Origin of the sequence: Ensifer sp. 2TAB8, assembly GCF_052115125.1 — a bacterium.
GTDB lineage: Bacteria > Pseudomonadota > Alphaproteobacteria > Rhizobiales > Rhizobiaceae > Ensifer.
The window spans coordinates 111,458-220,875 of the sequence record NZ_JBFRGB010000002.1 but is presented as its reverse complement, the minus strand read 5'-3'; the positions used below and the strand labels follow the sequence as shown (position 1 = coordinate 220,875).

The following is a 109,418-nucleotide window of genomic DNA, read 5'->3' as shown; positions in this document are numbered from 1 at the left end:
GCACGCCAATTCGGCGAAATCGCCTCGGAGTTCGGTGCCAGCGATTTCCTCTGGACGACCAATCCGGAGGAACGGGCGCGGCTCTGGAAGGCGCGGCACAATGCCTATTGGGCGCAGAAAAGCCTGATCCCGGGTGCGGCGATCCTGTCGACGGACGTCTGCGTGCCGATCTCGCGGCTGGCGGAATGCGTGGTGGCGACCCAGGAGGACAGCGCCGCCCATGGGCTGACCGCGCCGATCGTCGGCCATGCGGGCGACGGGAACTTCCATGTCGGCCTGCTGTTCGATGACAAGGACGCGGCCGACGTGGCGCGGGCAGAGGCCTTCGTCGAGCGGCTGAACGCCCGGGCGCTTGAAATGGACGGAACCTGCACGGGCGAACATGGCATCGGCCAGGGAAAGATGCCGTTCCTCGAGGCAGAGCTTGGCGACGCGCTGGACCTGATGCGGCAGGTCAAACGCTCGCTCGATCCGGACAATATCTTCAACCCGGGCAAGATCTTCGCCTGAGGCGGAACCCCGTACGGCGGCGTCAGCATTTGGCCCAATTTTTCGGGCAATGCGCCGGCGCCAAAGTGTGGTAGTGCATAGTTCCGAAGTCGGAATCGACCCCGAACGAATTATGCGGCAATGAGAGCGCTACGGCATGTCTCCTTGGATCGTTTCCGATTTGAGGACGAAACATGCGGGACTGCAAAATGCTGCAGCGACCTTTGCGCGCCTGATGAGGCGCGACGTTGCAGGCGCCAAACTCTGGCGCGCAAACTGACATGCGGCGCACATTTGCGCCGATGAACTGGATGGAATGTAGGCACGGTGCTTTCGCGAATTTTGCTTGCTGTCGGTGGACTTGTGGTCGTTGCGCTTTTTGCGGCGCTGATCGCCCCGTGGTTCATTGACTGGACCGACTTTCGCAAGGAATTCGAACGCGAAGCCAGCCGCATCATGGGCAAGCCGGTCGTCGTTCATGGCAGCGTCGATGCGCGGCTGATCCCGTTCCCGACCGTGACGCTCAACGACGTGCGCGTCGGCAGCGAAGACGGCGAGCCGCTGATCCAGGTGGCGCAGTTTTCGATGAGCGCGGAACTGGCGCCGTTCCTCAGTGGCGAAGCGCTGATCTTCGACATGCGGCTCGACCGGCCCAAGGCCAAGGTACGGCTGTTGCCGGACGGGACGCTCGACTGGGCGCGCGGTCGCCGCACCTCGATCCCGGCCAAGACCGTCGTGCTTGAAAACGTCGAGATCACCAATGGCCAGATCGAATTCATCGACGAGCAGACCGGCCGCACCCGCCGCGTAAGCGGGCTTGCTGCCGACGTATCGGCCCGTACACTTGCCGGCCCTTGGAAAGTGGAGGGGCGCGCGGCGCTCGACGGCGAAGCCGGCAGCTTCTCCTTTACCAGCAACGAGGTGGACGCAGCCGGTGCGTTGAGCCTCAAGGCACGGGTAACGCCCGACAAGCGCCCCTTCGGCGTCGAAACCGATGGTGCGTTGAAGATCGTCGACTTCAAGCCGGTCTATAGCGGCCGCTTCACCCTGACCGAAAACCGGCAGGGCGAGGAGAAGGATGACGCGCGGGCGCCGTTGCGCATCAATGGTGATTTCCAGCTTACCAACGAAAGCATCCGCGTTCCGGACTATCGTTTCGAGGTAGGCTCGTCGGAAGACCCCTATGTGGTGACCGGCGAGGCGACGCTCGATACCGGCAAGGACCAGAAATTCCTGCTGATCGCCGACGGCCAGCAGATCGACGTCAGCCGCATCGGCCCCAACCGCAATACCAAGACCGGCCGCGACCCGGCGATTTCCATGCGCCAGCGGCTGGAGGCGATGCTCGCCATTGCCGCCGACATTCCCATTCCGCAGGTGCCGGGCCGCGCGAGCCTGAAGCTGCCGGCGATCGTCGTCGGCGACACGACGGTGCGTGACGTGCGCATCGACGTGCAACCCGACGGCGCCGGCTGGGTGATCGACAATGTCGTGGCGCTGCTGCCGGGGCGCACCCAGCTCGAAGCCAAGGGGCGGCTGAACCTCAAGGGGCAGCGAAGTTTCCGCGGCGACCTGCTGCTCGCCTCCAACCAGCCGTCAGGTCTGGCGAACTGGCTGGCGGGCTCGGTCGACCCGGCGATCCGCAAACTGAAGACTGCCGGATTTTCTGCCACGGTGAACCTGACCGATACGCTGCAACAGTTCGAGAACCTCGAATTGGCTGCGGGCGAGGCGAGCCTCAAGGGCCGGCTGGAGCGGCAGTCCTTTGCCGAGCAGCAACCGAACCTCTCGCTGCAGCTCAAGGGCAACCGCATCGATTTCGAGGCGCTTCAGGCGCTGACCGGACTGGTGGCGGGCGACGCTTCCACCGACACGCTGCTGCAGCACGCCATCGCCGCCGACCTTTCGGCTGACGAGTTCTCCGCCTTCGGTGAAGAGGCGCAGGACGTACAGGCGGTGCTGACGCTGAAGAATGGCCAGCTCCAGGCCGAGCGTGTGGCGATCGGCTCGCTTGCCGGCGCCCAGCTCGCCTTTTCCGGCCGTGCAAGCGGCGATCTGGAAAAACCCGTCGTCTCGGCCAAGATGAAACTTGCCGCCAAGAACCTGACGCCGTTCCTGGAAATGATCGGACGGCACGCGGTCAACCATCCGGCCCTTCGGCAGCTGATCAAGGCTGGCCCCTATTACAGCGACACGGCTTTCGACGTGACGCTGACGGCCGGCAACAAGGAAGGCAATGCGCCGGCGACTTTCGGGATTTTCGGCACGGCGAACGGTACCAAGATCGCCGCCAGCTATCAGGCGCCGGACATGGTGCAGGCGATGACCGGCAAGGCCATACTGCTCGAAGCGACGCTCGAAAACCCCGAAACCCGCCTGCTTCTCGGGCAGACCGGTTTCGATCCCTTGCCCTTCGATGCTGATGCCAACGGCATTCTCTCGGTCAAGCTGCAGAGCACTGAGGGCTCGAAGGCGAACGGTACGGTGACGTTCACGACCGAGAAGTCGTCGCTCGCCGCCAAGGGCAATGTCGATCTTTCGCGCGATCACTTCCTCGAAGGGCAGGCAAAGGTCACGCTCCAGACCCAGGATTTGGAACCCTATCTGCTCCTGCAGGGGGTGGCACTGCCGCAGATGGGGAGCGGCCTGCCGCTGACGATTTCGGCCGATGTTGCCGCAAGCCCGGAGGCGATCGCCCTGACAACGGTCGAGGGCAAGGCGGACAACAACAGCTTTACCGGCACGCTGACGGTCGACCGCAAGGCGCCCGGTGCCGCCAGCGGTCAGCTCACCGTCGATACGCTCGATCTTGCCTGGCTGGGCGAGGCGATCTTGGGTCCGGTCGAGGATGCGAACGGCGCGTTTTCGAAGAGCGCTCTGGCGCAGCCGGCCTGGACGGGCCTCAACGTCGCGCTCGACGTGCAGGCCGGAAAGTTCTGGCCGGGCGTCTATGGCGCGGTTACGAGCTTTGCCGGCAAGATGGAATGGAAGGGTGACGAGCTTTCCCTGACGGACGCCACCGGCGATTGGCTGGGCGGCAAGCTTGCGGGCCGAGTGCAGGTCGGGAACGCCAACGGCTCCGGCTTCCTGCGCTCACGCCTGGACGTGAAGGGTGGCGATCTGACCCAGGCGGGGTGGACCCATGCCGGCGCACCGGTGGCGACCGGAACTTTCGATCTCTCCGTCGCGCTCGAAGCATCCGGCGCGACACCGGAGGCGATGGCTCATTCGGCAAGCGGTTCCGGCACCGCGACCTTCAACGGCATGACCCTGAACGGCATCAACAGTGCGGCTCTGCCCCAACTGATTGCTGCGGCCGATGGCCAGAAGACGCAGATCTCGGCCGATAGCATCCGCGGCGTGGCGGAGGCGGCGGTTTTCTCGGGTCAATCGGTTGTCGGCGTCGTCAAGGCTCCGTTCAGCGTTGCCGGCGGCGTGCTGCGGGCGCAGAACGTGACTGCTGGCGACGGCAATGCCGCCTTGATGGGCGCTGCCGCCCTCGATCTTGCGGCCGGCCGGATCGATGGCGGCATCGACCTCACCTTCCGCCCCGGAGAGGAAGCGCTTTCCGGTACCGAACCGCGTGTGCGGATTGGCTATGCCGGCTTGCTGGAGGCGCCGGGCGTCAGCCTCGACGTTGCTGATCTCGCCAATTTCCTGTCGCTGCGCGCTTTTGAGCGCGAGCGTCGGCGGGTCGAGATCCTGCAGGCAAACGTATTGGAGAAGCAGCGGCTGCGCCGCGAAGTGGCGCTTTACAAGGCGAAGGCAGAAGCGCGGGAAATCGAACGGCGGCGTGCCGTTGCCGAAGAACGCCGGCGCGTCGCGGGGGCTGCGGAAGCGGCTCGGGTCAAGGCCGAATTGGAAGCGCGCGCCGAGGCCGAGCGCAAGGCCGAAGCCGAACGGCAGGCCGAGGCTGCGCGCCGGGCACAACAGGGGCCGGCAAGCGTGCGTGGTGCCGGTCAGGAACAGCAGCCGGTCCTGCCGCCGAGCGGGGCGGACGACGCCCAGGGTGGCAGCACCGGGCGTGCCCCCAGCCAGAAGCTCGATTTCGATGTGTTGCCGGACGTCCGGGTGCAATAACCGACGCTCGGATCGTAACAGATCGGCGCGCCCCGCAACCGCCTTCCGCGCGTTGAGTCCGTACAACAGCCGCGCCTGCACAATCCGCGTAAGTGGCGGGCCCCCACATGACTGGAAGTGCGCCAATTTTGGGGTATCGGCAATAGTGCCGGATTTCGCTGGGGATTAACGCTCTCGCAGCGCGGGTTCAGAAAAAGTTTAGCAATTTCTGAAGTCATTTCTCCACGATTGATCACTAAATTAGCAATCTGTTTTGGAGCGCAGGGAGGGACGCGGCCAGCTGGTCGCATTTCGCTCCAACTCATTGGAATCGATGACGCCTTTTGCTTTGGAGCCGTGTGGCTCCGAAGTCGTCGTGATCTGTTGAGGGGCAACGAAGCAAGATGCGCAGCAATCTGAAGAACAATCTCATCCGCATCCTTAAGGATGAAACCGGCAATTTTGCCGTCCTGACAGCTCTGGTGATGGTGCCGTTGCTTACGGGAGCCTCCATCGCCATCAATCTCGCCCGGATCAATCTCGAGTCCGCCAAGATGCAGGATGCACTCGATGCTGCTGCATTTTCCGCGGTCAAGTCCTATGGCGAAGGCGGGGATGCGGCCGCGGCGAAGGACCTCGCGAACAACACTTTCTTCGCCAATTTCGGGGTGCCGGACACCGTCGAAGAGCTCGGGTCGGGGAGCTCGGCGCCGGTGGCGACCCAGGCAATCAAGGTCGCTTTCGGCGCACTCGGCATGGAGAGCACCGCAACGGCGACCTATCAGCTCAAATACGCGCCGCTCTTCTTCGGTCTTCAGCCCTATACGATCGATCGCGTCAGCGTCGCTGCGCGCATGCCGGGGCGGGAAGCGTGCATTCTCACGCTTCATCCGACCGCAAGCCGGGCGTTCGAAGTGAGCGGCAGCGCCACCGTCGATACGTCCGGCTGTACGATCACGTCGGACTCGAACGATGCACAGTCGATCTATCTCAGCGGATCTGCGACCTTGAAGGCCGAGTGTCTGTATGCGACCGGCAAGGTGTCGGCGACGCTTGCCCATCTCCAGCTCGCCTGCGACAAGGCGGTGGAAGACGTTCCGCCGATCCCGGACCCGTTCTCGTCCAAGAAAATGCCGACGACGGGCAGCTGGGTGAACCTTGCGGGGTGCGGGCAGAATTTCGTCGCCGGCGGTGGCGGCAACGGCAATTGCAACGGCACGAGCAAGACGCCGAACAACGCACCCGCCAATTACACTGTCGAGCTGAAGCCCGGCACCTACGGCGGCTTGGAGATCAAGGGCAAGGTGCTGCTGCGGCCGGGTTCCTACATCATCGATGGCGGTACCCTGAAACTCGCCAGTCAGTCGGTGCTGACGGGTGAGGGCGTTACATTCTTCCTGATGAACGGTGCCCAGCTCGACATTCACGGCGGCTCGACCTTCAAGATCACGCCATCCCAGACTGGGGACTGGGCAGGCTTCTCGATCGTTGCCGCCAGGAACAATACGGCGACGGCGACGATCAACGGCAACAGCGCCTCGTCGCTTGCGGGCATCATCTACATGCCGGCATCGCGTGAGATCCAGTATGCCGGCAGTGGTACCACCGGCGGCGAATGCGTGCGCATCGTCGCGCAGGAGATCACCATGATCGGCAACAGCAGCTTCAAGCTGGATTGCAAGGCAGCGCTTGCGAACAACACCATCAACAATCCGGGTGCAATCCGTCTGGTCAGATAACAAAAAACAATCAGGCGGCTGGGGGCAGCGCGGGGCGACGCTCTGAGGGTGTTGTGTCGCCAGGCATCAACGAATGCTTTGCGTTGCGCGTGAAAGCCCGGCTGCCCTGCGGCCGGGCTTTCCTTATGTCGGGACCTGTTGCCGTACGGCGGCGGCGTCACGCCTCGCCGGGAGACGCCCGGGGCGATTTCAGCCACTCGAGCACGTAGACACGCAGCGCCGAGGAGAGATTGCTGTCGGGTGTGCGTTGGTCGTCGATCTCGGCGATAAGCTGCGCAAGCGGCATCGCCCTCATCTCGGCGATTGCCTTCAGTTCCTGCCAGAATGCGTCCTCGAGCGAGAAGCTGGTGCGGTGGCCGTGGAGCGTTGCGGAATGCTTACGGATCATTGTCCGGTCTCTGGATCAAAATGACTTTGGGACGGGGCGCCCATAAAGTGCGATCGATTGTAATAATCTGGAGCGGGATGCCGACAGAAAATCGCGCGCAGCGGCGCTGCGAGATCGATTCAACTTCCTGGCAATTCGATTCGGAAAGCGGTCGCAAGTCTTTGCTCCGGAATCGATTTTGTACGGGGAGGGCGGCTCAGTCCTTGCTGTCGCCGCCTTCGTCCTTGGCGGGCCGTTCGAGGCGGCCCTGGTCGAGGCGGTCCTCCGCCTTGTCGTTCAGCGCCTTCGTCAGGGATTTTTCAGCCTTGGTGCGGCCGAAGGAGATGCGGTTCTGTTCGGCCTGCTTTTCCTTGTCCGTGCGCTCGCGGCGCTTGCGGAACTGGCGCAGATTGACGACGTCGCCGGTCATGATCCGATGCTCCTTCAGCGCTTACGCGTCTTCAACGCACTCGGTCGCTGTAGCACTGCGCGTGGCCGCATGATCCCGCTCCCCCGTCGGCTGCGACGAGAGGAGGCATGCAGCCGGTTGTGATCAGTTCTTCTTGCGGAAGGAATCGAGCGAAACGACGGAGCCGCCACCGTTCTTCGGTTCGGTCGGCTTGTCGTCCTTGGCCGAGGCTTCGCCGTTTTCTTCCGGAACCGGATAAGCGGTGATTTCGGCCGATTCCACTTCCTCTTCCTCGCCGGCGGCGACATCGAATTCCAGCTCGAAATTCACCGAGGGATCGTAGAAACCGCGGATGGCGTTGAATGGGATAACCAGGCGTTCCGGCGTGTCGGAGAAGGACAGGCCGATCTCGAAGCCGACGTCAGTCACCTTCAGTTCCCAGAACTGGTGCTGGACGACGATGGTCATCTGCTCGGGATATTTGGCTTTCAGGTGCTGCGAGATACGCACGCCCGGCGCGCCGGTCAGGAAGGTGATGAAGAAGTGGTGCTCGCCGGGCAGGTGGCCGGTCGTCGCGACCTCGGTCAGGACCTTCCGGATGACGCTGCGGAGCGCGTCCTGTGCCAGAATGTCGTAGCGGATGTGGTCCTGGCCCATGAGTGTCCCGTCTTTCCTCGAACTCAATCTTACTGCTTTGCTGCCGGCTACCCTGCCGTCGACTTTTCATTGCCCGTCCACAGGGGACGAGTCAATTATTTGAGCATCTATAGACCATTTCGAGGCGGGGGAGAAGGTGAAGGCTTCTGTTGCCAGGTGCCTTCGGACCCCGCCTTACGGTGCTACCCGGAAGGACTTGATTTGAAGTGTCGCACCGCCGTTAGGCAGCGAGACGTGCTTCAGCATAGTTGTCGTTTGCAACTATAAGTTTAGCCCGATGACGGTGGTACAATGCCGAGCAAAAAGTCGATCTTTACGCCCTTGTCGATCCTATTTCGCCCCCATCAAAAGCCGATCGGCGAATGATCGGTTTTTGGTGGAGGCGCCGGGTACCGCCCCCGGGTCCAATGGGTTTATTTCATCGCCCGTTTATTGCCATAGCCGCCCGAAGACGGCACGGTTCATATAGGTCTTTCCGGGGCCCAAGAAAAGGGGGATGTGGCGGATATATGACTTTGTCCCGCACCGTGCGGGTGTCGAACTGCCTTGACTTGCCCGACATCCATGAAAAACTCCCGCTGCTGCCACGCGGCCGCTACCTGCGGCCCGCAATTTCGAAAAGCAAAGCAAGCTGGAGGCCTCATGACGGACTACCTCGCAGATGTGCAGAAATACGACAGCGGCGCCGACGAAGCGATCGTGAACAAGATCGTGCGTCACCTTGGCATTGCCCTTCGCAACCGCGACTCCTCGCTCGTTTCGGCGACGGATCCGACGGAGCTCGACCGGGTCAAGGAGAAATGGTGCGAAAAGAAGCTCGGCATCAGTGGCGCCGATGCCGATACGGCAATCGCAGCGACCGTCAAGGCGATGTCGGCCGATCGCTCCAAGTCGCGCGTCACCTTCTACTACTTGGTGGCCAAGAACCTCGGGAAGCTGCAGGCGCTGTAGTTGCACCGAATTATCCGGGATAATCACCCGGAGGTCATTGGTTCGCCGCCGGCTTCGTCCTAAATTTGGGGCATTACGAATCGGCGGCGCCAGACCATGCAGCAATATCTCGACCTTCTCGACCATGTGATGACCAACGGAACCGACCGGGGCGACCGGACGGGAACGGGCACGCGCTCGGTCTTCGGCCACCAGATGCGCTTCGATCTCTCCGAGGGCTTCCCGGTGCTGACGACGAAGAAGCTGCACCTGCGCTCGATCATCCATGAGCTGCTGTGGTTCCTGAAGGGCGATACCAATATCCGCTACCTCAAGGAAAACGGCGTCACCATCTGGGACGAGTGGGCCGACGAGAATGGTGACCTCGGCCCGGTCTACGGCTACCAGTGGCGCTCCTGGCCGGCGCCGGACGGACGCCATATCGACCAGATCGCCGGGCTCGTCGAAAGCCTCAAGACCAACCCGAATTCGCGCCGTCACATCGTTTCGGCCTGGAACCCGGCGCTGGTCGACGAGATGGCCCTGCCGCCGTGCCACTGCCTGTTTCAGTTCTACGTGGCGGACGGCAAGCTCTCCTGCCAGCTTTACCAGCGCTCCGCCGATATCTTTCTCGGCGTGCCCTTCAACATCGCCTCCTACGCGCTTTTGACGATGATGGTGGCGCAGGTGGCCGGCCTCAAGCTCGGTGATTTCGTCCACACGCTCGGCGACGCGCATATCTATCACAATCATTTCGACCAGGCTCGGCTGCAGCTGACCCGCACGCCGAAGGCGCTACCGCGGATGGAAATCAATCCTGACGTGAAGGACCTGTTTTCTTTCCGCTTCGAAGACTTTACGCTCGTTGGCTACGAAGCTGATTCAACGATCAAGGCGCCGATCGCCGTCTAGGGACGCGGGCGCGGCGGGTATCGCCTGCCGAAAGATGCCGTCGCCGGGGTTTTGCTGGCGCGGCCGCAAGGCTGCCGGCCAGGGTTGCAACGGGCAGGGACCGGGGAGGGCTGGTCCACTAGGGAGGTATGATGCTCACATTGATCCATGCGCCCCTGTCGCGGTCGTCTCGCATCGTCTGGCTGCTTGAGGAGTTGGGCGCCGAATACGAGATCCGTTATGTCTCGATCCGCCGCCGGGACGGCTCAGGCGCCCCCGACGACGACAACCCGCATCCGCACAAGCAGGTGCCGGCGCTGCTGCACAATGGCGCGGTGATCTGGGAAACGGTGGCGGTCGTGCAGTATCTCACCGATCTCCATCCCGATTGCAGCCTCGGTCGCCCTCCAGGCCATAAGGAGCGCGGCGCCTATCTCTCCTGGCTTGCCTATTATGCTGGGGTGATCGAGCCGACGGCGTTCGCCCATATCTCCGGCGCCACTATCAACAATCCGGCGCAGGCGCAGCTTTATAGCGAAATGTGCGAGCATGTGATCCGCGTGCTCACCCGCCAGACCTATCTGCTCGGCGAGACGATCTGCGCGGCTGACCTGCTGCTTGCCAGCGCGCTGCAATGGATGCGCAAGATCCTGCCGGAGAGCTCGGTGGTCGATCGCTACATCCGCGTGGTGACGGACCGGCCGGCCCATGACCGGGCAAGGGAAATCGACAGCAAACCGCAAGGTTTCCACGACTGAAAAGGCTTCCATGACCGAGACGAAGAGTACCCATCCGAAGATGTCGATTGTCGTCGCAGTCGCGGCCAACGGCGTCATCGGCCGTGACGGCGATCTGCCGTGGCGGCTATCGACCGATCTCAAGCGTTTCAAGGCGCTGACGATCGGCAAGCCGGTGATCATGGGGCGCAAGACCTGGGCTTCGCTCGGCCGTCCGCTGCCCGGGCGCGCCAATATCGTCATCACCCGCAATGCGGAATTTGCCGCTGAGGGCGCGGAGGTCGTGCCGTCGCTCGATGCGGCGATCGCGCTGGCGAACCGCGAGGCGGCGGCAGCGGGCGCCGACGAGATCTGCGTCATCGGCGGCGGCGAGATCTACCGCCAGTCGATCGCGCTGGCCGACATTCTGCACGTGACCGAGGTCCAGGCTGAGGTCGATGGTGACACGCGCTTCCCCGATATCGACCCGCAAGTCTTCGAGAAGGTGTTCGAAGAGGATCTGCCGCAGGGCGAAAAGGACAGCCACGCCATGCATTTCGTCACCTGGCGGCGGCGTGCGACAGCCTGACGCGGCGGATCGTCAACTATTTTGAACCATTTACGGTGAACTCGGGCCTACCGCGTTGAAAGCGGTGCAGGTGATACCTATAACGGTTTCACATCATAAACGACCGTGCGGTGGCGCGGCTGTTTGGCGTGGGAAGTTTCAATAGAGAGGTTTTGATGCCCTGGAGCAATCAGAATGGCGGCGGCGGCCCATGGGGCGGCGGTGGCGGCGGCAATCAGGGGGGGCCCTGGGGCCAGGGGCCAAACCGGCCGCGTGGCGGCAAGGGCGGCCCGCCGGATCTGGAAGAGATCATTCGCCGTGGGCAGGACCAGCTTAAGAACGTCGTTCCCGGCGGTTTCAACGGCGGCGTCTTCGCCATTGTCGGTCTGCTGATCGTCGGCTTCATCCTGATCAACTCGATCTACACCGTCCAGCCGGACGAGCGTGGCGTCGAAATGCGCTTCGGCAAGCCGAAGGACGAGATCTCGATGCCCGGCCTGCATTATCATTTCTGGCCGTTCGAGACCGTCGAATTCGTCAAGATCACGGAGCAGCAGCAGAATATCGGTGGGCGCGCCAGCGGCCAGGCGAATTCCGGCCTGATGCTGACCGGCGACCAGAACATCGTCAACGTGCAGTTTTCGGTGCTCTACTCGGTCACCGATCCCAAGGCCTATCTGTTCAACGTCGAGAATCCGTCCGACACGCTGCAGCAGGTTTCGGAAAGCGCCATGCGCGAAGTGGTCGGCCGCCGTCCGGCACAGGACATCTTCCGTGACAATCGTCAGGCGATCGCTGCCGACGTGAAGAGCACGATCCAGGCGACGATGGACACCTACGGTGCCGGCGTTTCCGTCAACACGGTCGCGATCGAAGACGCAGCACCGCCGCGCGAAGTGGCCGATGCGTTCGACGAAGTGCAGCGTGCCGAACAGGACGAAGACCGCTTCGTCGAAGAAGCCAACCAGTATGCCAACCAGGTGCTCGGTAAGGCCCGCGGTCAGGGTGCGCAGATCCGCGAAGAAGCGGCTGCCTACAAGGACCGCGTCGTCAAGGAAGCACAGGGTGAAGCGCAGCGCTTCATCTCGGTTTACGACGAATATTCCAAGGCGCCGGAAGTGACCCGCAAGCGCCTCTATCTCGAAACGATGCAGGGCGTTCTCGGCAAGTCGAAGAAGGTGATCCTCGACGAGAAGAACGGGCAGGGCGTTCTGCCCTATCTGCCGCTGAATGAAATCGGCAGGCCTCTCCAGTCGGGAGCAGCAGCAGCATCGGGAGCAGGCCAGTGATCAACAATCGTACCTCCGTCATCCTGATCCTGCTCGCCGTCGTCTTCGTCGGCATCTATTCCTCGGTCTTCGTCGTCAACGAACGCCAGCAGGCGATCGTCGTGCGCTTCGGTCAGATCAAGGACGTCAAGAGCCAGCCGGGTCTCTACTTCAAGCTGCCCTTCGCCTTCATGGACGCCGACCGTGTCCAGTATGTCGAAGACCAGGCGCTGCGCTTCGACCTCGACAACATCCGCGTCCAGGTTTCGGGCGGCAAGTTCTATGAAGTCGATGCCTTCGTCGTCTACAAGATCGCCGATCCCCGCCGCTTCCGTGAAACCGTATCGGGCGATCGCGATGCTGCGGAGTCGCGGCTGAGGACCCGTCTCGACGCTTCGCTGCGTCGCGTCTACGGTCTGCGTGGTTTCGAGGCAGCGCTTTCGGACGAGCGCGCATCGATGATGCGTGAAGTTCGCGCCGACCTCAAAGGCGATGCCGAGTCGCTCGGCCTCAACATCGAGGATGTCCGCATCCGCCGCACCGACCTGACGCAGGAAGTCTCGCAGCAGACCTACGACCGCATGAAGGCCGAGCGTCTGGCAGAAGCCGAACTGATCCGCGCTCGCGGTAACGAAGAGGGCCAGCGCCGTCGCGCCATCGCCGACCGTCAGGTCGTCGAGATCGTCGCCGACGCCCAGCGCGATTCGGAAATCCTGCGCGGTGAGGGCGAAGCCGAACGGACGAAGACCTTTGCCGACGCCTTTGCGCGCGATCCGAAGTTCTTCGAATTCTACCGCTCGATGACGGCCTATACTCAGTCGATCGCGAGCCCGGATACGACGCTGGTGCTTTCGCCCCATTCGGAATTCTTCCGTTACTTCAACGATTCCGAAGGTACTGCACCGGCTGGTCCGGCGCCGCAGCCAACCACCGGGAACTAGGCGAGCGATGTCGGATTTCCTGACGGGAATCGCTTTCTTCCTGATCATCGAGGGGCTGGTGTACGCACTGGCCCCTTTGGTTTTGGTGGAAATGGCGAAGCGTTTGCCGTATGTCCCCGAACATCAGCTTCGACTGGCGGGGCTCGTTTCCGTGGCTGCCGGGGTCGGACTTGTATGGTTGCTTCGAGGATAATGCGAAATGCCACATAAACTGCTGATCCGGCTGGTCGATGCCGAATACGCCATCACCCGCCTCAATATCGGTTCCAGCATACCGGAATGGTTGCCAGGGCCAGGCTTCTGGACCGTGTCGAGCTCCCGCGAGGAGATGACGCTGGTCTGCCGGGCTGCCCGCGTGCCTTCCAGCGTCCAGAGCTCGCTCGGCTGGCGCTGCTTCCGCGTCGAGCAGCACTTTGCCTTTGACGTGCCGGGCGTGCTCTCGTCCGTGCTCCGGCCGCTTTCGGCCGCCGGCGTGGGCGTCTTCGCCAATTCGACCTTCAGCACCGACTATATCTTCGTCGCCGGTTCCGATCTCGACAAGGCGGTGCAGGCTCTGAAAGACCACGGGCACGACCTGACGACCTGACACGTCGCGCCTCCTTCCAAGAACGCGCAGCCGGGACCTCTTGACCTCCAGCAGTCATCTGCGCGGGGATCAGGAAATCGTGTGTGGACGCTTCCGAATTCCGCCTTATCTTCAGGTGAAAATCGCAAGCCACGCGGTTTGCGGATTGCGGTGACGGTTCTGACTGCATAAGCGCTGTTGCCGGTTCCGGTCGACGCGAAATTATGCGAAGAATCAAAGTACTATGACGCCTCGGCGCATAGGCAGGAGAGGTGGGAGGCCTAAGGAAGTGGCCGACCATCGAAAAGCCAGAGGAGCTTAAGCGACTTGTCCACGCGAACGAAATCCCGAGCGCACTCGCTTGGCACCGCCTTGGGCGTTCTGGCGCTCGCAAGCGCGCTGGCCTTTAGCTCCACGGCGCTCGCCCAGAACACGGCCATCCGCCCGCCGACCAACGGCCCTGCTTCCGTTGCCGATCTCGCGGCCGGACTGTTGGACGCCGTTGTCAACATCGCGACCTCGCAGAAGGTCAAGAACGACGACAATGCGCCGGCGCCGCAGGTGCCGGAGGGCTCGCCCTACCAGCCCTATTTCGACGAATTCTTCAAAGGGCAGGGTGGCCAGGGCGGCAGCCGCCAACGCACGGTCGATTCGCTCGGCTCCGGCTTCGTCATCGACCCCTCAGGCTTCATCGTCACCAACAACCACGTGATCGAAGGCGCCGACGACATCGAGATCAACTTCGCCAATGGCAGCAAGCTGAAGGCCAAGCTGGTCGGCAAGGACACCAAGACCGATCTCGCGGTCCTGAAGGTGGAGCCGAAGGCGCCGCTGAAAGCCGTGCCTTTCGGCGATTCCCGCAAGATGCGCATCGGCGACTGGGTGATGGCGATCGGCAATCCCTTCGGCCTCGGCGGCTCGGTTTCCGTCGGCATCATTTCGGCACGTGGCCGCAACATCAATGCCGGCCCCTATGACAATTTCATCCAGACCGACGCGGCGATCAACCGCGGCAATTCCGGCGGACCGCTCTTCAACATGGCCGGTGAAGTGATCGGCATCAATACGGCGATCATCTCGCCCTCCGGCGGCTCGATCGGCATCGGCTTCTCGGTTCCGACGGAGCTTGCCGCCAATGTCGTGCTGCAGCTCAAGGATTTCGGCGAGACCCGGCGCGGCTGGCTTGGCGTGCGTATCCAGCCGGTGACCGACGATATCGCCGAAAGCCTGAAGATGGCGACGCCGCACGGTGCGCTCGTCTCCGGCATCATCGAGGGCGGACCGATCGCGAACGGCGAGATCAAGGCGGGTGACGTCATCGTCAAGTTCGACGGCCGCGACGTCACCGAGATGCGTGACCTGCCGCGCGCCGTTGCCGAAAGCCCCGTCGGCAAGGCGGTCGACGTGGTGGTGGTCCGCGATGGCAAGGAGCAGACGGTCAAGGTGACGCTCGGCCGCCTCGAAGATGGCGCCGATGTCGCCAGCGCACCGGCGGCGACATCCAATGACGAGACGCAGAAGCCGGACAAGCCCGAAGCCGCGCCGCTGCCCGCGACCGATGTCGTGCTCGGCATGAAGCTTGCGACGCTCAACGAAGAGACGCGCAAGAAGTACGGCATTGCCGACGACGTGGACGGCGTTGTGATCACCGAGGTCTCGCCGAATTCTGCCGCTGCGGAACGCCGTGTCGAGCCGGGTGACGTGATCGTCGAAGTCGGCCAGGAGGCGATGGACACGCCCGGTGACGTTGCCGATCGTGTCGAGGAGCTGAAGTCGGACGGTCGGCACAACGCGCTCCTGATGCTCTCCAACAAGACCGGCGAACTGCGCTTCGTCACGGTGCGGGTAGAGTAGGGCGCGTTGCGCCTTTGCGGGTTTTGCGGTCGCGGCATCGGATCGATGCCGCGACGTTGTTTCAGCCGAAGGCAATTGAGCGAGTCTTTTCAAGGGTGTCGGGCAGTGGGCTGGCAGGCAGAATCCGCTTCTTGAGGTTTTGATTCAAGCGTGCGCTCGGCTGATAGTCTGTTGCCAACGTGAGCAGGCAAGCGCCTGCCCCTCATCCCGCTGCCGCGACCTTCTGCCCGCAGGCGGGGAGAAGGGGCATGCCGCGTCCGCTCGCAACATTGCGGCGATCCCATCCCGGCGCCTCCATATGCCCCTCTGTGACTTCTCGGGCTGTGCCGCCAGCCGAGCGCCTGCGGCGGAGCGCGTTTCCTCTCCCCACTTGCGGGGTGAGGGCGAGGGCGAGGGGCGGCTACGGGCACCGCGTGGCGAGCAAAGCGTGGTAGTTCTCAGCGGTCGTCGCCGACTGCTGTGGGGGCGGATGAACGGGACTTTCGTGCCGGCTGGAAGGTCATCAGCCGCAGGGCTTCGAGCAGGATCTCGATGATAGCAAGCATGGCCAGACCTCCGTTCGTGGGGCGAGCGTCATGCGCTCGGACGAACGCACGCGGGACGCTCTGGCGGTGTGATTTTAAAGCACCTTCTCCGCCACCGTTGGGTTCATGCGAGGGCGGAATGCCTCAGTATTTCACCGCACTTGCCCGCGGCCCTCAAACGAGTTTACTGTCGCCTTCGGATAACTTGAGGTTATGCATGAAGCGCGGACGGTTGCCTCTGACGGCGTTGCGGAGTTTCGAGGCGGCCGGGCGGCTGGAGAGCTTCACGCTGGCTGCTGCCGAGCTTTTCGTCTCGCAGGCCGCGATCAGCCGGCAGGTGCGCGAACTCGAGGAGCTGATCGGCCGGCCGCTGTTCGAGCGGCGCCACCGCAGCGTTCGGCTGACGACGGACGGCCGTGCGCTGCTCGGCACGTTGACGGCGGCCTTCGATATGGTGGGCGAGAGCCTCGACGCGCTCTCCGGGCGGCGGCTGTCGCAGACGCTGAAGGTCAGCGCCGAACCGTCCCTTGCCGGGTGTTGGCTGGTGCCGCATCTGCAGGACTTTCAGGAGCAGCATCCGGATATCGATCTGGTGATCGACGCGGACCCTCGGCTGGCCGAGTTTCGCAGCGGTGACGCCGATATCGCCATCCGCCACAGCCTGGCCGCCCGCTCATGGCCGCGGGTGGAGACGCGCCTGCTCGCCAAGGTCGAGATGGTGCCGGTGATGGCGCCGGCGCTCGCCAGTGCCGGGCGGACGCTCGATCGACCCGAGGACCTGCTGCAGCACGCGCTCTTGCATGAGGATAACCGACAGCTCTGGGCGCAGTGGTTTGCGGCCGCCGGTACCGCGCCTGTGCAGCTGGATCGTGGTGCCATCTTCGCCGATGGCTCGATGGTGCTGCAGGCGACGCTCAGGGGCAGCGGCATTGGCCTGATCGACCGCGACCATGCACGCGATGACATCGATGCCGGGCGGCTGATCCAGCCCTTCGAAATTTCCGTGCCCTATGGCGCGTTCTTCATCGTGGCGCGGCGCTTCGATGCGCTTTCGGATGCGGCGAAGGCTTTTGTTGACTGGCTCGAGCGGAGCTACCCGGGGGCGGGGCAGGAAAGGTGAGGTGCGGTGGAGGCGTTGTGATTTTCCCTTCGCTGTCCTGCCGCACGTCTCTCCCCTCGGGCGGGGAGAGTGCGCCTAGGGGCCAGCACGCCACCACGTGCCGAGGGCGCGGAGCCTGCCGGATCGTTGCATGACAACTGGAGGCGCCTTCTGACGTGGCGATGCCCGGCCACGGAGTTGTCCCTCATCCCGTGGCGAGGGTTTGCCCCTCATCCGCCTGCCGGAACCTTCTCCCCGCAGGAGGGGAGAAGGACCCATGGCGTGAGTGCACGGCGCTTATCAACGTTGAATAGGGCACCACGTTGCGACTGGCGTCTCTCGTCCCGCTTGTGGGGAGAGATGTCCGGCAGGACGGTGAGGGGCTATGGCCGACTATTTCTCGGCCTTCGCCCGCCAATCGGCGGCGCTGATCGCGTAGAGCACATGCCGCACCAGCGTCGGGTAGTCGGCCGAGACGCGGGGGTGGTCGAAATCACGGCTGGCGTCGCGGTGCATGCCGATCCGTTGCATCACCGCCGTCGAGCGGGTGTTGGCGGCGACGGCGAAGGAGACAACTTCGTCGAGCCCTTTTTCCTCGAAGCCGTAGCGCAGCAGGGCGGATGCCGCTTCCGTGACATAGCCCTTGCCCCAATAGGGCGGCGCCAGTCGCCAGCCGATCTCGACCGTTCCGTTGGGCAGGTGCGGTTCCAGGTCCGTCAGCGCCAGACCGCAGAAGCCGATCGGCCGGTCGTCGGCCTCCAAGGCCACGGCGAAGAAGCCGAAGCCGGTCTCGACGATGCCGCGGCCGACGCGGTCGAACAATGCGTCGGCTTCCGCACGGCTGCGGCGGAAGGGAAAGAACTCCATGACCCTGGGGTCGCTGTTGATCGCGAAGAAGAGATCGCGATCGCTTTCCTTCCAGGTCCGGATTCGCAGCCGCTCGGTCTCGGAGATGATCATCCGACGAAGTCCGTCTTGCGATAGCCCTGCAGATAGAGAAGAGCGGTCAAGTCGCCGTGGTCGATGCGCACCTTCGCCTGCTCGGCGACCACGGGCTTGGCGTGCAGCGCAACGCCCGTGCCGGCAAGCTGGATCATGCCGAGATCGTTGGCGCCGTCGCCGACGGCAAGGGCATCGTCTGTCGAGATGCGGAGGCGGTCGGCAATATCGATGAGAGCATCGACCTTGGCCTGCTTGCCGAGGATCGGATTGGCGACCTCGCCGGTGAGCACGCCCGCTTCGGCGATCAGCGTGTTGGCGCGGTTCTCATCGAAGCCGAGCATTTCGGCGATCGGTCCGGTAAAGACGGTGAAGCCGCCGGAGACGAGCGCGGTATAGTGGCCCTTGCTCTTCATCGTCGCGATCAGTTGTTTTCCACCCGGCGTCAGCGTGATGCGCCTGGCAATCACCTCGTCGACGACGCTGAGCGGCAGGCCCTTCAAGAGCGAGACGCGCTCGATCAGCGCCGGCTCGAAGGCGATCTCGCCGTTCATGGCGCGGGCGGTGATCGCAGCCACCTTGTCCTTGAGGCCGACTTCGGCGGCGAGTTCGTCGATGCATTCCTGGCCGATCATGGTCGAATCCATGTCGGCGATCAAAAGCTTCTTGCGACGGCTCTCGGCGTCCTGCACGGCGACATCGACCGGGGCGCTGCCGATCACACCGCGCAGCAGGGCTTCCGCGGCGCCCGTGTCGGTGCCATCGGTGAGCGCGATATCGCAGGCGACGCCATCGGCCAGCCAGTAGAGGCCGGATGCCTTGACGGCATCGGCGGCGGCTTCCGCCAGTGCTGGCGTCAGAACAGGATTTGACGGATTGGCGATAAGCGTGGCAACGAGAGCCATGGACAATAACCTTGAAACCGAGAGCGACGCGATCCTGATAACCGGGCCGACCGCCAGCGGCAAGTCTGCGCTTGCTGTCGAACTGGCGCGCCGGCATGGCGGCGTGGTCGTCAATGCCGACAGCATGCAGGTCTATGATACGCTGCGGCTGCTGACGGCGCGGCCGGACGAGGCCGACATGGGCGGCACAGAGCACTGTCTCTACGGCCATGTGCCGGCGGCATCAGCCTATTCCACCGGCGCTTGGGCACGCGAGGCGCAGGCGCTGGTCGAAAGGCTCCGCCAGGAAGGCCGGCTGCCGGTCTTCGTCGGCGGGACCGGGCTCTATTTCAAGGCGCTGACCGGCGGCCTCTCCGACATGCCCGAAATCCCGGACGCGATCCGCGAGCGGCTGCGCGAACGGCTGAAGGCGGAAGGGCCGGAGGCACTTCACCGCGACCTGGAGGCAAGGGATCCGGAAACGGCGGCGACGCTGAACGTCGGTGACGGCCAGCGGATCGTCCGGGCGCTCGAAGTGGTGGAAGCGACCGGCAAGCCGATCCGGTTCTTCCAGAAGCAGAACGGCCCCGTCATCGTCGATCCGGACCGGGCGGCAAAATACGTGGTGCTGCCGGAACGCAAGCTTCTGCACGACCGCATCAATCGCCGCTTCGCATTGATGCTGGCCGGCGGCGCGATCGAAGAGGTGCGGGCACTGCTTGCGCTCGACCTGCCGCCGGAAATGCCCGTGATGAAGGCGATCGGCGTCAGCCAGATCGCGGCACTTCTGAAGGGCGAGCTCGACGAGGCCGATGTGATCGAGATGGGTGCCGCGGCCACGCGGCAATATGCCAAGCGCCAGATGACCTGGTTCCGCAACCAGCTCGACGAGAGCTGGCGGCGCATCGAGAGCGCCGACGAAGTGCTCTGAGCGGGACGAGGAAAACTGTGCGCGGCTTTCCGCCCGCATCCCGCTCCGGTCGATCAGTCGGCGAGGTTCAGTTGCCAGGACACGCCGAAACGATCGTTGATCCAGGTGAAGCGCTGGCTGAAGCCGTAATTGTCGAGCGGCATCAGTATGGCGCCGCCCTCGGCCAGCATGGTCGCGAGCGTGATGATCTCGTCCTCGCTCTGGCATTCGACGAAGAATGAGAAGGACGGGGTGAATTCGAAGGCGTGCTTGACCGGGCTGTCGATGCACTTGACCCGTTGCGCGCCGAGCCGGAAGAGCGCCACCTTGATGCTGCCTTCAGCTCCCTGCTCGCCCGGGCCATAGTGCTCGATCTCCAGCACCTCGGCGTTCGGGAACAGCGAGACGTAGAAGGCCATGGCGGCTTCGGCCATGCCATCCTGAAACATCAAGAAAGGGGTTATGCTTGTGACCATGCCAGCCTCCGATCGATGCGTGCGCTATTCAAACAAAACAAGGGATGCCCGTAGAGCCATCCTCAGCAACGATGCGTCCAGCGCAAAAGTTCCCCAGGGATCGGTCCTGAGGACCGACGGCTGTTGTCGGGACGCGCCGAGGACAGTCTTCCCGCCATTCCTGTCAAGCCGCAATCCAGGAGCTGGGCTCAAGCCTTCGCCGCCGAAAAGAAGAGGAAGCGCGGCCTGGTCGTCAGGCTCTCATACGCCTCGGGGAAGAGGGTGCGGGCGCGCGGGTCGGGCTGGGGTTCGCTTATCGTCTCGATGCGAAACCCTGCGGAGGTGAGCGCCTCGACCATGGCGTGGAGCGGCCGGTGCCAGAAGCGCATCTCGATCGTCCGGCCACCGCGTTCCCATGTGTCGTCGAAACTGTAGGTCTCGAAATAGTTGTCGTGGCCGGAGAGCTGGTGATCCATGAACGGGTGATGCGTCGAAAGCACCAGGCGCCCGCCCGGCGACAGCACCCGCCTGAACTCGAGGAGAGCGGGCGACCAGTCGTGCAGATAGTGCATGACGAGGGACGCAAGCACGACGTCGAAGGCGCCGTCTTCGAAGGGCAGAGGGTCGTTCAGGTCAGCGACCAGCAGGCGTGCGCGTCCTTCGAGGCGGCGGCTGGCGATCTCCAGGAGGCCGGCGCTTCTGTCGATGCCCGTCAGCGTCGCGCCGCGCGCGAGCAGTGCTGCAGCATGGGCGCCGCCACCACAGCCGGCGTCCAGCACCCGAAGCCCGGCGACATCGCCGACGAGGGCAAGGGCCGCCGGCCGCTCGTAATAGGCGTTCCAGGCGTTGTTCTCGTTGTCGGCATCATAGGCGGCGGCAAACGCATCATAGTCATTTTCAGGCAAGATCTTCCTCCGCGCGGGCCCCCCTTTGGGCGAGCACTCGGATCACGAGTCAATCGAAACCTGAATTCTACTGCATGTTGCCTTCAATCGTAGCCGGTCGAAGGACAAAACTTGCGGGCTTTCAAAGTACCACAACGACGCTTGCGCGTCCGACCGGACGCGCGTCGTTGAATGGCGGCTCAATTGCCAGGTATCGCGCCAGAACGGCCAGGCGTTCGCGCTAGGTCTTGCGGATGATGCTGCCGAGCGGACGCTTCAGCAGGCTTTCGCGAAGCGAACCTTCGCGTGGCCGATCGCTGCCGGTGGCCGACGAACCGTGTCCGGTTGGCGACGCTCCGAAGCGGGGCGCCGGCTGCTCGGCGGCGGGCTTCTCGTTCAGAAGCTGCTGGCGGATCAGGTTGAAGCGCTCCAGTTCCGGATTAACGGCTGGAGCCGCACGCGGCAGCATGTCCGGGCGATAGGGTTCGATCTCGGGCGGCGCGTCGTGGGGGGCCGGATCGGGCGCGGCGTCTTCCGCAGAAGCGCCGAGTTCGGCGTCCCAGAGGCGCTCCTCGCTGCCGGATTGCGCCGCCATGTAGCTTTGCTGGAAACCGGAAATGTCGGGGCCGCTGATCGAGCGCATGCGGCTGACGATCGAGCGCAGGTCGACGATCGGTGGCGCGTCCTCGTCGACGCGATCGATGATGCCGTGGGCGCGCGGAAGGCGCTCTTCGGAGATGCGGGAAAAGCGCATGCGCATCGGCACGGCGACGGCTTCACCGAAGGCGATCGCTTCGCCGTTGCCGATCGAGGAGATGAAGCTGGTGGTGGAGGTCGACGAGTTCGGAATGGCCGAACGGATGATCTCCTGGTCGCGGTCGTTGGCAAGGCGCATGGCAAAGACCGTCGAGCACTGCGACAGGATCGTCGGGTCGAGTTCGCCGGGGCGCTGGGTGATGACGCCGAGCGACACGCCGTATTTGCGGCCTTCCTTGGCGATACGGGCGATAGCCTGGCGGGTCGGCAGGAAGCCGAGCGAGGTATCGGCCGGCACATAGCGGTGCGCTTCTTCGCAAACGACCAGCATATGGATGCCGCCATTGCTCCACAGGCCAATTTCGAAGGCCATGCGGCAGAGCACCGAGGCAACGGAATTGACGACTTCCGAAGGGATGCCGGCAAGCTCGAAGGTGGCGATGGGCTTGCCGTCGCCGGGAATGCGGAAGATCTTGGCGATCGTATCCTGGATCGTGTCGGTGATCGTGTTCGAGGAGAACATGAAATGGTAGCGCGGGTCGTTGATCGCCGAGACGATCTTGACCTTCAGTGAGCGCAAATGCGGCTTGTCGTTGCGTCCCTCCAGCCGGCCGATGCGTTCGTCGATCAGCGCCAGCAGGTCGGCGATGCGATAGGGCACCGGCGTATCCGCGGTGATCGAGCTCTTCTCGGTCTGGCGCCGCATGAGCCCCGATTCCCCACCCCGGAAGGCCTTCTTCGCTTCTGGGATGATGTCGCGCAGCATGTCGAGTTCGTCCGGCGGCGCGGGGCGGCCGCGGAAGATCACCTCGGCGAATTCCTCGAGGCGGAAGAACCAGAAGGGCAGGTCGAGCGTATCGGTATCGATGACGACCGCGAGTTCCGGGAAGGCGGCGGCGAATTCGTTGTGCGGATCGAGGATCAGCACCCGCAGCTTCGGATCGGAAGCGATCGCCTTGTTGAGCAAGAGCGTGACCGCGGTCGACTTGCCGACGCCGGTCGTGCCGACAATGGCGAAGTGCTTGGCTAGCATCGAGGGCACGTGGATCGTCGCGTCGAGGCTCTCGTCCTGGGTGAGCTTGCCGATGATGCAGCTATCGTTGCGACCGTTATCGTAGATCCGCGCCAGGTCGGACGCGCGAATGCGGTGCGCGATGGCGCCAAGATAGGGATATTGGCTGATGCCGGCGGAAAACTCTTCGCGGCCGTCCGGACCGATGTGGACCTCACCCATCAGCTCGACTTCGATGCGGAAGGTGTTGTTGCTGTCTTCGCCCCATTCGGCCGAGGCGGTCTGCATGGAATAGACCAGCGCCACGACGCGGTTTCTGCCGACGGAGATGGAGATGAGCCTGCCGACGGACCAGAGTTCGGCCAGCGACGTCTCGCCGCCTTCGGAGACGGCGGCGATCGTGGCACGGGCGCCGTTGCAGGCGACGACGCGCCCCAGAAAGCGGTTGCCAGGTTTCAGCCCGTCACGGCGATCCTGCTCTCCTGCGCGGATGGAAGAATGGAGATCATTGTTCAGCAACGCAAAAAACCCCGGCTTCACGGCCCGCTCATGTTAGCCGGGGGGATTTAACAAGTGGTTTCACGGATTTGCCTGTCGCTCAGCCGAGAAAATGGCGGAGGAAGCCGGCCGAAGCGATGCCGATCAGCACGGTTGGGAGCAGCGAGAACCGGGTGGCGGCGACATGTGTGATGACCAGCGCGATCAGGCTGGCGGGCTTGTCGGAGACGAAGTCCGGGGCGATGACGGAAATCAGCACGCAGCCCGGGGCCGCCTCCATCACGGCGGTTGCCCGATAGCCGAGCGTGCGGCCGCGGAGCGCCAGATAGCCGAGCGCGCGGGTCGTGTAGGTGACGGATGCCATCAGTAGGATGGTGAGGAGGGTGACTGTGTCGATCATGGCTGCTTCGCAAGGAGATAGCTGGACACGAGGCCGGAGAGCGCACCGGCGGCCACATACCAGGCGCCGGGGACAAGCAGGTAGACGAGGGCCGCGGTCACGAGACTGACGAGCCAGGGGCGGGCGGCGCGAAGCCCGGTCCACATGCCCTTCAGCAGCACGAGGAATACGGCAGGGAAGGCCATGTCGAAGCCATAGGCCTCGACATCGCCGATCATCGGGCCGATCGCTGCTCCGACGGCGGTGAAGGTCATCCAGCAGGCCCAGAGCGCAATACCCGCGCCGAGGAAATAGGGCATGCTGAAGGAGGACCGGGCGCGGGCGTCGGCAAGGGCCATCGCCCAGCTTTCATCGCACATGAAGAACAGCGCCGGCAGAACCTTCCGCTTCGGCAAGGCACCGAGAAAGGGCGCGAGCGCCGCGCCCATCAGCAGGTGCCGGCTGTTGATCAGAAAGGTGATGGCGACAATCAGCGCGATATGCGGCGGCGAGGTCCAGAGATCGATGGCCGCGAATTCCGAGCCGCCGCCGAAATTGAGGCCGGTCATCAGCGGAACCTCCGCGTGGCTCAGGCCCTTCTGTTGAGCCTGCGCCCCGAGCACCAGCGCGAAGGGAACAAACCCGATCTGGACCGGTACGGCTGCGGTCAGCCCCCGGAGAAACTCGCTGACCCCGACCGGCTTTGCGACCTCGCCGAGGCTATCCAATTCTATGCTGCTCATGGTGTCTCCTTATGCGGGCGGAGACTAGCCAAGCGGTCGCGCAATTGGGTTGCTTTTATGCTTCCCAATTGCGAAAATTGGGCATCCGAATATCAAAGAAGAAAGATGAGTGGCACGCGATGCCAATCGAGTTGGATGCAATCGATCGGCGCATTCTTGCCGCCCTGCAACGAAACGGCCGCCTGCAGAACGTGGAGCTTGCCAAGGAAGTGGGGCTTTCGCCTTCGCCCTGCCTCAGGCGCGTCAAGCTCCTGGAAGACGCCGGGGTGATCAGCCGTTACGTCGCGCTGCTCGACGCTTCCAAGGTGGGCATGGGCCTCACGGTCTTTGCCCGGGTATGGCTGAAGGGGCAGGACGCCAAGTCGGTCGACGATTTCAACGAGGCGGTGAAGCGGCTGCCGGAGATCGTCGAATGTCACCTGATGGCCGGGGAGTGCGACTTCCTGCTGCGCATCGTCGCCCGCGATCTCGATGATTACCGGCGCTTTCAGATCGAGCACCTGACCCGGATCAAGGGGGTACAGAGCGTCAAGACGGATGTGCCGATGCAGAAGGTGAAGCTTTCGACGGAGTTGCCGCTTTAGTTACGCGCCATTGCTGTTGCTGCCGGCCCGGATCAGGCTTGCCGCGCAGTCGACGATCGTGGCGCTGGCCGTGCGCGGCGAGAAACCCAGGACGTTTCGGGCCTTTTCCGCGCCAGGTGGTCGGGCTCGAGGCGCTGGGCCGGGACAAGGACGAGGACCTCGAGCGTCTGCTCGGCGATCTCGTGGCACGGCTGGTGGACGAATAGGCGAGGGGTGGGACACGCGGTCCGTGCCTTGCGCCAGATTTGCACGCCGGCTGCGTTGACTTGACAAAAGTCAATGCGCCTTTGCCCGAAGCGGCATAATCATGGGGTATAGCCAATCGAATCCGGCCGGATGTGGCATCCGGCGGCCGCAGGGCGCGGATGCTTGTCGGTTGGCGCTGGGGAGGCAGCCTTGGGCAGTGCATTTGATTATGTTCGCCGGACACCCATTCTGTGGCTGCTCGTCTTCGTACCCGTCGTCATCGCCGGCGAGCATATCTGGCCGGGGGCACACACTTTGCTCTTCCTGCTCTCGGTCGCCGCCATCGTGCCGCTCGCAGCCCTGCTCAGCCAGGCGACGGAGGCGGTTGCGGCGCGGACCGGCGATACGATCGGCGCACTGCTTAACGCCACTCTCGGCAACTTGACGGAGCTCGTGATCGCGCTGATGGCGCTCCAGGCCGGCCAGTATCTGCTGGTCAAGGCATCGATTGCCGGCGCGATCGTCACCAACACGCTGTTCATGCTCGGCGGCTCATTCCTCTTCGGCGGCCTGCGCCATCACCTGCAGGAATTCAACCGGGTGAATGCACGCTTCCAGGCGAGCCTCCTGTTTCTGGCGACGGTCGCCGTGCTGGTGCCATCGCTGATCGGCAGCGCCGACCATCAGCCGCAGACGGCCTTCACCCAACAGCTCAGCGCCGGCCTCTCCGTCGTGCTGATCGTCGTTTACGCGCTCTGGATGCTGTTTTCGCTGAAGACCCACCGCGAGCTCTTCGCCTCCGCCGGTGGCGGGCATGGCGAGGAAGAGGTGCATTGGCCGCTGGCGACGGGCATCGTCGTGCTTTTGGCGGTCACGGTGCTGGTGGCGCTGGTCAGCGAGGTCTTCGTCGGATCGGTGCAGGTGGCCGCCCAGGAACTGGGCATGACGCCGGCCTTCGTCGGCTTCATCGTGGTGGCTCTGGTCGGTGCCGCGGCCGAGATGGCGACGGCCTTTTCGGCCGCGCGCAAGGATCGCTTGGATCTCAGCGTTGGCGTTGCGCTCGGCAGTGCCGCCCAGATCGCCCTGTTCGTGGCGCCGCTGCTGGTTCTGCTGAGCTATGTCATCGGGCCGCAGCCTATGGACCTGCAATTCTGGCCGGGTGCTGTGGTGATGATGCTGATCGCTACCATGGCCGCTACTCTGCTCTCCAACGGTGGGCGTTCGGCCTGGTACATGGGCGTGCTCGCGCTCACGGTCTATGTGATCTTCGGCATGACCCTGTTCCTGCTGCCGCCGGTACAGCCGTGAGGCATGCCGCCCGGCTGCTTGGCGATATCCAGGGAACTTTGGGTGGGATGGCCGGATCTACACTGTAAGCGAGGGGCGATGCTGTGAGCGCGCCGCGCGACCGTTATTTGGGGGAGTTCATGTCGAACACGACCCAGCGAAAGAACAGATAGATCGCGGCAAAGCTGATCACGAGCGGCATCAGCACGGGAAGGTCAAGCATATCATTGCCCTTGGTTTGAAGCTGCTTCATGCAGCAAAGCTAATTTGCCTGTGAGTTGTTAATGCAAGGTGCACAGGACGGTGCTCGGCCTCTAAAATCTTTGTGGTCCCTCGAGTGATGATCTCAACTGTAGTTGGGCTCTTCCAGGCCGCTCCGGACTTGGGCGTCCCCAGGGGATGACGGCGTGAACCGGGCCGAGCGCCCGCTTCATTTCGGCAGACCCGCCTTCAACAGGCCCTGGCGGAACAGGTCGCGGTGTTCGTCCTGTTGGAGCAACAGGCCCTGCCGGATGAAATCTTCCGTCGAGAAGTCCGGCCGCGCTTGCAGAAGTCGAGCCTTCGTCTCCTCGGCGGCGAGGCCGTTGCCGGCCTGCGCATGGCAGGCGACGAGACGGGCTAGCGTGAACGGGCCGGGATTGGGCAGTTCCTTGAGTGCTGCCGCGGCCTCATCGTAATGGCCGAGAATATAGAGGGCGTTGCCGAGGGCGGCGCTGTACCAGGGCGGCGGAAACGGGTTCAGCCGGAAGCCCTCTTCGATCCACTCCATCGCCTCGTCGAGCTTGCCGCGCCGGGCAAAGAGGCCACCCATCTGCACCAGCGTATTGGCGTCGTTGGGGTTCAGCAGATAGGCGCGGCGATAGTGCCGCTCCGCCAACTCGAATTCGCGGCGATTGACGTGAATGAGTGCCAGCAGCCGCTGGCAGCCGCGCCCTCGGTTTCATCGAGCGATACGGCCTTGCGGGCCATCGCCAGCGCCGCGTCGAGAACATCCGCCGGCGCGTTGCCGTAGCCCTGCTCGGCGATGGTGGCGAGCGCCAGATAGGCGTGGGCCAGGGCAAAATGCGGGTCGCGTCCGACCGCCGCCTGAAACATGGCGCGGGCCTGCCGGTTGTCGTCCGGCTCGTAGCCGCGAATATGGGCAAGCCCGCGCAGGTAGAATTCATAGGCCGCAAGGCTCGTCGGCGGTTTGCGCAGCACCTGGCGCAGGTCGGCGCTTTCGATCTGGCCGACGAGGGTCGACACGATCGTCCGTGTCACCTCATCCTGGACTGCGAAAATATCCGTGAGGCTCCGGTCGTAATGGTCCGACCAGAGGTGCGCGCCGGTTGCGGCTTCCACCAGTTGCGCGGTGATGCGGATCCGCTCGCCGACGCGCCGCACGCTGCCCTCGACCAGGTAGGTGGCGCCGAGCCTGCGGCCGATTTCTCTCCTGTCCGTATTCTTGTCGCGGAAGCTGAAGGACGAACTGGCTGATGTGACGGAAAGCGAGCGGAAGCGGGCAAGGCCGCCGATGATATCCTCGCTGATCCCGTCGCCGAAAAAGGTCTGATCCGGCGCGCCGCCGAGGTTTTCGAACGGCAGCACCGCGATCGAGGTGCGCGCGCAGGCTTGCGAGGCTGCCGGCCCCATCGTCGGTGCGTCCGTCCAGTGCCAGACGTGGGCCGGGCGCGAGATGTTCTTCAGCGCGATCTCGCCGCCGTCGAGGAAGGCTGACCGGCTCTTGGCGCTCAGTTGCCGGTGGACGACATCGGCGATGCAGATGCCGCCGGGCGATGCCGACGCCTGAAGACGGGCGGCGACATTGACGCCATCGCCGAGCAGATCGTCCCCCTCGATGACGACGTCGGCAAGGTTGATGCCTATCCTGACGAGGATGCGGTCATCGGCCGCTTGCTCCTTCTGGTCGCAGGCGAGCGCCCCCTGAAGCGAGATGGCGCAGTCCACCGCATCGACGGCGGAGTTGAAGACAACCAGAGAACCGTCGCCCATGAGCTTGACGATCCGGCCGCCGCGGGCGGCAATTTCCGGGGCGAGGATCGCGTTCTGCAGCCGCTTCATCGTGCCGATCGTGCGCAGTTCGTCGGCCTCGGCCATGCGGGAATAGCCGACGATGTCGGTGGCCATGATGACCGCAAGTCGCCGCTCGACGTGCTCGTTCGCCATCCCGTTCTCCCCAATCGCTTATATTTTAGCGTGTTCTCATAGGGGCAGGAAGACGGACGCCATTGCGGCTAGGCGCGGGCCATCTCCTGCTGCAGAAACTCGATGAAGCGTTGGGTCTTGGCCGGCAACAGACGCGTCTCGGTGATGGCGTGAATGGCGATGGAGGTGCCCTCCCAGCCGGGCAGCACGCGTTTCAGCCGACCTTCAGTAAAGTCGTCGCCGGCGATGCGTTCGGCCAGGAGCGCGATGCCCTGGCCGTTGACGGCGAGCGCGCGCATCATGCCGACATTGTTGACCGTGAAGCGGCCGGTGACCGAAACGTCGATCCTGTTGTTGTGGCCATCATGGAGCGTCCAGTCGGTTGCCCTCGGCATGGAGATGCAGTCGTGACGGGCGAGGTCCGCCGGCTCCTGCGGCTCGCCGTGGGCTGCCAGATAGACAGGGGAGGCGTAGAGATAGCGTGCGTGACGGCCGACAAGCCGCGCGATCAGGCGTGAATCCTGCAGCTCTCCCGCGCGGATCACCACGTCAAAGGGCTCCGTCACCAGATCGACGCGCCGCGGCGTCAGGTCGAAATCGAAGGTGATGCCGGGATAGCGCCGAGCGAATTCGGCGATCAGCGGTGTCATGTAGATGGTGGCGAAATCGACCGGCATCGACACGCGCAGCAGGCCGCTCGGTTGCTCCAGCATGGCGCCCAGCTGCTCGTGCGCCAGGCGCGCTTCATCGACGATGCGCTTGCTGCGCTCGAAGTAGAGCTGGCCCGCTTCGGTCAGCTCGATCTTTCGCGTCGTGCGGTGAAGCAGCCTCAGCCCGATCGCTTTCTCCAATTCGCTGATTCGTCGCGACAGGGTAGAGTTGGGCATGCCGACGATGTCGGCGGCTTTGCGAAAGCTTCTGGCTTTCGCCACTTCGACGAACAGCGCCATGTCGTTCAGATGGCTCATCCGATTGCTCCATTAATGGAACTGTAATTCCAAATTGCCCGTATTTATCCCGAATGCGGAATAGTGGACAAGGGTATCAACACTTGGAACTCTCGAAGGAGACCCCGATGAGCCTGCTGTTCACCTCCGTTCGTATCGGCCGCCACACGCTTGCCAACCGGCTGGCCATGGCGCCCATGACCCGCAGCCGCGCCGACTACGATGGTACGCCCGGCGCGCTCGCCGCCGAATACTATGCCCAGCGCGCCAGCGTCGGCCTGATCGTGACCGAAGGCACGCAGCCTTCGGATGACGGGCAGGGCTATCTCACCACGCCCGGCATCTACACCGATGCGCATGTCGCCGGCTGGAAGACGATCACCTCCGCCGTACACGCGCGGGGCGGTCGTATCTTCATCCAGCTCATGCATGCAGGACGCATGTCGCACCCCGACAACACGCTGCACCATCGCCAGGGCGTTGCGCCGTCGGCGATCGCGCCCGGCAGCACGATGTTCACCGCGACGGGCATGCAGGACATTCCGACGCCGCGGGCGCTGACCTCTGAAGAGGTGCGCCAGACCATCGCCGACTTCCGCCATGCGGCCCGCCGCGCGATCGAGGCCGGCGCCGACGGCGTCGAGATCCATGGCGCCAACGCCTATCTGGTCCACCAGTTCCTGGCGCCGAGCGCCAACACCCGGACCGACGAGTATGGGGGCTCGATCGAGAACCGCGCGCGCTTTGCCATTGAGGTCGCCACGGCCATCGCCGAGGAGATCGGCGCGGACCGCACGGCCATCCGCCTCTCTCCGGGCCTCAAGATGTGGGGCATCGACGAAGGTGCGGACGGCCCCGATCTCTACCGCTATCTGGTTGCCGAACTCGACAAGCTCGGCCTTGCCTATCTGCACATCATGCACGCGGGCGACGAACCGCTGCTCGCTTCGATCCGCAAGCTCTGGTCGCGGCCCTTGATCCTGAACCGCCCCGGGCGCGTGCGCGACGAGATCGGTTCCGATCTCCCTTCGGGGCTCGCCGATCTGGAAGCCTACGGTCAGATGGTGCTGGCCAATCCGGATTTCGTTCACCGACTGAAGGCCGACGCGCCGATGAACGAGGCCGATCGCATGACCTATTTCGGCGGCACGGCGAAAGGCTACGTCGACTACCCGGCGCTCGCCGCTTCGGCCTAGAGCGCTCCGCTTCGGAGCATGAAGCGTCCGGTTGCGGAGCCGATCGACCCCATCCGGGGTCGATCGTATTTTCGTCAGGACAGCCGGCCCGCAGCGCCGCGCCGCCGCGCCGCCTGCCACAACACCAGCATCGCGACCGCGAGCAGCAGCGCTTCCGCTGTCGGCGTGGCAAACCAGATGCCGGGTTCGCCGAAAGTCGACGCATAGAAGGCGACCAGTGGCATGGTGAAGAGATAGGGCTTGGCAAGCCCCAGGACCGCCGCCCGGCCGGCATCACCGATCGCCTGGAAGTAGCTGCCGAGCATGATCAGCGGTCCGGACAAGACATACATCGCGACCATCACGGGCATGATGCGCGCGACGTCTGCGATGACCGCATCACTGTCGACGAAGGCCGCGCCGATCGGCCGGGCAAAGCCGACGAGCAGCACTTCGACGGTGAGGCAGTAGGCCAACGCCACAAGTAGCCCGAGCCGCAGCATCCTTTCTGCCCGATCCGCAAGGCCGGCGCCGACATTGTTGCCGACGATCGCCTGCATCGCCTGGCTCAAGCCCAAGAGCGGCAAAAGGGCGAAGGTCATGATGCGGGTGACGATGCCGTAGGCGGCGACCGTGGTATCGTAGTTTTCGGCCGCCGTCTTCTGCAGCGCCGCCATGATCGTCACCGAAACCAGGGCCATGCCGATGAAACCGAGGCTTTGCGGGCTGCCCAGCGCAATAATGCGGCTCCATCCCGTCAGTGGACTGTACCGGAGTAGGGCGGAGAGCCGCAGTTCCGTGCGTCCGAACAGGCGGAAGAGGGCGATGAGGCCAAGGGCCAGGACCTGCGCCAGCACGGTGGCGGTGGCGGACCCCGCAACACCCAGGTCCAGCAGCGCGATCAGCACATAGTTGAGGACGAGGTTCGCGACCGAAACCAGCACACTGAGGCCGGCCATCAGCCCGGCGCGCCCCTCGCACCGAAGCGCATCCGATTGCACCGCCAGAAGGAACTGGACGGGCGCGCAGAAGATGATGATCGCGATATAGCGCTCGGCCATGCCGGCGAGCGGACCCGGACCATTGGTGAGCGTCAGCACCAGTCGTTCGCCGAAGACCACGAACAGCACGATCAGCGCTGTGGCGATCGTCAGCGCCAGCATATGGGCGCCGGCAAAGACGCTGCGGGCCTCGGCAATGCGGCCGGCGCCAAGATGACGGGCAAGCAGGCTCGCCATGCCGCTGACGACGAGGGTCGCCAGCGCCACCGTGAGAATGAAGATCGGAAACACCGCGGTCACGGCGCCGACGGCTTCGCTGCCGACATAGATCCCGAGCATGATGGCGTCGACGACCGTCAACAGCCCGTTCATGCTCATCACGAAGATGATCGGCAGTGCCGTTTTCAAGAAGATCGCGCCGAGCGGTGCTGTCAAAAAGAGATTCTGGCTGGAGGTGTCCCTGGACATCCCGCACTCCTGTTCTTCGCATTTCAAGAAGGAGGAGGGGCTCGCATTGCCTGCCACACGAAATGCGATCGGGGCGAGAGGATATCGTCAGAAGTCAGATTTCACCGAGACTGAAAGCCTGCGAGCGGCGGGGATCTGAAGCCCGGAAAGGGAGGTAGCGCCAAGCCGCATCGCCGTCAAGCCGGCGCTTCGATGGTCTTCGCCCGACCGCAGCCGCGCGGCTTTCTCGGGCCGGCCACGGGGAGGCGAACGCTTCGGCGGCGCAACAATGTTCCGCGGCGAAGCCCGGTCGTGTAACTAAAAGCCGTTGACGCCTTCCGCATTTGTGGTTATCAACTCGCCCCATGAAAAATTTTGCGGTTATTCTTGTGGTGGGACGGCGCATGGGCAGGATGGTGTAACCATCCGGCGGTAGCCACCCATGCGCTGAACGAGGCTCCTGACGGGGCCTTTTTTTATGCCTCCAAACAAGCTAAGCACCCAACTGGGAAAAGGGACGGAAGCAAGTCAATGAGCGGTACAGAAAACCAGATGACAGGCGCGGAGATCGTTCTCCAGGCTCTGAGAGACAACGGCGTCGAGCATATCTTCGGCTATCCCGGCGGCGCCGTGCTTCCGATCTATGACGAAATCCACCAGCAGGACGATATCCAGCACATCCTCGTTCGCCACGAGCAGGGCGCCGGCCACATGGCCGAAGGCTATGCCCGCTCCACCGGCAAGGTCGGCGTCATGCTGGTTACCTCCGGTCCCGGCGCCACCAATGCGGTGACCCCGCTGCAGGACGCGTTGATGGATTCCATCCCGCTCGTCTGCATCTCCGGCCAGGTTCCGACCTCGCTGATCGGCTCCGACGCCTTCCAGGAATGCGACACCGTCGGCATCACCCGGCCGTGCACCAAGCACAATTGGCTGGTCAAGGACGTCAACGATCTCGCCCGCATCATCCATGAGGCCTTCCGCGTTGCCCAGTCCGGCCGCCCAGGCCCGGTTGTCGTCGATATCCCGAAGGACGTGCAGTTTGCGACCGGCACCTACACGCCGCCATCGGCCGTCCCGACCCAGAAGAGCTACCAGCCGAAGAAGCAAGGTGATCTGAAGAAGATCGAAGAAGCGGTCGAGTTGATGCGCACCGCGCGCCAGCCGATCATCTATTCCGGCGGCGGCGTCATCAATTCCGGACCGGAAGCCTCGCATCTGCTGCGCGAACTGGTCGAACTGACCGGCTTCCCGATCACCTCGACGCTGATGGGCCTCGGCGCCTATCCGGCTTCCGGCAAGGCCTGGCTCGGCATGCTCGGCATGCACGGCACCTACGAGGCCAACATGGCGATGCATGACTGCGACGTCATGATCTGCATCGGCGCCCGCTTCGACGACCGCATCACCGGTCGCCTCAACGCGTTCTCGCCGAACTCCAAGAAGATCCACATCGACATCGATCCGTCGTCGATCAACAAGAACGTCCGCGTCGACGTGCCGATCCTCGGCGATGTCGGCACCGTTCTCGAGGACATGGTTCGTTTGTGGCGCGCGGCCTCCAAGTCGGCCGACAAGGCGCGGCTTTCGGACTGGTGGGAGATGATCACCAAGTGGCGCGCCCGCAATTCGCTCGCCTATGCGCCGAACGACGACGTCATCATGCCGCAATACGCGATCCAGCGTCTCTACGAGCTGAGCAAGGACCGCGACACCTACATCACGACGGAAGTCGGCCAGCACCAGATGTGGGCAGCCCAGTTCTTCGGCTTCGAGCAGCCGAACCGCTGGATGACCTCGGGTGGCCTCGGCACCATGGGCTACGGCTTCCCGGCGGCCATCGGCGTCCAGGTCGCGCATCCCAACAGCCTCGTCGTCGACATCGCCGGCGACGCCTCGATCCAGATGTGCATCCAGGAAATGTCCTGCGCCGTTCAGTACGGCCTGCCGGTCAAGATCTTCATCCTCAACAACCAGTACATGGGCATGGTGCGGCAATGGCAGCAGCTCCTGCACGGCAACCGCCTGTCGCATTCCTATACGGAAGCCATGCCTGACTTCGTCAAGCTGGCGGAAGCCTATGGCGGTGTCGGCATTCGTTGCGACAAGCCGAGCGAACTCGACGCTGCGATCCGCAAGATGATCGACACGCCAGCACCGGTCATCTTCGATTGCCGCGTTGCCAACCTCGCCAACTGCTTCCCGATGATCCCCTCGGGCAAGGCCCACAACGAGATGCTGTTGCCCGACGAAGCCACGGACGAAGCGGTCGCCAACGCGATCGACGCCAAGGGCCGTCAGCTGGTCTGAGATAGGTAGAGGAACCAACCGAAATGAACGCACACCTTCAACCGACCGGCTCCGCCTACTTCATCGCCAAGGAGACCGAGGTCGCCGAAACCCACACGCTTTCGGTTCTCGTCGATAACGAGCCAGGCGTCCTTGCCCGCGTCATCGGCCTGTTCTCGGGCCGGGGCTACAACATCGAGAGCCTCACGGTTTCGGAAACGGAACACGAGGCGCACCTTTCGCGCATCACCATCGTCACGCGCGGCACGCCGCACGTGCTGGACCAGATCAAGAACCAGCTGGAACGGCTGGTTCCGGTCCACCGCGTCGTCGACCTGACCGTGCGCGCAGCCGGCCTTGGCCACGACCGGCCGATCGAGCGCGAACTGGCGCTCGTCAAGGTACACGGCTCGGGCGACCACCGCGTCGAGGCTCTGCGTCTTGCCGACGCCTTCCGCGCCTCGGTCATCGACGCCAACATCGATCACTTCGTCTTCGAGATCACCGGCAAGCCGTCGAAGATCGAGCAGTTCATCGCCATCATGAAGCCGCTCGGCCTCATCGAAGTCTGCCGTACCGGCATCGCAGCGATGAACCGCGGCCCGCAGGGCATGTGATCTCGGGCAGGCGAGGGGCCGACAACGCCGCACCTTGCTTCAAACTGGGCAGCCCACGCTTCACGCTGGGGCTGCCCTTGTCGTTTAAGGGCTTCAGGTTGGGTTTGCCTCTCTCCTCGGGTCCGAGCCGAGGACTAGTTCTCTCCCCGCATACCGGGAGAGGTCACTGGCACCGAGCGCACCCGGCCGGATGAGGGCAGACGACACGGCCCCCTGAAATTGCCCGACGTCATGCGCGCGGTTGACTTCGCAGGCATTTCCCGCCGACAAATTTCACACAGTATTTCCGAAGCTATCAGGTGCCGGATGAGCGCGACGACGATGCAGGCATTCGTTCTGACCCGATACGGCGGTCCCGACGCTGGGCAGTTGCGCGAGGTGCCACGTCCGCGACCGGCGCGCGGCGAGGTGCTGGTTCGGGTGCAGGCCGCCGGTCTCAATCCCGTCGACTACAAGACGCGGGAAGGGATGCTCAAGGTCGTCCAGCGCTATCCATTGCCTGTTGTCATGGGCAATGAACTCTCGGGCGTCGTCGAGGCGCTGGGAGAGGGCGTCACGTCGTTTGCCCCGGGAGACCGGGTGTTTGCGCGCATGCCAAAGGGGGCCATGGGCGCTCTCGCCGAATATGCGGTCGTGCCCGAAAAATTCCTGGCAAAGATGCCCGCGTCCATCGACTTCAACACCGCAGCCGGCGTGCCCCTTGCGGGCCTCACCGCATTGCAGGCGCTGCGCGACGAGCTCCGCGTTCGCCCGGGGAGCCGGATCTTCATTCCCGGCGGCGCCGGCGGTGTCGGCACCTTCGCCGTCCAGCTGGCCAAATGGCTAGGTGCGGAGGTGACGACGACGGCATCGCCCCGCGGCCGAGCGCTTGTCGAGGAACTCGGCGCAGACGTGGTGATCGACTACACCAAGGAGCGGTTCGAGGAGCAACTGCGCGACATGGACGGCGCTTTCGACCTGCTGGGCGGCGAAACACTTCTAAAATCCTTCGGCGTCGTCAAACGCGGCGGCAAGGTGGTTTCGATCGCCGGCATGCCCGAGCCGGAAACAGCGCGAAAGGATCTGGATCGGGGCATGCTTCTAAGGACGCTTTTCTGGCTTGCGTCCTACAGGACACGCGCAGTCGCGCGAAAACATGGCGTCTCCTACCGCTACCTCTTCATGCATCCTGATGGTGTCGAGCTTGCCGAGCTCGGCGATTTGATCGATGCCGGGACGATCCGGCCCGTCATCGACAGGGTGTTTCCGCTCAGGGATGTGGCGCAAGCCTTTGCCTACCTGGAAGCCGGCCACGCCAAGGGCAAGGTGGTCGTGGAGATTGCGAGCCGGCAGGCGTGATCGAAATCTGCCGTCCCGGGAACGCCGAAATATGGGCCTCGCAGGGCCAGGCGCGTCGTGCGGGCTTTGCGGCCATCACCTGTTTCAGCCTAATCCGGTAGCTGCTGAACAACCTCGACGATGTCGCGCGTGCGTGTTGCCCGCCCGCCCCATTTGGCATCAAATTCGTTGCCCGGCGATTGAATGGCAGCGTTCGCCGACTCCATGTTCGAGAACTCATAGAAGGCAGTGTGCTTCGAGGGATCGGTCCGGCTCCAGGTGCGCCACGCCCGACGTGCACCAAATGCGCGCAATGCCTCTGGCATATGGCGATCATACCACTCGTCGAAGGGCGCTCGGTCCACCTCATTCGGAACATCCGCATGCACTATTAGCAGCACGTGAGTGGACATTTCGGCCCCATTTCCCGGATCGCATACGACGTGACGCGCTGCGAAAAGCATACAGGAATTCGGCGCGGTTCACGACAACGCAGCGCAAATCGTCCGCCGGTTTGCGGGGCGCAGCTGGTGGCATCTGTTACACGGATTTCCTGCTCCCCGGAGGCAGGGCCGGATGATGGGGCAGTTTGGCGCGAAGCGAGTGCCCTCAGATCATCTCCAACGATCGCTTGCGCTTCGGCGGCGGGAAGGCGTGGTCTAGGGCGGTGAGGTCTTGCGCCGTCAATTGGATGTCCATCGCGTCGCGGTTTTCGCGGGTGCGGTCGGCCGAGCCGGTCTTGGGGATCGAGATCACGCCGGGGCGGGTCTTGAGGAAGGCGAGGGCGATCTGGGATGGCGTCGCCTGGTGCGCCTTGGCGATGTGGATGAGATCCGGGTTGCGCAGCAACCGGCCCTCGTCGAGCGGCGAATAGGCCATGATGGCGATGCCTTGGCTCTGGCACCAGGGCAGCAGATCGAACTCGATGCCGCGGCGCGAAAGGTTGTAGAGCAACTGGTTGACGGCGACGTTCCTTCCGTCCGGCACGTCCAGTAGCTCTTCCATATCGTCGAAATCGAAATTCGAGACGCCCCAGGCGCCGATCTTGCCTGATTTCTTCAGCGCCTCGAAGGCGGCGACGGTTTCTGAAAGCGGATAGCCGCCACGCCAGTGCAGCAGGTAGAGGTCGATGTGGTCGATGCCGAGATGCTTCAGGCTGCGCTCGCAGGCAGCCTCGGTGCCGATGCGACTGGCATTGGAGGGCAGCACCTTGCTGACGATGAAAGCTTCGTCGCGGCGCCCGCGCACCGCTTCGCCGACCACACGTTCGGAGGCGCCGTTGCCGTACATTTCGGCGGTGTCGATCAGCGTCATGCCGAGATCGAGGCCGAGCTGCAGGCTTTTCACCTCATCGGCCTTGCGCGCTGCGCTGTCGCCCATGCGCCAGGTGCCCTGGCCGAGGACCGGGATCGCGCGGCCGCCGGGAAGTGTCGTCGTCGGGATTGGGTCGTGCATGCTGTTCTCCTCGCGGCCGAAAATGCCCACAGCGGGCGCGCCTTTCAAGATACGTCTCAGACGCTGTAGCACTTTGACGTGTGTCCTGTTGCTATCCGTAAAAGCGGAAACGCTTTCAGGAAATAGGCGGGTAGCGGTCAATCTAGCGCATCCCGCCGGTCTTTCGAGCCATGGCCCGTCATCCGGCAAGCCTCCCGCGCTCCTTCTCCATGCGTTGCAGGATCTCGACGAAGGCGCGCACGCGCGCCGGACGGAAATGGGAGGGCGGATAGACGACATGGATGCCGCCCGAGGGCAGCGACCAGTCGGAAAGCAAGCGCACCAGGCGGCCTTCGGCGATGTCGGTTCGCACCTGATAGTCCGGCAGCACGGCAAGGCCGATGCCGGCCACAGTGCAGCAATGGGCGGAATCGGTGCTGTCGGCGGTCACCAGCGCTCGGCCGACGACCATCGCCGCTTCGCCGGCAGTGTCGGTGAAGGTCCAGTCGAGCGGCGCTTTCAGCGCGCCGTTGGCGATCCAGTCTGCGTCGGTGAGTTGCTCAGGGCAGGTTATGACACCAAGCCTTGCTACGTAGGCGGGCGAGGCGACGAGGTGCTGCTGAAATGTGCCTATGCGCCTTGCCCGCTCGCTGGAGTCGGTGAGCCAGCCGGCGCGGATGGCGAGATCGAGGCGCTTCTCGATCATATCGAGCACCGTGTCGTTGAAGCTCAGCTCTACCCGCATGGCGGGATAGGCCGCGAGATAGGCGGCGACGGCGTTGGTCACGACCTTGGCGCCATAGTCGAGCGGCGCCGTCAGTGTCAGCGTGCCGCTCGGGATCTCGGTTTCGGCGGAGACCGCACCGACGGCTTCGTCGGCGTCGCGCAGGATCAGTGCGCAGCGCTCGTAGAAGCGTTGGCCGGTGGCCGTCGGGCTCAGCCGCCGGGTGGTGCGCACGAGCAGGGTCGTGCCGAGCTCCTTTTCGAGCTGGGCGACCTGATGGCTAACGGCGGCCTTGGCAAGGCCCAGTCGTTCGGCTGCGGCCGTAAACGAACCGCTTTCGACCACGGCAACGAAATGCGAAAGTCGATTTAGATTTACAGTCATCCGAAGTTCTTCACGATTGTCTGAAAATTTCGGACAGTCTGTTCGGATTGCCCGGCTTTTTCAAGAGCGCGCATGTCGTCATCCTGCCGGGCAAGATTAAAGCCCAAGGAGATCCCATGCAGATCCAGTTGACCCGGCGGACCGCGCTCAAGACAGTGGCGGCGGCCGGCGCCGCCATCCTCATTCAGCCGATCGGCAGCAGCCTTGCCAGGGCTGCCTCGAAGCTCGAATGGCGCTATTTCCAGGCGGATGATGCCGGCTTCAACCGCACGCCGGTGCTCCTGACCGGCCACAGCGAAGCGATCCTGATCGATGGTGGCTTCACGCTCTCCGATGGCCGTGCCGTCGCCGAGGCGATCAAGGCAACCGGCAAACGGCTGACGACCATCTATGTCAGCTGCAACGATCCGGATTTCTATTTCAGCCTCAAGCCGATCGTCGAAGCCTTTCCGGATGCCAAGGTCATCGCCGCTTCGGCTACCGTCGAGGCGATCAAGGCCAATGTTCAGGGCAAGCTTGAAACCTGGGGGCCGCAGTTGAAGGACAATGGTCCGCAGACACTCGCCGATGTGGTGATGCCGACGCCGGACGACAGCACGTCGTTGACGATCGAGGGCAGCACGATCGAGATCGTGACGATTGAGGGGATGAAGGACCGGCGCTATCTCTTCGTGCCGGAACTGAACGCCATCTTCGGCGGCGTGCTCGTCTATTCCGGATCGCATGTCTGGGTGGCCGACGAGGCGACGGTGGAAGGGCGGCAGAAGTGGATCGAGGCGCTCGATGCCATGGCGGCGCGCAAGCCCGTGATCGTCGTGCCGGCACACAAGAGTGCGGGCGGGCCGGAAGGCGTCGAGGCCGTCCGCTTCACCCGCGACTATCTCGCAGCCTTCAACGAAGCGGCGGCCGCCGCCAAGGATAGCGCCGAGCTGATCGCGGCGATGACCAGGCGCTATCCGGATCTCGCAGGCGTCTCGACGCTCGAACTCGGTGCCAAGGTCGCCAAGGGCGAGATGAAGTGGGGCTGAGGTCAGCCATCTTTCCACGATGATTGCGACGCGTGGCCAACGCCACGCCGCGCGTTCTCCTTCCGGTGGAGGCCGGAAGGAGTGATCAACTTGTCACCGTGACAAGTTGGCTGCTGGTGCCGGTCAATAGGTCAATTATGTTGACCCAATTAGACCGGAGGAAACCATGCAGGCCGATACGCTGCTGGCGCTGTTTTTGTTCGCATTCACCACCTCGATCACGCCGGGGCCGAACAACATGATGCTGTTCGCATCGGGTGTGAATTTCGGCTTCGTACGCACCGTTCCGCACATGCTGGGCATCGGTGCCGGGTTCTTCCTGTTGCTCATCGCCGTCGGGTTCGGCCTCGGCGCGCTGCTTCACTCCGTGCCGTTGCTCTACACGGCGTTGAAGTTCGCCGGCGGCGCCTATCTCGTCTGGATCGCCTGGAAGATCGGCACCTCGCGTTCGCTGAGCGAGGGCAAGGCAGGCGCCAATCCGATGACGTTCCTTGCTGCCGCAGCCTTCCAGTGGGTCAATCCCAAGGCCTGGGTCATGGCGGTTTCGGCGATGGCCACCTATACGAGCAGCGACAGCTATCTCATGAGCGTGCTCGTCGTCGGCCTCGTCTTCGCGCTCGTCAACGTGCCGAGCGTTTCCACCTGGGCGGGCTTCGGCTCGGCGCTGCGCCAATGGCTGTCTGAGCCGTCGCGGCTGAAATGGTTCAACATCACCATGGCGGTGCTGCTCGTCGTCAGCCTCTGGCCGATGCTAAAATAGTGCGAACTGCGGCTTCACCAGCATCAGCCAGAAGATGCMGGTGACGGCAAAGAAGGCGGGGAAGCCGCAGGCAAACCAGATGGCATAGAGCCGGTCGAACTCCGGTGGCAGCGGCGCACCGTTTGCCGTTGCAAGCCGAGCGAGATCGCGCAGCCGCAGCTGGATCCACACCACCGGCAGCCAGAAGAGACCGGTCACCACATAGAGGATCAGCGACAGCGTGATCCATCCCTCGGTCAACGACCAGCCGATGCTTTGCGCCAGCAGATAACCGGTGATCGGCTGGATCACCACGGCGGTCGCGGTGAAGACCGTGTCGGCAATCACCACAGTGCCGGCGACATGGGCGATCAGCCGGGCATCGCGCGTGCGCCTGGCCATCACCATGAAGAAGGCGATGCCGGCGCCGGTTCCGAGGAGCACGGCGGCACCGATCACATGGGCAAGGCGCAGCAGATCTTCGAGCGGCATCAGCGTTCATCCAGAATAGCCAGCGTCGCCAGCGTGAGAAGGAGCGACGGCAGCACCTTGACCAGCGGCCCGAGCGGATCAGCCCAGAGCTCGGGTTCGACCAGGGTGGCGGAGGCGAGATAGGCCACCGTCAAGCCAAGCATGCCGACAAGCGCGCGTCTTGCCCACGGGCGCACGAGCACGGCGATGCCGAGCGCGATATCGGCAATGCAGGTTGCAAGCGTCAGCGTGGTTGCCGGGTCTTGGCCAAGAAACCGCAGGAAATGTTGGCGGGCAGCGTCGAGGTCGAACAGCGGGATCAGGCCCGAAAGCAGCCAGAAGAGCGAGAGCCCCACGATCATCAGTGGCTTCAACAGATAGAGGCGGGCAAACCAGAGGTCTTGCACGCCCGATGGATTGGCGGCGAGGCTCTGGCGCGCCGAAAGAAGCGGGACCGTGGCGTGAGCGCCGTCCTTGGCCGAGACGCCGCCGGCCATGACCGAGAGCGCGGTGGAGCGCAGCGGCGAGCGCCAGCCGAGCCGCCCGGCGAGATCGGCAAGGAGGCCGACAGGGGCCGCAAGCGCCGGCGGCAGGGAAATGGTCCGTGCCGCCCGAAGGCCGAGCCATTGCCGGTGCAGCGCCACGAGTTCGGCGAGCGTCGGCGGTTCCCCATGGCCGAGCACGAAATCGCTGCCTTCCGGCATCAGGCCGGCGACGGCGGCGCTGACGGCCTCGGCCACGTCGCTCAGGGCCACGGTCTCGACGCGGGCCTGCGCATGGACGAGCGGCGTGACGAAGGGCAGGGCCGCGAGCGCGCGCAGAAGGGCGGTGCCGCCATGGGCGTTGCGGCCAAGCACCAGCATCGGCCGCAGGATGACATGCGGTATGCCGCTTGCCGCCAGCGCCTCGTCAGCGCGAAACTTGGTGGCGAGGAAGGCGCTGTCGCTGCCGGCGCTGCCGCGGGGGGCGGAGATCTGGACGATGCGGACGGGAGAGCCCTTCGCTGCCGCATAGAGCGCCAGCATCGCCGTCTCTTGCGTTGCGGCAACATCATCGGCAAGACCATCCTGCAGCGCACCGGCGCAATTGACGATGACGTCATGGCTCTCGATGAGCGGCCGCCAGTCGCCGGCGTCACGCATGTGCGCGAGGTCGGCGGCAAGCCATTGCGCCTCCGGCCGCTTCAGCCGGGCGCGGGTCACATTGCGGCCAAGCCCGGTCACCTTGTGTCCGTCGCTTGCCAGTCGAACGAGGAGGGCCGAGCCGATGAAGCCGGTGGCGCCGAGAATCAGAACCTTCATCGTGCTAGAATAGAGGAGGCGGTTGCGTGCGGCAGTACCGCGTGTCGTCAAAGTTTAGTGGGCGGGCGGCCACGCCAGATTCCGAAATGCGAACCAGACTTGTTACCGTGACAATTGCGGGTACCCGCAGGCGTTGAAATCGATTTCGAATCCGGGGTTTATGCGCTACGACTTTATGAGGAGGCAGCGCCATCTTTGTGCCTGTGATGGCACGGCGTTGCGAGGAGCCAGGCAATGTCCGAACACCATCACGGCCACGATCACCACGATCACGACCATCATCACCACGACAACCATTTCACCGACATGGAAGCGCGGGTGAAGGCGCTGGAAACGGTGCTGACGGAAAAGGGACTGATCGACCCGGCGGCGATCGACGCGATTGTCGAGACCTATGAGACGAAGGTGGGGCCACGCAACGGGGCACGCGTCGTGGCGAAGGCCTGGGCGGATCCGGATTTCGCCGAATGGCTGAAGCGCGATGCGACGGAGGCGATTGCCAGCCTCGGCTTCACCGGCCGCCAGGGCGAGCACATGCGCGCCGTGTTCAACACGACCGATACCCATAATCTCGTCGTCTGCACCCTCTGCTCCTGCTACCCGTGGTCCGTGCTCGGCCTGCCGCCGGTCTGGTACAAGGCGCCGCCCTATCGCTCGCGCGCCGTCATGGATCCGCGCGGGGTGCTCAAGGAATTCGGCGTGACCTTACCGGAAGCGACGCGCATCCGCGTATGGGATTCGACCGCGGAGCTGCGCTATCTCGTCGTGCCGGAACGGCCGGCCGATACGGACGAGTTCAGCGAGGAAGAACTTGCCGCGCTGGTGACGCGTGACGCGATGATCGGCACGGGCCTGGCGCTTTCCGCAGAGGCGCTTCGATGAACGGTCCCCACGATCTCGGCGGTGCGCATGGCCTCGGCCCGGTGGCGCCGGAAAAGAATGAGCCCTATTTCCATGCCGAATGGGAAAAGCGGGCGCTCGGCGTCACGCTCTCCTGTGGTGCCTTCGGCGCCTGGACAATCGACGAAAGCCGGCATGCGCGCGAAAACCTGCCGCCGGCGACCTATCTTTCGGCAAGCTATTATGAGATCTGGACCCGCGCGCTGGAGACGCTGTTGAAGCGCCACGGCTTCGTGACCCAGGCCGAACTCGACGGCGGCCACAGGCTGGAGCAGGGCGCGGCGCCGAAGCGGGTGCTGAAGGCCGACATGGTGGCGGGCGTCCTCGCCAAGGGCGGCCCCTGTGATCGGCCGGTGGAGGAGCTCCCACGCTTTGCCGTCGGCGACCGAGTGCGCACGAAGAACTTCAATCCGGAAACCCATACCCGCCTGCCGCGCTACGCCCGAGCCAAGCTTGGCCGGGTCGAGGCGGTGCAGGGCTCCTTCGTCTTCCCCGACGACAACGCCCATGGCCGCGGCGAGAATCCGCAATGGGTCTATACCGTCGTTTTCGACGGGTCCGAGATCTGGGGCGAGGGCGCCGACCCGACGCTGACGGTCTCGATCGATGCCTGGGAGAGCTACCTTGAACACGTGTAAGGTGACGTCACCGCTCGTCGCCTCGGCCGAGCTGCCGAAATCGCCGGAGGGCGACCCTGTCTTTGCCGAGCCCTGGCAGGCGGCCGCATTTGCCATGACCGTGCGTCTGCACGAAAAGGGCGTCTTTTCCTGGCCGGAATGGGCCGAGGCGCTCTCGGCCGAGCTCTACAAGCCCGGCCGCAAGGCCGATGCCAGCGACTATTACGATTGCTGGGTGGCGGCCCTCTCGCGCCTCGTCACCGAGCTCTCGATCGCCTCCGGCCGCGAGCTGGAGCACCTGACCGAGAGCTGGCAGCGCGCGGCGGAGGCCACGCCGCATGGGCAGCCGATCGTGCTTGCCAACGATCCCGAGCGAGCCTGATTTCAAAGGCGCCGATCCGCTGGACCTGGCAAGTTGATCGCAGACCGTTTTTCACGTAGAGGCTGCTAATCTTAACGATCTGGAGCTCGTCGTGGGCGATACGCAATATCCTTTTCCCTCCATGGAGGCGGCGGCGGAGATGTTCAGGAGAACACCGCTCGAACGCCTCAGCACATGGCTGGAAACGAAAAGGATGGCCCGGCGCGAGAGGAAAAAGAAGCGCCGGCACGAATTGACGTGTCTGAACGCGCGGGGGCCGGCGACCTTGTCGGCCGACGATATCCCGCTGATGTTCATCACCCACAACGACCTCAAGCTGATGCCGTCGTTCCTGGCACATTACCGCAAGCTCGGGGTGACGCGCTTCATCTGCATCGATGACGTCTCGGCCGACGGCTCGCGCGAATATCTGGTGGCGCAGCCGGACGTCGACGTCTGGTCGTCCACCGTCCGGTTCAAGGAGGCAAGGCGCGGACGCGAGTGGCGGGAAACGCTGTTCGAGCGCTATGGCACCGGTCGATGGTACATCAATGTCGATTCCGACGAGTATCTCGTCTACGACGGCTATGAGGAACGCGGACTGAAGTGGCTCATTCCGGCGCTGGAGCGCATGGGCGCCCGCCGCATGCTCGCCCCCATGCTCGACATGTACCCGGTCGATCTCGAGCGCGCCGATGTCGAGAATCTGAAGCAGCAGGCGCCCTGGGAGATTGCCGATCATTTCGATGCCACCGGCTATGCCATGCATTCGATGAAGCGGGCCTTCAGCGTCAAGGGTGGGCCGCGTCATCGCAAGTTCGGAACCGACCTGGAGATGGTCAAGTATCCGGTGCTGTTCTGGGACGACGCGTGCTGTTTTGGACCCAGCATCCATCAGCCCTTGCCCTATGACCGGAATTTTCCGGCGGCCATGGGCGTGCTGCTGCATTTCAAGTTCTTTGCCGACTATGCCGAGGTCGTCGATGCGGCGGCGGCGGGCGGGCAGTATTTCGATGCCTCCGCCGTCTATGTGAAGATCAAGGAGAACATCGCAAATGCCGGCGGTCTGCAGTTGACGTCGGATGTTTCGGTGCGCTTCACCGGATCCAGGCAATTGCTGGACCTCGGATTTATAACGCGGCTTGAGCGCGCCTGAGGCGCGGCTCGGCAAACGGCTTGGAGTGAGAATGGAGAAGGCGAAACTCGTCGTTCTGTTTCCGGTCTTCAATGGGGCAAAGACCCTGGAGAAGTGTCTGCAGTGCATCGCGGACCAGGATTTCAGGGATTTTCGCGCCATCGTCGTCGAAAACAGGTCGACCGATGGTTCGCTGGAGATTGCCAAGGCCTTCGCAGCCAAGGACCCTCGTTTCGAGGTGATCGAGAACGAGGTGCATCTGAAGGCTGACGAGAACTTCCTCAAGTGCTTCCGCCTTGGTACCGAGCTTGGCGAATATTTCTGCCTCAGGGCTTGCGACGACTTTTCGACGCTCGACTACCTGTCGCGCCTCGTCGCCGCGCTCGACGCGGACAAGACCAAGCTGCTCGGGGTCTCTGACGTCCGGCGGTTCAACGACGGCAAGGGCCGCCTTGCCAGCCCCAATCGCGACGTCTTCAATTTTGCCCAGCGCGTGCGGGACGGGAAGCTCCCGCGCAATCTGAGCTATCCGTCCGAATGGGTGTACGGCATCTATCGCTCGCAAGGCAGCCTGGAGATCCTGCTCCGGCGCTATGCGGAGTTCAGCTACCCCTGGACCGGCGCCTCCTATATCGTCACGGAGTTCGTGGTGCGCGATCTCGTTGCCTATGTGGAAGGCCCCGAATTTCACTTCATCGAGGGCTCAGGGTCGGTGCAGCGCTATGGTGCAAAGACCTTCCGGGAAAAGTTCTCGCAGCGCTGGGAGTATACGGTCGGCTGCTACCGGCTGAAGGACAAGCTGCCGCCGATGTCGCCGTGGACGAAGTTCCTGCTGTTCCGCATGTTCTGGAACGACGCGCGTCGCAAGACCCGCTACAAGCTGCTCGGCTTTTTCTGAGCGGGCCGGAACGCGCCTGAGGCGGCACGCCGCCGTCTTAGCTTCCTGTCGCCTCGTTCTTGTCGAACTGACGGTAGCATTCGTCAGCCACCTGCTGCAGCAGATTGCGCGGCACCTCGCCGGTGACGGCGTAGCCGATCGGGCCGTCGATCCAGTAGAAGGTTTCGACGCCTTCGGAGCTGTCGATGCGGAAACTGGTTTCGCGGTTGTCGTCGTTGCGGCCGAGAAGAACGGTCAGCCTGCGCCCGGTGCCATCCTCATACATGAACATCGCGCCCGCCTTGCCGTTGACCGGCAGCAGCCGGCCGCCGACCAGCGAGAAGCCGAGCGAGGAGAGGTCGGGGATCGTCAGCGGATGGTCGAGGCGTTTTCCGAGCCAGGTGGCAAGATGGCTCTGATCGTCGGCGCCGACTTCGACGGCGTGGCGTACTTCGCTGGCATAGACCAGGAAGGCCGATTGCGCCTGTCGCGGCAGGCTGTCGGCGGTCTCGACCGATCGGTCGGCGCCATCAGCGGAAATCAGGGACGGCGCGTAGAGGCCGGTAAGCCCGCCGGCGGCAAAGAGGGCGAGACCGGCGGCGATGGCGCGCAGACGGCCGGCGGCGGATCGGGTGTCCTTGCTCGGAAGCGCCTGCGAAGGGTCGTTGCTGCTGCTTGAAAGCAAGGCGCGGTCGCGTGCGTCGCTGCGGGCGTAACCGCCGAAGAGCGAACGAAGGTCTACCGCCTGCGCCTGCCATTGCCGGACTTCTTCGGCGCGAGTGGGGTTGCGCTCCAGCCATTGCTCGATCCGTTCGCGTTCCTGTGGGGTCGCGAACCCGTCGACATAGGCGTGCAGGTCGTCTTCGGAGACGGTGTTGAGATCTTCCGTCATTTCGGTCTCCGCATGCTGATCACATTGTCGTCCTTCATGGCTTCGGCAAGCTGGCGTCGGGCGCGTGACAGCCGCGACATCACGGTGCCGATCGGAATGGCCATCATTTCGGCCACGTCCTGGTAGCGGTATCCTTCGATCACCACGAGCATCAGCACTGAACGGTTATCCGAGGAAAGGCCGTTCAGCGCCCGTTCGAGCCTGGAGCGTTCGAGCGGATCGCTTTCGCGGTTCTCCGCCTCCAGCCCCAGATCTTCATCCAGTGCGACCTGCGGGTGCATGGCAAGGTAGCGGTGCCGGTTGCGCCCGAGATTGGTCATGATGGTGAAGGCCCAGGCGCGCAGGTTGACGCCGCGCCACTGCGCGCGGCGCGCCAGCACCTTCTCCACGCAGTCCTGCAGCAGGTCCTCGCCATCCCGGTCCGAGCGCACGAGGCTGCGCGCATAGCGCCTCAGCGCCGGCACCAGGGCCAGCACATCCTCCTCGAACCGGTCGGATGCGGGGCCGTCGGCCCCCGCATCCGCATTTCCGCCGTTACGGCTTGGCGACATTCCATTCGCCCTTCTTCATGCCGTCACCGGCAATGTCACCCATCTTCTTGTCCTTGACGAAGAAATAGAGCGGCATTCCATCCTTGGCCCATTGCTTCTTGCCGTCCTTGCGCTCGACGAGCGTATAGGCGCCGTCCGCCTTGGCGCTGGCTTCCGCCAGGAACGGCGGCCAGTTCTTGGCGCAGGCGTCGTAGCAACTGGACTTGCCGCCATGGTCGTCCTTGTAGGTATAGAGCGTCATGCCGTTTTCGTCGGCCAGCACCTTGCCTTTGGCCGATTCAACTTCCTTGACCGGCGGCGCGGCAAAGACCGTGACAGTGGCGGCAAGCAGCATGGCGATCGTCAGTGGAAACGTTCTCATGGCAATTGTCCTTCCTCAAGATGATTTTCCTATCCGGAAACGGCCGAATGCCTCCTCGTTCCGCTTCCGTGAGAGCCGCATGGTGCAGATCCAGCCGTAAGACACGGTGCGTGGCGGATTTATTCCCGGAGAACTGGTGAAAAGGCGAGAGGAGGGGAATGCTGCCGGAAAACCACGATCGGCGGCGGTGCCCCCGGTGTTTCAAACCCAGGAGGGGCGTGCAAGCCCCAAGCGGCGCGCCTCAGGCGCGATCGGCGACGAAGCGGGCAAGCGCCGGGCCGATCATGGTAATGATCAGCAGGCGGGCGGTCTGCAGCGCCATGACGAAGGACAGATCGACGTTGCTGGAAGCGGCAATGACCGCGATCGAGTCCAATCCGCCGGGGCTGGTGGCGAGATAGGCGGTGAGCGGATCGATGCCGACGACCTTGATCAGGAGTAGGGCGAGAAGCCCGGAAAAGGAGATCAGCACGATGATCGAGATGACCGTCGGCACCAGAGCGCGGCGCGCGTGGACGAGGATCTGCCGGGTGAAGCCGAGGCCGATGTTCCAGCCGAGCAGGGCATAACAGAGGCCCAGCAGCCACTGCGGCAGCACCGTGGTCATCACGCCGCTGACGTTCAGCGCCGCGCCGATGAGGAAGGGCAGCAGGAAGGCGCCGGCAGGCACGCGCAGGAAGCGGCCGGCCAGTGCTGCCCCCAGCCCGACGGCGATGGTTTCAAGGAAAGGCAGACCCGCGACCGGCGCGAACCAATGGGTGGTCTGTTCGGCCTCGGTGCTGGTGACCCACATATGCGCCACCACGGTCGCGGTGCTGGCGACGAAGACGACGCGCAGATATTGCATGAAGGCGACGAGGCGGGCATCGGCGCCATAGGCATCCGCCATCAGGAGCATGGTCGAGGCGGCACCCGCCGAAGAGCCCCAGATCGCGGTCGTGCCCGGCAGGATGCGCATGCGGGTGATCACCCAGCCGCACAGCGTGCTGACGGCGATGACCGACAGGACGACGGCGAGGAACAGCGGCCAGTTGCCGGAGAAGGTGACGAGCATGCCCGGGGTCACAGCGCCGGCGATCATCATCGCCAGGATGAACTGCACGCAGAAGAAGAGCTGGCGCGGCAGGCGGATCGTGCCGCCGTTGAGACCGACGAGAACGGCTGCGAGCATCGGCCCCATCAAGAGGCCGGCGGGAATGCCGATGAATTCGAAGCAGGTGGCAAAGACGAGGGACACGACCGAGAGCAGGCACCATTGCAGCCACGGCGCCAGCCGTCCGATGCCGACCTTTTCCGGAGAGGCGGCGGCTTTGGGCTTGTCGGTCGTCACAGGCATTCTCCGGCGTGGCCCCGAAAGGCGGGAGCGGCCATCGGTGGCCGGCCTCAGCGGGCTTCGAGCAATGGTGATCACGACAGCGCCACGCTAAAGCGGCGGGATCGCGGCGCCATCACGCCTTGCTCGTTAGCAACAATGCGGCGTTGCATTCAAGGGGCAAGGCAAGAAAGTGCCACAGCGATCGTCGGCCGCAAGTGGGGGTGGCGATGCTTCTGCTCGTGCTGCAGAGGCTCGTGGCCGCGTCGCGAAGCCCGGTGACGAGAAAAAAACGTGAACAAAGGACCTTCGGTGTGAGCGAGGCGATAACTGCAATTACGCGGAAAACCATTGATTCTACGCGAAAAAATCCCACGAGAACGGGAGACATCCTCAAAACGGCCGCCAGGTGGCCTGGATGGCCGACAAATCCGGGCTTGCTTGTGCCGCCCGAATCCTGACACTCAGCCTCATGCAATTTGCACCGCAACAGGATGAGGCCCTCAAGGCCGTTTCGCAGTGGCTGAAAGAGGGCCGCTCGCCGCTGTTCCGGCTGTTCGGCTATGCCGGCACCGGCAAGACGACGCTTGCGCGCTATTTCGCCGAGCATGTCGACGGCGAGGTGCTGTTTGCCGCCTTCACCGGCAAGGCCGCGCAGGTGCTGCGCTCCAAGGGCGCCAGCAACGCCAAGACCATTCATTCGCTGATCTATCGTCCGCGCGGCGAAGAGGAGGTTTCCGACGAGGAGACCGGCAAGACCTCGATCGCGCCGATGTTTTCGATCAACCGCCAGAGCCCGGTTGCCAAGGCGGCGCTGATCATCGTCGATGAATGCTCGATGGTGGACGAGGCACTCGGCAAGGACCTGATGAGCTTCGGCACGCCGATCCTGGTGCTCGGCGACCCCGGCCAGTTGCCGCCGGTTTCGGGCGGCGGCTACTTCACCAATCAGGATCCGGACTACCTGCTGACGGACATTCACCGCCAGGCGCGCGACAATCCGATCATCCAGCTCGCCATGCAGGTGCGCGAAGGCAAGGAGATCATGCATGGCGACTACGGCACCACGCATGTGATCGGTCGCGGCCAGGTCAACCAGGAACTGGTGCTCGAAGCCGACCAGGTGCTGGTCGGCACCAACAAGACCCGCCGGCGCTACAACCAGCGTCTGCGCGAGCTCAAGGGCTTCACCAGCGACTACCCGCAATCCGGCGACAAGCTCGTCTGCCTCAGGAACGACCCGGCCAAGGGCCTGCTCAACGGCTCGCTGTGGCAGGTGATGAGTTCCTCGAAGGAGACGGTGAAGCCGGGCATCAACCTGATGATCCGCCCGGAAGACGACGACATGGACCGGGGGGCTGCCAAGATCAAGCTGTTGAAGGCCGCCTTCGAGGATGTCGAGGGGGAGATCCCCTGGACGACGCGCAAGCGCTACGACGAGTTCGACTACGGCTATGCGCTGACGGTGCACAAGGCGCAGGGCTCGCAGTGGAACAATGTCGTGCTGTTCGACGAAAGCTGGGCCTTCCGCGATACGCGCGAGCGCTGGCTCTATACCGCGATCACCCGCGCGGCGGAGCGGCTGACCATCGTTCGCTGACGGCTGTTACGGGGAAGGGCTGCTTCAGCGTTTGGTCGCCATCCACAACACGTGGCGGGCACCGCCACGTTTGCCGTTGGCGCGCACATTCACCTCGTCCGTGGCAAAGCCGACTTCGCGCAGACGGCGGGTGAAGGCGCTGTCGGGCGCGGACGACCAGACCGAAAGCACGCCATTCGGGCGCAGCGCGGCCTGGGCGGCGCGAAGGCCGGTATGGCTGTAGAGGCTGTCGTTGGAGGCGCGCGTCAGGCCGTCCGGGCCGTTGTCGACATCGAGCAGGATGGCATCGTAGGCAGCCTTCTTCGAGCGGATCAGGGCGCCGACATCGCCGATATGGATATCGACCCGGGGATCGTCGAGCGTGCCCTTGTGGAGTTCGGCCATCGGCCCACGTGCCCAGTCGACCACGGCCGGCACGAGTTCGGCGACGGTCACCCGGGCATCATCCGGCAGCACGCCGAGGGCTGCCCTGAGCGTGAACCCCATGCCGAGCCCGCCGATCAGCATGCTCATGTTTTTCCGGCCGGCGATCCGTTCGTAGGCGAGCGTCGCCAGCGCCTCTTCCGAACCGCTCAGCCGGCTGTTCATCAGTTCGGTCGAACCGAGCATGATCGAAAATTCCTGGCCGCGCTGCTTCAGGCGCAACTCGTCTCCGTCACCGGGAATGGTTGCGCGGTCTAGCTGGATCCAGGGAAGCATCGGGATATCTCACTTGTGTCGTTTCAGCGCCTCGTAACATGAGCGTGCCGTTGAAGACATCCCATTGTGGCCGTTCCCGAGAGAATCGCGACCCAACCGGCCGCGCGACCGGCCACCAGGAGGAACCTTGGCCGGCCTGCGAACCGCGCTGCGGCGCGGTGCCACGACGCGGTTGGGCGAGGCGTCGACCGCTGAAAGCCGCTTCGGCTACTCCGCCGAGATCATGCCGGCGATCACGGCCTTGGCGATTGCCTGGAAGCGGTTGTTGGCGCCGAACTTGCGGATGATGCCGGCTTCGAGCGTGAGGGCGGCCGCGACATCCATCTCCATCAGGCGGGCGATGCGCGGGGCCGGATAGCCTTCGGCCATGAAGGTCAGGCATTCGCTCTCGATCGGAGACAGGTGGACATGATCATCATCGTCCGCCTCGGGGCCGCTGCCATCGCCGCTTTCGAGCAATTCGGTGATGCGCTGCATCTGGCGGCGAAGGTTCGCCTGCTGGGCCGCCAGTTCCCGGCGTCGCGCCAGGAGCGCCTCGCGAAACAACCGGTCGGCGTCCGCCTGATCCTCGGTCGCGGCAAGGCCGGTCAAAAGCTCCAGGATGGCGGCGATCGGCATGTCGATCTCACGACAGGCGTTGATGACGGCCATGCGGCGGATGTGTTCTTCGTTATAGATGCGCATCGGGCCCATACGGGCGGCGGTCAGAAGTCCCTTCTCCTCGTAAAAGTGCAGGGTGCGATGGGTGACGCCGAAGGCATCGGCCATGTCGGCAATCGCCAGCGGCGTCGTCGGGTCGTGGTGGGGAAGGGGAAGAATGGGCAGGAAGCCGCCGCGGTCAGGCGCGGCCAGCATGCCTTCGTATTTCCAGTGATCTCGCGGCATATCGATTGTCCCCGGTCTACAGGCCGCGCCTATCCAGCGCGTTGTCTCTGTAACGTTTGATTTTCCGCATATTTTGCCTGGATCGAGACCGACCCAGGGAGGCGCAGTCCACGTCCGGAAGCGGCGGCAATCACCGGGTTTCTCACAGGTGCGGATCCTTGTCCGCGTGCTGAGCCACTCGTTGACCGACAACGACAGTGCTGCTGCTCGGCTGGGCATCCCGCGTGGACGACGCGGCGTTACTCTGGACTTCGATGCTTGCCTGACGAGCAACCAGGCATCCATTCCCAACGCATGCGTGCACCGTATACGCGAATCGAATACATGACCAGTCTTTAATATTGTAGACTGACGACCGCTCCCCGAGTGGTCGAGCCGTGGCCGTTGCCCGTCGTCGACGATCCGGAAAACATGCATTAATTCATGGTGTTACGGTGAAAATGCCGCGTCCTCGAAGACGCGGCCCGCGGGCTGACAAGGTCAGTGCCCGATTACCTTGAGCGGACTGTTGGAGCTCAGGATGAACAGCGGCTCGTCTCCGCGCAGCGGCGACAGTTGCTGCTGGCAGGACCAAGCCGCCTCGAAGGCATCACGCGTCAGGTGCTTGCGATAGCGCTGGGTGGCGGCCATGCAGCCCATCAGCGGACTTTCGATCTGCTCCTGGCGGGCGTGCTGGTAGATCTCGCCGTCGAGCGAAAACAGTTCCGACGCCAGCGACATGCTCTCGTAAAGCAGGTCCGGCTCCGATTCCAGCCGCTTCCAGGTGATGAAATCCTGACGCAGGGGCACGTTCTCGCCATCATGAGAGAGAGTGACGCGGATACCCTGTGCCGGCGCATCGTACCAGGTCACCTGCACGGTGAAGGAGAGGGCGGAATTTCGCGATACGGGGCGACCGGTGTCGCCATCGGTGGCGCGGGCCAGCGTCTTGTGGCGCTGGGCCGCAAGGCGAAGCGCCGTGGCAAAAGACTTGGCATCGTCATTTTCGGCGCCGGCTATCGTCACCTGCACCGAGGGCAGTACCCGCTCGGTCGCGTGGCGCGCGTTGAAGAGCTTTGCCTGCGCGTCGATGTCCAGCGTCATTTCCTGCGAGGGCATGGGCGCGAAAAGGAGGAGCGGCAGCACGGTCAGCACCGAAAGCGGCGAGGAGAACGGCGCCGGCGGCCAGGCGGGCCGGTGCCCGGCGAAGCGTCGCTTCGTCGGCTTCGGCTGTCGGGGCGACGCGGCGGCCTGATGCTCTTCCTCGTTGCGGGCGCGCTGGTACTCCGGAACATAGGTGCCCTTGGGAATGGCGATCCGCCATTCGTCATCGGCCCCGTCGCCCTCGTAGAAGGCCTTGAGCAGCTTGCGCAGTTTACCGGCGTGCACGCGCACCAGCGGGTCGCTGTCGGCGTTGAAAGCCTGGGGGCGGTCGAAGACGTCGATCGCGATCGAGTATCCCTTGAGCTGATGGCCTTCGCCGGCCATCTCCTTCTCAACCACATAGGCGAGGAAGGCTCTGAGACGTTCTGAGCGCGCGAAAGCCTTGCTTTCGAGGATACGGCGGAGCGCCCGCCGAATCGTCTCGTCGCAGGGTCTTTCGACCGTCATCATCGGTTCTTGCTCCAGGGTCATATGAATTAAAATCTATGAAATGCGATCGCGGCACGGGCTGGGCCATTCGATCTGATTCGGAAAGTTAAGCCCAAAAAAGGTGGTTGTCAGGGGTAGTAGACGCCAAGTTTGAGTTTTTTCTGAAATAAACCTGAAAATTGCGCCTGTTCGTCCTGTGGCAGATGGTAGCGGAAGCCCACACGGCCATTTTCGCCGCTCATGATTGAGCCTTCTCGCATATTAGAGATGGCGATTGTCAAGACTTGGTCAAGACAAAGCCGACAAACGAACCGCGCGCAAACGCCGCATCGTGCTTCTGCGACCTCGTTGGAATTGCTGCATAATCGGACCTCAAACCGTTTCTGATTTCGGCAATTATGCAGTAGAACATTGCAACCACATTGCCTGCGTCCGGGCCCCGCTTCAGGGTCCGCTTTCTGGAAAGTTCAGACATGCCTGCAAAACTGTCCGTGAATCTGAATGCCGTCGCAATGCTCCGCAACCGGCGCGATCTGCCCTGGCCCTCCGTCACCGCGCTGGGCCGGATCGCGCTCGAAGCGGGGGCTGCCGGTCTTACCGTGCATCCGCGTCCCGACCAGCGCCACATCCGCTTTAGCGATCTGCAGCCGATCCGCGACCTGATCGACGGGGCGTTTCCGGAGACGGAATTCAACATGGAAGGCTACCCGAACGAGGAGTTCCTTGTCCTCGTGGAAACGCATCGGCCGGAGCAGGTGACTTTGGTGCCCGACGATCCGGCGCAGGCGACCTCCGATCACGGCTGGGATTTCCGCAAGAACCACAACCTGCTCGGCAATGTCGTCGGCCGGCTGAAGAAGAAGGGCTTCCGCGTTTCGCTGTTTGCCGATGGCGACGAGGACCAGGAGGCGCTGCGCATCGCCAAGGAAACCGGCGCCGACCGCATCGAGCTTTATACCGGCCCCTATGGCGGCTGCTACGACGATCCGGAAAAGGCGGAGAAGATCGCCGGCGAACTCGGCCGCACCGCCGCGATTGCCGAAAGCCTTGGTCTCGAGGTCAATGCCGGGCACGATCTGACGGTCGCCAACCTGCCACTGCTTGCGAGACACATTCCGAACCTTGCCGAAGTCTCGATCGGCCACGGCCTGACGGCGGATGCGCTGGAATACGGCATGGCCGAAACCGTGCGCCGCTTCCGCCGCGCCTGCGGCCAGGAAGTCTGAGGCGCACTGCGCCTCCACACCATGACAGTCCGGCGTTCCATCGCGATTGGAGCGCCGGCAGAGTTTGGCACGGTTCAGCGCCCTTGCGTGGTGGCGCCGCGCTTTTTCGGGTACCCGTCCGTAACGCCTTGAACGCTGAGTCATGAAGGACCTCTTTGTCGTCACCCACACGGAATCCGTCCATCACCTGGAAGGCAAGGTGGGCGGCTGGTATGACACGGGCCGGCGGCGCGCGGCAGACGGGATGCGCAAGCGACCGCTGAACGCCTGGCGACTCTCGTCGGTTCGCGTGATTTGGAGATCCACAGTTCGGATCTGTTGCGCGCTGCAGAAACAGCGGCGGCGATCGCCGGGCGCCTGTCGCGGTCGGTCACGGAAGCCGCCGATCTCCGGGAAATCAGCTATGGTGTCGCGGGCGGCAAGCCGCAGGCCTGGCTCGATGCGCGCTACTCCCCGGCGCCTGACGACAATCGGCTGGATCATGATTGCGGAATAGAAGGTGCGGAAACCCGACGAGATGTGGCGCTTCGCGTCTATCCTTGTGTCGAAGCGATCGTGGCGCGGCCTTGCGAAACCCAGATCATCGTCACCCATGGCTTCACGCTGACGCTCGTCATCGCCGCCTGGATGCGGGTTCCGGTCGAGGCGACGGGCTTTCTCAGTTTCCCGGCGAAATCCGGCAGCATCACGCATCTGCGCCAGGATGATTTCTTCCGGAATCGGGCAGTTATACGTCTGGCGGATGTTGCACACCTGAGCGCGTGAGCCCGCAGATATCCTGCAGCGGAGGTCGACCTTCCGGCAACGCCAGTCGCAAAACAGCTGTAAAACCCAGATTCTCGCGGTCGACCTTTCGACTGGCGCGCGCAAACCGGCGCTCGGACTGCTATAGGTCGAATCCAGATTTTCCCTTGTGTGCCGCCCATGACATCTCCCACCAGCTTCCGCGAGCGCATCGCCCTCTATGCGCTTTTGACCTCGCTCACCTCGATCAGCATCGACGCCCTGTTGCCGGCCTTGCGGCAGATCGGCGCCGACGTCGGCGTCGCGCCGCCACTTTCGACCCAGCACATCATCTCGCTTTTCATCCTCGGCATGGCGTTCGGGGAGCTGCTGCTCGGGCCGCTCTCGGACGCGATGGGGCGGAAGAGGGCGCTTGTTCTGGGGCTCGGCGTCTATGGGATCGGAACCGTGATCGCGTTTGCCGCGGGTTCGCTCGAGACGGTGATCCTTGGCCGGTTCCTGCAGGGGATCGGGGTCTCGGGGCCGAAGATCGCGACCAGGGCGATGATCCGCGACCAGTTCGAGGGGGACGCGATGGCGCGCGTCATGTCCTTCATGTTCACGCTGTTCATTCTCGTGCCGATGCTCGCGCCGACGCTGGCGCAGGGCATCATTACCATAGCCGGCTGGCGCAGCGTCTTTGCCGTCTATCTCGGCGTGGCGGGGTTTCTCGGGCTGTGGCTGGTGATGCGACAGCCCGAAACGTTGCCGATGGACAAACGCATTCCCTTTCGGCCGCGGCTTCTGCTCGCGAATGGGCGGCGCATCCTGTCGCATCGCAGGGTGTCGCTGCTGATCGTGGCGACCGGGCTCGTCTTCGGCGCGCAGCTTCTCTATCTGAGCACGGCGGCCGACCTCTTCTTCGACGCCTATGGGATCGGCCAGACCTTCCCACTCTATTTTGCCATGCTGGCGACGGGCATCGGGCTTGCCTCGTTCCTCAATGCCAAGCTCGTGCAGCGCTTCGGTGCGGAGGTCATGGCGCGGCGGGGCTTTCTGGGATTGGCCGCCGCAGGACTGGCGATGCTCGCGGCATCCCTCTTCTGGGGCGGGCGTCCGCCGCTGACGGTGCTGCTGATGTTGGGCTTTGCCGCCTTCTTTGCGGTCGGCGTGTTGTTCGGCAATCTCAATGCCATGGCCATGCGCTCCCTGGGGCAGGTTGCAGGGCTCGGCGCGTCGCTGATCGCTTCCGGCTCCAGCCTTGTGGCGACCGTGTTTTCGATCGCTGTGGGCGCTTTCTACGATGGCACGGCGCTCAATCTTTCGGCCGGCTTCTTTCTGGCTGGCGTCGGCGCGCTCGTGCTTGCTGAGCTTGCGCTCAGGGCCGATGCCGCGCCGGTGGAAGCCATACGGTAGGCGGCGGCAATCGCCGGGCAGGGCCACGTGACGAGCACTCCCACACCGGCCTCGCTGATGCGGATCCTCGGTTCGTGCCCTGCCAAGGCGGCGATGCACTAACCGTTATAGACGACGGAAATCTTGTTTCCGGAGGGATCGCGCATGTAGGCGGCGTACCAGTGCGGCCCATAATGCGGCCGCGGGTTGGGGGCGCCATCATCCGTTCCGCCATTGGCCATGGCGGCTTGGTAGAAAGCGTCGACCTCCCGACGGGACTGGACCATGAAACCGACCATCGAGCCATTTCCAGCGCTCGCCGGTTCATTGTTGAAGGGTTTGCAAACCCACAACACCGGACCATTGCCGGTTCCGCCTTCGGAGTAGGCGCGCCAGTCCGGAAATTCCGTGTGCGTTTTCCAGCCGATCGTCGCCAGGGCGGCATCGTAGAAGGCATTGGACCTGGCAGAATCCAATGCGCCGACGGTCAAGTAAACGCTCATGATTTCCCCATCTTTTGTGGCGGTGAAGTCGGGGGGATTTATAGAGCGAAAAATGTGAACAAAGCAAGAACAAATTGCGGCGTAGACCGCGGCGAAATTGTCTCGCCGGCAGGAGCGGGGGCGGGTGCTCCAGGAGGTCCCTCGAGCCCGGCGCAAAGGGCCGGGCTCGCATCGTCGTGGTCGCTATCACTCAGCCGGCAAGGCGGGCCTTGCTCGCTTCCAGGAAGGTGCCGAGCTTCACCGGCGTCGCGCCCGTCAGCGATGTCACATCGTTTGTCACCATGGCGATGTGGCCTTCGCGGGTATTGGTGTCGAAGGAGACGACGATCGGGATCAGGAAGTCCGGAAGGCCGGCGCCCTTCAGGCCACCCGCAAGGGCATCGTCCGAAATGTGCACGACGCCAAGCGGCTTTCCGGTTGCCTTGGCGACGAGGGCTGCGATCTCATCGGTCGAGCGCTGCTCGCCGCCGGTCAGCGTGTAGGTGCGGCTCTCGTTCGTGGTTGCGGCAAGCGCTGCTGCAGCGGCCTTGGCGGCATCGGCGCGGGCGATATGGGCGAGGCGGCCATCACCCGATGAGGAATACCATTGACCGGTTTCAAGCGCATGGGGCAGCGCCATGAACAGGTTTTCCATGTACCAGCCGTTGCGCAGGATCGTGTAGGGGATGCCGGTCGCCTTGATGGCGTTTTCGGTGCCGAGGTGGTCGGGCGCAAAGGGGATGACCGATGTCTCGGGGCTCGGCATCGAGGTGTAGAGGATGTGCTTCGCACCTGCCTTCTGTGCGGCCGCTACGGCGGCCAGATGCTGCTTCAGCCGCTTGCCCGGCTGGTCCAGCGCGTCGGTCGAGATGATCAGGATCCGGTCGGCGCCGGAAAAGGCGTTGTCGAGCGATGCCGGGTCGTCGAAATCGGCGACGCGGGCCTGGACGCCCCTGGCCGTGTAGTCGGCAAGCTTCGCCGTGTCGCGGCTGGTGGCGATGATCCGGTTCGGTGCGACGCCGGACGCAAGCAGTTGATCGAGCACGAGCTTGCCGAGTTGGCCGGTTGCACCGGTGACGAGCAATGTATCGGACATGTCTTCCTTTTCCTCTTTCGGAATTGAGCGGCGAGATCGGGTTTGCCCACCTCGCCGGTTGCGGCCGGCCGCCTGGGAGGAGGTGCTGGCACATGGTCTCTTTTTGAGACTTGCTCTTATCTAGTAATCTCGATAGAGCTGTAAAGGAGGCAGTTTTTTCTCTCGTGGTTACAGGAAGGGTACCGCCTATGAACAAGGTGACGGGCGAGGTGAAGGGCAAGCGCGTGGCGATCATCTGCGGCGTGCCGATGGATATGGAGAATTGCCCGGTCCGCGATGTCATGGACAATATCGGTGGCAAGTGGAATTCGCTGATGATCCTGTCGCTGGCCGACGGTCCCTTGCGCTTCTCGCAGCTTCGCCGGCTGATCCCGGACATCTCCCAGCGCATGCTGACCCAGACGCTGCGCGACCTGCAGCGCGACGGCTATCTCCACCGCACCGTCTACCCGACCCAGCCGCCGAGCGTGGAATATGCGCTGACCGATCTCGGCCGCTCGCTGCTCGGCCTGCTCAAGCATTTCGTCGATTGGTCGGTGGAAAATCACGGAGCGATCCGCGCGGCACGCGAGGTTTATGACGCGGAGGCGTAGGCGCTTCGTTGCGGCTGCGTGCCACCCGAGAGCCGCGATTTCGTGCGCGCCGTGGTGGGTCTTCCTGTTTTGTTTCCAGCAATCGTTACGGAGTTTGCCCCTCACACTGAGCCTCTCCCCGCGAGCGGGGAGAGGGGACGTGGCCGCTCGCGGCCCAAACGAAGACACCCCGGAGGGATCGCGGGCGCCATCGTTGAGAAGGGGGGATGCCACGATTGACGTGAGCCGAGGGGAAGCGAGCGGGTGCCGCGCGTATCCTTCGCCCCGCCTGCGGGGAGAAGATGGCCGGCAGGCTGGATGGGGGGCGGTTGCGAGGCGCGCGCGACGCCGTGTCCCACGCGGCAATCTTGCCCTAGCGCCTTGATTTTCCCTATAGTTTCGTCGAGCGTCCACGTCACCTCGGGGAATCATGAAGACACTTGATATCGGCATTGCGGGCGCTGGCCCGGCGGGGCTCGCGGCGGCGCTGATGCTGTCGCGACAGGGGCATCGGGTGGAAATCCTCGAGCGGTTCGCTGAGGCGTCGCCGGTCGGTTCCGGCCTGATGCTGCAGCCGACGGGCCTGACGGTCCTGAGTGCGCTCGGCCTGTTGCAGCCGACGCTTGCGCTCGGCAGCCGGATCGACCGGCTCTATGGCGCCGATGCAAAATCCGGCCGCACGGTGCTTGATGTGCGCTACGACGCGCTGGCCGGTGGCCGCTTCGGGCTGGCGGTGCAGCGCGCGGCCCTTTTCAACACGCTTCACGACGCCGCGGCTGCGGCAGGGCTGCCGGTCAAGACCGGCGTTACGCTGACCGATATTCGCATGGCAGGCGGCAAGGCCGTGCTGCTGGATGCGCAAAGGCATGAGGCGGGCGCCTATGATCTGGTGGTCGATGCGAGCGGCGCGCGATCGGCGCTCTCGGCGGGCTCCCCTGTGGCGCCCAAGCTTCGCGAGCTTGCCTATGGCGCCTTCTGGGCGACGCTCGACAGCGACGGGCTCAATCATGATCCGCAAGCACTGGTGCAGCGCTACGACCGGGCAAAGGTGATGATCGGTATCTTGCCGGCGGGCCGCGCGCGGATGGGCGAGCGCGAGCGCGTCGCCTTCTTCTGGAGTTTGCGGGTAGCGGATGCGGACGCGATACGACAGGCCGGGCTCGACCGCTGGAAGGCACGTATCCGCGATTACTGGCCGGATTGTGCGCCCTTGCTCGATCAGATCACCGACTGGGAGCAACTGACGCTGGCGCGCTATGCGCATCGCACCATGCGCCGACCGGTCTCCGGCCGCATCGCCTTTGTTGGCGACAGTGCCCATTCGACCAGCCCGCAGCTCGGGCAGGGGGCGAATATGGCGCTGCTCGATGTCGCAGCACTTGTGCATGCGCTGGAGACTGCCGGCGATCTCGATGTCGCACTTGCCGCCTATGCCGCCGCACGCCGCAACCATGTCGCGCTGTTCCAGCTGCTTTCGCTCCTCTTTACGCCCTTCTACCAGTCGGACTCCACGGCTCTCGCCTGGCTGCGTGACCGGCTGGTGGCGACTGTCGCGCGCACGCCGCCGATGCAGGCGCTGCTCGCCTCGATCGTCTCGGGCACGCTGATCGACCCGTTCAAGCCGGCAGGACTAGCCGAATGCGACTGGCAGGCGGTCGGCACGCGCACGCAGCACCTATCGGCCGGACCACCGAAAACGGCAAGCGCCTAAGAGGTACTGCGGGGGCGCAGTTTCCACCATAAAGGTGGCTGCGAATCCTGTAGGGAGATAGGGGCGGCAGTGTTGCCGGTCGGAATGGTGGATGCGGAGCGTGCGATGACCAACAGTGTGGCGGCAATTCTCGTGCATGTTCCGGATCCGGAAGCGGGTCTTGCCTGGTACGCCAGCGCCTTCCCCGAAGCGGAACGGTTTCGGCTCGACGAATTCGATTTCAGCTACTTGCGGATCGGCGCCATCGATCTCGAAATTGTCCAGGCGGACGAGAAGGTGACGAGCGGTGCTGCAGGCTCCGTCGTCTATTGGGCGGTCGACGATCTCGACCGTGCGCTTGCGCATTTCGAAGCGCTCGGCGCGCATCTCTATCGCGGGCCGATGGCGATACAGGAGGGGTACTGGATGTGCCAGGTGCGGGATCCCTGGGGCAATTGCATAGGCCTTCGCGGGGCGAGGCCTGGGCACAAGGGAGGCGAAGCCTGATGGCAGAAGGTCCCGTCACCTGCGAAATTCGCTACCGGCTCGATGAAAGCCGGTTGGCGGAATTCGAGGCCTATGCCCAAACCTGGACGACCCTGATCGAGCGTTACGGCGGCAGACATCACGGCTATTTCATCCCGCGCGAGAAGCCCGAAGGCATCGCGACGAGTTTCCCCGGTGTCGGCGCGGAGGGCGGTGGTGATGTCGCCGTGGCGCTCTTCACCTTTCCGGACGAGGCGGCGTATCGGCGCTATCGCCGTGAGGTTGCTGAAGATCCGGATGGCATTGCGGCCAATGCGCGGTATGCGGATGATCCGCCTTTCCTCAGCTACGACCGCATCTTCCTGCAGCCGCTTCCAAGAACCGAATGACCGGACGCAAGCAAAGGCGGGGTTGCGCCCTCCTTGCTTGCGCCTCTTTCGCTCTTTCGTTCAGGCAGCCCATGCCAGTGCAGGGTTCTTCAATGCGAACTCGACGGCGGCTTCCGCGTGGATCGCGGTGGAATCGAAGCCCGGCAGCGGCAGGGCGCGCGGGTCGAGGGTCAGGCAGATCTCGGTGCAGCCGAGGATGACGGAGTCGGCGCCCTGGGCTTCCGCCTTGTCGATCAGGTCGATCAGCGCCCGGCGGGAAGAGCGCAGCACCTTGCCGGCGCAGAGTTCGTCGAAGATGATGTTATGGGTTAGTGCCCGGCCTTCGGCATCCGGCACCATGATGTCGATGCCGTGGCTGAGCATGCGCTCGGCATAGAAGCCGTGCTCCATGGTGTAGCGGGTGGCAAGCAGCAGCGGCCTGCGGCTGCCGGCAGCCTTCAGGCGCACGGCCGTCTCATCGATGATGTTGATCAGCGGAATGTTGACCGCCGCCTGCACTGCGTCTGCGATCAGGTGCATGGTGTTGGTGCAGATCAGCACGCAATCGGCACCGGCCGCCTCGAGACCGAGGGCGACATCGGTAAGGCGCTCGGCGGCATCGGCCCAGCGGCCGGCCTTCTGCAGGTCGACGATCGACTGGAAGTCGACGGAATGCAGCAGCACTTCGGCCGAATGCAGGCCGCCCAGGCGTTCGCGGACGGCCTCGTTGACCATGCGGTAGTAGATTGCCGAGCTCTCGAAGCTCATGCCGCCGATCAGACCAATCTTGCGCATAACCGTTCCTTTTTCACTCTGGGGCGTGCCGGGCACGCCGTTGTTCGATGGCCGGAACTATGCCGCCGAAGCCGCCGGAATGGTTCGCTTTGTTGGCGACGAAAATGCGGTTCCGCGCGAAAAATTTGCGCGCTGAATTGGATTTGTGCAAACATGGGCGGCAATGAGCGACAATGGGGGGAGGGATCGGCGTGCTTGACGAGAGAGACAGGAAGCTGCTGGCGCTGCTGCAGCAGGATGCAAGTGTCGCCGTCGGCGAATTGGCGGAAAGGGTCAATCTTTCGCTGTCGGCCTGTTCGCGGCGCATCCAGCGGCTGGAGGAGGCGGGCTATATCGCCCGGCGCATCGTCGTGCTCGATCGCGAACGCATGGGCGTGCCAACCACGGTATTCGCGCTGATCAAGACGGCGCATCATTCGGACGAGTGGATCGAGACCTTCCGACGGGCAATCAGCGATATCCCCGAAATCGTCGAGGCGCATCGATTGACGGGGAACTACGACTATATCGTCAAGGTCGTGTTGCCGCGCGTCGAGCACTACGACGTGGTCTACAAGCAGATCGTGCGCAAGGTGGAGCTCTTCGACGTCTCGGCCTCGATCTCGATGGAAATCCTGAAGAGCGGCACGGCGGTGCCGGTCGACTATGCGGAGTAGGAAGCAATGACGGGTGAGGCAAACGACGCGGGTGTGGCGAATGACGGCGACGTTGCCGGTGCACTGCTGCTGGTCGATGTCCAGCGCGCCTTCATCTCCGGGCCGGAGGCCGTGCCCGGCCATTTCGACCTCCAGCGGGCCGTTGGCATCCTATTGAGGCAGGCGCGGGCGGCTGGCGTGCCGGTGATCTTCCTGCAGAACGATGGGCCCGAGGGTGCCCCCGACGAGCCGAAGACCGACGGCTGGGAGCTCTTCTTCCCCGCAGAGGCAGGAGAAGCGGTGGTGCGCAAGCGCAAGGACGACGGTTTCGACGGTACCGATCTCGAAGAACTGCTTCGGGCAGGGAAGGTCGAGACGATCGCGATCTGCGGCATGCTCTCCGAAATGTGCCTGGCGGCGACGGCCCGGTCGGCGATGGCGAAGGACTTTACCGTGATCCTCGCCAACGACGCGCACGCGACCTATGACGTGCCGCCCGGTCCCGGCCGTTCGCCGATGGTGCCGGCGCGTCTGGCAGCACGGGCCGCCGAATGGTCGCTGGGCGACGAGATCGTGCTGGTGGATGGTGTCGAGGACATCGCTTTTGCGGCAGCGCCTTCGTCTTCCTGAGCCTGCGCCCGGGGCGTTCCCCCAGCGGCTCAAGATGCGCTCGGCAGGCGGCTTGGACCGAAGCGAGCCTCGTAGTCCGAAGGCGAGATGCCCTTGCGGCGCTGAAAGGCGCGGCGCATGCGCTCGGCATTGCCGAAGCCGAAAAGGAACGGGGCACGGGAAACGGACGCGTCTCCTCGCTGGATCGCCTCGCAGGCCGCATCGACGCGCAATTCCTCGATGAACTGCGCCGGGCTTGCGCCCATCGTCTGCGTGAACAGGCGCGAGAAATTCCGTTCGCTCATGCGCGCCATCTCCGCAAGGCGAGGCACGGAAAGGTCGGCCGCGAGATCGGAGCGGATCTCCGCCACCAGCGCATCGAAGCGGTCGCCCCGGCTCGTCACCTGCTGATGCAGGGCGGCGCTGAACTGGCGCTGGCCGCCGGTCCTCTTGACGTAAAGCACCAGGGAACGCGCCAGCCGCAAAGCCTCGGCGCGACCGAGGTCCTCTTCGACCATCGCAAGCGCCATATCGATGCCGGCGGTGACGCCGGCGGAGGTCCAGATGCCGCGATCCTCCTCGAAGATCGAATCTTCCCGCACCTCGATTGCCGGGAAGTCCCGGCGAAACTGCTCGCAATCCTCCCAATGGGTCGTTGCCCGCCGCCCATCGAGATGGCCGCCCCGCGCGAGAATGAAGGCGCCGAGGCAGATGGAGCCGAGGCGCCTGCATTTGCCGGCCACGCCGGCGAGAAAGGCGAGCAGCGCATCCGAATTCGCTGCTTCCAGCGCGCTTTGACCGCCGGAAACGAGCAATGTGTCGGGCGGGGCCGATGCGCAAATGGAAAATGGCCGCGTTTCAAGGGCGATGCCCGTGTCGGTGGCGATAGGTCCGCCGGTCTCGGAGACGAGCGAAATGGCATAGGCCGGCAATCCCGAGGCGGTGCGGGCGTCGTTGAAGACCTGCAGAGGGCCGGTCACGTCGATCAGCTTGGTGCGATCAAAGAGCACGAAGGCGACATTTCGGGTCATTCGATCCGGCTTGGCGTAAAACGAGGGCATATTGTCATTTATGCCAGTGCGTGCCCATGGCAGCAAGGAGGAAGCTTTCACCCGCAGCCAAGGAGACGGACATGCTTGAACTCAGGCCAAACTGCGAGCTTTGCGATTGCGAGCTGCCGCCGGAATCGGAAGATGCGCGCATCTGCAGCTACGAGTGCACCTATTGTGCAGGCTGCGTAGAGGGGATTCTCGAAAATATCTGCCCGACCTGTGGCGGCGGGTTTGCGCCGCGGCCCATTCGGCCCACGAGATCCTGGCGACCGGAAAAGCGGCTGGGCCTGGGTTTCGACCCGGCAAGCGAGGTCCGCCGCCACTCACCCTTCACGGCGCAGGAGATTCGGTCACATGTGGCGCGGATCCGGCATCTTGCTCCCGGCGAACGCTGACGGCTGGGCAATCCGGCAAGATGCGTCGAGAACGCAATCAGGGGCCGTTCTTGACTTTTTGCAAGGGTGGCATGAGGTGGTTGCGCTTGTCCTTGGCCACCACAACCCCAATGTTGTTGCATGTCCAACAGGAAGGCCGGCTGGGCAGCCAGCTGGAAGCAAACATGCAGGACAGGCATCACGTGGTCGTCGTCGGCGGCGGGTTCGGCGGATTGCAGCTCGTCAAGGGGCTTGCCGGCGCGCCGGTCAGGATCACTCTCATCGACCGGCGCAACCATCATCTTTTCCAGCCCTTGCTCTACCAGGTCGCAACGACGCTGATCGCGACGTCGGAAATCGCCTGGCCGATCCGCAGCCTCTGGCGCGACCGGCCGGAGGTGACGACGCTTCTCGGCGAGGTGAGCGATGTCGACGAGGCCGGAAAGGCCGTGGTGCTCAGGGACGGAAAGCGCATTGGTTACGACACGCTGGTGCTGGCGACCGGGGCGACGCATGCCTATTTCGGCCATGACGAATGGGAGCCGTTTGCGCCCGGGCTGAAGACGCTGGAAGATGCGACGACGATCCGCCGCCGGGTGCTGCTCGCCTTCGAGCGCGCCGAGCTGGAAGAGGATCCGGTCGCGCGCGCTGCACTGCTGACCTTCACCGTCATCGGTGCCGGGCCGACCGGCGTCGAGCTTGCCGGCATCATCGCCGAGATGGCGCACCGCACGCTTCCGGACGAGTTTCGCCGCATCGATACGCGGCAGGCCCGCGTAATCCTGGTTGAAGCGGGGCCGCGCATTCTTGCCACCTTCAGCGAGGATCTCTCTGCCTATGCGGTCAAGGAGCTGGAGCGGCTCGGCGTCGAGGTTCTGACCGGCACGCCGGTGACATCCTGCACCGAAGAGGGTGTTGTCATCGGCGAAGAATTCGTCGGCAGCCGCACGCTCGTCTGGGCCGCCGGTGTCCAGGCGTCGCCAGCCGCCCGCTGGCTGGATATCCCGGCCGACCGCGCCGGCCGGGCAATCGTCGGGAATGACCTCACGGGCCCAGGCCGTGCGGATGTCTTCATCATCGGCGATACGGCTTCGGTCACCTATGACGGCGGCAAGCCGGTGCCGGGCATAGCACCCGCCGCCAAGCAGCAGGGCGCCTATGTGGCCGATGTCATCCGCGCGCGGCTTTCAGGCGACAAATCGCCCGGCGATTTCCGCTACCGCCACCAGGGCAGTCTCGCCACCATCGGCCGCCGTGCCGCGATCATCGATTTCGGCCGCTTCAAGCTCAAGGGCGCGCTTGGCTGGTGGATCTGGGGCATCGCCCACATCTACTTCCTGATCGGTACCCGCAGCCGCTTCGCCGTTGCCTGGAGCTGGTTCTGGACCTACTTGAGCGGCCAGCACAGCGCCCGGCTGATCACCCAGAAGGAGACGTTGAAGGAAAAGGGTTGAACTAGTCCCGGATGCACTTTCTAGGTGGTGCCTTCCTCGTTATGTTCCCGCTCTGCGATTGCGTGAAGCCGAGGAATAGATGACGAAATACCAGCACGTAAGCTGCCCCTCTGCCGCTTTCTTCCTGTTCTTTGCCTTTGGTGCTGCGGCGGTAGAGGCCGCCGGCGCCTGCCCAAAGATCAGCTATTCCGCCGAGCGCAGCAAACTGCAGCAGTTTTTGTCCTCAAGCGCGGTTCCCCGCGATGATGTGCGGTTTCTGGTGAAGGGCGTGGAGCAGCGGCTCAGGGAAATCCCGCAAAACCGCTTGAACACGCGCGGTCTCGAATGCGGGGTTCAAACGGTGCGTGCCCTTGTGCTGGGCTGCCTGAATGAAACCATGCCTGCGTCCTTCCGGTCTCTCACCTCGCCAAACCGCAAGACCGGCAAAACGCTTTGGGGAAAGGCGAATGTTTCCAGTGGGGAAGCGGTTGTGATCGGGACGTTTCATGCCTGCCGCGGCGGCGCGGCAGAGGCGTTCCTTTCAGGCAACTGACCGGAAACAAGGTTGGGAACTGGCGTTCCCTACTTCTGCACCTTCACGATCAGGATCATCGGGCGATCGACCTCTTCGGCCAGTGCCGGGATTTCGGCGATCTGCGCTTCGGTCGGGCGCCACTCCTCGACATGGCGGATGGCAAAGCCTGTTGATATCAGCGTGTTGAGTGTGGTGCCGATCGTGCGGTGGTGCTTGATCACGCCCGTTGCCAGCCAGTCCGTCGTGCGCGGTCCCTCCTCGGAATAGTGGTCGACCGGCCAGGTGCGTTCGCCGTTATCGATCCGCCAGCCGGGGTTGGACGAGGCCATGTAGATCGGGTGCTCGATGGTGAACACGAAGTGCGCGCCGGGAACGAGCGCCCGGTGGATGGTGGCGACGAGCCGGCCGAAATCCTCGACATAGTGGAAGGCGAGCGAACTATAGGCGAAGTCGAAGCTCGTTTCGGGCAGCTCAAGCTGGTCGAGATCGGCGATGCGGTAATCGATCGCAGCATCGGATGTGTCGGCCTTGGCGCGGGCGATCATCTTTTCCGAGAGATCGAGCCCGACCACATGGGCGGCCCCGGCCTCGCGGGCATAACGCGAAAACCAGCCATAGCCGCAGCCGAGATCGACGACGCGATTTCCCGACAGATCCGGCAATTGGGCGCGAATCGCCGGCCATTCGGCAGCGCCGGCAAGGCCATGCACCGAGCGCCCGAGTTGGCTGTAGCCTTCGAAGAATTCCGGCTTGTCGTAGATATTCTGGGCCATGGTCGTCTCCTTGAAGAGCCAGCGGACGGCGCGCACTTCCGTCTGCCACGCGCGATAGAGCGAGTTGGCGCCCTATTGCCGTTACCGAGGGAACAGCTTGCTCCCTGATATCCTGCTCCATGCAGGAAAACATGCAGCACATCAATGCACTAGAGCAACGTGTCGAAATGGTGCGCGGTGTCGCAAGGTCAAGTTGCGCCAGCCGAGCAAGTTTTGCTTGCGTTTTCAGGCGGTGTGCTAATGTAAGATTCTCTTGGTTCAGTCCCATCTCGGGGAGGCGTAATGTCCGAGACCATTCATCCTGCTGCCATCCACCATTTACCAGCCTTCATCACCGCGCCGGGAGAAAGCGACTGGCTCTTCAATGCCGTCGTCGTCTTCCTGATCGTTTCGATCTTCGCGCTCGGTACGCTCTATCTCCGGCTGCATGCGCTGCCGGAGCACATGGCGCACAAGACCAACAAGATCCAGCTTGAACTGGTGGCGGTTCTGGCACTGCTTTCACTGCTCACTCACAACAATCTCCTGTGGGGTGCGGCGCTCCTCCTGGCGCTGATCGACCTGCCGGATTTCTCCTCTCCGCTTTCATCGATCGCCGGCTCGCTGGAGAAAATTGCCGGCAAGGTGGTTGATCAGCCTGCCGCGACCGCGCCGGTCTCGTCGGAGACCGAGTTTGCCGAGAGCCACCCGCAGCCGTCACACGGCCACGCGGCACCCATTCAGCCGTCGACGGAAGGGAAGGCATAAGCCATGTTCGAGTTTCTGCTTTGCTCGATGTTGACCATCCTGCCCGACTATCTCTTCCGCCGCTACGTTCAGGGCAAGCGGATCGGGCGTGAAATTACGCTGTTCTCCGTCTGGTTCGAACTGCGCTGGGGCATTACCGCCTGTGTCGTGCTGACGATCTCGCTGATCACGCTGATCTTCTACTTCCATCCGTCGACCACGAGCGTCAGCGCGGCGTTCCGCACGGTGGCGGTCCTGCCGGAGACCAACGGGCGCGTGACGGAGATCTATGCCACCCGCTTCGAGAAGGTGAAGGCCGGCCAGCCGCTGTTCAAGCTCGACAGCTCGGAGGAGGAGGCGAAGGCCGAGGTTGCCCGCCGGCAGATCGCCGAGGTCGATGCGGAGACGACCGTTGCCCGCACCGAGCTTGTGGCCGCCGATGGCGTGATTGTCCAGGCACAGGCCGCCATGCAGCAGGCGCAGGACGAGTACGACACCCAGGTCGAGCTCAACAAGCTCAACCCCAATGTCGTCGCTCGACGCGAGATCGAGCGGCGGCAAGTGGCCCTCGAAGGGACCAAGGGCGCGCTGACGGCCGCCCAATCCAACAAGCAGACGCTCGAGACGAAGCTCTCCTCGCTGCTGCCATCGCAGAAGGCCAGCGCCGAAGCGGCGCTGGAACAGGCGGAGGTCGACATCGCCAAGACGACCGTGCGCGCTGGCGTGTCTGGCACGCTGCAGCAGTTCACCCTCCGGGTCGGCGAAGTCGTCAACCCGCTGCTGCGTCCTGCAGGTGTCCTCGTGCCAGAGGATGCCGGGCGGGCGCGACTGGTTGCCGGCTTCGGCCAGATCGAGGCGCAGGTGATGAAGGTCGGCATGATCGGGGAGGCGACCTGCGTCGGTAAACCCTTCACTATCATCCCGCTCGTCGTCACCGAGGTACAGGACGTGATTGCGTCAGGCCAGGTTCGCGCCAGCGACCAGCTGATCGATGTCACCCAGATCTCGCGGCCCGGCACGCTGACGGTGGTCATGGAGCCGCTTTACCCCGGCGTCCTCGACGATGTTCCGCCCGGCAGCAGCTGCATCGCCAATGCCTATACCAGCAATCATGATGAACTGGACAAGCCCGGCATCACCACGCTGCAATGGGTCGCCTTGCACGGGATCGATACAGTGGGCCTCGTGCATGCGGCGATCCTGCGCATCCAGGCGCTGATGCTGCCGGTGCAGACGCTGGTGCTCGGCGGGCATTGAGGGGCCACAAGCCTCTGAAATGCCCCGTGGCAGTCAAAATTAAAGGGCCCCGACCGCAAATGGTCGGGGCCCTTTCTCGTTCCCCATTTCTCAAATGAATTGAGCCTCCGCGGGGAGCGGAGGCCCAAGCGCGCAATAAAAATAAATAATGCAACTGCACGGCAATAAAAACGCAACCATACGAACTCTTCCGGGGATTGTATGTCTGCGGTGTGCAATTACAGGTACAGTTTGGCAAAAGCGGTGCCTGAAATCAATAAAATTTAAGTGGCATTTGAGTAGTCAATTTGGGCTAGGCAAAACCGCGCGCTGCCCTACCCAGGCGGGTTATCAAGGCATTGACGGGATTAGGCGCCGTTTCGGTGCAGTGGCCCGTGCGATCACTGGCTTTCGTTACCGCCTTGAACGTCCGATCGGCATCGTCCAGGGTTCCCAGGTGGCGTCGTGGCTGCCGCCTTCGCGGCGGTAAAAATGCTTGGCAGTTTCGTTGGTCGCCAGCACCGTCCAGTTGATGCGCGGGGCGCCGATGTTGGCGGCATGGCGTTTCAGGCCGTCGATCAGTGCGGCGCCGGCGCCCGAGGAACGTGCTGTTTCATCGACGAAAAGTTCCTTCAGCACCAGCGTTGGCTTCAGATCGTAGGTCCAGGGGATGACATAGTGCACGGCGATGCCGATTGCGCGGCCGTCGCGCTCGGCGACCAGCACGCCGAAGCGCGGGGCTGCGCTGAAGCCATGCTCGACCAGATCCGCTTCGGTGACGCAGAACTTGTCGATGTAGCCTTCGAACACCGCAAGTCCGCGCATCAGCCGCAGCACGTCTTCCACGTCGCGACGTTCGAAGGGCCTGATGGTGAGGGGTGATGCCTGCATCTCGATCGCTCGTGCAAAGGGGTTAACGGGAAGGCGCGGGTTACGCAAGGCCGGCGAAAGACCGACTGCACTGCACCATTTTTCGGGATCGCGATCGATTTCAGGGTGAAATCAAGCGCGATCCCGGATGCTGCAGCGCCGCGCGTCCGACAAGGCGCGAGGCGCGGGAATGAGCACCGTCGCGCCTGGCTCAGGCGGCGAGCAAGGCCTGTGCTTCGCCCGGAGCCGCGCCGCTTGCGAAGGCAAGGCCCTCGTCTTCCCAGCCGGTGATGCCGCCGATCATGATCTTCACGGGACGGCCGAGGCGGGCGAGCTTGAGCGCAGCCTGGTCGGCGCCGTTGCAATGCGGACCGGCGCAATAGGCGACGAAGAGGGTATCTTCGGGCCATTCCGCCATGCGCTCCGCGGTGATCTGCCGGTGGGGCAAGTGGATGGCGCCCGGCACATGGCGGCGGGCGTAGGCGGCATCGGAGCCGACCACATGCAGAAGCACGAAATCCTGCTCGCCGCTTCTCAGTGCGTGAGCAACGTCCGAGCAGTCGGTCTCGACGCTCAGGCGCTTGGCAAAATGGGCGATGGCGATCTCGGGGGAGGCGGCAGGGGTTTCGGTGACAAAGCTCATCGGGGCTCTCCTTGGCTCGGTGCGGGTTGACGAGGAGATGTTTAGCAGCGGCTGAAGGGGGCTGGCAGTTGGCAGCTTTGCCATATATGCTCAAGATCATGCCAAAGTCGTCCTCCACTGTTCCACCGCTTCAGAACCCGCTCGTCGTGGCGCTCGCCTATGACGGGCTCTGCACTTTCGAGTTCGGCGTCGCCGTCGAGATGTTCGGCCTGCCGCGGCCGGAAATGGGCGAGGGCTGGTATCGCTTCGCCGTCGCCGCCGTCGATCCCGGCGAGCTCCGGGCAACGGGCGGCGTGCGCTTTGTCACTGATGGCGRTATCGAGCTTTTGGGGCAGGCCGGGACGATCATCGTGCCCGGCTGGCGCGGGGCCGACCAGCCGGTACCGGAAGCGGTCTGTGAGGCGCTTCGTGAGGCCCGCGCCCGCGGCGCGCGCGTCCTTTCCATCTGCTCCGGCGTCTTCGTGCTGGCGGCGGCCGGGCTGCTCTCGGGCCGGCGGGCGACGACCCACTGGCGCTATACCGACAAGCTGAAGGTGCTCTATCCCGATGTCGAGGTGGTGCCGGATGTGCTCTATGTCGACGGCGGTCAGGTCTTGACGTCGGCAGGCAGCGCGGCCGGCATAGACCTCTGCCTGCATCTGATCCGCCGCGATTTCGGCAGCGAGGCGGCCAACCGCGTGGCCCGCCGCCTGGTGGTGCCGCCGCATCGTGACGGCGGACAGGCGCAATTCATCGAGCGGGCGGTACCGGACGTGCACGAGAGCGCCCGGCTCGGGCCGCTGCTTGACCGGATGCGCGCGCGGCTTGGCGAGGATTTTTCGATCGCGGCGCTGGCAAAGGCCCCCGGTATGAGCGAACGCACCTTCCTGCGCCGCTTCGAGGCAGCGACCGGCACGACGCCGGCACGCTGGCTTTTGTCCGAGCGGCTTTCCCGCGCCCGGCAATTGCTGGAGGAAACCGCACTCGGCATGGAGCAGGTGGCCGAAGCCTCGGGCTTCGGCTCGACCCAGACGCTGCGTCACCACTTCCGCCAGCAGCTTTCCACGACACCCGCCGCCTACCGCACCGCCTTCGGGCGGATGCCGGGGGTAAATCCGGTGACGGAGGTCGCGGCGGAGTAAACCGCCGCGCGCCTCGATAGCAGGCTTCAAGCCTCAGACAGGGCAGGCTCGCCGCCTTCCTTGCGGAAGAAGGAGCGGAAGAACACCCGGTCCGGCGCCGAGACGATCACCCGGGCGATGATTGCCGTGGCGACGATGGCGAAGACAAGGCGGCCGAAGAAGACGCTGGTGAAATCAGCGCCGAGTGCGACGACGACCAGCGTATCTTCCACCAGGCTGTGGCCGAAGCCCATGAAGACGCAGGCGAGGAAGACCTGGCGCGGCTCCACTCTGGCTTCGCGGGCCTCGCGGATCAAAAGCGCACCGCCATAGGAATTGCCGAGCAGTACGCCGACGGCGGCGAAGGGGACCGTTTGCGCCTGGATGCCGGCCAGACGGAAGAGCGGAGCCATGCCCCGGTTCAGCCAGCCGAGGATGCCGACCAGCTTGAGGATCTCGATCAGCCAGCTCAGCGCCAGCAAGACCACGAGCATGGTGGCGAGTGTCTTCAGCATGCTTAGCGCGAAGCCGCTCCAGCCCGGCGCTTCGCTGACCGGTATCCACGCGGGCTGAAGCGGGGCAGAGAGCCATCCGGTGGCGGCGAAGATCTGGTGCAGGATGGCGGCGAAGACGAGGCCGCCGCCGATACGAAGCGCTGCGGTGACGACGAAGCCGGGGCCCGCCCGCTGGATGATACGCTGCTCGATCGGGATCGCATGCGCCACCAGCAGCAGTGCCGAAAGGACGGTCATGTCGGCGGTGGTCAGCTCCGATACCGGCACCAGCGTGAACACGACGACCACGGCGCCCCAGATGCCGACCAGAAGGCCGGTGAGCCAGGCAAAGGCAAATTCTGGCGGCAGGCCAACGAGCGTCATCAGCGGCTCGAAGGCCGGCGCGACGGCGCGGATGACGCCGAGTTCCTGCAGCACATGGGTGACGATGGTGATGGGAACGATGATGCGTACCAGGTCCCAGTAGACTTCGAGGGTCGTCAGCGTCTTGCGGTAAAAAATGATGTGAACGGGCATGGTGGTCTCTCCTTGAATTTGTTGTCCAAGGACTAGCGCGAGGCTCTTCGCAGTTGTGGTCAAAATATGCACATCTGTGCAATAAAATTGCATTGCGCCGAAGCGGGGATGGATATGGACAAGATCGACGGCAAGCTCTTGAGGCTCCTGCAGCAGGACGCGTCGCGCACCAATGCCGATCTCGCGGCCGAGGTCGGGCTGTCGCCTTCGAGCTGCCTGCGCCGCATCAGGCGGCTTCACCAGACCGGCGTCATCGACAGGATCGTCGCGGTGCTTAATCCCGCAAAGGCGGGTCGCACCATGAAGGCGATCATCACCGTCGAGCTCGAGCGCCACGGCGAACAATATATCCGCCGTTTCCTCGACATGGCGACCAGGGAGCCGGCAGTCGTCCAGGCCTATAGCGTCAGCGGCGAGACCGACGCCATTTTGATGCTGCGGCTGAAGGACATGGACGAACTCGACGCGCTGACCGAGCGGCTGTTTCGGGAGGAGAGCAACGTCGCGCGCTATTACACGGCCTTCGTGATCCGTACGGGCAAGGAAACAACGGAGATACCGGTGTGAGGGCGGTCGCCAAAAGGCAGTAGCGGCGACCGTCGGCGACAGGCTTGCCTGGCATGCGGTCGCGCCGGGGGTAGTCCCCCGGCGCTTAGGCTGTCATCACTTCACCGCAGCATTGCCGCCATCGGCAAAAAGCGCAGCGCCCGAGACGAAGCTTGCCATCGGGCCCGAGAGGAAGAGCGCGGCCTGGGCGATTTCCTCCGGCTGGGCGATGCGCTTCATCGCGTGCAGACCGGCGGCCCAATCCTTGTTCTCCTTGCTGCCGGCTGCCGGCGTGTCGACGCCGCCCGGAAGCAGCGCGTTGGCGCGGATGCCCTTGGCGCCATAGTCGGCGGTAATGCCCTTGACGAGCCCCATCAGGCCGACCTTTGCCGCGCCATAGGCGGCCATGCCGGGGATGCCGACGCTGGTGCCGACGAAGGTGGAGGTGAAGACCAGCGAGCCGCCGTCACGCGCGAGCATCGCCGGGATCTGGTGGCGGGCGCCGAGGAAGGCGGAGGTGAGGTTGGTGGCAAGCGATTGCTGCCATTCCGCAAGCGTGATCTCGGCGACCGGCTTCATGACGTTGACCGCACCGGCATTGTTGACGGCGATGTCGAGACCGCCGAAATGGTTGAGCGCCGCTTCCACCAGCCGGATATGGGTTTCTTCCGCGGTGACGTCACCGCCGACCGCGATCGCTTCGCCGCCGTCCTCGCGGATCGCTTCGACGACGGCGTCGAGCTGTTCTTCGCCGCGGGCGTTGGCGACGATCTTTGCACCCTCGGCGGCAAAGAGCCTGGCGACGGCGCGGCCGATACCGGAGGAAGCGCCGGTGACGATCACGATCTTGTCTTGCAGCATGGTCATGGACTTTTCCCTTCTCTTGATTGAGGCGCCCTGACTACTGCCGGCGCGGGGCAGCGCCCACCCGATTTCCGATCGGTGATTGTGACGGCGCAGATTTTCAATCGCGCCGCTGGCATAGCCGGGCCGACAACGAGGGCAGGGAGGAAGGGATGCTGAAGACGAATAGCGGCAGCTGCCATTGCGGGCAGCGCGGGTCGAAGCGGATCTGGACATCAGCGGCATGAGATCTGCCGTGTGCGGCTCGCACCCAGACTGTACTAATCGCAGCCGCCCGATTTGTCACCGGGCGGCTTTTCCTACCTGGCAAGCGCGGCCGTGGCCGCCCCGTACCGGTTTGTCACCCGAGCAGGGTCACTTCTTTTTGTTGAGCGCGCTCTCGCTATTCTTTACCTGCGAGCCGAGGGCTGGCGCCGCCGATTTCTCGACCTTGTCCTTCTTCGGCTTGCGAACCTCTTTGTTGCTTCGAACCTGACCTTTAGCCATCACCTAGACTCCTCTGGTTGATGGACGAGAAATACCCGCTTTCACCCCACTATCCAAGGGCGCGCCCGGGCTGCTAATCCCGCATGCCTGAATAGGGAGCCGGACCTCAGGCCCGGTTCCCCGATGTCTCAACTTGTACCCTCAGGAGAGGGTAGAGGTTGGAACACCATCATTGGACAATGTGGTAGGTTTGAGCGTCGGCGCCTTCGCCATGCCCCAGGAACTGAACTAGGGCAGATAGTAGGTCTTCCGCCATTGCCCGATTTAGCATGACGTGGATCAGTTGGTCGCCGTCTCCCATAAGCTCAAGGCGACCGAGGAGCGGGTCTTTGGAGACCACGTCGATGTGGTTGCCTTGGTATTCTGCGTCGATCGAGTATTCGCCGTCGTCCATGCCGTCACCATCCCATGCAGTTGTCGCAGATAGGGTTATCTGGGTCGGTTGCTTCCCATAAGGGCATTGGGGTTCGACAGTGCAGACATATCGTGTCCGTCCGTGGCTGCCATGATTTGAGCCACGCCTCATTTCTTTCCTCTCGCCGTTTGATGGCGTTGTCACGTCGTTTCAACCCGGCTGCTCGTTCCTTGTCAGTGAAGCCACTCATTGCCCCCTCCATGGCTAAGGCCAGCAGGATTGCGCAGGCATGCAATATAAGCAAGTGGTGAAATGATGCGTCCGCAACCGCTAGCCGCAAATGTCCGACGACATCACCTCACCAGCGTTCGCGCCAGCCGAAGACATGCCAGACTGGGTAGAGGCAACGTTCCTCGATCTGGTGTCTCCGGTGCACAATCCGGACCACGCTCATCTCGCTCACGCTGACATCGGCTTCCTCGGGACCATCGTCGGCAACAGCAAGAAGGGCCGGCGTGTCATCGGCCAGTGTGAGACAGGATCTCCACAAGGCGCGATGGGCAAGTGGTCCCGCGCTCGTGCCGAGATGCAGGTCAAGCAGTGGTTCGGCCATGTCCCGGATTTCATCATCACGCTGGACGCCGATTACTGCCGAGGCTGTGGTGACGCCGAGTTCATGGCGCTGGTCGAGCGCGAGCTCTATCACGCTGCGCAGGACGTCGATGCATTCGGCGCCCCGAAGTTCAGCCGATCGACTGGCCGCCCAGTCTTCGTCATCCGTACACACGAGGCGTTCGCCGGAGTAGCCAGACGTTGGAGTGCTGCTGGCGTCCGGGCCACGGTCGCAGCCGACCAGAAACCCGAAATCGCCAGAGTGCAGAGCGCGCATGCATGCGGCGCCTGCCAGCTTCGAACCGCTTAGTCCTTATCCGACGTCGCCGACATGTCGCGCAAGACTGCTTCCGCCGCGACTTCGGCATTGCGTCTTGAGCCCGAGATGGTTCCGGATTTTACGAGCTGCTTGCCATCAAGCAGCAGCTGCCAGTTCCATGTGTTCAGGCCGCGTCCTTGGATGCGGAGTTTCAATCTATCGGGATCGTACTTCGTCACGGCTTGCTCCTTTGACGGACTTTCACAGAGCAAAGGCCAAACCAAAACTAGACGATGAGGTCAAGAGCTACATCATTCAGGCTCTGGCATGTTTCGACAGCCCGCCCGTGGTCGCTTGGCATTCAAGAAGGGTTAGGACTTGATGTCAGGCTGTCCAAGCGTTGCCAGCGTCTTCAGCTTCGCCAGTGTCTCGCGCAGCGCCCGGTCGAGCCGCTTGTCGCGGCGAAGCACCAGGGCGAAGCGGCGCGAGAGCGGCGGCGAGAGCGGGCGCACCACCAGCCGGTCCCGGTCGGCGGCGCGCAATGCTATTTCGGGGACGAGGGCGGCACCCAGGCCGACGGCGACCATTTCCTTGATGGCATCGACGCTGCCGAGCGCCATCATCGGCCTGGTTGCGCCACCGCCTGACGCCAGCCAGTCATCGGTGATCCGACGGGTGTTGGCGCCCGGTTCGTAGAGGATCAGCGGTCGCTCGGCCAGAATCTCCGGCGTGACGATTTCGGGCAGGTCTGTTCCGGCCGGCGCAATGGCGGCGAAGCGCTCGTCGAAGAGCGGCGTGACCTCGAAGATGCGGCCGGAAACGGGAAGGCTGACCAGCCCGATATCGAGCAGGTTGTCGTCGACCGACCGGACGATGTCGGCGCTGTTGCCGGTCGTCACGGTGATGTCGAGATCGGGAAAGCGGTGCTTGAGGCCGGCCAGGAGCGGCGGCAGCAGGAAGGCGCAAGGGGTGGCACCGGTGCCGAGCCGCACGCGGCCGAGAACGCCCTTGGCGTGGCGTGCGACAGCCTCCATCGCCTGGCTGGTCGCAGCCTCGATGCGCTCCGCATGGTCGAGCAGTTCGACGCCTGCCGCACTCGGTCGTGCAGTGCGGCCGACGCGCTCGACCAGGCGCACGCCGAGCTGCCTTTCCAGCGCCCGCACCTGCAGGCTGATCGCCGGCTGCGTCAGCCCCAGCCGCTCGGCGGCAGCCGAGAAGCTGCCGAGCTCGGCGACCAGCGCGAAGGTCTTGAGATAGTCGAGGTTGAGGGCACTCATATCAAAGTTTCCCTTATGCTTTGGATATGAATGCTAAGCTTCTTTTATGAGAAGTCGAGGCGCAAACTGTACCCATGGTTGGAAACAAAACATGGGTGTTCGACATGATCCGGGAACTCGGCCTCTATCTCGTCGCCTCGCCGCGCTCGCGGTACTGGCAGTTGCAGCAGCTCAGCGAGCTGGACGCGGAGCGCCTCGCCGACATCGGCATCACCGCGAAAGAGGCGCAGGCCGGAAGGCGCAGGGCGGATCCGCTGGCGGTGCCATCGGCCGTGAGACAGAGCCAAGCCGCCCGGGCGGGTGCGATGTGACCTTGCGCGACAAGGCGCCGTTGTCGGCCTGAACGCGATGGGCCGGATGCGTTGGGGCCAGTGCGGCCGGTCAGACGCATGGAGGGCTCGCTTCAACCCGGTTGCCGATCCCAGCTTTCGATCTTCAAGCCCGGCCAACCGGCGCGCCACCGCTCGGCCTTCCGCTCATAAATCTCGCGCGTGATCTGGGCCTTGTTGGCCCGCACGACGAGCGACATCAGGTCGGCAAGGCCAAAGGGTGCTGAGACCTCCAGCCCTTCGCGGGAAGGGCGGACGCCGATGGCGGTCGCTGTCGTCGGGAATGTCGCGATCGCCTCTTCGGCCGAGCCGTAGGGCTCGATTGGATTGCCGAACTTCTCCTCATACCAGAGGTGAACGCGCGCTTCGTTCTTGACGTCGACCCGCACGGGCAGGTCGCAGAACAGGTGTCCGATGCGGGCGGCGTGTCCGGCTTCCGCCTCTTCTGAGAGGTCGTCGCGGTCGAAATAGACGACGTCGATGTCGCTGATGCCATGCGTCGGCGACAAGCCGAAAGCGTGGTTCCAGACGGTCTGCGCGATCGCTCCAGCCACCAGCTATGCGTCCGGCAGGGCAATCTGGTTCCAATGTTCCAGGATCGGAGCGAGTAGCGGGCTCTTCCGAATGATGATCTGCAGACCCAGGTGCTGGCTCATCAGGAGGCTTTCATGCTCGAAGGGGAGGCTCAGGCGGGCGTATTCCATCGGGGGTCGAAGGCCGTCATTGGTGGCCCTGGGGCTACTGTCCACGGTGTAGTCCGGGCCCGTCACGGCATCTGCTCCAGCGTGAGGCCTTCGAGCCTCAGTTCCGCCGATGCCCGCACCGCACCACCCGAGATCCATAGGGGATCGCCGAAACACTCGATCCGCCCGTCCGAAACGACGATGCCTTCGCCGTCATTGCAGGCAACAATCGGTCGCAGCGTCGACAGGCTGTAGCGCAAGAGCGCGGGCAGGTAGCTGTCGTCGTCGCCGAGATGCGGGAAGAACTCAAAGGGCACGAGAGCAAGTGCATCGCCATCCTCGATGTCCTCGGGCCGTTCACCGATAAAGAGCGCGTCGGTCGCGATGGTCGGGGCCATCAGAATGGCGCCAGCGCTGACGCCGATGAGGATGCCGCCGGACCGCGCCCAGTCGCTGAGCTGGCCGAGCATGCCGCTGCGCTTCAACCGTTCGAGAAAACCGCCGGTGTGCCCGCCCGAGAGGTGGATGGCGTCCGAGGCGAAGAGCGCTGCGATGTCGTCTGCCGAATGCGGTTCGTCCAGATCGAAGAACAGCGCGAGATCGAGACCGAGCCGCCTGTAATAGGCCCGGCCGGCGAGGAAGAAGCTGTGGTCCGGTTCCGGCCCTGAGGCGACATAGGCGATGCGGGTTCCGACGCCGTGTGCCTCTATCATCTCCGCGAGCCTGAGGTCTATCGCCGAGCAGGCGGGGAAGATCTGGTCGCTGTAGAGGACGAGGTTGAGCATGTCTTTCCTGTCGTGATCAAGGGGTACAGCCCGGTTTTCTCGGGTTAGCCCGCGATCGCCTTCACCCGGCGGCCGTAACGCCAGATCCCGAGCCAGCTGAAATAGTTGACCAGAAGGGACAGGCAAAGCCAGAGCAGCGGGGTGAGGTCGTCACCGCCTTCGAACTGACCGGCAAATCGCACGACGCTGATCAGCGACAGTCCGCCGAGAAGGATGCCGAGCAGCCAGCTGTAGGGCCGCCAGAACCCGAAGGGAGGGACCTGCAGGTCAAAGGCGTAAGCGACTAGGCCGACCGCCGTTGCCAGCGCCATGATCAGGCTGATGCCGCCGAGGATCTTGATCCCGTATGCCATCTCGTCCCACAGGCCCAGGAGCAGCGTCGCGCCTATGACCAGGCCGAAGGCGAGGCTGAGCACGTAGAAAATTGCAAATGCCTTCCACATCGCGAATCATCCTGAAACTGCGTTGGTACCAGCTTGGGTGGTGACGGGCGCCTTGTCTATCGTTCGGCGGTCGACGCTGTCGCAAGGCCTTACGCCTCGAACGGCCTGCATGCCGCCGGCTCGCGCATTCGTTCACCGGAGTGCATGGTGCGCCGACGTTCCGCCGTTAGCCCATGACGGCCGGCCGCCGCTCCATGCGGCGGCCATAGCGCCAGACGCCGAGCCAGCCGAAATAGTTGAGAAGGAGCAGGAACAACAAACCGAGGGAGGCCGACAGCAGGCCTTCGTCTCCGGGCTGGGGGCTGGTAATGAGCGTGACGAGATCCCAGGCATCGGCCAGCAACGTGTAGAGACACCAGCAGGCGAGAACCCAGCTGAATGGCCGCCAAAATGACAAGGGCGGGACCCTCAGGTCGAAGGCGTAGGCAAAGACGCCTATCATGGCCGCAAATTCCACGGCCAGGCCCGCATAGAACAGGGCTCGGTCGGCGGACGACAGCTGCACGGCGATTTCAGGGGGTAGCGTGACGAAAGCCGATGACAGCATGAAAATGAAAAGCAGCCCATAGAGAACTGCAAAGGCCTTCCACATCGCGATCACTATCTCCCAACCAGAATGCTTCGTCTGTCCTCAGCAGGAACGGGGTCTTGCCGCAGCATCCGCACCAACCTGAAGTAGATCCTGCAACGCCTGCCTCTACCGCGCTTGCGCCGGTTGCTGCGCCATGCGCTGTCCATAGCGCCAGACGCCGAGCCAGCTGAAATAGTTGAGAGCCAGGCCGAGGACCAGCCAGATGAGGTTCGTGACGCCAACGTCGCTTCCGGCCGGGATGGTGGCGAACATCTGTGCGAACCGCACGACGCTGAGCAGCGACACCAGCAGCTGATAGACGCCGATGAGCCAGCTCAGCGGCCGCCAGAGCCCATAGGGTGGGGCATTCAGGTTGAAGGCGTAGGCGACGAGCCCGACGGCGGTCAACAACACCATCACGAAGGCCACGGAAGCCAGGCCAAGGCCGATAGTTGACATCGGCACTGACCGGCCCGCGATGATGTAGCCGCCAAGCAGAACGCCGAACGTCGCCAACAGGCAGTAAAAAACGGCAAACGCCTTCCACATCGCGAATCATCCCCCAAGCGAGCAGTGCCTGCTATCTTGGGTCGTGTCGCGATACTTGTCTACCGTCTGACGGGCAAGAACATCGCTCTTGCCTAGTCCGCGCTCAGCGCCACCGCCGGCTGCAGGCGCGAGGCGTTGCGGGCGGGGAGGAAACCGAAGACAAGGCCGGTCAGGAAGGCGCAGGCAAAGGCGAGCGCCACCGGGCCGAGGGTGAAGGACACGGGCATGCCGAACTGTCCTGCAAGCGCGCCGGTGCCGAGCCCGAGCGCCACGCCGAGCGTGCCGCCGATCGCCGAGACGACCAGCGCCTCGATGATGAACTGCAGCAGGATATCGCGCTGGCGGGCGCCGGTCGCCATGCGCACGCCGATCTCGCGGGTGCGCTCGCTGACCGAGACGAGCATGATGTTCATGACCCCGATGCCGCCAACCAAGAGCGAGATCGCGGCGACCGAGGCGAGGAACAGTTTTAGCGTGTTCGAGGTCTCGGTGAAGGCTTCGCGCACGGAGGACATGTTGGTGATCTGCGTGTCCTGGCGCTTATGGCGCTGGTCGAGCAGCGCCTGGATCGTCTGCTGGGTGATGTCGATCGCCGACCCGTCCTTCACCTGAACGGTGATGGTGCGGATATTGCGCTGGCCGAAGAGGCGGATGCTGCCGGTGGTCAACGGCACCAGCACAACGTCGTCCTGGTCGTTGCCGAAGGAGGTGGCGCCCATTTCGGCCATCACGCCGATCACCTGGAAGGGGATCTTGTTGACCAGCACATATTGCCCGATCGGGTTGTCGCCATCAGGGAAAAGCGTTTTCACGACTGTCTGACCCAGAACGCCGACCGGCGCATAGGTGTCCATGTCGTTCTGGTTGATGAACTCGCCCCTGGCCATCTTCCAGGATTTTGCCGTCGTAAACTGCGGCACGGTGCCGTTGGCGGTGGTCTGATAGTCGATATTGCCGCGGCGAAGGGTGACGGAGCTCGTCATCTCCGGCACGGCGAAGGCGACGTTCGGCACTTCGAGGATCGCATCGGCATCGGCTGGCACCAGCGTCACGTTGCTGCCGCCGGCGCTGCCGCGGAAATTCGCCATGCTTGGCCGCACGACCAGCAGGTCCGAGCCCATGGAGGAGATGCGGCTCAAGACAGAATCCTGCGCGCCGGTGCCGATCGCCAGCATCGCGACGACCGAGCCGACGCCGATGACGATGCCGAGCAGGGTCAGGATGGTGCGGAACAGATTGGCCTTCAGCGCCCGGAACGCCATCTTGACGGCTTCGGTGACGTCGGCGATCGCGGCCGAACCTTCGCTGACATGGCGGGCGAGGGCGGCAGCCCCCTCGGCATTCACCCGCGCTTTCTTGGCGCGGTCGGCGACGATGCGGCCGTCATGGATCTCGATCAGTCGGTCGGCCTGTTCGGCGACCTCGCGCGAGTGGGTGATGACGATGACCGTGTGGCCCTGGTCGTTCATGTCACGCAGCAGCGCCATCACGTCGGAGCCGCTCTGGCTGTCGAGCGCGCCGGTCGGCTCGTCGGCAAGGATCACGCGGCCGCCGTTCATCAGTGCGCGGGCGATCGAAACACGCTGCTGCTGGCCGCCGGACAACTGGCTCGGCCGGTGGTCGAGCCGCTCGCCGAGCTTCAGTGCCTCCAAGAGCGCCTCGGCGCGGTCGTGCCGGTCGCGGGCCGACATGCCGGCATAGACGGCCGGTACTTCGACATTTTCCTGGGCGCTGGCCGTCGGGATGAGATTGTAGCTCTGGAAGACGAAGCCGAAGGTGCGACGGCGCAGCGCCGCCAGTTCGTCGGTGTCAAGGTCCGCGACACTTTCGCCGTCGATCAGGTAGTCGCCGCCGGTCGGCTGGTCGAGGCAGCCGAGAATGTTCATCAGCGTCGACTTGCCGGAGCCGGACTGGCCGACGATCGCCACGAACTCACCCGCTTCGATATCGAGCGAGAGGCCATGCAGGACCTCGACGGCGAGATCGCCGTTGAAATAGGTCTTGCTGACGTGTTTGAGCGAAATGAGCGGGGACAAGGCCATTCTCGGGAACCGCCTCAGAACATCGGCGGCATGCGCATGCCGCGCTGGCTGCGGCTGTCACGGGCGTTGCTGCCGCTGCCGGAACCGGTGGTCACGACGATCTTTTCGCCTTCCTCCAGGCCGCTCCTGATCTCGGCGCTGACGCGGTTGCGGATGCCCACTTCGACTTCGCGGGTTTCGAGCGCACCGGAGGCGGTGACGACGGTCACCTCTGCCTTGCGCGGCTCGCCGCGGGCGCCATCCGTCTGGTTACCCCTCTGGCCGTCGCGCCGGCCGCTGCCCTGGCCCGTGGCTTCGCCGGTGCCTTTGGCCGGGTGGCTGAGCGCAGCGCTCGGCACGATCAGCACGTCCTTGGCGGCGGCCTGCACGAAGAACACTTGCGCGCTCATCGACATCATCAGTTCGCCTTCGGGATTGGGCACGTCAAAAAGCGCGTAGTAGAGCACGACGTTGTTGGCGGTGTCTGGCATCGGCTGGATCTGCCGGAGCTTGCCGACGAAACGTTTGCCGGGCTGGCCGAGCAGGGTGAAATAGGCATCCATGCCCACCTTCAGCCTGGTGACATCGGCCTCCGACACCTGCGCCTTGACCGTCATGGTCGAGAGGTCGGCGATGGTGACGATGGTCGGCGTCGTCTGGTTGGCGTTCAGCGTCTGGCCTTCCTTGGCCGGATTGGCGACGATGGTGCCGGTCATCGGCGCATAGATCTTGGTGTAGCCGAGGTCGACCTTGTCGCCGGCGAGCGTCGCCTGCTGCTTGCGGATCTGCGCCTCGATGGCGTTGACGTCGGCTTCAGCGGCGGCGAGGTCGGCAATCGCCTGGTCGAGCGTCGACTGCGCCACGCTTTTGGTTTCGACCAGATTCCGCTGGCGGTCGATATTGGCCTGCTTGAGGACGAGTTGCGCCTTCTTGGAGATGAGCTGGGCCTGAAGATTGGCAAGCTCGGCCTGGTCGATCTCGATGCGGTTTTCGATCGTTGCCGGGTCGATTTCGGCGACGAGCGCATTCTGCGTGACCTTGTCGCCGATCTCGACATGCAGCGCCTTCAACTGGCCGGAGACCTGCGCGCCGGCATCGACGGATTTGACCGCATCGAGCGTGCCGACGGCGGTGACGCTGTTTTCGATATCGCCGCGCATCACCACATCGGTCACCATGGCCGCCGTCGCCGGCTCCTCGCCATAGCGCGTCCAGCCGTAGTAGGCCGCACCCGCGACCGCGAGCACGACCGGAAGCCAAAGCCAGGAGCGCGAACGCCGCTTGCGTTTCACCTTCTTGACCGCACCGGGAATGAAGGTGACGTTGGGGGCCGCGTCGTCGCGGGGCGTGGTGTCGGCTCGCGCCGTCTTGGCTGTCTTGTTCATCGCTTGCGCCTAACCGGCATCGTCGATGCCAAAAATGGATAGGTCAAAAATAGAAGCGAATGGACGCGGCGAAAAGCATTGAGATCATTATATTTTCGTAATCTTCCTCAGCCGCCGGACAAACAACGGGGCGTCCAGCTTTGCCGGACGCCGCATGTGTCGCTTGCGAATGACTGATCTGTCAGCCGCCCGAGCCAACCAGGGCGGCGACGTCGACGACGGCGCCGTGGTGGTCGGCAAGGCCCGCAAGCTCGGCCTCATGCAGGGCACGGGCGGAAATCGTGCCGGCCGCCGACGGCAGGTCGCGGGTGGTGCAGGCATCGGCGGCAATGGTGATGCCGTAGCCGAGATCCTTGGCGGCGCGTGCAGTCGAGGAGACGCAATTGTGGGTCATGAAGCCGGCGAAGATGACCGGCGTGCCGGCCGGACCGATGATTTCGGCAAGGTTGGTGTCCGAGAAGCCATTGGGCCGGATCTTCTCGACGACGGCTTCGCTTGGCAGCGGCGTCAGCGCCTCGACGATCGCGCCGCGGTGGGCCGCGCGGTCGAACATGCCGCCGGCGGCCCCCTTGTGGGCGACATGGATGATCTTCGCGCCGGCAGCCCGGGCCGCGACCAGCAGTTGCCGCGCCTTTTCAATCGCCGCTTCCGGCTCGACCAGGCGCACGGGGCCGGAAAGATATTCGTTCTGGTAGTCGATCAGGACCAGCGTCGCCTGCCCAAGCGGCGGCGGGGTGAGCGTGACGCCGGCGAGCGTGAAGAGGGTTGCGGGGGCAGCGGGCGAAAGGGTGGCGGCGGTCATCGTCAGGCTCCTTGCTTTTTCGAAGCGGGGTTGTTGATGGGCTTGATCTTAGCGACTGCACTCATGCAGAGTGATCCGAATTTTTCGGAGGGAAATCTGCATGAATGCAGGAGGGTGGGCAGATCTCGAGCTGCTCGATCATCTCGTGCGCGGCGCAACACTCAGCCAGGCGGCGCGCTCGCTCGGTGTCGACCAGACGACGGTGTCGCGCAGGCTTTCGGCGCTGGAGCGGCGGGTGGGCGCGGCGCTCTTCGATCGCATCGATGGCCGGCTGACGCCGACGCCGGTGCTGGCCCCGGTTGTCGAGCGGCTGAGGACGATCTCCGAGGAGGCGTCGCTGTCGCTGGCGACGCTCTTGCGGCGAACGGCGGAGCTGAAGGGCCAGGTGCGGGTGACGAGCATCGGCTTCGTCTTGAGCGCCATCCTGGCGCCGGCGCTGTCCCGCCTCGAACAGCGTCATCCGGGCCTGACGCTCGATCTCATCGCCGACAACCAGATGCTGAGCATCGAGCGGCGCGAGGCCGACATCGCCATCCGCATGGCGCGCACCGGCGAAGACACCGTGCGGGTGAAGAGCCTCGGCACGCTCCGTTTCCGGCTGTTCCGGCCGAAGGGGCAGGGAGACGGCCCTTGCCCGGTCGTGCGCTACGGCCCGGCGCTGGCGCATGTGCCGGAGATGCAGGCGCTGACAAGGGTGCGGCCCGGGGCGCGCGTGGCGCTGACCGCCGACAAGCTGGAGATCCTGATCGAGGCAGCCCTTTCGCTTGGCGCCGAACTGATGCTGCCGGAGGTTTCAGGCGCCCGTGATCCGCGTTTCGAAGCGGTGGATGAACCGGATGCCGCCGCCGAGCGTCCAGTCTACCTGATGATGCATCCCGAGCGCGCGCGAGTGCCGAGCGTGGCGGCGGTCGCGGCCTTCATCGAGGAAGCGGTGCGCGGGTGGCGGTAGGTGCGGGGGGCTGAGGAACGATCAACAAGATCTGCCCCTCACCCTAACCCTAACCCTCTCCGCGCAGGCGGGGAGAGGGGACGTGAAGGACGGTTGCATCTTCACGTGAGGTAACTGTCGGCGAACGCGCTCGTGCCGAATGGAGCCTTCCTGCGGGAACCGCTGATGTTTGATTTTTGAGGCAAGCGGGCGCCGTATGCTTCCTTCGCCCCGCTTGCGGGGACAAGCTGCCGGCAGGCGGATGAGGGGCACTCGTTGAACTATGGCCTAGCGAATGCCCCAATGACATCGACGTTTCCTGCGGTCGTCATTCACTGATCAAATTCGCGGCGATAAGTCCTTCATCACAGCTTCGAGCGCCCCGGATGCGGCCACGTCAACGCACCGGATGTTGGCGGCTCGGGCGACCTCCAGCATCTCTCGGTTGTCGCGGACCGAGCGCTCGATGAACTTCTCGATGATCCTGGCCTTCTGCTCGTACGCTTCGTCGCGGCGCGCTTCATCCATCATCCGCCGGCGCAGGAATTCGTCATCCGCGTATAGGAACAAGGCGGTGACGCTGCCGGGGTCGAGCTCAGCCACATATTCCGGCCTCAGCGCGGCCCCTTCGAGCACAAACGGCCTTGCGACTTGGCGATGGCTGTCGATGATCTGGCGAATGCGCGGCCACATGTTTTCGTGGTGCACCTTCAGGAACCAATGGATCGTCTCGTCCGTCAGGCTGGCATAGTACTCGGTCACCTGCGGGCGCACCGACGGCCATGGCCTGCCGGGATGGCGGCCGAGCGCGTCCGTCGAGATCAACTCGCGGCCAAGCGATCGTGCCAGGGTCGCAGCGAGCGTCGACTTTCCGACATGCGAGCTTCCTCCGATCAGAATACCGAGGGGCGGATACTGCATTCGTTGAACTCCATCACACGTTCGATTGATCTATCTCGCCGAAGGCCGGACAGTTCGGCATGTGGCTCGCGTTTCGTTCGCATTCAAAGGGCGCGCGACTTCATCCCCAAGCGACGTAAACAAACCGGGCTAGAACAAGTGCGCCGCCGATAGCGGTAAGTCCCCAGAACCACGCAGCGATCGCGTCTCTTTCGCGCCGGAAACGCCTCACAGCGTTGATACAGGCCACGATGAAGAAAACCACGACAATGAGAATATATGCCTTCTGGAATGGCGGCACCGTCGACCTCTCTCCCTCATGTCGGCCAGCCTATGGGGTTCGGCTTTCGCCGTCACCGCCGAAATTTTGCCTGCTTATGAGAATCGTCTTGACGCCCCAGAGACGCTTCACTAGAAGAATGCGAACCGTACCGTACGGTACTGATCGGGAGCGAGGCGACGTGCAGATGGCTGTGGCGATGAGGGAGGCGAATGCCGGGGAGGGGCTGACGGAACGTCAGGGCGCCGTTCTCGAGCAGGCATTGCGTCTTCTGGTCGACGGCGGCGAAAAGGCGCTGACGACGGCCGGCATCGCGCGGGCTGCCAATTGCTCCAAGGAAAGCCTCTACAAGTGGTTTGGCGATCGCGACGGGCTGATCTCGGCGATGATCGGCTTCCAGGCAAGCAAAGTGCGCACGCAGGATGTTGCCGCCCGCACGCTCGATTCCGAGAGCCTGCGCGGCCATCTCATCACCTTCGCCAAGGACCTGCTGGAGGTGCTTGCCGGCGACGTGTCGCTGGCGCTCAACCGCCTGGCGATCGGCCAGGCGAGCCGCGACGGCTCCAAGCTCGGCCACATGCTGCAGGAACGCGGGCGCCGGCAGATCGGCCGCCGGGCGGCGGCGCTGCTCGAGGCCGGCCGCAAGGCAGGGCTGTTGACGTTTGACGATGCCGACGAGGCTTACGGCGCACTTTACGGGCTGATCGTCTCCGACTGGCATCTGAAGATGCTGCTCGGCGAAGAGGCCGGCGAGATGAAAAAAGGTTTTGGCCGCAAGGCGGAGCAGGCAGTTTCAGCCTTCCTCGCGCTTTACGGTACGAAAGGGTAACGGCGGGGCAATCCTCGTCTCAAGCAACTGAAAAGCAACGGGAAGGACCACAACAATGCGCGTCTATTACGATCGTGATGCCGATATCAACCTGATCAAGTCGAAGAAGGTCGCCATCGTCGGCTACGGCAGCCAGGGCCGCGCCCATGCGCTGAACCTGAAGGATTCCGGCGCCAAGGAAATCCGCATTGCGCTGAAGCCGGGCTCGGCAACGGCTGCCAAGGTCGAGGCCGACGGTCTCCAGGTTCTTTCGGTTGCGGAAGCTGCCAAGTGGGCCGACCTCATCATGATGGCAACCCCGGACGAACTGCAGGCCGAAATCTACAAGGCTGAAATCGCCGGCAACATCCGTGACGGCGCTGCGATCGCCTTCGCCCACGGCCTCAACGTTCACTTCGGCCTGATCGAGCCGAAGGCTTCGCTCGACGTCGTCATGATCGCGCCGAAGGGCCCGGGCCACACGGTTCGCGGCGAATACCAGAAGGGCGGCGGCGTTCCCTGCCTCGTTGCCGTTCACCAGGACGCTTCTGGCAACGCCCTTGACCTCGCGCTCTCCTACGCCTGCGGCGTCGGCGGCGGCCGTTCGGGCATCATCGAAACCAACTTCAAGGAAGAGTGCGAAACCGACCTCTTCGGCGAACAGGTCGTTCTCTGCGGCGGTCTCGTCGAGCTCATCCGCGCTGGCTTCGAAACGCTGGTCGAAGGCGGCTACGCCCCGGAAATGGCCTATTTCGAGTGCCTGCACGAAGTGAAGCTGATCGTCGACCTGATCTATGAAGGCGGTATCGCCAACATGAACTACTCGATCTCGAACACGGCCGAGTGGGGCGAATACGTCACCGGTCCGCGCATCATCACCGAAGAAACCAAGGCCGAGATGAAGCGCGTCCTCAAGGACATCCAGACCGGCAAGTTCACCTCGGAATGGATGCAGGAATACAAGTCGGGTGCGGCCCGCTTCAAGGGTATCCGCCGCGTCAACGACAGCCACCAGATCGAAGAAGTCGGCGCCAAGCTTCGCGGCATGATGCCGTGGATCGGCAAGAACAAGCTGGTCGACAAGGCGAAGAACTAAGCCTCATCGAACGGTCGAATGAGACAAGCCGGGGCAGTGCCCCGGCTTTTTTCGTGAGGCCGACATGCGTGTCGCCGGCGCGGGGTGCGGCATGGGCGGGAGCTAGGCGAAAACAAAGCTCAAGAACATGTCCAGGAAAAACGAAGGGAAGGCGGCCAGCGCCGAGCCGGTGCCGAACCCGACGAGGCCGAAGCCGACGGCTCCACCCCAGCCGCTGCTGTGCCACCCGATCATGGCGCCGATCGTCGTCGCGGCTGCGATGACGGAGACGCTCCATAGGCACCGAGCGGTAAACCTGAACATCTTGCTCATTCCTGGCTCCCAGCCGATAGCGGAACAATCTGCGGTTCCAAATTGCAGATAAGTTCGCGTGGGCCTGTTCGCCAGGGGCGTCCGTTCCGATTTCCAGCAATGCGAATGGGGGCAGCTTGCCGCTCAGGCCTGCCAGGCCTGCAGCCGTTCGACGGTCGTCGTCGCGCCGCCGCAGACGATCATCAGCACGCGTTCAAAGTGCAGCAACTGACCGGCCTGGCCATAGGCGATTGCGAGCGCGGCGCCGCAGGCGGGTTCCACCAGTACCCGGTGATCGTCGAGGAAGCGGATGCAGGCGTCTACGGCTGACTGGTCGTTGACCACGACACATTCGACCGGCCGGGTCTGGCTAATCTCGAAGGCTTGCTCGCAGACCTTTCGGGCGCCGAGCGAGGTGGCGACGCCGGTGACAGAGGGAAGCTCCACCAGCGTGCCCGCCTTGACGGAGGCGACGAGGGACGCGGTGCCTTCGGTCTCAGCGGTGATGATGGGAATATCCCGCAGGCCATTGCGCTCCAGCCCTTCGGCAACGCCCGACAGCAGTCCGCCGCCGCCGACCGAGAGCGCGACCGCATCGAATGAGAGGCCGGATCTGACAACCTCATCGATCATCGTCGCATGCCCGGCCCACAGCAGCGGATCGTCAAAGGGGTGGATGAAGGCGGTCTCGGCATCGACGGACGCCAGCGCGCGGGCGTTTGCTTCATCCCATGCACCACCGTGCACGATTACTTCGGCACCTTCCTGACGGATGAGCGCCTTTGCCCGTTCTGTCGTCGTTTCGGGAACGAAGACGGAAACGGGGATCGAGAGGCGCCGCCCGGCATAGGCGACCGCCATGCCGGCATTGCCGCCGGAGGAGGAGACGAAGCGCCGTTTGCCGTTTCGCGCATGGTGCTCGCAGGCAGCGCCGACGCCGCGGATCTTGAACGAGCCGGATGGTTGCAGCGCATCCATCTTCAGCCAGATGGAGCGCTTCGAAGCGAGGCTCAAGGGGCGGGATTCAATCAGCGGAGTTTCGAGATGCAGTGCCATGGGACGTTCCGTAAAAGCGCAATACCGGCTCACGCCGAGCCGGCAAAAGGTGTCTCGGAGATTCTTGAGGGTGGAGTTTGCCTGAGATCGCGGCCTTGCCGCAAGTCGCTCGGCCATGTCATCGGCAACGGTGGTGTGCGCCCGGCGGACCGGGGTTCAAAAGGGGCGATCTGGCAATGCTACCAGAGAAGCCCGCTGAAGATTACGAATGCGACGAACAGCAGGGACAAGACGAGCGATGCCTTGATCGCCGCAAGCGTGTAGTCGTATCGGCGAATTCTGTGTGCGAGGGCCTGGAACATGTGGTCGTCCAATCGTGGGTTGCCTGCGACGCGTCGTTGTACAAGCGGCTTGCGTGGGGGTCTACCGTCCGAATGGAGGCGCTGCAGATCGTGCACCGCGCCCTCGTTCCATTGGACAGAAGCGCATCCGTCTCAAGCCGTCCTGAGCCACTGTTTCCTGCCGGGTCAGCCTAAGGAGCGTTGCAGGATGTGGTTCAGATCTGCCGGTGAGCCTGCGCTCGCGCACGGCTTTCCAGTCGGTCGCGCAAGCCTCGCCGTCGATAAAGGGAAATTGGCGGGCCGTGGACCTCTGACGCCGCGAAAAGCCAAGTCGGCCTATCTCGATTGGTCAAAGATGCGCTTCAAATGCGCCCAATACAAGGTCGTTCTCTCGCCCGGCGGGCGATCGCGCGAAAGCGGCGGAGCCTGYGGCGACGGATTACGGCCGCTGCGATTTACCGGCTCTTTTGGGGGCGGGAGGTGCAGCCTGCGGTTCGGCGGCGGCGCGTTCGAGGCGGAGCGCTTTCAGCTTCTCCGTCTTCTTGTCGCGGGCGATTTTCTCGGCGGCGATGATGGTTTTCGCCGAATGGTCGCTGGCGCTGGCCTTGTCGGCGGCCGAAGCCTTGCCGGGTTTGAAGAGATTGCTGCCGGTAGAAGTCATGGCTTGTCTCCGCGGGATGGGCGCGACGCCATGAACGGGCAGACACGCCACAGGAGTGCTGTCTTCGCTTCATAAGCGCTACGCGGTCGCGCAGCGCTGTAGCCTTTTGATTCTCCGGGTAATTTTACCTGCAAATCGCGTCGGGCCTAAAGGAATTATGCCGACGATGCGCAGGGTTTGTTCAGGCGGCTTGGTTTCGCCCATGGACCCGCTCAATTGGCGGTCCCGGTGGCGCCATTGGCGCCACCGTTCTTGTCATTCGCAGTCACCGCAATGCGGGACCGAAGCGCAATCAGCGCGCCTTTACAGCACGCTTGGGTGCCGGCAGCAGGCCTTCGCGCTGAAGCTTCTTGCGCTGCAGCTTGCGCTGGCGGCGTACGGCTTCCGCCTTCTCGCGGGCGCGCTTTTCCGAAGGCTTTTCGTAGCTGGTGCGCGCCTTGAACTCGCGGAACAGACCTTCGCGCTGCATCTTCTTCTTCAGGACGCGCAAAGCCTGGTCAACGTTGTTGTCTCTAACAAGTACCTGCAAAATACGTTCTCCCTTATCAATCCTGGGCAGCATCAAGGATGCCGTGACTATCTGACTGTCGGCCTATCGAGCGCTCAAAGGCTGAGCCAAGGTCGAGCGGTGATGGCGGTCCGACCCGTTGCTTCGGGAAGGAAGGCCGGCGTGGCGCTTGCCGTGAGCGAGGCTAAGTCACTCATCTCGTAGGCTTGCGGCGCACGTTGATCTCCGAGGACGAAGATCGAAGGATCCATAGACGCAAAAAGGTCGGGCTGTTTCCCCGACCTCTTCCCGTCATTCAAGCGCTTCCCTGCCAGTACATCCGTGGTCAGAGGAGAGCGAATGACAAATCATGCCGTTCTGAGGTTGTCAGCCGAGCTCTTGCCGGTGCGACGGTCGGCGACGACGTCGAAGGTGACCTTCTGGCCTTCGGCGAGCGAGCGCATGCCAGCGCGTTCTACAGCAGAGATATGCACGAACACGTCGGTGCTGCCGTCATCCGGCTGAATGAAGCCAAAGCCCTTGGTGCTGTTGAACCACTTTACGGTGCCTGAAGCCATGATGATTTCCTTTCATTCGTTGAGTTATCCGGAAGATGGTCTACCGGCCGTAATCGATATTTGAGAGGAAATCTGGCCGCGCGGAAGCGCTTCGTCAAAGGTCACAAGCAATATTCGATGCGACGATATATAGGCGATACTTTTTTCAGATCAACAAAAATCTCCGGAATCGCGATTGCCGGTGCTTGTGCGGACCAGGCTACGAACCTGGAATGCCAAGCTTTTCGTCCGATAATTTTTCTCTTTTTGAACCGGCGCGGCGTTCATCGCCAAGGGGCGGGGCGCTGGAGATGGGGCTGCCCGCTTCGCCATGGCGGCTTCGGGCGGTTGCGACCGGATCGCTGGCAGGTGGGGGGAAGGCGGCGGCGCGCTTGTCTTTGGCGCACCGCCGCCGCTTGTCAGGCGGCGTTAAAGGTCTGCGGCGAGACCTGCAATGCGGCGGCGATGCGCTGCAGCTTGGCGGGATCGGTATCGGCGCCAAGCTCGATCTTTGAGATTTCAATTTCCGTCAGGCCAGTCGTGACCGAGAGATCGTCGACCGAATAGCCGGCGGTTTCACGCGATTGCTTGATGGTGGCTCCGATATTGACGCGGGACAGAGATGCGCCGGGGGCCTTGGTTAGGTCTTTCTTAAAGGACATGAAGTGTCTCCTTCGTTGGTCCACCGACAAAGAACATTGTCGGTTGAAGGGGGCCCAAAACTGAAATGCGACTCGGACAGATGAGCGCGAACCTAGGGCGTCGCTAATATAAGCGAGAAGTCCCCGGGCGCAAGTTTGCGGCCGAATTTTTGTGAAATATCTATTTTAATCAATGTTTTGCCCTGTGATTTCCGCGATTGGACGCAAGCGAAGTGCGCAAATCCGGGGCATGATTTTCGCGGCACGCCGGGCTTCGACTCAGCGCAAAAACGACATGGAAAATTACACGAGGCGCGCCTCGATCAGGAATGGTCCGCGGCGCGACAGGGCGGCATCGAAGAGCGCGGCAAAGGCCTCGCAGGAGGTGGCGACGGCGGCTTCGACGCCGAAGCCGCGGGCGAGCGAGACCCAGTCGAGCGCAGGCTGATCGAGGTTCAGCATGCGGCGCGCGTTGGTGCCGATCTCCTCGACGCCGACATTGCGCATTTCTGCATGCAGGATCGCGTAGGTCCGGTTGGAAAAGATGACGGTGACGATGTCGAGATTTTCGCGCGCCTGGGTCCACAGGCCCTGGATATTGTACATCGCACAGCCATCGGCCTGCAGGCAGATCACCTTGCGCTCAGGACAGGCGATCGCCGCCCCGATCGAAAGCGGGATGCCTTCGCCGATGGCGCCGCCGGTCTGCATGATGAAGTCGTGGGGGGCCGAGAAGGCGGAGAGCGTGAAGAAGCGGCGGGCGGAAGTGGCCGCCTCGTCGCAGACGATGGCGTTTTCCGGCACCTTGTGGGCGACGATGACCGCGACCGCGTCTTCCGTCAGCGTGCCGGAAGGCTCGCCCTCGTCGGTGGGTGCGTCCGCCGCGGGAAGCGGGTGGGTGGGGCTGATGCCGAGTTCGTCGCGCAGCGCTTCGAGCGTCGCCTTGAGGTCTTCACCGTGGCGGGCAAGCGTTGTGACCGCGCAGCCTTCCGGCACCAGCCGGCCGGGCTTTCCCGGATAGGCGAAGAATGCCACCGGCTCCGGTGCGCCGACGAGGATCAGGATCTTGACGCCGCGGAGGGTCTCCAGCGCCATGTCGATCGGGTAGGGGATGCGCCGCGGCGCCACTCGTCCACGACCTCGCTGGGTGTGGGCGACAAGCACCTCGTTGAAAAGCTGGACGTTGCAGGCGGCCGCGATCCGCCCGGCGATGGCGAGGCTCTCTGCCTTTGCGGCAGCGCCGCTCAAGACCATGGCGACCCCTGCAGGATTCGCACGGATGAGGCGGGCGATTTCGCGCACCGTCTCGGGGCTCGCTGGCTGGGGCGTTTCGAGGAGCACTTTCTGCGCTGGCGCATCGGTGGAAAACGTGCCCCAGGACGCGTCTGCCGGCAAGATCATCGTGGCGACACCCGGTGGCGTCAACGACGCGCGATAGGCTTCCGCCGCCGTCGGCCCCACGTCGGCCGGATCTTTCGCCCGCCGCACCCAGTTCGACATCGGGCGGGCCAGTCCCTCGATGTCGCTGGTCAGCGGTGCATCGAGCGCAAGATGGTAGGAGGCATGGTCGCCGACGACGTTGATGACGGGCGTTCGTGCGCGGCGCGCATTGTGCAGGTTGGCAAGGCTGTTGGCGAGGCCGGGGCCGGTGTGCAGCAGGGTCACGGCCGGGCGGCCAGCCATGCGCGCATAACCATCGGCGGCACCGGTCACGACGCCTTCGGAAAGGCCGAGAATGCAGCGCATCTGCGGCTTGCGGTCGAGTGCCGCGACGAAGTGCATTTCCGACGTGCCGGGATTGGCAAAACAGACGTCGACGTCGTTTGCGAGCAGCGTGTCGACGAGGATGTCCGCGCCGCTGGTGCGAATCCGTTGGCCGCCTTCTCCCATGCGCGTATCCCCCGATGACCCTCGGGGGCATGATAGCGGCTCGCTGCAGGCGTGCAAGGCGGGTTTCGGGGGGCTTTGCCCCCGTCGGCGCCGGCCTCAGGTTCGCTGCAAGGCGAGGTGGGCGCCAAGCCCGATCAGCACCGTGCCGCCGGCGCGCTGCAACAGGCGCTGTGTCCGGGTGGAGCGGCGCATCTTGACGACGACCGCATCGGCGAGAAACACGCAGACGAGATCGGCGGAGGAGAACATCAGGTTGACGACGGTGCCGAGGAGCAGGAACTGAACCCAGACCGGGAAGGCGGCGGAGGCATCGGTGAACTGCGGCAGGAAGGCGACGAAGAAGATCGCCGTCTTCGGGTTCAGCACCTCGACGGTGATGCTTTGGAAGAAGGCGCGACGGGCCGACTTTGCCTCGACCGCGGGCAGGTGGCCGCTGCCATCGCCGCTTGCCTTGGCGCGTATCAGCGTGAAGCCCAGCCAGACGAGATAGGCCGCTCCCGCCAGCTTCACCGCAAGATAGAGCGTCGGCACCGCATGAAACAGAATCGAAAGACCGGCAGCCGCAGCAAAGACGTGCACATAGCCGCCGAGATGGATGCCGAGAGAGGCCATCAGCCCGGCGAAGCGGCCACGCGCCATGGTCTGCGCGGCCGCATAGAGCATCGCGGGGCCCGGGATATAGGCAAAGATCGCCGTGGTGACGAAGAAGGTCAGGAGAATGTCGAGCGATGGCATGTGGGTTATACCTCGTCTGCTGGGTGCGCGGCCTCTTTCGGGAGTCGTTGTAAGGTTTTGCGCGGGAAAGTTGAAGGAAAATCGCAGCGCCTCACCGGACAGATCGAGAGGCGACGGGCGTCGCGGCGGGTCGTCCGTCGAGCGTCAGACCAGTATCTCCCTGGCGACGAGACGGTCCTCCGGCCGGGCGCTGGCCGCAAGCCCGGCGGCAACGCCCTCCCTGTCCTCGGCGCTGCGGTTCTGGCTGAACTTCCGCTTGCCGTCGAGACGCTCTATCGGCAGCCTGAGGCCGACGATGCCGCGAAGCTGCGCCTTGACGAAGGCGGCGGGCGCATCGCTCACCTGCCAGGGTTCGGCGCGGGCCGTTTCGTGGCGATTGGTCAATCTCGTGACCACATCGAGAAGCCGGTCCTCGTCGGCGAAGAACTCGACTTCGCCATAGGCGTGTACGGCTGAGTAGTTCCAGGTCGGGACGACCTTTCCGTGCTCTTGCTTGGAGGCGTACCAGGAGGGCGTGACATAGGCGTCCGGGCCCATGAAGGTCGCCATGGCTGCACCGATCGCCGGCGTCGTTGCTTGTGGGTTGGCGCGGGCGAGGTGACCGTAGAGCGTGCCATAAGGGCCTTCGTTCCGATTGAGCAGCAGCGGCAGCGGGGTGGCAAGCAGACCGTCGGCCGTTGCGGTGACGAGGGTCGAAAGAGACGCGGCCTCGATGATCGCGTGCAGCACGCTCAGCGTCTCTTCCTTGAAGGCCGGGGGTGTGTACATGATCTCGCTCCTTGTGCTCCCCGTTTCATAGATGCAAACTGGACCGGAACGAATATCCAGTTCCTGCATAAATGAATGGGCCAGTTGGTGACGGAAAAGGATAGGGCCCGAGGCGGGACCACCCGGCGGATTTATGAGGCGTTGAAGGCGCAGATCCTTGCGGGCACCTACGGTCCTAAGGACCGGTTGCCGTCGACGCGGGCGCTGGCGGCCGAGCTCGGCGTGTCGCGCACCACCGTGACGGCGGCCTATGAACAGCTTCTATCGGAGGGGTTTCTGGAGAGCCGGCAGGGCGCGCCTTCCAGGGTGGCACTGTTGCATGAACAGCAGCCCGCCAGGCCGCTTGACGAAGGGACACCTTCAGGGGCGGTATCATTGCCGGCGACGCCCGTTCGCCTTTCGCGATTTGGAGCCACTCTTGCGGAGGGGCCGGTCTGGGCGCCGCCCCAATCCGATGCGCTGGTCGCCGATTTTCGCTATGGCGATCTGTCGGCGGCCGATTTCCCGGCAGAGGCCTGGCGGAGGGCGGTCAATGCGGCTCTGCGCCGTCGGCAGCCGCGCCTTGCCTATGATGACCCAGGCGGATCGGCGCATCTGCGCACGGCACTCCAGGCCTATCTCTGGCGGGCACGGGGGCTCCGGTGCGAGCCTCAGCAGATCATCATCGTCAACGGCTCGCAGCAGGGGCTGGATCTTGCCGCCCGCGTGCTTGTCGACCCCGGCGACCGGGTCGCGGTGGAGGACCCCGGCTATGTCATGGCACGCCGGGTCTTTGCGGCGGCCGGCGCCGAGGTGGTTCCGATTGCCGTCGACGAGGAGGGGCTGCGGACCGATGCGCTTGCAGGGCTCGACGCCGTCAGGCTCGCCTATGTCACGCCCTCGCATCAGTTTCCGCTCGGCAGTGTGCTCTCGGCCCGGCGGCGACAGGAGCTTCTCGCCTGGTCGGGGCAAACGGGAGCCTATGTGATCGAGGACGATTACGACGGCGAATATCGCTACGACATCCGGCCGATCCCGCCGCTGCAGACGATGGCCCATGCGGAGAATGTTCTTTACCTCGGCACGATCTCCAAGAGCCTGTCGCCGATGCTCCGGCTCGGCTACCTCGTCGTGCCGCCGCCGCTCTACCCGGCCTTTGCTGCCGCCAAGCAGCTGGTCGACCGCCATTCGCCAAGTCTCGATCAGGAGGCGCTGGCAGAGATGATCGCCAGTGGTGCCTATGAGCGCCATATTCGCAGGAGCCGACGCAGCAATGGCCGCCGCCGTACGGCGTTGCTCGCAGCCCTCAAGGCTGAGCTTGGCGACCAGGTGACGATAACGGGCGCCGATGCCGGGTTGCATGTCGTCGTCTGGTTCGATCGGCTGGGAAAAGCAGAGGAAGGCCCGCTGATCGCGCGGGCGCGGGCGGCGGGCATCGGTCTCTATCCGGTCTCACCGCTCTATGCGGCTCGCGAAGCCGGCCATCGGCCAGACCGGGCAGGGATTGTCATGGGTTATGCCAGCCTCGACGTGACCGAGATCGGGAAGGGGGTTGCTGCGCTTGCCAGGGTGTTGCGCGGCTAGGCGGTCATCCGCGAGTGCCCGTTGTCTCATTTCCTATCCGATACGAGGAAAAACCTGCAGCAGTTCAATGTGCTTCAGCGACTATTGCGCGTCTTGCGCTGCTGTAGTGTGGCGCTGCCATCTCCGCTATAGTCCTGTCGGTGCCGCCACAGGCGCGAGGTAGCCACGCGCAAAAGGGGGCGGCGGTGACGGTCGCGCGTCCGGCGTGTCCGCGCCGGGATCGATTTTCGAGGGTTTGCCGAAGAGCGGCATAATCAGGAGGCGAGGCCGATGGCAGAACCGCGGGCACGGCCGTTGCAGCCGGGAGAGCCGGCTCCCGACTTCACGCTTGCGAGCGCCAATCGCGATGTGCCGGTTTCGCTTGCGAGCCTGAGCGGACGTCCGTTTCTGATCGGCCTGTTCCGCGGATTGCATTGCCCCTTCTGCCGCCGCCAGCTCCGGCAGTTTTCCGCTGTCGAGCCAGCTCTTCGCGCCGTCGGCGTGGAGACGTTGGCAGTCGTCAACACGCCGGTGGAACGCGCGCGCCTCTACTTCCGCTATCAGCCGACACCGGTCACGCTCCTCTCGGATCCGGAATGTCGGACGCATCGGGATTTCGGCGTGCCGCAGGGCGTATTCCTTTCGCCCGAAAGCGACGAGCCGCCGCAATGGCCCTATCGTGCGAGGCTGGCCGATTTCGAAGCGGCGCGCATCAACCCCACGGGCGAATTGCCGCAAGCGGTGCAGCCGATGCAGGCCAATGATCTGCTCAATGCCATGGATGGCTTCGAGCCCACCGAGACCGACAGCCGCATCTACGCCGAGCACGGCACGCAACTTGTCGGCCACTTTCTGATCGATGCAGCCGGCATAGTGCAGTGGAGCGAGACCGAGGCGCGCTTCGGGCCGGAGGAGATCGGCATCTTCCCGACGACGCGCGAGATCATGCTCGCCGCCGGTAAGGTCGCCGGCTAGCGGCGCGAGGCGGTCATGGAGTGGTCCCCGCCTGCGCGGGAACGCAGCAGTGTGTTCGGCGCGGCGTCCATGGCCGCACGTTACGGTTAGCTGCTTGCGCCCGGGCGGCACCTGCTCATAGTGGGCCACCCTTCGGCGTGGCGGTGTGGCCTTCATGAGATCCCTTCGCATCCATCCCCAGCTTCACGACGTGTTCGGCGAAGAGCAGCCGCTGGCCTATCTGCTGGCGATCTTCCTGTTCGGCCTTGGCGTCGCCGCAGCCTTTACCCTCTGGTCCTGGCCGCTTCTTGCCGTCTTGCCCTGGTGGCGGGCGGCGTTGGCGCTCGTCCTGATGCTCGATATCGCCGCCGGCTGTGTGGCCAATTTCACCCCCTCGACCAACGACTTCTATGCGGCGCGACCGCGCAATCGCTGGATCTTCATCGCCATCCATTTTCATGTGGTCATCGTCGCGCTGCTCGTCGGCACCGGGTTCGATGCTTCGGTGGCTGTCTGGGCCTATACGATCGCTGCGGCGGCGGTCGTCAACGCGCTGGCCGGTCGTGCCGCGCAGACCTTCGTCGGCGGGCTGCTGCTCGCGGTCGGCGTTGCCGGCTTGCCGCTGTTGCCGGAGTTGACGCCAGCGATGACGGTGGTTTCCGGCCTGTTCATGCTGAAGGTACTCTTCAGCTTCGCCGTCGATCACTATCACCGCGCGTCTGCCTGAAACGCCGCATCCTTGCCTTGCACGTCGGCCTTCAATAGCGTCTGATGCGGCAGGCTCAGGGAGAGATTCATGGCAGTTTCAGCGGCAGGCGAGGCATTGCGCATTCCGACATTCGACGACGTGCAGCTGGCCAGGAGCCGTATCGCCGGCGTGGCGCATCGAACGCCGGTGCTGACTTCGCGCACGGCCGATGCCGCGACCGACGCGCGGCTCTTCTTCAAGGCGGAAAACTTCCAGCGCGCCGGCGCCTTCAAGTTCCGCGGTGCCTACAATGCGATCGCAGCCTTGCAGGACGGCGGCCAGAAGCGGGGCGTCGTTGCCTTCTCGTCCGGCAACCATGCGCAGGCGATTGCCTATGCCGCGCGGCTGCAGGGTGTCGCCGCGACGATCGTGATGCCGAAGGATGCGCCCGAAATGAAGGTGGCTGCGACCCGCGGCTATGGCGCCGATGTGGTGTTCTACGATCGCTACACCGAAGACCGGTCGGCCATCAGCGCCAAGCTTGCGGTCGAGCGCGATGCCGTCCTCATTCCGCCGTTCGACCATCCCGAGGTCATAGCGGGGCAGGGTACCGCGGTTCTGGAACTGATCGAGGAGGTGGGCGAACTCGACCTGATCGTCACGCCGCTCGGCGGCGGCGGGCTGCTCGCCGGGTCCGCACTCAGCGCTCAGGCGCGTTCGCCGGGTGCGGTCGTCATCGGCGTCGAGCCGGAGGCGGGCAATGACGGCCAGCAATCGCTCAGGAAGGGTGAAATAGTCCATATCCCGGTGCCGAAATCGATCGCCGACGGCGCATTGACCAACCACATCGGCGAGCACAATTTTCCGATCCTCCGGCGCGGGGTCCGAGAGATCGTCACCGTGAGCGACGCCCAGCTGGTCGAGACCATGCGCTTCTTTGCCGAGCGCATGAAGATCATCGTCGAGCCGACCGGGTGCCTGGCGGCGGCCGCGGTGCTGCAGGGCGTGCTGCCTTGCGCCGGGCAAAGAGTGGGCATCGTGATCAGCGGTGGCAATGTCGACCTCGCGACGTTCGGCGCGCTGCTGCGCGAGGGCTAGGGCCTTCGGGCGAACGCCATGTAGATACGGCCGGAGCGCAACCCGAGCGTTGCAATGGCGCGTCTTTCCGGTTGCCTTCAACGGCAAAAGTGGCACACTGTGCATCGCGCTTTGGCGCCGGGTTCCCCGGCACGGTCCAGGGCTACTGTAATATCTTGATTTTCTAAAAGATTTTTTGCTCCGGCCGTTTGCCGTCGGAGCGTGAACAATGGAAGAAAGCAGAGAGTTACAGCGGCCTGTCGGCGCCCTGCCGGACGCGGCGCTGTCAAGAAAATAGAGCGCTCCCATCGCGCCCGGACGGGCGCGGCGCTCGCACACAATTGGAGGGTATCGTGACGCTTGCAATCAATGACCTCGCACCGGACTTCGAGGTCGGAACGACCGACGGCACGATCCGGTTTCACGACTGGATCGGCGACTCCTGGGCCGTGCTTTTCTCGCATCCGAAGGACTTTACGCCGGTCTGCACCACCGAGCTCGGCTACATGGCGCGCATCAAGCCGGAATTCGACCGGCGCGGCGTCAAGATCATCGGCCTCTCCGTCGATCCGCTCGACCGGCATGCTGGCTGGGCGGCCGATATCGAGGAAACGCAGGGCCATGCACCGAACTTCCCGATGATCGCCGACGTCGACTACACCGTCTCGAAGCTCTACGGCATGCTGCCGGCCCCGGTTTCCGGCGACCCGACACAGCGCACGCCCGCCGACAACCAGACGGTGCGCAACGTCTTCGTCGTCGGCCCGGACAAGAAGATCAAGCTGATCCTCATCTATCCGATGACGACCGGCCGCAACTTCGACGAAGTGCTGCGCGTCATCGACTCCCTTCAGCTGACGGCCAAGCACAAGGTGGCGACGCCGGTGAACTGGAAGCAGGGCGACGACGTGATCATTGCCGGCTCTGTCAGCGACGACGATGCCCGCAAGGTCTATCCGGACGGCTGGAAGGCACCGAAGCCCTATATCCGCATCGTGCCGCAGCCGAAGGGCTGAGACGCAGGATCGGTAAAAAGGGTGAGGGCGAACAGCGCCTCTTCCGCGCGGTGAAGGATATTCCTCTCATCTCCGCGGTGCGGCATCTGCCCCTCATCCGCGCGGTGAGGCCTTTGCCCTCATCCGTCTGCCGCCACCTTCTCCCCGCAGGCGGGGAGAAGGAATTGGCTGCACCCGCTCGCCACCCTCGGCGCCTTTGGAGTAGGCTGGAGCGACCGGAGTGCAAGCTTGGTGCGTCGTTTCTCCCCCGCAAATCGGGAGAGAGGAAATTCGAAGGTGCGGCAACGTTCCTTCGCCCCGCGTGGCGGATGAGGAGTGATCCTTCACCGCGCGGATGAGCGACGGGCCGCCATCGTTCGCCGTGCACCAAAAAGGAAGCCCGCGTTATCCACCAAGGAAGCCGCCGATGATCTTCCGTCAATTGTTCGACAGCGTGTCCGGGACCTACACCTACCTGATCGCCAGCCGTCAGGGCGGCGAGGCGTTGATCATCGATCCGGTGCTGGAAAAGGTCGAACGCTACCTTCAGCTTGTTCGAGAACTCGACCTTCGGTTGGTCAAGGCCGTCGATACGCATCTGCATGCCGACCACATTACGGGGCTCGGGGCGCTGCGCGACCAGACCCATTGCATCACCGTGATGGGCGAGCAGACGGCGGCCGACGTCGTTTCCATGCGGGTGGCGGAGGGCGATCGGGTGTCGATCGAGGGCCTGAGCCTCGACGTGCTCTATACGCCCGGCCACACCGACGATTCCTATTCCTTCCTGATGGGCGGCGACATGGGCCGGCGGGTCTTTACCGGCGACACGCTGCTGATCCGCGGCACGGGTCGCACCGATTTCCAGAACGGCGATCCGCGCCAGCAATATGACTCGATCTTCAACAAGCTCCTGAAGCTGCCAGACGAGACGCTCGTCTATCCGGCGCACGACTACAAGGGCGACACGGTCTCGACCATCGGCGAGGAGAAGCACTTCAACCCGCGCCTACGGGTGAAGTCCGTCGACGAATATGTCGACCTGATGAACAACCTCAACCTGCCGAACCCGAAGATGATGGATGTCGCGGTGCCGGCCAACGTCCATATCGGCCTGCACCAGGACGAGATTGCGCGCCGCGGCTGGGCGCTTTCGGCCAAGGAGGCGCTGGCGCTTTGCGGCCGGGCGAAGATCGCGCTCGTCGATCTCAGGGAAAAGGCCGAGCGGGAAAAGCACGGGGTCATTCCGGGCTCGCTGCACGCGCCCTATCCGGATCTCGCAGAAAACATCGCCGCCGGCGGTGTGCTGCACGAGTTGGCGGAGGCGACGGGCAAGCGCATCGTCTTTTACTGCGCCTTCGGCGAGCGCTCCGCCATGGCGGTGGAAGCGGCCCAGGCCGCCGGCCTCACGACCGCCTGCCATATCGAGGGCGGCATTGCCGCCTGGAAGAAGGCGGATGGGCCCGTGGCCCGTTGACGGTCACACATTGATCTTCCGCGCCGGCGCGCCATGTCCTAACCAGGTCGAAGTGCGTCGAAACGAGCAAGGGCAGGTCTCGCCATGCACAAGTTCTCCGTCAGCGTCGTCAGGGAGTTCGAGGCCGATAGCGCCGAGAAGGCCGCACTCCTGATGTACCAGTACCTGACCCGCGAGCCGGCGCCGCTTTCCTACACCGTCAGCGACGAAACCAAGGATATCACCAGCCTGACGCTCGACCGGGAGAAGGCGGACGAATTCGCCAGCGCCGATCACACGGCGGACCCCGGCAACTGGTAGCGCCCGCTGGCCACGATAGCCGTGAGCAACGGCCACGAATCCGACATGATCGGTTGCAAGTCCTCAGGCATTCGCGTCACGACTGTGCCTGCGAAAGGCGCAGATGGCGCGATAGCGCTTCGGGAGGAAACCGGTCTTGTTCATTGCCCATCTGCCGGCAGGCTATCTGCTGAGCCGCCCCTTTGCGCATCGCAATCCCTCGCAGGCCCGCGCCATCTTCGGCACTGGGCTTGTCTGTTCCGTTCTGCCGGACTTCGACCTTGCCTATTTCTACCTGATCGACCAGCGCCGCGCGCCGCATCACGATTACTGGGTGCACACACCCGCCTTCTGGCTGGTGCTGGCGGCGGCGATCGCGTTTCTCCTCATTGCCACCGGGCGGCGCAATCAGCTCGTGCTCGTCGGCGTCGGGCTCAGCAGCGTGCTTCTGCATCTGGTGATGGATTCGATCGCGGCGGATATCCGTTGGTTCTTTCCCTTCGCCGATCTTCGGGTGAATCTGGTGCATGTCCAGGCGGTCTATCAGCCCTGGTATCTGAACTTCCTGCTGCACTGGACCTTCGCGCTCGAACTGTTGATCTGGCTGGTCGCCGGTCACTTCGCCCTGCGGGATTTCAGGGCGCGGCGCGCAATCGGGACCGGGGCTGCCTGAGGGCAAAAGCACTGCAATCTTAGGGGTTCTACCGCACTCGAAAACAATCGCTTAAGGAATTTATCATACGAATAGCTACAATTCGCATGTATCCCTTTTCGATTTGTTAGCTATAGGTCCCGCCCTCCATGACTGGCCTGCCGTCTCTTTTTTCGTCCGATGCCAAAGCCATGCTCGATGCGATCAACCGGTCGCAGGCGATCATCGAATTCGATCTCACCGGCAATATCCTGACAGCCAACGAGAACTTCTGCCGTGCCATGGGCTATGAGCTCAGGGAGATCGTGGGCCGGCATCATCGCATCTTCGTGCAGCCGGAAGAGGCGGCGTCGGCTGCCTATCGCGACTTCTGGACGCGGCTTGCGCGCGGCGAATATGACCGCCAGCAGTACAAGCGCATCGGCAAAGGTGGCCGCGAGATCTGGATCGAGGCCTCCTACAATCCGGTGTTCAAGGGCAAGACGCCTTACAAGGTGGTGAAGTTCGCGACCGACATCACCGCGACCAAGGCAAAGAGCACGGACGACCAGGGCAAGATCGACGCGCTTTCGCGGGCCCAGGCGATCATCGAGTTCACGCCTGCCGGCGAGATCATCACCGCCAACAAGAATTTCCTGAAGACGATGGGCTACGAGCTCCATGAGATCGTCGGCCGGCATCACTCCATGTTTTGCGAGCCGGACTACGCCCACTCGCCCGACTATGCGGCCTTCTGGCGCGATCTTTCGGCCGGGCGCTTTGCCACCGACCAGTTCATGCGCCTCGGCAAGGGTGGGCGAAAAGTCTTCATCCAGGCCTCCTATAACCCGATCCTCGACGATGCGGGGCGGGTACTGAAGGTGGTGAAGTTTGCGCTCGACGTTTCCGATCGCGTGTTGGCGGTCAGGGAAATCGGCGACGGGCTCGGCCGCCTTGCCGAGTGCAATATCCGCATGACGCTGGACGAGCCCTTTGTCGGCGAGCTCGAAGGCCTCCGGCGCGACTTCAACACCTCGATCGGCATGTTCCAGGAGACGCTCTCGGCGGTGCTGCGCCAGACCCGCGAACTGAACGATAACAGCCATGAGATGAAGGATGCGGCCGAGCACCTGTCCGAGCGCACGCGCCAGCAGGCAAGCGCCCTGGAGCAGACCTCGGCGGCGCTGGAACAGGCGACCGTTTCCGTGCGCACTTCCACCGAAAACACGCAGCAGACGCGGACGCTCGTGCAGAATGCGCGCCAGTCCGCCCATGCTTCGTCCGGCGTGGTGCGTGATGCGGTGACCGCGATGCAGCGCATCAAGGCGGCGTCCGAAGAGATCAGCCAGATCATCGGCGTGATCGACGAGATCGCCTTCCAGACGAACCTTTTGGCGCTCAACGCCGGCGTCGAGGCGGCGCGGGCGGGTGATGCCGGCAAGGGCTTTGCCGTCGTGGCGCAGGAAGTGCGCGAGCTTGCCCAGCGCTCGGCCAAGGCCGCCAAGGAAATCAAGGATCTCATCCACAACTCGGTGACGGAAGTGGCCGAAGGCGTGCGTCTCGTTGGCGACACCGGCAACGCGCTCAAGGAAATCGAAGATTTCGTTGCCGCGATTGATACGCGGATCGAGGCGATCGCAATGGCTGCGACCGAACAGACGACCGGCCTCGGGGAAATCAGCCTTGCCGTCAACGACATCGACGCCATGACGCAGCAGAACGCCGGTATGGTGGACCGCACCGCCGATGTCAGCGTCCGGCTGGCCGAGGGCGCGCAGCGGCTGACGGACCTCGTCAACCGCTTCCAGCTGAACCGCCGCGCCGAGCGGCGCGAGGCGGGCACGGGGGCAGCGATGGGCGGAATTGGCGACCGGCGCCGCGCAGGCGACGCACGGGCGGCCTGAGACTTTATGGAGCGACGGGCAGGGCGAAGATGCCCTGTCGTTGCCGGGCAGGCGGGCCGAGGGTGCGGCCCGCCGCATCCCGTCTACAGCGAGCCGCAAGAAAGAGCGGGCACTGAGCGCCCTTCGGCAGGCAATCCCTTGCGAGCCAGCAGGCACTTCCGCTTGAACGATCGGCGGGCCGGCCATGCAACGTGCGGTGTAGCTAATACGTTGACGAAGCCTGCCGTTCTATGCATCCTGCCGGCCAGAAATGAAGATGCCGGTTACGGCACGGGGAATGGCAGGGCCTGAGGGCCAAAGCATTGATAAGCTTCGCATTCACGCGCGGCGCCGGGCGTCCCATGAGACGCGAGAGGCGGCCGAAGCACTTTGAATGACTGCATGTTTGTCCTTCGGTCGGCTGCGATCCAGGGAAACGTGCAGAGCACCGGCACGCTCCAGCGTTGCCCGGAACACGACATACGCATTCACGACGTCATTCGCATCGATTGCTCGAGGCCGGAGGGGACTGTGAAGGGAAAGTCGAGGTTTCTGCCAGCGGCGCTGGCTGCCATATTCGCCGCATCCGTGGCCCTTCCGGTCATGGCCGCCGACCTGGTGATCGCCATGCCGAACTGGCCGTCCGGCCAGGCAACGGCCAATATCCTGAAGGTGGGCATCGCCAAGAAATTCGGGCTCGACGCCGAGGTCAAGGAGCTCGGCACGCTCAATGCCTTCGTCGGCTTCGAGACGGGAACGGTCGATATCCAGCCGGAAGTCTGGCGGCCGAATTTCGAGGATGTCGTGCGCAAATACGTGACCGACAAGGGTGTCGGCCAACTGACCGAGCGTAGTGTACCGGCTTGGCAGGGGCTCTGCGCCACGCCGGAAGCGGCCAAGACGATCAAGTCGGCGGCTGATCTCAGCAATCCTGACAAGACCAAGATCCTCGACACCGACGGGGACGGCAAGGGCGAGATGTGGATCGGCGCTGCCACCTGGCTTTCGACCGGGATCGAGCGGGCGCGGGCGGCCGGCTACGGCTACGACAAGACGCTGACGCTGTTCGAGGCGGAAGAGGAAGTGGCGATGGCGGCCGTCGATGCTGCGGTCGCGACCGACCGGGCGATGGTGTTTTACTGTTACGCGCCGCATCACGTGTTCGAGTTGCACCAGATCGCGCGGCTCGAGGAGCCGCCGCACGATGCCGCCAAGTGGAAGATCCTGCCGCCGAGCGACCCGCTCTGGGTCTCGAAATCCAGCGCTTCGACGGCCTGGGAGGCGGCGCATTTCCAGATCGCCTATGCCACCGCCTTCGGCAAGAAGCACCCTGACGTGGCGAAGTTCCTGGAGAAGGTGGATTTCTCGCCGGAGGAAGTGACGAAGATGAGCTACGCGCTGGAGGTCGAGCGGCAGGCGCCGGCCGACTATGCCAGGAAATGGGCCGAGGACAATGCGGCGCGCATCGACGGGTGGGCCAAGCCATGAGCGGAAACTCTGAAGACAACGGCCTTGATCACGCCGATCAGCCCGTATGGACACGGCGCAAGCTCGGCGTTGCTGTGCTTGCTGCCGCCCTTACTCTCGGGCCGCTCGCTGCATGGGCGCAGACGCAGATCTACGACGCCCGCACCAAGAAGTGGGTGAACTACGACAAGAAGAAAGCGCGGCAATATTTCGCCCGCAACAATCAGTTGCCGGAAGCCTTCCGCCGTCAGGTGGTGACCTTCCGCACGGCGGAGCAGCCCGGCACGATCATCATCGACGGCAACCAGCATTTCCTCTACCTCGTCCAGCCCGGCGGTCAGGCGATCCGCTACGGCATCGGCGTCGGCCGCGAGGGCTTCGGCTGGGCGGGCATCGTGCGCGTCGGGCGCACCGCGGAATGGCCGACCTGGACGCCGCCGGCCGAAATGGTGGCGCGCGACCCGAATGCGGCGAAGTGGGCGGCGGGCATGCCCGGCGGGCCGGACAATCCGCTCGGCGCCCGCGCGCTCTATCTCTACGAGGGCGACCAGGACACGATCTACCGCATCCACGGCACGGTGGAGCCCTGGACGATCGGTCTCGACGTTTCCTCCGGCTGCATCCGCATGAACAATGACGACGTCATCGACCTGCATTCCCGCATCGCGATCGGCGCCAAGGTAATCGTGCTGATGCAGGGAGCGGCGCTCTACAAGGGCGTTTGAGGCTGGGGCGTTTTTGCGGCAGGGCGTGAGCGGGCGGCTCGCGTCGAGGCGTCGTGATGAATTCTTCCGGCCGCCTGGGGGCAGGCGCGGCCGGGCAGGAAGCCAGGGACAGAAAAGATCCGAAGGGGAG

At 63.9% G+C, this 109,418-nt stretch carries 119 protein-coding genes, 1 other RNA gene and 1 pseudogene (1 of these 121 cut by a window edge); 61 read left to right on the top strand and 60 right to left on the bottom strand.

What is annotated here, in order from left to right; genetic code table 11:
• The 3 genes from AB4Z53_RS06845 to AB4Z53_RS06835 all read left to right on the top strand — a co-directional run.
• Positions 1-510, top strand: the final stretch of a protein-coding gene (locus AB4Z53_RS06845) for an FAD-binding oxidoreductase (protein ID WP_441595360.1). The gene continues 897 nt to the left of window position 1, outside the view; only the last 510 of its 1,407 coding nucleotides appear in the window; the start codon falls outside the window, past its left edge; its stop codon occupies positions 508-510.
• A gap of 342 nt (positions 511-852) precedes the next feature.
• Positions 853-4,569, top strand: coding sequence for an AsmA family protein (locus AB4Z53_RS06840; RefSeq protein ID WP_441595501.1), 3,717 nt, complete (start codon positions 853-855; stop codon positions 4,567-4,569).
• Between the two features lie 383 nt (positions 4,570-4,952).
• Positions 4,953-6,287 carry a TadE/TadG family type IV pilus assembly protein gene (locus AB4Z53_RS06835; protein WP_441595359.1) on the top strand — a complete coding sequence of 445 codons (1,335 nt, stop codon included), beginning with the start codon at positions 4,953-4,955 and terminating at the stop codon, positions 6,285-6,287.
• A 157-nt stretch (positions 6,288-6,444) separates the two neighbouring features.
• Here AB4Z53_RS06835 and AB4Z53_RS06830 read toward each other — a convergent pair whose 3' ends face one another.
• From AB4Z53_RS06830 to ssrA, 4 genes are all read right to left on the bottom strand, one after another.
• Positions 6,445-6,675 (bottom strand): ribbon-helix-helix domain-containing protein, encoded by a 231-nt coding sequence (locus tag AB4Z53_RS06830; RefSeq protein ID WP_291159376.1) that lies wholly within the window; start codon positions 6,673-6,675, stop codon positions 6,445-6,447.
• A gap of 196 nt (positions 6,676-6,871) precedes the next feature.
• On the bottom strand, positions 6,872-7,084 hold the full coding sequence (locus AB4Z53_RS06825) for a DUF4169 family protein (RefSeq protein ID WP_223724905.1): 213 nt from the start codon (positions 7,082-7,084) through the stop codon (positions 6,872-6,874).
• 123 nt (positions 7,085-7,207) lie between these two features.
• Positions 7,208-7,720, bottom strand: coding sequence for an SspB family protein (locus tag AB4Z53_RS06820; protein ID WP_113536093.1), 513 nt, complete (start codon positions 7,718-7,720; stop codon positions 7,208-7,210).
• Between the two features lie 135 nt (positions 7,721-7,855).
• Positions 7,856-8,215, bottom strand: a transfer-messenger RNA (tmRNA) gene (ssrA, locus tag AB4Z53_RS06815).
• Between the two features lie 147 nt (positions 8,216-8,362).
• Here ssrA and AB4Z53_RS06810 point away from each other — a divergent pair.
• The 10 genes from AB4Z53_RS06810 to AB4Z53_RS06765 all read left to right on the top strand — a co-directional run bounded on the left by AB4Z53_RS06810 (position 8,363) and on the right by AB4Z53_RS06765 (position 17,097).
• Positions 8,363-8,671 carry a DUF2853 family protein gene (locus AB4Z53_RS06810; protein ID WP_113536092.1) on the top strand — a complete coding sequence of 103 codons (309 nt, stop codon included), beginning with the start codon at positions 8,363-8,365 and terminating at the stop codon, positions 8,669-8,671.
• A 96-nt stretch (positions 8,672-8,767) separates the two neighbouring features.
• Positions 8,768-9,562 (top strand): thymidylate synthase, encoded by a 795-nt coding sequence (locus AB4Z53_RS06805; RefSeq protein WP_113536091.1) that lies wholly within the window; start codon positions 8,768-8,770, stop codon positions 9,560-9,562.
• A gap of 131 nt (positions 9,563-9,693) precedes the next feature.
• Entirely contained in the window at positions 9,694-10,299 is a 606-nt protein-coding gene (locus AB4Z53_RS06800) for a glutathione S-transferase family protein (protein ID WP_441595358.1), read from the top strand.
• Between the two features lie 10 nt (positions 10,300-10,309).
• Complete coding sequence (locus AB4Z53_RS06795; RefSeq protein WP_441595357.1) at positions 10,310-10,846, top strand: dihydrofolate reductase; 537 nt, start codon at positions 10,310-10,312, stop codon at positions 10,844-10,846.
• Positions 10,847-11,001: 155 nt separating this feature from the next.
• Positions 11,002-12,114 (top strand): FtsH protease activity modulator HflK, encoded by a 1,113-nt coding sequence (hflK, locus tag AB4Z53_RS06790; protein WP_113536089.1) that lies wholly within the window; start codon positions 11,002-11,004, stop codon positions 12,112-12,114.
• Entirely contained in the window at positions 12,111-13,034 is a 924-nt protein-coding gene (gene hflC / locus AB4Z53_RS06785) for a protease modulator HflC (protein ID WP_223724898.1), read from the top strand. Before hflK ends, hflC begins: the two co-directional genes overlap by 4 nt.
• A gap of 7 nt (positions 13,035-13,041) precedes the next feature.
• Positions 13,042-13,227, top strand: coding sequence for a DUF2065 domain-containing protein (locus AB4Z53_RS06780; RefSeq protein ID WP_113536087.1), 186 nt, complete (start codon positions 13,042-13,044; stop codon positions 13,225-13,227).
• A gap of 6 nt (positions 13,228-13,233) precedes the next feature.
• Positions 13,234-13,620, top strand: coding sequence for an ACT domain-containing protein (locus tag AB4Z53_RS06775; protein WP_223724897.1), 387 nt, complete (start codon positions 13,234-13,236; stop codon positions 13,618-13,620).
• 306 nt (positions 13,621-13,926) lie between these two features.
• On the top strand, positions 13,927-15,453 hold the full coding sequence (locus AB4Z53_RS06770; protein ID WP_441595356.1) for a DegQ family serine endoprotease: 1,527 nt from the start codon (positions 13,927-13,929) through the stop codon (positions 15,451-15,453).
• Between the two features lie 741 nt (positions 15,454-16,194).
• Positions 16,195-17,097: a LysR substrate-binding domain-containing protein gene (locus tag AB4Z53_RS06765; RefSeq protein ID WP_223724896.1), complete on the top strand. Its 903-nt coding sequence runs from the start codon at positions 16,195-16,197 to the stop codon at positions 17,095-17,097.
• Positions 17,098-17,469: 372 nt separating this feature from the next.
• On the opposite strand, the gene AB4Z53_RS06760 is transcribed toward AB4Z53_RS06765, so the two are convergent.
• Positions 17,470-18,036 (bottom strand): GNAT family N-acetyltransferase, encoded by a 567-nt coding sequence (locus AB4Z53_RS06760; RefSeq protein WP_441595355.1) that lies wholly within the window; start codon positions 18,034-18,036, stop codon positions 17,470-17,472.
• Entirely contained in the window at positions 18,033-18,920 is an 888-nt protein-coding gene (gene serB / locus AB4Z53_RS06755; RefSeq protein WP_441595354.1) for a phosphoserine phosphatase SerB, read from the bottom strand. The genes AB4Z53_RS06760 and serB overlap by 4 nt, the downstream gene beginning before the upstream one ends.
• On the opposite strand from serB, the gene miaA reads away from it, so the two are divergent.
• The gene (miaA, locus tag AB4Z53_RS06750) at positions 18,919-19,830 is read left to right on the top strand and encodes a tRNA (adenosine(37)-N6)-dimethylallyltransferase MiaA (RefSeq protein ID WP_441595353.1); all 912 of its coding nucleotides are present in this window, start codon (positions 18,919-18,921) and stop codon (positions 19,828-19,830) included. The genes serB and miaA overlap by 2 nt on opposite strands.
• Before the next feature lie 53 nt (positions 19,831-19,883).
• Here the strand turns inward: miaA and AB4Z53_RS06745 are convergent, their stop codons facing one another.
• From AB4Z53_RS06745 to AB4Z53_RS06725, 5 genes are all read right to left on the bottom strand, one after another.
• Complete coding sequence (locus AB4Z53_RS06745; protein WP_223724892.1) at positions 19,884-20,285, bottom strand: VOC family protein; 402 nt, start codon at positions 20,283-20,285, stop codon at positions 19,884-19,886.
• 188 nt (positions 20,286-20,473) lie between these two features.
• Positions 20,474-21,169 (bottom strand): class I SAM-dependent methyltransferase, encoded by a 696-nt coding sequence (locus AB4Z53_RS06740; protein WP_441595352.1) that lies wholly within the window; start codon positions 21,167-21,169, stop codon positions 20,474-20,476.
• Between the two features lie 220 nt (positions 21,170-21,389).
• Positions 21,390-23,435 (bottom strand): ATP-binding protein, encoded by a 2,046-nt coding sequence (locus tag AB4Z53_RS06735; RefSeq protein ID WP_441595500.1) that lies wholly within the window; start codon positions 23,433-23,435, stop codon positions 21,390-21,392.
• Between the two features lie 79 nt (positions 23,436-23,514).
• On the bottom strand, positions 23,515-23,814 hold the full coding sequence (locus AB4Z53_RS06730; protein WP_441595351.1) for an AzlD family protein: 300 nt from the start codon (positions 23,812-23,814) through the stop codon (positions 23,515-23,517).
• Complete coding sequence (locus AB4Z53_RS06725) at positions 23,811-24,536, bottom strand: AzlC family ABC transporter permease (protein WP_441595350.1); 726 nt, start codon at positions 24,534-24,536, stop codon at positions 23,811-23,813. The genes AB4Z53_RS06730 and AB4Z53_RS06725 overlap by 4 nt, the downstream gene beginning before the upstream one ends.
• 119 nt (positions 24,537-24,655) lie before the next feature.
• Here AB4Z53_RS06725 and AB4Z53_RS06720 point away from each other — a divergent pair, with 119 nt between their 5' ends.
• The gene (locus AB4Z53_RS06720; protein WP_113536076.1) at positions 24,656-25,120 is read left to right on the top strand and encodes an Lrp/AsnC family transcriptional regulator; all 465 of its coding nucleotides are present in this window, start codon (positions 24,656-24,658) and stop codon (positions 25,118-25,120) included.
• Positions 25,121-25,516: 396 nt separating this feature from the next.
• Positions 25,517-26,614, top strand: a complete 1,098-nt coding sequence (gene cax, locus AB4Z53_RS06715; RefSeq protein WP_441595349.1) for a calcium/proton exchanger — start codon at positions 25,517-25,519, stop codon at positions 26,612-26,614.
• Positions 26,615-26,717: 103 nt separating this feature from the next.
• On the opposite strand, the gene AB4Z53_RS06710 is transcribed toward cax, so the two are convergent.
• The 4 genes from AB4Z53_RS06710 to AB4Z53_RS06695 all read right to left on the bottom strand — a co-directional run bounded on the left by AB4Z53_RS06710 (position 26,718) and on the right by AB4Z53_RS06695 (position 29,706).
• On the bottom strand, positions 26,718-26,846 hold the full coding sequence (locus AB4Z53_RS06710; protein ID WP_268906704.1) for a hypothetical protein: 129 nt from the start codon (positions 26,844-26,846) through the stop codon (positions 26,718-26,720).
• Positions 26,847-27,023: 177 nt separating this feature from the next.
• The gene (locus AB4Z53_RS06705; RefSeq protein ID WP_441595348.1) at positions 27,024-27,470 is read right to left on the bottom strand and encodes a tetratricopeptide repeat protein; all 447 of its coding nucleotides are present in this window, start codon (positions 27,468-27,470) and stop codon (positions 27,024-27,026) included.
• Positions 27,434-28,759, bottom strand: a complete 1,326-nt coding sequence (locus AB4Z53_RS06700; protein WP_441595347.1) for an adenylate/guanylate cyclase domain-containing protein — start codon at positions 28,757-28,759, stop codon at positions 27,434-27,436. The genes AB4Z53_RS06705 and AB4Z53_RS06700 overlap by 37 nt, the downstream gene beginning before the upstream one ends.
• 68 nt (positions 28,760-28,827) lie before the next feature.
• Complete coding sequence (locus AB4Z53_RS06695) at positions 28,828-29,706, bottom strand: LysR substrate-binding domain-containing protein (RefSeq protein WP_441595346.1); 879 nt, start codon at positions 29,704-29,706, stop codon at positions 28,828-28,830.
• A 107-nt stretch (positions 29,707-29,813) separates the two neighbouring features.
• On the opposite strand from AB4Z53_RS06695, the gene AB4Z53_RS06690 reads away from it, so the two are divergent.
• Positions 29,814-30,881: an alkene reductase gene (locus tag AB4Z53_RS06690; protein ID WP_441595345.1), complete on the top strand. Its 1,068-nt coding sequence runs from the start codon at positions 29,814-29,816 to the stop codon at positions 30,879-30,881.
• A gap of 74 nt (positions 30,882-30,955) precedes the next feature.
• Here AB4Z53_RS06690 and AB4Z53_RS06685 read toward each other — a convergent pair whose 3' ends face one another.
• The gene (locus AB4Z53_RS06685; RefSeq protein ID WP_441595344.1) at positions 30,956-32,329 is read right to left on the bottom strand and encodes an MATE family efflux transporter; all 1,374 of its coding nucleotides are present in this window, start codon (positions 32,327-32,329) and stop codon (positions 30,956-30,958) included.
• Positions 32,330-32,839: 510 nt separating this feature from the next.
• On the opposite strand from AB4Z53_RS06685, the gene AB4Z53_RS06680 reads away from it, so the two are divergent.
• From AB4Z53_RS06680 to AB4Z53_RS06670, 3 genes are all read left to right on the top strand, one after another.
• On the top strand, positions 32,840-34,618 hold the full coding sequence (locus tag AB4Z53_RS06680; protein ID WP_223724884.1) for an acetolactate synthase 3 large subunit: 1,779 nt from the start codon (positions 32,840-32,842) through the stop codon (positions 34,616-34,618).
• 23 nt (positions 34,619-34,641) lie between these two features.
• A complete protein-coding gene (ilvN, locus tag AB4Z53_RS06675) occupies positions 34,642-35,214 on the top strand; it encodes an acetolactate synthase small subunit (RefSeq protein WP_113536069.1) in 573 nt (190 codons plus the stop codon).
• A 306-nt stretch (positions 35,215-35,520) separates the two neighbouring features.
• Positions 35,521-36,552 carry an NADP-dependent oxidoreductase gene (locus AB4Z53_RS06670; RefSeq protein ID WP_441595343.1) on the top strand — a complete coding sequence of 344 codons (1,032 nt, stop codon included), beginning with the start codon at positions 35,521-35,523 and terminating at the stop codon, positions 36,550-36,552.
• Positions 36,553-36,641: 89 nt separating this feature from the next.
• Here the strand turns inward: AB4Z53_RS06670 and AB4Z53_RS06665 are convergent, their stop codons facing one another.
• From AB4Z53_RS06665 to AB4Z53_RS06655, 3 genes are all read right to left on the bottom strand, one after another.
• A complete protein-coding gene (locus AB4Z53_RS06665; protein ID WP_113536068.1) occupies positions 36,642-36,944 on the bottom strand; it encodes a hypothetical protein in 303 nt (100 codons plus the stop codon).
• A 196-nt stretch (positions 36,945-37,140) separates the two neighbouring features.
• Entirely contained in the window at positions 37,141-37,986 is an 846-nt protein-coding gene (locus AB4Z53_RS06660; protein WP_441595342.1) for an aldo/keto reductase, read from the bottom strand.
• 178 nt (positions 37,987-38,164) lie between these two features.
• Positions 38,165-39,073 carry a LysR family transcriptional regulator gene (locus AB4Z53_RS06655; RefSeq protein WP_291157747.1) on the bottom strand — a complete coding sequence of 303 codons (909 nt, stop codon included), beginning with the start codon at positions 39,071-39,073 and terminating at the stop codon, positions 38,165-38,167.
• Between the two features lie 116 nt (positions 39,074-39,189).
• Between AB4Z53_RS06655 and AB4Z53_RS06650 the strand changes: the two genes are divergently transcribed.
• Complete coding sequence (locus AB4Z53_RS06650) at positions 39,190-40,101, top strand: MBL fold metallo-hydrolase (protein ID WP_441595341.1); 912 nt, start codon at positions 39,190-39,192, stop codon at positions 40,099-40,101.
• Between the two features lie 166 nt (positions 40,102-40,267).
• The gene (locus AB4Z53_RS06645) at positions 40,268-40,861 is read left to right on the top strand and encodes a LysE family translocator (RefSeq protein WP_441595340.1); all 594 of its coding nucleotides are present in this window, start codon (positions 40,268-40,270) and stop codon (positions 40,859-40,861) included.
• Here AB4Z53_RS06645 and AB4Z53_RS06640 read toward each other — a convergent pair.
• Both AB4Z53_RS06640 and AB4Z53_RS06635 read right to left on the bottom strand, forming a co-directional pair.
• On the bottom strand, positions 40,853-41,332 hold the full coding sequence (locus AB4Z53_RS06640; RefSeq protein ID WP_441595339.1) for a DUF2269 family protein: 480 nt from the start codon (positions 41,330-41,332) through the stop codon (positions 40,853-40,855). The genes AB4Z53_RS06645 and AB4Z53_RS06640 overlap by 9 nt on opposite strands.
• A complete protein-coding gene (locus AB4Z53_RS06635) occupies positions 41,332-42,612 on the bottom strand; it encodes an SDR family oxidoreductase (protein WP_441595338.1) in 1,281 nt (426 codons plus the stop codon). The genes AB4Z53_RS06640 and AB4Z53_RS06635 overlap by 1 nt, the downstream gene beginning before the upstream one ends.
• A gap of 234 nt (positions 42,613-42,846) precedes the next feature.
• Here AB4Z53_RS06635 and nthA point away from each other — a divergent pair, with 234 nt between their 5' ends.
• The 5 genes from nthA (at position 42,847) to AB4Z53_RS06610 (ending at position 46,523) form a co-directional block, all read left to right on the top strand.
• The gene (gene nthA / locus AB4Z53_RS06630) at positions 42,847-43,494 is read left to right on the top strand and encodes a nitrile hydratase subunit alpha (protein WP_113536062.1); all 648 of its coding nucleotides are present in this window, start codon (positions 42,847-42,849) and stop codon (positions 43,492-43,494) included.
• Positions 43,491-44,150: a nitrile hydratase subunit beta gene (nthB, locus tag AB4Z53_RS06625; RefSeq protein WP_441595337.1), complete on the top strand. Its 660-nt coding sequence runs from the start codon at positions 43,491-43,493 to the stop codon at positions 44,148-44,150. The genes nthA and nthB overlap by 4 nt, the downstream gene beginning before the upstream one ends.
• Positions 44,137-44,511: a nitrile hydratase accessory protein gene (locus AB4Z53_RS06620; RefSeq protein ID WP_223724873.1), complete on the top strand. Its 375-nt coding sequence runs from the start codon at positions 44,137-44,139 to the stop codon at positions 44,509-44,511. Before nthB ends, AB4Z53_RS06620 begins: the two co-directional genes overlap by 14 nt.
• 193 nt (positions 44,512-44,704) lie before the next feature.
• On the top strand, positions 44,705-45,646 hold the full coding sequence (locus AB4Z53_RS06615) for a glycosyltransferase family 2 protein (RefSeq protein WP_441595499.1): 942 nt from the start codon (positions 44,705-44,707) through the stop codon (positions 45,644-45,646).
• 31 nt (positions 45,647-45,677) lie between these two features.
• On the top strand, positions 45,678-46,523 hold the full coding sequence (locus AB4Z53_RS06610) for a glycosyltransferase family 2 protein (protein ID WP_441595336.1): 846 nt from the start codon (positions 45,678-45,680) through the stop codon (positions 46,521-46,523).
• Between the two features lie 37 nt (positions 46,524-46,560).
• Here the strand turns inward: AB4Z53_RS06610 and AB4Z53_RS06605 are convergent, their stop codons facing one another.
• The 4 genes from AB4Z53_RS06605 to AB4Z53_RS06590 all read right to left on the bottom strand — a co-directional run bounded on the left by AB4Z53_RS06605 (position 46,561) and on the right by AB4Z53_RS06590 (position 49,636).
• Complete coding sequence (locus AB4Z53_RS06605; protein ID WP_291157720.1) at positions 46,561-47,394, bottom strand: anti-sigma factor family protein; 834 nt, start codon at positions 47,392-47,394, stop codon at positions 46,561-46,563.
• Complete coding sequence (locus AB4Z53_RS06600; protein WP_441595335.1) at positions 47,391-47,945, bottom strand: RNA polymerase sigma factor; 555 nt, start codon at positions 47,943-47,945, stop codon at positions 47,391-47,393. Before AB4Z53_RS06600 ends, AB4Z53_RS06605 begins: the two co-directional genes overlap by 4 nt.
• Positions 47,929-48,306: a COG4315 family predicted lipoprotein gene (locus AB4Z53_RS06595; RefSeq protein ID WP_291157716.1), complete on the bottom strand. Its 378-nt coding sequence runs from the start codon at positions 48,304-48,306 to the stop codon at positions 47,929-47,931. The genes AB4Z53_RS06600 and AB4Z53_RS06595 overlap by 17 nt, the downstream gene beginning before the upstream one ends.
• Before the next feature lie 241 nt (positions 48,307-48,547).
• On the bottom strand, positions 48,548-49,636 hold the full coding sequence (locus AB4Z53_RS06590; protein ID WP_291157713.1) for an AbrB family transcriptional regulator: 1,089 nt from the start codon (positions 49,634-49,636) through the stop codon (positions 48,548-48,550).
• A gap of 454 nt (positions 49,637-50,090) precedes the next feature.
• Between AB4Z53_RS06590 and AB4Z53_RS06585 the strand changes: the two genes are divergently transcribed.
• A complete protein-coding gene (locus tag AB4Z53_RS06585) occupies positions 50,091-51,218 on the top strand; it encodes an ATP-dependent DNA helicase (protein WP_291157777.1) in 1,128 nt (375 codons plus the stop codon).
• A gap of 24 nt (positions 51,219-51,242) precedes the next feature.
• Here the strand turns inward: AB4Z53_RS06585 and AB4Z53_RS06580 are convergent, their stop codons facing one another.
• The 3 genes from AB4Z53_RS06580 to AB4Z53_RS06570 all read right to left on the bottom strand — a co-directional run bounded on the left by AB4Z53_RS06580 (position 51,243) and on the right by AB4Z53_RS06570 (position 54,395).
• A complete protein-coding gene (locus tag AB4Z53_RS06580) occupies positions 51,243-51,917 on the bottom strand; it encodes an MnmC family methyltransferase (protein ID WP_291157710.1) in 675 nt (224 codons plus the stop codon).
• Positions 51,918-52,124: 207 nt separating this feature from the next.
• On the bottom strand, positions 52,125-52,802 hold the full coding sequence (locus tag AB4Z53_RS06575; protein ID WP_113536053.1) for a MerR family transcriptional regulator: 678 nt from the start codon (positions 52,800-52,802) through the stop codon (positions 52,125-52,127).
• Positions 52,803-53,282: 480 nt separating this feature from the next.
• Positions 53,283-54,395, bottom strand: a complete 1,113-nt coding sequence (locus AB4Z53_RS06570; protein WP_441595334.1) for a hypothetical protein — start codon at positions 54,393-54,395, stop codon at positions 53,283-53,285.
• A gap of 452 nt (positions 54,396-54,847) precedes the next feature.
• On the opposite strand from AB4Z53_RS06570, the gene AB4Z53_RS06565 reads away from it, so the two are divergent.
• The 3 genes from AB4Z53_RS06565 to AB4Z53_RS06555 all read left to right on the top strand — a co-directional run bounded on the left by AB4Z53_RS06565 (position 54,848) and on the right by AB4Z53_RS06555 (position 57,739).
• Positions 54,848-55,600: a pyridoxine 5'-phosphate synthase gene (locus tag AB4Z53_RS06565; protein WP_291160081.1), complete on the top strand. Its 753-nt coding sequence runs from the start codon at positions 54,848-54,850 to the stop codon at positions 55,598-55,600.
• A gap of 267 nt (positions 55,601-55,867) precedes the next feature.
• Entirely contained in the window at positions 55,868-56,365 is a 498-nt protein-coding gene (locus tag AB4Z53_RS06560; protein WP_441595498.1) for a histidine phosphatase family protein, read from the top strand.
• Between the two features lie 159 nt (positions 56,366-56,524).
• Complete coding sequence (locus AB4Z53_RS06555; RefSeq protein WP_441595333.1) at positions 56,525-57,739, top strand: multidrug effflux MFS transporter; 1,215 nt, start codon at positions 56,525-56,527, stop codon at positions 57,737-57,739.
• 98 nt (positions 57,740-57,837) lie between these two features.
• On the opposite strand, the gene AB4Z53_RS06550 is transcribed toward AB4Z53_RS06555, so the two are convergent.
• Positions 57,838-58,221, bottom strand: coding sequence for a VOC family protein (locus AB4Z53_RS06550; RefSeq protein WP_223724860.1), 384 nt, complete (start codon positions 58,219-58,221; stop codon positions 57,838-57,840).
• A gap of 190 nt (positions 58,222-58,411) precedes the next feature.
• Entirely contained in the window at positions 58,412-59,296 is an 885-nt protein-coding gene (locus AB4Z53_RS06545) for an SDR family oxidoreductase (protein WP_291160068.1), read from the bottom strand.
• Between the two features lie 188 nt (positions 59,297-59,484).
• Here AB4Z53_RS06545 and AB4Z53_RS06540 point away from each other — a divergent pair, with 188 nt between their 5' ends.
• The 4 genes from AB4Z53_RS06540 (at position 59,485) to AB4Z53_RS06525 (ending at position 62,433) form a co-directional block, all read left to right on the top strand.
• Entirely contained in the window at positions 59,485-59,889 is a 405-nt protein-coding gene (locus tag AB4Z53_RS06540; RefSeq protein ID WP_291160066.1) for a winged helix-turn-helix transcriptional regulator, read from the top strand.
• Positions 59,890-60,298: 409 nt separating this feature from the next.
• On the top strand, positions 60,299-61,579 hold the full coding sequence (locus tag AB4Z53_RS06535; protein WP_441595332.1) for an FAD-dependent oxidoreductase: 1,281 nt from the start codon (positions 60,299-60,301) through the stop codon (positions 61,577-61,579).
• Positions 61,580-61,684: 105 nt separating this feature from the next.
• Positions 61,685-62,065 carry a VOC family protein gene (locus AB4Z53_RS06530; RefSeq protein ID WP_441595331.1) on the top strand — a complete coding sequence of 127 codons (381 nt, stop codon included), beginning with the start codon at positions 61,685-61,687 and terminating at the stop codon, positions 62,063-62,065.
• A complete protein-coding gene (locus AB4Z53_RS06525; protein ID WP_441595330.1) occupies positions 62,065-62,433 on the top strand; it encodes an NIPSNAP family protein in 369 nt (122 codons plus the stop codon). The genes AB4Z53_RS06530 and AB4Z53_RS06525 overlap by 1 nt, the downstream gene beginning before the upstream one ends.
• Before the next feature lie 60 nt (positions 62,434-62,493).
• Here AB4Z53_RS06525 and AB4Z53_RS06520 read toward each other — a convergent pair whose 3' ends face one another.
• Complete coding sequence (locus tag AB4Z53_RS06520; RefSeq protein ID WP_113536043.1) at positions 62,494-63,207, bottom strand: aspartate/glutamate racemase family protein; 714 nt, start codon at positions 63,205-63,207, stop codon at positions 62,494-62,496.
• A 191-nt stretch (positions 63,208-63,398) separates the two neighbouring features.
• On the opposite strand from AB4Z53_RS06520, the gene AB4Z53_RS06515 reads away from it, so the two are divergent.
• Positions 63,399-63,863 (top strand): Lrp/AsnC family transcriptional regulator, encoded by a 465-nt coding sequence (locus AB4Z53_RS06515; RefSeq protein WP_113536042.1) that lies wholly within the window; start codon positions 63,399-63,401, stop codon positions 63,861-63,863.
• 6 nt (positions 63,864-63,869) lie between these two features.
• Positions 63,870-64,472, top strand: coding sequence for an isochorismatase family protein (locus AB4Z53_RS06510; RefSeq protein WP_441595329.1), 603 nt, complete (start codon positions 63,870-63,872; stop codon positions 64,470-64,472).
• A gap of 29 nt (positions 64,473-64,501) precedes the next feature.
• Here the strand turns inward: AB4Z53_RS06510 and AB4Z53_RS06505 are convergent, their stop codons facing one another.
• Positions 64,502-65,482: a GlxA family transcriptional regulator gene (locus tag AB4Z53_RS06505; protein ID WP_441595328.1), complete on the bottom strand. Its 981-nt coding sequence runs from the start codon at positions 65,480-65,482 to the stop codon at positions 64,502-64,504.
• A gap of 101 nt (positions 65,483-65,583) precedes the next feature.
• On the opposite strand from AB4Z53_RS06505, the gene AB4Z53_RS06500 reads away from it, so the two are divergent.
• The 3 genes from AB4Z53_RS06500 to AB4Z53_RS06490 all read left to right on the top strand — a co-directional run bounded on the left by AB4Z53_RS06500 (position 65,584) and on the right by AB4Z53_RS06490 (position 67,863).
• Complete coding sequence (locus AB4Z53_RS06500) at positions 65,584-65,898, top strand: DUF1272 domain-containing protein (protein ID WP_441595327.1); 315 nt, start codon at positions 65,584-65,586, stop codon at positions 65,896-65,898.
• Between the two features lie 164 nt (positions 65,899-66,062).
• Complete coding sequence (locus tag AB4Z53_RS06495) at positions 66,063-67,331, top strand: NAD(P)/FAD-dependent oxidoreductase (protein ID WP_441595326.1); 1,269 nt, start codon at positions 66,063-66,065, stop codon at positions 67,329-67,331.
• A 79-nt stretch (positions 67,332-67,410) separates the two neighbouring features.
• A complete protein-coding gene (locus tag AB4Z53_RS06490) occupies positions 67,411-67,863 on the top strand; it encodes a hypothetical protein (protein ID WP_441595325.1) in 453 nt (150 codons plus the stop codon).
• Positions 67,864-67,892: 29 nt separating this feature from the next.
• Here AB4Z53_RS06490 and AB4Z53_RS06485 read toward each other — a convergent pair whose 3' ends face one another.
• A complete protein-coding gene (locus AB4Z53_RS06485) occupies positions 67,893-68,618 on the bottom strand; it encodes a class I SAM-dependent methyltransferase (RefSeq protein WP_441595324.1) in 726 nt (241 codons plus the stop codon).
• A gap of 282 nt (positions 68,619-68,900) precedes the next feature.
• Here AB4Z53_RS06485 and AB4Z53_RS06480 point away from each other — a divergent pair, with 282 nt between their 5' ends.
• Both AB4Z53_RS06480 and AB4Z53_RS06475 read left to right on the top strand, forming a co-directional pair.
• Positions 68,901-69,365 carry a hypothetical protein gene (locus tag AB4Z53_RS06480; RefSeq protein ID WP_113536037.1) on the top strand — a complete coding sequence of 155 codons (465 nt, stop codon included), beginning with the start codon at positions 68,901-68,903 and terminating at the stop codon, positions 69,363-69,365.
• A gap of 3 nt (positions 69,366-69,368) precedes the next feature.
• Positions 69,369-70,601, top strand: coding sequence for an HlyD family secretion protein (locus AB4Z53_RS06475; RefSeq protein WP_113536036.1), 1,233 nt, complete (start codon positions 69,369-69,371; stop codon positions 70,599-70,601).
• A gap of 393 nt (positions 70,602-70,994) precedes the next feature.
• Here the strand turns inward: AB4Z53_RS06475 and AB4Z53_RS06470 are convergent, their stop codons facing one another.
• A complete protein-coding gene (locus AB4Z53_RS06470; RefSeq protein WP_291160028.1) occupies positions 70,995-71,471 on the bottom strand; it encodes a GNAT family N-acetyltransferase in 477 nt (158 codons plus the stop codon).
• Between the two features lie 190 nt (positions 71,472-71,661).
• Positions 71,662-72,093, bottom strand: coding sequence for a rhodanese-like domain-containing protein (locus AB4Z53_RS06465; protein ID WP_441595323.1), 432 nt, complete (start codon positions 72,091-72,093; stop codon positions 71,662-71,664).
• 86 nt (positions 72,094-72,179) lie between these two features.
• Here AB4Z53_RS06465 and ftrA point away from each other — a divergent pair, with 86 nt between their 5' ends.
• Positions 72,180-73,214 (top strand): transcriptional regulator FtrA, encoded by a 1,035-nt coding sequence (gene ftrA, locus AB4Z53_RS06460; protein WP_441595497.1) that lies wholly within the window; start codon positions 72,180-72,182, stop codon positions 73,212-73,214.
• 26 nt (positions 73,215-73,240) lie between these two features.
• Here the strand turns inward: ftrA and AB4Z53_RS06455 are convergent, their stop codons facing one another.
• Positions 73,241-74,224 (bottom strand): nucleoside recognition domain-containing protein, encoded by a 984-nt coding sequence (locus AB4Z53_RS06455; protein WP_441595322.1) that lies wholly within the window; start codon positions 74,222-74,224, stop codon positions 73,241-73,243.
• A 114-nt stretch (positions 74,225-74,338) separates the two neighbouring features.
• On the opposite strand from AB4Z53_RS06455, the gene AB4Z53_RS06450 reads away from it, so the two are divergent.
• Positions 74,339-74,791: an Lrp/AsnC family transcriptional regulator gene (locus AB4Z53_RS06450; RefSeq protein WP_291160022.1), complete on the top strand. Its 453-nt coding sequence runs from the start codon at positions 74,339-74,341 to the stop codon at positions 74,789-74,791.
• Between the two features lie 96 nt (positions 74,792-74,887).
• Here AB4Z53_RS06450 and AB4Z53_RS06445 read toward each other — a convergent pair whose 3' ends face one another.
• The 3 genes from AB4Z53_RS06445 to AB4Z53_RS06435 form a co-directional block, all read right to left on the bottom strand.
• Positions 74,888-75,637 carry an SDR family oxidoreductase gene (locus AB4Z53_RS06445; protein ID WP_441595321.1) on the bottom strand — a complete coding sequence of 250 codons (750 nt, stop codon included), beginning with the start codon at positions 75,635-75,637 and terminating at the stop codon, positions 74,888-74,890.
• A 351-nt stretch (positions 75,638-75,988) separates the two neighbouring features.
• Positions 75,989-76,120, bottom strand: coding sequence for a hypothetical protein (locus AB4Z53_RS06440; protein WP_256364293.1), 132 nt, complete (start codon positions 76,118-76,120; stop codon positions 75,989-75,991).
• Between the two features lie 169 nt (positions 76,121-76,289).
• Complete coding sequence (locus AB4Z53_RS06435) at positions 76,290-76,514, bottom strand: hypothetical protein (protein WP_441595320.1); 225 nt, start codon at positions 76,512-76,514, stop codon at positions 76,290-76,292.
• A 301-nt stretch (positions 76,515-76,815) separates the two neighbouring features.
• Between AB4Z53_RS06435 and AB4Z53_RS06430 the strand changes: the two genes are divergently transcribed.
• Positions 76,816-77,397, top strand: coding sequence for a putative metallopeptidase (locus AB4Z53_RS06430; protein ID WP_113536029.1), 582 nt, complete (start codon positions 76,816-76,818; stop codon positions 77,395-77,397).
• On the opposite strand, the gene AB4Z53_RS06425 is transcribed toward AB4Z53_RS06430, so the two are convergent.
• The gene (locus AB4Z53_RS06425) at positions 77,394-77,585 is read right to left on the bottom strand and encodes a hypothetical protein (protein ID WP_162768638.1); all 192 of its coding nucleotides are present in this window, start codon (positions 77,583-77,585) and stop codon (positions 77,394-77,396) included. The genes AB4Z53_RS06430 and AB4Z53_RS06425 overlap by 4 nt on opposite strands.
• A gap of 11 nt (positions 77,586-77,596) precedes the next feature.
• On the opposite strand from AB4Z53_RS06425, the pseudogene AB4Z53_RS06420 reads away from it, so the two are divergent.
• Positions 77,597-77,701, top strand: a pseudogene (locus tag AB4Z53_RS06420) (DUF2280 domain-containing protein); the annotation flags it as partial.
• A gap of 16 nt (positions 77,702-77,717) precedes the next feature.
• Here AB4Z53_RS06420 and AB4Z53_RS06415 read toward each other — a convergent pair.
• Positions 77,718-78,623 carry a LysR family transcriptional regulator gene (locus AB4Z53_RS06415; RefSeq protein WP_441595319.1) on the bottom strand — a complete coding sequence of 302 codons (906 nt, stop codon included), beginning with the start codon at positions 78,621-78,623 and terminating at the stop codon, positions 77,718-77,720.
• A 104-nt stretch (positions 78,624-78,727) separates the two neighbouring features.
• On the opposite strand from AB4Z53_RS06415, the gene AB4Z53_RS06410 reads away from it, so the two are divergent.
• A complete protein-coding gene (locus AB4Z53_RS06410) occupies positions 78,728-78,934 on the top strand; it encodes a DUF1127 domain-containing protein (RefSeq protein ID WP_365888191.1) in 207 nt (68 codons plus the stop codon).
• Between the two features lie 92 nt (positions 78,935-79,026).
• Here the strand turns inward: AB4Z53_RS06410 and AB4Z53_RS06405 are convergent, their stop codons facing one another.
• From AB4Z53_RS06405 to AB4Z53_RS06370, 8 genes are all read right to left on the bottom strand, one after another.
• Positions 79,027-79,506: a nucleotidyltransferase family protein gene (locus AB4Z53_RS06405; RefSeq protein ID WP_441595318.1), complete on the bottom strand. Its 480-nt coding sequence runs from the start codon at positions 79,504-79,506 to the stop codon at positions 79,027-79,029.
• Positions 79,507-79,718: 212 nt separating this feature from the next.
• Positions 79,719-80,420, bottom strand: coding sequence for a Type 1 glutamine amidotransferase-like domain-containing protein (locus tag AB4Z53_RS06400; RefSeq protein ID WP_291162703.1), 702 nt, complete (start codon positions 80,418-80,420; stop codon positions 79,719-79,721).
• A gap of 44 nt (positions 80,421-80,464) precedes the next feature.
• Positions 80,465-80,863, bottom strand: coding sequence for a hypothetical protein (locus AB4Z53_RS06395; RefSeq protein ID WP_291162700.1), 399 nt, complete (start codon positions 80,861-80,863; stop codon positions 80,465-80,467).
• Between the two features lie 166 nt (positions 80,864-81,029).
• Positions 81,030-81,455 carry a hypothetical protein gene (locus AB4Z53_RS06390; RefSeq protein WP_291162696.1) on the bottom strand — a complete coding sequence of 142 codons (426 nt, stop codon included), beginning with the start codon at positions 81,453-81,455 and terminating at the stop codon, positions 81,030-81,032.
• A 105-nt stretch (positions 81,456-81,560) separates the two neighbouring features.
• On the bottom strand, positions 81,561-81,983 hold the full coding sequence (locus tag AB4Z53_RS06385) for a hypothetical protein (protein ID WP_441595317.1): 423 nt from the start codon (positions 81,981-81,983) through the stop codon (positions 81,561-81,563).
• 92 nt (positions 81,984-82,075) lie between these two features.
• On the bottom strand, positions 82,076-84,019 hold the full coding sequence (locus AB4Z53_RS06380) for a MacB family efflux pump subunit (RefSeq protein ID WP_441595496.1): 1,944 nt from the start codon (positions 84,017-84,019) through the stop codon (positions 82,076-82,078).
• 20 nt (positions 84,020-84,039) lie between these two features.
• Positions 84,040-85,389, bottom strand: a complete 1,350-nt coding sequence (locus tag AB4Z53_RS06375; RefSeq protein WP_441595316.1) for an efflux RND transporter periplasmic adaptor subunit — start codon at positions 85,387-85,389, stop codon at positions 84,040-84,042.
• Positions 85,390-85,570: 181 nt separating this feature from the next.
• Positions 85,571-86,191: a cysteine hydrolase family protein gene (locus AB4Z53_RS06370; RefSeq protein ID WP_441595315.1), complete on the bottom strand. Its 621-nt coding sequence runs from the start codon at positions 86,189-86,191 to the stop codon at positions 85,571-85,573.
• Positions 86,192-86,291: 100 nt separating this feature from the next.
• Between AB4Z53_RS06370 and AB4Z53_RS06365 the strand changes: the two genes are divergently transcribed.
• Positions 86,292-87,140, top strand: a complete 849-nt coding sequence (locus tag AB4Z53_RS06365) for a LysR family transcriptional regulator (RefSeq protein ID WP_441595314.1) — start codon at positions 86,292-86,294, stop codon at positions 87,138-87,140.
• A 318-nt stretch (positions 87,141-87,458) separates the two neighbouring features.
• On the opposite strand, the gene AB4Z53_RS06360 is transcribed toward AB4Z53_RS06365, so the two are convergent.
• A complete protein-coding gene (locus AB4Z53_RS06360; protein ID WP_441595313.1) occupies positions 87,459-88,040 on the bottom strand; it encodes a hypothetical protein in 582 nt (193 codons plus the stop codon).
• A 440-nt stretch (positions 88,041-88,480) separates the two neighbouring features.
• On the opposite strand from AB4Z53_RS06360, the gene AB4Z53_RS06355 reads away from it, so the two are divergent.
• Together AB4Z53_RS06355 and ilvC are read left to right on the top strand one after the other, a co-directional pair.
• The gene (locus AB4Z53_RS06355; RefSeq protein ID WP_113536015.1) at positions 88,481-89,128 is read left to right on the top strand and encodes a TetR/AcrR family transcriptional regulator C-terminal domain-containing protein; all 648 of its coding nucleotides are present in this window, start codon (positions 88,481-88,483) and stop codon (positions 89,126-89,128) included.
• A 55-nt stretch (positions 89,129-89,183) separates the two neighbouring features.
• Positions 89,184-90,203: a ketol-acid reductoisomerase gene (gene ilvC, locus AB4Z53_RS06350; RefSeq protein ID WP_034792899.1), complete on the top strand. Its 1,020-nt coding sequence runs from the start codon at positions 89,184-89,186 to the stop codon at positions 90,201-90,203.
• 102 nt (positions 90,204-90,305) lie between these two features.
• On the opposite strand, the gene AB4Z53_RS06345 is transcribed toward ilvC, so the two are convergent.
• From AB4Z53_RS06345 to AB4Z53_RS06300, 10 genes are all read right to left on the bottom strand, one after another.
• A complete protein-coding gene (locus AB4Z53_RS06345) occupies positions 90,306-90,515 on the bottom strand; it encodes a hypothetical protein (protein ID WP_223724824.1) in 210 nt (69 codons plus the stop codon).
• A gap of 123 nt (positions 90,516-90,638) precedes the next feature.
• On the bottom strand, positions 90,639-91,550 hold the full coding sequence (locus AB4Z53_RS06340; protein ID WP_441595312.1) for a pyridoxal-phosphate dependent enzyme: 912 nt from the start codon (positions 91,548-91,550) through the stop codon (positions 90,639-90,641).
• A gap of 179 nt (positions 91,551-91,729) precedes the next feature.
• Entirely contained in the window at positions 91,730-91,852 is a 123-nt protein-coding gene (locus AB4Z53_RS06335; protein ID WP_268906700.1) for a hypothetical protein, read from the bottom strand.
• 418 nt (positions 91,853-92,270) lie between these two features.
• The gene (locus AB4Z53_RS06330) at positions 92,271-92,492 is read right to left on the bottom strand and encodes a hypothetical protein (protein WP_113536012.1); all 222 of its coding nucleotides are present in this window, start codon (positions 92,490-92,492) and stop codon (positions 92,271-92,273) included.
• Positions 92,493-92,784: 292 nt separating this feature from the next.
• Entirely contained in the window at positions 92,785-93,021 is a 237-nt protein-coding gene (rpsU, locus tag AB4Z53_RS06325; RefSeq protein ID WP_113536011.1) for a 30S ribosomal protein S21, read from the bottom strand.
• Between the two features lie 326 nt (positions 93,022-93,347).
• Positions 93,348-93,557: a cold-shock protein gene (locus AB4Z53_RS06320; protein ID WP_113536010.1), complete on the bottom strand. Its 210-nt coding sequence runs from the start codon at positions 93,555-93,557 to the stop codon at positions 93,348-93,350.
• Positions 93,558-93,955: 398 nt separating this feature from the next.
• Positions 93,956-94,198: a helix-turn-helix domain-containing protein gene (locus tag AB4Z53_RS06315; RefSeq protein ID WP_113536009.1), complete on the bottom strand. Its 243-nt coding sequence runs from the start codon at positions 94,196-94,198 to the stop codon at positions 93,956-93,958.
• A 282-nt stretch (positions 94,199-94,480) separates the two neighbouring features.
• Entirely contained in the window at positions 94,481-96,067 is a 1,587-nt protein-coding gene (locus AB4Z53_RS06310; protein ID WP_441595311.1) for an acetolactate synthase large subunit, read from the bottom strand.
• Between the two features lie 96 nt (positions 96,068-96,163).
• Complete coding sequence (locus AB4Z53_RS06305; RefSeq protein WP_291161642.1) at positions 96,164-96,802, bottom strand: LysE family translocator; 639 nt, start codon at positions 96,800-96,802, stop codon at positions 96,164-96,166.
• A gap of 144 nt (positions 96,803-96,946) precedes the next feature.
• Positions 96,947-97,570, bottom strand: a complete 624-nt coding sequence (locus tag AB4Z53_RS06300) for an FMN-binding negative transcriptional regulator (protein ID WP_441595310.1) — start codon at positions 97,568-97,570, stop codon at positions 96,947-96,949.
• 75 nt (positions 97,571-97,645) lie between these two features.
• Between AB4Z53_RS06300 and pdxR the strand changes: the two genes are divergently transcribed.
• The 11 genes from pdxR to AB4Z53_RS06245 all read left to right on the top strand — a co-directional run bounded on the left by pdxR (position 97,646) and on the right by AB4Z53_RS06245 (position 109,288).
• Positions 97,646-99,133, top strand: coding sequence for a MocR-like pyridoxine biosynthesis transcription factor PdxR (gene pdxR, locus AB4Z53_RS06295; protein WP_441595309.1), 1,488 nt, complete (start codon positions 97,646-97,648; stop codon positions 99,131-99,133).
• A 270-nt stretch (positions 99,134-99,403) separates the two neighbouring features.
• Positions 99,404-100,087 carry a peroxiredoxin-like family protein gene (locus AB4Z53_RS06290; protein WP_441595308.1) on the top strand — a complete coding sequence of 228 codons (684 nt, stop codon included), beginning with the start codon at positions 99,404-99,406 and terminating at the stop codon, positions 100,085-100,087.
• 154 nt (positions 100,088-100,241) lie between these two features.
• Entirely contained in the window at positions 100,242-100,793 is a 552-nt protein-coding gene (locus tag AB4Z53_RS06285) for a hypothetical protein (RefSeq protein WP_441595307.1), read from the top strand.
• 69 nt (positions 100,794-100,862) lie between these two features.
• On the top strand, positions 100,863-101,852 hold the full coding sequence (locus AB4Z53_RS06280) for a threo-3-hydroxy-L-aspartate ammonia-lyase (RefSeq protein ID WP_441595306.1): 990 nt from the start codon (positions 100,863-100,865) through the stop codon (positions 101,850-101,852).
• Positions 101,853-102,184: 332 nt separating this feature from the next.
• The gene (locus AB4Z53_RS06275; RefSeq protein ID WP_113538948.1) at positions 102,185-102,847 is read left to right on the top strand and encodes a peroxiredoxin; all 663 of its coding nucleotides are present in this window, start codon (positions 102,185-102,187) and stop codon (positions 102,845-102,847) included.
• A 406-nt stretch (positions 102,848-103,253) separates the two neighbouring features.
• Positions 103,254-104,303 carry an MBL fold metallo-hydrolase gene (locus AB4Z53_RS06270; protein WP_441595305.1) on the top strand — a complete coding sequence of 350 codons (1,050 nt, stop codon included), beginning with the start codon at positions 103,254-103,256 and terminating at the stop codon, positions 104,301-104,303.
• 84 nt (positions 104,304-104,387) lie between these two features.
• Positions 104,388-104,603: a hypothetical protein gene (locus AB4Z53_RS06265; protein WP_441595304.1), complete on the top strand. Its 216-nt coding sequence runs from the start codon at positions 104,388-104,390 to the stop codon at positions 104,601-104,603.
• A gap of 136 nt (positions 104,604-104,739) precedes the next feature.
• On the top strand, positions 104,740-105,255 hold the full coding sequence (locus tag AB4Z53_RS06260) for a metal-dependent hydrolase (RefSeq protein ID WP_441595303.1): 516 nt from the start codon (positions 104,740-104,742) through the stop codon (positions 105,253-105,255).
• Positions 105,256-105,383: 128 nt separating this feature from the next.
• Positions 105,384-107,117: a methyl-accepting chemotaxis protein gene (locus tag AB4Z53_RS06255; RefSeq protein ID WP_441595302.1), complete on the top strand. Its 1,734-nt coding sequence runs from the start codon at positions 105,384-105,386 to the stop codon at positions 107,115-107,117.
• Between the two features lie 582 nt (positions 107,118-107,699).
• Complete coding sequence (locus AB4Z53_RS06250; protein WP_441595495.1) at positions 107,700-108,584, top strand: ABC transporter substrate-binding protein; 885 nt, start codon at positions 107,700-107,702, stop codon at positions 108,582-108,584.
• On the top strand, positions 108,581-109,288 hold the full coding sequence (locus AB4Z53_RS06245) for a L,D-transpeptidase (RefSeq protein ID WP_441595301.1): 708 nt from the start codon (positions 108,581-108,583) through the stop codon (positions 109,286-109,288). The genes AB4Z53_RS06250 and AB4Z53_RS06245 overlap by 4 nt, the downstream gene beginning before the upstream one ends.
• The last annotated feature ends 130 nt before the right edge of the window (positions 109,289-109,418 follow it).

Coding starts and splice junctions, on each gene's coding strand:
- AB4Z53_RS06340 (WP_441595312.1), bottom strand. CDS start 91,550: ATGGCACTGCATCTCGAAACTCCGCTGATTGAATCCCGCCCCTTGAGC.
- AB4Z53_RS06645 (WP_441595340.1), top strand. CDS start 40,268: ATGCAGGCCGATACGCTGCTGGCGCTGTTTTTGTTCGCATTCACCACC.
- AB4Z53_RS06825 (WP_223724905.1), bottom strand. CDS start 7,084: ATGACCGGCGACGTCGTCAATCTGCGCCAGTTCCGCAAGCGCCGCGAG.
- AB4Z53_RS06250 (WP_441595495.1), top strand. CDS start 107,700: ATGGCCGCCGACCTGGTGATCGCCATGCCGAACTGGCCGTCCGGCCAG.
- AB4Z53_RS06550 (WP_223724860.1), bottom strand. CDS start 58,221: ATGAGCGTTTACTTGACCGTCGGCGCATTGGATTCTGCCAGGTCCAAT.
- AB4Z53_RS06410 (WP_365888191.1), top strand. CDS start 78,728: ATGATCCGGGAACTCGGCCTCTATCTCGTCGCCTCGCCGCGCTCGCGG.
- AB4Z53_RS06725 (WP_441595350.1), bottom strand. CDS start 24,536: ATGAGCAGCATAGAATTGGATAGCCTCGGCGAGGTCGCAAAGCCGGTC.
- AB4Z53_RS06450 (WP_291160022.1), top strand. CDS start 74,339: ATGGACAAGATCGACGGCAAGCTCTTGAGGCTCCTGCAGCAGGACGCG.
- AB4Z53_RS06370 (WP_441595315.1), bottom strand. CDS start 86,191: ATGACCGCCGCCACCCTTTCGCCCGCTGCCCCCGCAACCCTCTTCACG.
- AB4Z53_RS06835 (WP_441595359.1), top strand. CDS start 4,953: ATGCGCAGCAATCTGAAGAACAATCTCATCCGCATCCTTAAGGATGAA.
- AB4Z53_RS06795 (WP_441595357.1), top strand. CDS start 10,310: ATGACCGAGACGAAGAGTACCCATCCGAAGATGTCGATTGTCGTCGCA.
- AB4Z53_RS06670 (WP_441595343.1), top strand. CDS start 35,521: ATGAGCGCGACGACGATGCAGGCATTCGTTCTGACCCGATACGGCGGT.
- AB4Z53_RS06285 (WP_441595307.1), top strand. CDS start 100,242: ATGAGATCCCTTCGCATCCATCCCCAGCTTCACGACGTGTTCGGCGAA.
- AB4Z53_RS06760 (WP_441595355.1), bottom strand. CDS start 18,036: ATGATCATCTCCGAGACCGAGCGGCTGCGAATCCGGACCTGGAAGGAA.
- AB4Z53_RS06775 (WP_223724897.1), top strand. CDS start 13,234: ATGCCACATAAACTGCTGATCCGGCTGGTCGATGCCGAATACGCCATC.
- ilvC (WP_034792899.1), top strand. CDS start 89,184: ATGCGCGTCTATTACGATCGTGATGCCGATATCAACCTGATCAAGTCG.
- AB4Z53_RS06665 (WP_113536068.1), bottom strand. CDS start 36,944: ATGTCCACTCACGTGCTGCTAATAGTGCATGCGGATGTTCCGAATGAG.
- AB4Z53_RS06595 (WP_291157716.1), bottom strand. CDS start 48,306: ATGAGAACGTTTCCACTGACGATCGCCATGCTGCTTGCCGCCACTGTC.
- AB4Z53_RS06430 (WP_113536029.1), top strand. CDS start 76,816: ATGTCCGACGACATCACCTCACCAGCGTTCGCGCCAGCCGAAGACATG.
- AB4Z53_RS06615 (WP_441595499.1), top strand. CDS start 44,705: ATGGCCCGGCGCGAGAGGAAAAAGAAGCGCCGGCACGAATTGACGTGT.
- AB4Z53_RS06330 (WP_113536012.1), bottom strand. CDS start 92,492: ATGACTTCTACCGGCAGCAATCTCTTCAAACCCGGCAAGGCTTCGGCC.
- AB4Z53_RS06650 (WP_441595341.1), top strand. CDS start 39,190: ATGCAGATCCAGTTGACCCGGCGGACCGCGCTCAAGACAGTGGCGGCG.
- nthA (WP_113536062.1), top strand. CDS start 42,847: ATGTCCGAACACCATCACGGCCACGATCACCACGATCACGACCATCAT.
- AB4Z53_RS06415 (WP_441595319.1), bottom strand. CDS start 78,623: ATGAGTGCCCTCAACCTCGACTATCTCAAGACCTTCGCGCTGGTCGCC.
- AB4Z53_RS06455 (WP_441595322.1), bottom strand. CDS start 74,224: ATGCCCGTTCACATCATTTTTTACCGCAAGACGCTGACGACCCTCGAA.
- AB4Z53_RS06360 (WP_441595313.1), bottom strand. CDS start 88,040: ATGCAGTATCCGCCCCTCGGTATTCTGATCGGAGGAAGCTCGCATGTC.
- AB4Z53_RS06600 (WP_441595335.1), bottom strand. CDS start 47,945: ATGTCGCCAAGCCGTAACGGCGGAAATGCGGATGCGGGGGCCGACGGC.
- AB4Z53_RS06535 (WP_441595332.1), top strand. CDS start 60,299: ATGAAGACACTTGATATCGGCATTGCGGGCGCTGGCCCGGCGGGGCTC.
- AB4Z53_RS06310 (WP_441595311.1), bottom strand. CDS start 96,067: ATGGGAGAAGGCGGCCAACGGATTCGCACCAGCGGCGCGGACATCCTC.
- AB4Z53_RS06375 (WP_441595316.1), bottom strand. CDS start 85,389: ATGAACAAGACAGCCAAGACGGCGCGAGCCGACACCACGCCCCGCGAC.
- AB4Z53_RS06555 (WP_441595333.1), top strand. CDS start 56,525: ATGACATCTCCCACCAGCTTCCGCGAGCGCATCGCCCTCTATGCGCTT.
- AB4Z53_RS06315 (WP_113536009.1), bottom strand. CDS start 94,198: ATGTCCTTTAAGAAAGACCTAACCAAGGCCCCCGGCGCATCTCTGTCC.
- AB4Z53_RS06660 (WP_441595342.1), bottom strand. CDS start 37,986: ATGCACGACCCAATCCCGACGACGACACTTCCCGGCGGCCGCGCGATC.
- AB4Z53_RS06525 (WP_441595330.1), top strand. CDS start 62,065: ATGGCAGAAGGTCCCGTCACCTGCGAAATTCGCTACCGGCTCGATGAA.
- AB4Z53_RS06720 (WP_113536076.1), top strand. CDS start 24,656: ATGCCAATCGAGTTGGATGCAATCGATCGGCGCATTCTTGCCGCCCTG.
- AB4Z53_RS06500 (WP_441595327.1), top strand. CDS start 65,584: ATGCTTGAACTCAGGCCAAACTGCGAGCTTTGCGATTGCGAGCTGCCG.
- AB4Z53_RS06385 (WP_441595317.1), bottom strand. CDS start 81,983: ATGTGGAAGGCGTTTGCCGTTTTTTACTGCCTGTTGGCGACGTTCGGC.
- AB4Z53_RS06390 (WP_291162696.1), bottom strand. CDS start 81,455: ATGTGGAAGGCCTTTGCAGTTCTCTATGGGCTGCTTTTCATTTTCATG.
- AB4Z53_RS06580 (WP_291157710.1), bottom strand. CDS start 51,917: ATGCTTCCCTGGATCCAGCTAGACCGCGCAACCATTCCCGGTGACGGA.
- AB4Z53_RS06810 (WP_113536092.1), top strand. CDS start 8,363: ATGACGGACTACCTCGCAGATGTGCAGAAATACGACAGCGGCGCCGAC.
- AB4Z53_RS06290 (WP_441595308.1), top strand. CDS start 99,404: ATGGCAGAACCGCGGGCACGGCCGTTGCAGCCGGGAGAGCCGGCTCCC.
- AB4Z53_RS06570 (WP_441595334.1), bottom strand. CDS start 54,395: ATGATGACGGTCGAAAGACCCTGCGACGAGACGATTCGGCGGGCGCTC.
- miaA (WP_441595353.1), top strand. CDS start 18,919: ATGGACAATAACCTTGAAACCGAGAGCGACGCGATCCTGATAACCGGG.
- AB4Z53_RS06255 (WP_441595302.1), top strand. CDS start 105,384: ATGACTGGCCTGCCGTCTCTTTTTTCGTCCGATGCCAAAGCCATGCTC.
- AB4Z53_RS06345 (WP_223724824.1), bottom strand. CDS start 90,515: ATGAGCAAGATGTTCAGGTTTACCGCTCGGTGCCTATGGAGCGTCTCC.
- AB4Z53_RS06465 (WP_441595323.1), bottom strand. CDS start 72,093: ATGAGCTTTGTCACCGAAACCCCTGCCGCCTCCCCCGAGATCGCCATC.
- AB4Z53_RS06605 (WP_291157720.1), bottom strand. CDS start 47,394: ATGACGGAAGATCTCAACACCGTCTCCGAAGACGACCTGCACGCCTAT.
- AB4Z53_RS06545 (WP_291160068.1), bottom strand. CDS start 59,296: ATGTCCGATACATTGCTCGTCACCGGTGCAACCGGCCAACTCGGCAAG.
- nthB (WP_441595337.1), top strand. CDS start 43,491: ATGAACGGTCCCCACGATCTCGGCGGTGCGCATGGCCTCGGCCCGGTG.
- AB4Z53_RS06480 (WP_113536037.1), top strand. CDS start 68,901: ATGTCCGAGACCATTCATCCTGCTGCCATCCACCATTTACCAGCCTTC.
- AB4Z53_RS06530 (WP_441595331.1), top strand. CDS start 61,685: ATGACCAACAGTGTGGCGGCAATTCTCGTGCATGTTCCGGATCCGGAA.
- AB4Z53_RS06395 (WP_291162700.1), bottom strand. CDS start 80,863: ATGTGGAAGGCATTTGCAATTTTCTACGTGCTCAGCCTCGCCTTCGGC.
- hflK (WP_113536089.1), top strand. CDS start 11,002: ATGCCCTGGAGCAATCAGAATGGCGGCGGCGGCCCATGGGGCGGCGGT.
- AB4Z53_RS06830 (WP_291159376.1), bottom strand. CDS start 6,675: ATGATCCGTAAGCATTCCGCAACGCTCCACGGCCACCGCACCAGCTTC.
- AB4Z53_RS06710 (WP_268906704.1), bottom strand. CDS start 26,846: ATGAAGCAGCTTCAAACCAAGGGCAATGATATGCTTGACCTTCCCGTG.
- AB4Z53_RS06320 (WP_113536010.1), bottom strand. CDS start 93,557: ATGGCTTCAGGCACCGTAAAGTGGTTCAACAGCACCAAGGGCTTTGGC.
- AB4Z53_RS06610 (WP_441595336.1), top strand. CDS start 45,678: ATGGAGAAGGCGAAACTCGTCGTTCTGTTTCCGGTCTTCAATGGGGCA.
- AB4Z53_RS06565 (WP_291160081.1), top strand. CDS start 54,848: ATGCCTGCAAAACTGTCCGTGAATCTGAATGCCGTCGCAATGCTCCGC.
- AB4Z53_RS06520 (WP_113536043.1), bottom strand. CDS start 63,207: ATGCGCAAGATTGGTCTGATCGGCGGCATGAGCTTCGAGAGCTCGGCA.
- AB4Z53_RS06270 (WP_441595305.1), top strand. CDS start 103,254: ATGATCTTCCGTCAATTGTTCGACAGCGTGTCCGGGACCTACACCTAC.
- AB4Z53_RS06655 (WP_291157747.1), bottom strand. CDS start 39,073: ATGACTGTAAATCTAAATCGACTTTCGCATTTCGTTGCCGTGGTCGAA.
- AB4Z53_RS06510 (WP_441595329.1), top strand. CDS start 63,870: ATGACGGGTGAGGCAAACGACGCGGGTGTGGCGAATGACGGCGACGTT.
- AB4Z53_RS06695 (WP_441595346.1), bottom strand. CDS start 29,706: ATGAGCCATCTGAACGACATGGCGCTGTTCGTCGAAGTGGCGAAAGCC.
- AB4Z53_RS06470 (WP_291160028.1), bottom strand. CDS start 71,471: ATGCAGGCATCACCCCTCACCATCAGGCCCTTCGAACGTCGCGACGTG.
- AB4Z53_RS06490 (WP_441595325.1), top strand. CDS start 67,411: ATGACGAAATACCAGCACGTAAGCTGCCCCTCTGCCGCTTTCTTCCTG.
- AB4Z53_RS06485 (WP_441595324.1), bottom strand. CDS start 68,618: ATGGCCCAGAATATCTACGACAAGCCGGAATTCTTCGAAGGCTACAGC.
- AB4Z53_RS06635 (WP_441595338.1), bottom strand. CDS start 42,612: ATGAAGGTTCTGATTCTCGGCGCCACCGGCTTCATCGGCTCGGCCCTC.
- AB4Z53_RS06440 (WP_256364293.1), bottom strand. CDS start 76,120: ATGGCTAAAGGTCAGGTTCGAAGCAACAAAGAGGTTCGCAAGCCGAAG.
- AB4Z53_RS06745 (WP_223724892.1), bottom strand. CDS start 20,285: ATGGTCACAAGCATAACCCCTTTCTTGATGTTTCAGGATGGCATGGCC.
- AB4Z53_RS06245 (WP_441595301.1), top strand. CDS start 108,581: ATGAGCGGAAACTCTGAAGACAACGGCCTTGATCACGCCGATCAGCCC.
- AB4Z53_RS06305 (WP_291161642.1), bottom strand. CDS start 96,802: ATGCCATCGCTCGACATTCTCCTGACCTTCTTCGTCACCACGGCGATC.
- AB4Z53_RS06805 (WP_113536091.1), top strand. CDS start 8,768: ATGCAGCAATATCTCGACCTTCTCGACCATGTGATGACCAACGGAACC.
- AB4Z53_RS06495 (WP_441595326.1), top strand. CDS start 66,063: ATGCAGGACAGGCATCACGTGGTCGTCGTCGGCGGCGGGTTCGGCGGA.
- AB4Z53_RS06300 (WP_441595310.1), bottom strand. CDS start 97,570: ATGTACACACCCCCGGCCTTCAAGGAAGAGACGCTGAGCGTGCTGCAC.
- AB4Z53_RS06585 (WP_291157777.1), top strand. CDS start 50,091: ATGCAATTTGCACCGCAACAGGATGAGGCCCTCAAGGCCGTTTCGCAG.
- AB4Z53_RS06780 (WP_113536087.1), top strand. CDS start 13,042: ATGTCGGATTTCCTGACGGGAATCGCTTTCTTCCTGATCATCGAGGGG.
- ilvN (WP_113536069.1), top strand. CDS start 34,642: ATGAACGCACACCTTCAACCGACCGGCTCCGCCTACTTCATCGCCAAG.
- AB4Z53_RS06700 (WP_441595347.1), bottom strand. CDS start 28,759: ATGGCGAACGAGCACGTCGAGCGGCGACTTGCGGTCATCATGGCCACC.
- AB4Z53_RS06265 (WP_441595304.1), top strand. CDS start 104,388: ATGCACAAGTTCTCCGTCAGCGTCGTCAGGGAGTTCGAGGCCGATAGC.
- AB4Z53_RS06365 (WP_441595314.1), top strand. CDS start 86,292: ATGAATGCAGGAGGGTGGGCAGATCTCGAGCTGCTCGATCATCTCGTG.
- AB4Z53_RS06280 (WP_441595306.1), top strand. CDS start 100,863: ATGGCAGTTTCAGCGGCAGGCGAGGCATTGCGCATTCCGACATTCGAC.
- AB4Z53_RS06575 (WP_113536053.1), bottom strand. CDS start 52,802: ATGCCGCGAGATCACTGGAAATACGAAGGCATGCTGGCCGCGCCTGAC.
- AB4Z53_RS06540 (WP_291160066.1), top strand. CDS start 59,485: ATGAACAAGGTGACGGGCGAGGTGAAGGGCAAGCGCGTGGCGATCATC.
- AB4Z53_RS06690 (WP_441595345.1), top strand. CDS start 29,814: ATGAGCCTGCTGTTCACCTCCGTTCGTATCGGCCGCCACACGCTTGCC.
- AB4Z53_RS06685 (WP_441595344.1), bottom strand. CDS start 32,329: ATGTCCAGGGACACCTCCAGCCAGAATCTCTTTTTGACAGCACCGCTC.
- AB4Z53_RS06680 (WP_223724884.1), top strand. CDS start 32,840: ATGAGCGGTACAGAAAACCAGATGACAGGCGCGGAGATCGTTCTCCAG.
- AB4Z53_RS06335 (WP_268906700.1), bottom strand. CDS start 91,852: ATGTTCCAGGCCCTCGCACACAGAATTCGCCGATACGACTACACGCTT.
- serB (WP_441595354.1), bottom strand. CDS start 18,920: ATGGCTCTCGTTGCCACGCTTATCGCCAATCCGTCAAATCCTGTTCTG.
- AB4Z53_RS06475 (WP_113536036.1), top strand. CDS start 69,369: ATGTTCGAGTTTCTGCTTTGCTCGATGTTGACCATCCTGCCCGACTAT.
- AB4Z53_RS06800 (WP_441595358.1), top strand. CDS start 9,694: ATGCTCACATTGATCCATGCGCCCCTGTCGCGGTCGTCTCGCATCGTC.
- AB4Z53_RS06445 (WP_441595321.1), bottom strand. CDS start 75,637: ATGACCATGCTGCAAGACAAGATCGTGATCGTCACCGGCGCTTCCTCC.
- pdxR (WP_441595309.1), top strand. CDS start 97,646: ATGGGCCAGTTGGTGACGGAAAAGGATAGGGCCCGAGGCGGGACCACC.
- AB4Z53_RS06435 (WP_441595320.1), bottom strand. CDS start 76,514: ATGGACGACGGCGAATACTCGATCGACGCAGAATACCAAGGCAACCAC.
- AB4Z53_RS06400 (WP_291162703.1), bottom strand. CDS start 80,420: ATGCTCAACCTCGTCCTCTACAGCGACCAGATCTTCCCCGCCTGCTCG.
- AB4Z53_RS06820 (WP_113536093.1), bottom strand. CDS start 7,720: ATGGGCCAGGACCACATCCGCTACGACATTCTGGCACAGGACGCGCTC.
- AB4Z53_RS06765 (WP_223724896.1), top strand. CDS start 16,195: ATGAAGCGCGGACGGTTGCCTCTGACGGCGTTGCGGAGTTTCGAGGCG.
- AB4Z53_RS06730 (WP_441595351.1), bottom strand. CDS start 23,814: ATGATCGACACAGTCACCCTCCTCACCATCCTACTGATGGCATCCGTC.
- AB4Z53_RS06505 (WP_441595328.1), bottom strand. CDS start 65,482: ATGACCCGAAATGTCGCCTTCGTGCTCTTTGATCGCACCAAGCTGATC.